Origin of the sequence: Microbacterium sp. 71-23 (assembly GCF_001897265.1) — a bacterium.
Lineage (GTDB): Bacteria > Actinomycetota > Actinomycetes > Actinomycetales > Microbacteriaceae > Microbacterium > Microbacterium ginsengisoli.
In genome coordinates this window covers 53792-143588 of record NZ_MKSL01000036.1, presented here as the reverse complement: position 1 = coordinate 143588, position 89797 = coordinate 53792, and the positions used below count along the sequence as shown (strand labels likewise).

The window sequence follows — 89797 nt, the reverse complement described above, 5'->3', positions numbered from 1 at the left end:
ACGAATCGTTCGACGAGCGCGTCCAGACGTTCAAAGCTTTCCGGTCCACTCTCAGGGGCCTCCCTGTCCACGAGAGCACGCTCCTCGACCTTGCCTTTCTCGAGGCGGACTACGACTCAGCAGAGAGCGCGCTCGAAACGCTGTTGCGAACCAGCTTCAACAACACGCTGACGCTCTCCATGCTCGGCGCTGCCGGCGACGAAGACGCGATCGCAAACCACTTCCACTATTGGCGGCTGCGTCACGAGCTGGAGATCGGACTCGGTCGCCGACCCGCATCGTTCCGAACGGGCCCGATCGAGTCGCGCCCGACAGGGGAGGCAACACCCGCTGGCGACAACATCAGTAGCTCCGCGTCCATCCATCGCGATACTGAGGCAATACAACTCACCGACCAAATCGATCTACTTGTACGCCAAACCGCACTTGCGCAGGCCCTGATTGCGACTGGAGCCGAGGTAGGCGAGGAGGAGGTGTGGGAAGCGATCAGCATCGTGATGAACCTTTTCCCGCCGATCGCCGGCAAGCGACCTGACCACTCCGTCCATTCGCTGCGCAGCAAACGACGCGAACTGCATACGCTCGCAATCGATACGTTCGAGGCCGTCAGCCTGCAGTTAGTCGGTCGCTACGAGCGGGCGATGAGCAGAAAGTTCGTCTCTCAACCGCGCGAATGGCACGCGGCGCTCCGCGTTGCTCTCGGGGTCAAACTGAACATTGCCGGTGTCGCCCCGGACTGGTTGAGCGAGGCCCTTGCAGCGTTCGAATCGGAGGCACCGGAACAAGGAGTCAACGGGGCCCTTGTCGACCTAGTCGCACTTGTAGACGCGTACTCCCTCCTTGGGAGGACGGAAGAAGCCCAGCGAGTCTGTTTGAATATTTGGCGAACCGCTTTCGGGTTGGGGTCGCGGAACGATTACCAGCTTGCGCGTTGGGTGCAGTGGCTCGGCAGCGCCGCACCTCGGCTGGATAATCTGGACGACGAGGCGGCATGGCTAACGCGCGTGCTCGTCGCTGCCCAACCACTCACCGACCAAGGCATCGGCGCCGAGCACTTGCCAGAAGTTTTGGCCGGCGCATCCCCCCGGACCGCTCTCAACACGTTCGAGTACTTGGTCGCCCACGGCACCGTTTCTCACACGATTGCCATGGGGAACTTGCTCGCTTCGCTTCTCCGCCACGGTAGTTCCGACCGCGAGACGATTGAGTTGGTATCGGAGGTTACGGGCTCGATCGTTGCCGCCGCCAGCAACTCGTTCCATCCCGAGTTGGCCGCAGCACTCGCAGAACGGGCATCCCCCCGCCTCCTCGGTACTCTCAAGGCGGGGCTCCTGAAAGTCGCCCTCCCCACCACTCGCGAGATGTGGGTTCAAGCGCTCACGACGGCGCCGGCGCCGGAGGCCCCGGACGTGGATGGGAGCGACGACTACGGCGGTCTTGAGTTGCGCAACGGGACCCGATTGCCTCGCTCCGAGGTGAGGAAAGTTTCCTCCGATCTCGATTCGCTTCGGGCCCTCATCGCTGAGGAGTCGACCTCGTCGTATTTCGACTGGATCCCTGTGCTGGACAGGAACTTCGCTGAGGCTCAAGCCCATGCCGTCGCGGAAGTCTTCATTGGAACACCGCATGAAGCGAAGGTCCTCGTGTGGGCCGCAGAAAGGGAATACCGCGAAGGACGTATTCAATCGTCCCAGGAGCTTGCCGGAACCGCTCTCGCCCTCGCTCCACTCGACGCTTGGTCCAGCGTCCGCGGAACCGTGCGACGCGACGCTATCCGGGTGCTGGTGACATGCGGAGCGATGACGCCCACCGGCGCCGCGCAGGACTTCGTCCGCTTCGTCACTGAGGAGCACTGGTACAGCAGCATGCTGAACACGGATGTGGACGAGATATTCGCGGCGTTCGGTGTGGACACTTCCGGCAGTGGATACTGGGAGACCGTCCGCGAGTACCTCGAGGCGCTATCGGAGAATCTTGAGCTTCCGCCGCCGCCCGAGGCTCCCATGCTCAAGTGGTGGCTTTCCGCGACCGTCCCGGGTCAGCGTTCCGCCTCGCCGTTGACGGCAGATCAGGCGATTGCAGAGTTGGCTGCAATGCACCTGACGCACCCAGCCTGGGCCGTTCGGGAGGGAACGGCAGAGGTTGTGGTCTCCGCGCTGAAGCGCGGTTCGAAGGCGGTCGTCGATGCACTAATACGGCTGTTTGATGCCGCCGCAACCGACGATGTGCTCGAGTCTGTTGCATCCTGCTTGGCCGCAGCCGGGCCCGTCAGGGATGCCGCACTGGATCCGTTGCGTGCTCGCATTGCGACTCACAGGAGCATGGTTATCCGACGACTCTCCGCGCCCGATGCGAGGACCCACGAGTTAAGAATTGCCCGCCCGTTACCCGCCGTCTACCGTCTGCAACTGTTGGATATCGACGGACCGGAGCCCGAAACCCGCTTTGGCGTCGACCCACCGTTTCTCGAACCTTTCCGAGACGGCTACCTCTTGCTGTCGAAGTATTGCGATCTCGACGTCAACACGCTCCTCGCGGTCGCTGGTCAGTACGCCACGAAGGCGCTGGCGTCTCTGCCTGAATCCAAGTCTGCGATGGGTGCCCTGCTCGATGCGAGCATGAAGCTGACACACCCCAGTTCAGTGGTCCTCGCATCGCGGAGCGCGTTCGGGTACGTCCTGGGTGATCTCGTCGATTCCGGGAGACTGGGCCCCCTTCCCCCTCATGCGGAGCGAGCATTGAGAACCGGAGATATCGCGATGGTCGGACGTGGGTGCGACCGGATGCCGAACATGCTTCCGGCCCACCCGCCGGCAGGTCATGACCAGACCCCGGAAGCGTGGGCTGCCGGAGCTGAAGCTCGGCTGGACGAGTACGTCCGATCGAGCCGGACCGGCCCCGATCAGATCGTCGGAGCGCGGAGCGACCTTGCGGTCCTGAATTGGCCGCACGTCGAGGAGCGCTTCGCATGCGATCTGGTCCGGCGCGGTGAAGCCAGCGCACGCACGGCAATCAGAATCAACACGCGAACCTCCGACCTCGCAGAACTTCCCCATCCACCCGCGGACACCGACACGGTCCCGTTCCTGCTTCGAAACCAAAGCAACGCATTCATGGAGCGACGCGCGAACTGGCTGGCAGTGCACCCCAGCCTGGCCAGCACGCTGAACTGGAACCCGGACCTTGAGTATCTCGGTGGTTGGCAGACGCGGATGGGCCGACCTGCCGCGTTGACGACGATCTGGACCAACGGCAGTTGGGGTCGTCAGGGCCAAATGTTTGATGACGCGGTTTCAGAGGGCTGCGCGGTGGTGCTCACGCCGGATGGCTTAGCTGAGGCCACGGCCCTACTTGGCCCGCTCGATCTGATTTTCAGGCTGTCGCGTTTTGACCACCACGGAGAAGGGCTTGAGACGACCGTTGCTCGTCGGGTTGAACTGTGAACGACGAGCCTCGCAGCTGCACGAAGTGGGCGAGTCCGTCAGCGTTGCGGACGTGTTTACCACTAAGTACCCAACGCTCGTGATCGGTGGCGGCGTCATTCGAGCTCTACCTGCAGACGCGTCGCGCTAGCGTTCGGCGCCGATTCTCGACTTCTCTGCGTTTGCTACAGCGACCGTCTCCTCGCCGGGGTCATACCCAGCCTCTTTAAGTCGTCGCTTATGTAGCCAGACTGTTGACGGCCCGCGATGATGCTGCAATCACTGAATCAGAGCTCGCGAGCCGCTCAATCTGCCTACGGATGCCGGTCCGTAAACGGGCATTGCCCAGACGCGGGTCCGTCGTGTGCCGTTGACTGCCGACAGGTCCGCCCACTCGAGCTCGGGCGCGTCTCGGTTGCTTGCAACATGCCGGATGTGAGCGGGCGATCGTCACCTGCCGGGCCTCATCCCGATGCGAGCTCCGCCCGGATGACGGCGCTCAGCGAATCTCCTCAGAGTTGCTCATCGAAGTTCCCCAGATCGCGGGGTGACGCTAGCGCAGGTTTGTGCCGGCGCGTAGAAACCGGGATGCTCGACAATGGGGCGATACTGTTCGACCGGCGCACTACACCGTTCGCAATCCGACGGCCCGAGGACGAAGATGGACTATCAAGGGTGGACGGTACTTCGATAGCCCTCGGCGTGTCCGAGGGCGTCGATGACGCCCCTGAGCCTCGAGTGCGCGTTGAAGCCGGCGAGTATTTTGTTGTTTGGGCGGGGATGTGCCGCGAATCGTTAGGTTCGTTGCGGCCTGATTGCGAATTGGCCGTGGACAATTAGATGATCCGATGCACAGCAGCGTCCGCAAGCCGGTCTCCCGCCGGTCGATTGGACGAGCTGTCGATGGTTACGGTGTGACGCCCGCCTGACATCGGCGCTCGTCGCAGTAGCCCCGCCAGCAGCGAAGCGCGATGATCCTCCGACATGCGCACGACCGCAAGCGCTAAGAACGTCTACCGCGACTCCGCCCTCCACGTCAGTTCAGCCACGCGGCCCACCCCTACCACGCGCAGAGTGAAGAAACAGAGCAATAGAAACCGAGCAATGCACGCAGGCACTTTCCGTGAGCGCGCTCGCGACCGTTGCCGCGGTTGGCATCGCGTGACAACCTCGTTACATGGTCCGCGGGTGACGAAATGCCAAGCGTGACGCTGCGGCATCGAAGGCTGCGGCGCAGCGCGTGAGAGAGACTGCGCGTGCCAATGCCGTTGATCGATTGGCGTCGAAGTGGGGGAGTGAGCGAGGAGCGCACGACCGTCTGAGCACGGTTTCGGCGGAGCTTGAACGACTGCATAAGCAGGAGGCGGCACTGCTGCGCGAGCGGGACGAACTCGTGCGAGTGATGCGCGTCGCCGAGGTCAGCTGGTCGACCCTAAGCATGCGGACCAAGCTGAGCAGGCAAGCGCTCATGAAGCGCTTGTAGTCAGAGTCAGTAGTGGTAGCGCGCCTGCAGGATCGTGATGTGGGTGTCGCTCGCGATGTAGACGAGGCGATTCGACTCGTCGATGCGGCGTGACCAGGCACCGGCGAGAGCGTGCTTGAGGGCTTCGGGCTTGCCAATTCCCTCGAACGGATCGTCGCGGAGGATGTCGGCGATCAGCTGGTTGATGCGGCGTAGGGTCCGGCGATCCTGCGTCTGCCAGTAGAGGTAGTCGTCCCGCCCCTCGGCTGTCCAGGCGACCTTGCGGTCGCTCACGGCTCGAGGACGTCGTGCTCTTCGATCTCGCCGTCTCGAGCGCTGACCAGAGCGCTCAAAAGGCGACGGGCGTTCTCGGGGGAGCGGAGCAGATAGCTCGTCTCTACGAGCGAGTCGTACTCGTCTTTCGACATGAGCACGGCGGAGCCGCGCTTGGAGGTGATCTCGATCTCCGTGTGGTCGAGATTGACGCGCTCGATGAGGCCGAAAAGGTCGCGGCGCGCCTCGCTCGTGGTGATGGCCATCAGTCCTCCCGAAGTTGTACCAGAAATAGTACCACTCGCCGGGTGTCGAGCGGCAGGTCCACAGGTCGATCAGAGGGTCCTGAGGAGGGCCGCCAGTCCGCAAAAGTCCGCAAGCGGTTGCGCAAGGTAGCAAATTCACGAAAGGTCGAGTGGTGTCAGAACGGGTATAAAGACTTGGTCAAAGTGCGTTTACGAAATGTCAGACAGTTCGACGAAATGTGCCGGATTCGATCCGCTTCAATAGCTGAAGCGGGGCTGGCGGGAGCGGCGTCTCGCCGGTGCGGTTCTGTCCGTACGATGGTGCACCGACCCGCGTCGACGCCGCGAGGCGCCCTCGTGTACTCGACCCCGCAGTGACGCCACGATTGGCGACTCAGGCCTCCGCCCGGGAGACTGGACTCACCGCCGCACATCGCCGATCGGCGACGCCGCGCTCTGCGGCGCATTCGACGTGAGAGGACCCCCGACATGGCCGACACCCAGACCTTCGACCCCGACGCGCGCGCCATCCCGTTCGCCGAGGAAGGCGTCGGGCCTGCCGTTGTGCTCATCGCGGCCCGTCGCCTCACGATCGATTACCTCAGCCCCCTCAGCCACTCGCTCGCCACCGAGGACTTCCGTGTCGTGCGAGTCGGCGCCCGTGACGATGCGGATGCCGCGGCCCCGACCGAGCGCGCACAGGACATTGTCGACCTGCTCGACCACCTCGCCATCGACCACGCGTGGATCGGCGGCCATCGTGACGGTGGCACCGTCGCCCGCTTCGTCGCGCTCGGACACCACGACCGTGTGAACGGCGTGCTGCTTCTCGGCGTCGAGGACGGCGACCTGCCCGCCCCGGCCGACGGGGTGCCGGTGCTCGTCATCCAGGGCACCGCTGACACCATCACCCCGCCCGCGAACGGCGCGGCGCTGCGCGATCGGGCTCCCGGCCTCGTGAGCGTCGTGCCCGTCGAGGGCGGAGGCGACATGTTCCCCACGACCCACGTCGGCGCCACCTCGTGGGCGATCGAGGACTACCTCGACTGGGACTGACCGTGACCGACACCCCGGCCGGCCGGATCGAACCGCGCACCGCCGAAGAACTGATGCGCTCGCGCTTCGCCGCTTTCCGTGACCAGGATGCCGCGTGGCTGATGCACACGTGGCATCCGTCGACGGTGCCCGACGTGCTCGACCTCGACGACTCGCCCCGCTGGCGCGGGCTGCAGATCGTCGACACCGTCGCGGGCGGCCCGGACGACGCGCACGGTGTCGTCGAGTTCCGCGCCACCTACGTCGACGCGGATGGCACCCTCGGCGTGCTGCACGAGCGGTCACGCTTCGTTCGCGACGGCGAACGCTGGTTCTACGTCGACGGAGATCTCTTCGATCAATAGGAGGGCCGTTCGGTCGGGCTGCGCTCGATCACCCCTCCCACCCGAACGCGTTGAACCACGCCGCGCGTCGTGCGGCCTCGCGATCCGAGCGTGCTGCGCGGAACGCGTCGTGACGCCATAGTGTGCCGGCATCGGTCAACCGCACGAACCCCAGGCACTCCTGGCAGAGGGCTCGCCCTGCGGGAAAGCCATCGTCGAGCCGGGGAGCAGGCTGCGCCGTAGCGCCCGAGCCGCGGCATCCGGGCTCGTCCTGCTCGCGATCCGACCACATCAGCGAGGTGCCGTTCCGGTTGTGCAGCCCCGCGTGTCCGATGGCGCGCGTGCACACCGCGCCGTCGCGTCGGCTGAGGCACCAGCGGGTCGGGGGAGTGTCGGTCACCTGGCCACTGTAGGCGGGCAGCGGAAGGGCGGGGCCGCCGCGCGACCCCGCCCACGACCGGATGCCGCGGTCAGTACTTCATGACGATGCGGCCGTCGATCTTGCCCTGCTCCATACGCTCGAACACCTCGTTGATGTCGTCGAGCGACTCGACGGCGATCGTCGGGTGGATCTCGCCGCGGGCGTAGAAGTCGAGGGCCTCGATCATGTCCTGGCGTGTCCCGACGATCGAGCCGCGGATGGTGATCGCCCGCAGCACGATGTCGAAGATGTTCGCGGGGAAGTCCCCCGGGGGAAGCCCGTTGAACACGATGGTCGCGCCGCGACGGGCCATTCCGAGTGCCTGACCGAACGCCTTCGGGTGCACAGCGGTCACCAGCACGCCGTGGGCGCCGCCGGTGAGCTCCTGCACGGCAGGTCCCGGGTCGGTCGTCGCCGCGTTGACGGTGACTTCGGCGCCGTGGGTGCGGGCGAGCGCGAGCTTCTCCTCGTCGATGTCGACCGCAGCGACGCGCATGCCCATCGCCCGGGCGTACTGCACCGCGATGTGGCCGAGACCACCGATTCCGGAGATCACGACCCACTCGCCGGGCTTCACCTCGGTCATCTTCAGACCCTTGTAGACAGTGACACCCGCACACAGGATCGGCGCGACCTCGTACGGGTCGGAACCCTCGGGAATTCGCGCGGCGAACCGCTCGTCGACGAGCATGTACTCGCCGAAGCTGCCGTCGACGGAATAGCCGCCGTTCTGCTGCTCGGGGCAGAGGGTCTCCCAGCCGGTGCGGCAGTACTCGCACACGCCGCACGCGCTCCACAGCCACGCGTTGCCCACGCGGTCGCCGACCGAGAGGGATGTCACGCCCTCGCCCAGTGCGACGACCTCGCCGTAGCCCTCGTGACCGGGGATCAGATTCGCCTTCGGCGCGACCGGCCAGTCGCCGCGCGCCGCGTGGAGGTCGGTGTGGCACACGCCGCTCGTGATCACCTTCACGAGTGCCTGGCCGGGACCCGGAGACGGGATCGCCACGTCTTCGACGACCAGCGGTTCGCCGGAGGTCGTGACCACCGCGGCGCGCATGGTGCCGGTGGGCACGGTGCCGCGATCGAGGTTCGGACGGGCGTCGGTGAGAATCGACATCGTCATCACTCCTTCGTGTCGGGGAACGGCCCCGGACCCCTTCCGAGGTTCCGTGATCCCCGTCGCGATGCCGACGCTACGCCGCGGCCCGTTGCATGCCGTTGCCGCATGTTGCGGCCGAGGTTCGTGCGCGAGTGGCGGTGGTGACGGGCGTAGATTGGGCGGATCGGCCGTCCGGCCGGGAACCGGAGGGCGAGTGAGTTCGCAGCGCGACAGCCACAGCGAGCTGCCGCTCGATCCCGACACCGACGACATTGCGGTCATCCCGAGGCCGCTCCACCTGCGCCCCGCCGCGGTCGGTCTGGTGGCGCTCGGCGGCGCGATCGGTACGGGGGTCCGCCTCGTCGTGTCCGCCGCCATCCCGGCCGAGTGGGGCATCCCCTTCGGCATTCTCGTCATCAACGTGACCGGTGCCTTCGTGCTGGGACTGCTGCTCGAGGTGCTCGTGCGTCGCGGCGACGACACGGGGGTGCGGCGCGGCATCCGTCTCTTCGTCGGCACGGGCGTGCTGGGCGGCTACACGACCTACAGCACCTTCGCCGTCGGTGCCGAGGGGCTGCTGCACACCGATCTGACCGCGAGCCTCGTCTATGGCGCAGTGACGGTCGTGGTGGGTGGCGCCGCGTCGATCCTCGGCATCGCCGCGGGGGCGGCGATCATGCGGAGGGCCCGCGCATGACCGTCATCTGGCTGTGGGTCGCGACGATGGCTGCCGGAGGCGTCGGAGCGGCGCTGCGTTTCGTCGTCGACGGCGCGGTCAAGGCACGGTGGCGGCATCCCTATCCGCTCGGCACGTCTGTCATCAACGTCACGGGCTCGTTCGTGCTCGGGTTCGTCGTGGCGGCCGCCGCAGGGCGCGTCCTGCCGGTCGAGGTGAGCATGATCGGCGGCACCGGGCTTCTCGGGGGCTACACGACGTTCAGCACGGCGAGCTTCGAGACAGTGCGCCTCGCGCAGCAGCGTCGATGGGGATGGAGCCTCGCGGCAGGGTTCGGCCAATTGGTCGCCTGCGTCGCGGGCGCGGCGCTCGGCGCGGTGCTCGGCGCGCTCGTGTGAGCGGAGCCCGAGGCCCGCAACAGTCGTACGATGGAGCGATGTCCACGACGCAGACGTCTTCTGACGACACCGTGACGGATGCCGCGACCCCCGGGCCGCAGTTCCTCAGTCTTCTCGGCGACGCCGACGCAGCCCCTTCGTGCTGCGGTGGCTCCTGCAGCATCGGCTGAGACCGCCGAACGACGATGCCGACCCGGTGACCCGGGTCGGCATCTGTGCGATCACTCGCAGGTCAGTGCCCGACGCCCGGCATCTCGATCGTGTCGGCCGGCTTGCGCACCATAAGCGCGCCCACGATCGTGAGAATCGACACCGCCGCCGCGAAGACGAACGCCGTGTGCGTGCCCGACGCCCACGCCTCGTTCGGCGATGCCCCGTTGGCCGACGCGTTCGCGGTGGACGTCGCCATCAGGGTGACCAGCACCGCGACACCCGCGGCGCCGGCGACCTGCTGCACGGTCGAGAGGATCGCACTGCCGTAGGCGTAGAGGTGCGGCGGGAGAGACCCGAGCGACGCGGTGAACAGCGGCGGGAACGACAGTGCGAGGCCGACGAACATCACCGTGATGATGGGCAGCAGCACCCAGATGGAGGTGTTCGCGTCGACGAAGGTCAGGCCCCACAGCACGGCGATCACGATCAGCGCGCCCGGGATCAGCAGAACGCGGGTGCCCCACTTGTCGTAGATCGCGCCGATCAGCGGACCGGTGAGTCCCATCAGCAAGGAGCCCGGCAGCAGCAGGAGTCCCGTGGTGAGCGCATCGGCGCCGACGGCGCGCTGCAGGTAGAGCGGCAGCACCGTGATCGCGCCGAAGAACGCGAAGGAGAGGATCGTGAACTGCAGGAGCGAGATCGTGAAGTTGCGGTAGCTGAAGACGCGCAGGTCGAGGAGAGCCCGATCGTCGCGCTGCAGACGCAGCTGCCGCAGCACGAGCAGCGTGAGCGCCACGACGCCGACGATCAGCGAGATCCACAGGGTGGCCGACGGGCTCGATGCCGCCCCGCCCTCGCCGCCGATCTGGCTGAGGCCGTAGACGAGGCCGCCGAAGCCGAAGGCGGACAGCACGACAGAGAGGGCGTCGATGCGGGCGTGCGATTGCTCGCCGACATTGCGGATCCACAGCGCGCCGACGACGAGCGCGACGATCGCGATCGGCAGCACGACGCCGAAGATCCAGCGCCAGCCGAGCGTGTCGAGGATGACTCCGGCCAGAGTCGGGCCGAGGGCGGGCGCAAGCGCCATGACGATGCTGACGCGACCCATCATGCGACCGCGCTCGTGCGCCGGCACGACGGTCATGAGCGTCGTCATGAGCAGCGGCATCATGATCGCGGTGCCGGACGCCTGAATGACGCGCGCGACCAGCAGCACCTCGAAACCGGGAGCGAGGAAGGCGACCAGGGTGCCGAGCGAGAAGAGGCTCATCGCCGCCACGAAGATCACACGTGTCGTCAGGCGGCGCAGCAGGAAGCCGGTGATCGGGATGACCACGGCCATCGTGAGCATGAAGGCGGTCGTCAGCCACTGTGCGGCGGACGCCGTGATCGAGAGGTCGTCGATGAGGTGGTCGATCGCGACGCCCATCGTGGTCTCGTTGAGGATCGCCACGAACGCGGCACCCAGGAGCAGCCAGATGACGCGCTGCGCCTGAGGCGTGATGGATGCCGGTGCGGAGGGGATGGTGTCGGTGGATGCCATGGGCGTTCCTCGTCTCGGGGCTGTGGGCGGGGACGTCATCGTCGGGAGTGCGACGGGCGTGTGATGAGCGTAACGGTGGTCACAGACATCCCATTCCCGACTGGTGGCACGATGAGGGCATGGCAGATTCACGACAGCTCGCCTCGGTGCGGGTGCGGGCGGTCGTGTCGATCGTCGCGGGCCTGGCGGGAGGGATCGTCGTGGGCCTGTTCCAGGGGTGGGCGGCCGGCATCCTCTCGGCCTGGGCGGTGCTCGCCATCGTGCAGACGACCTGGGTGCTGGTCGCGACGTGGTCGATGGATGCCGCGGACACCCGAGCGCACGCGACGGCCGAGGACCCGGGTCGACGCACGGCCCGGCTGATCGCCGTCGTCGGCAGCCTCGTCAGCCTCGGCGCCGTCGGCGTGGTCGTGGTCGAGGCGCGCAATGCCAGCGGGTGGGAGGCGTTGGCCCTTGCCGGCATCAGCGTCGTCAGCGTCGCGGCATCCTGGCTGCTCATCCAGGTGGACTATATGCTGCGGGTCGCGCACGTCTACTACACCGAGCCGATCGGCGGCATCCAGTTCAACCAGGACGAGCCGCCGATGTACACCGACTTCGCCTACTTCGCCTTCGGGCTCGGCATGACCTACCAGGTCGCCGACACCAACGTGACGACCAACGAGGTGCGGCGCATCGTGATCGCGCAGACCATGCTCGCCTACCTCTTCGGCGCCGTGATCCTCGCGACGGTCATCAACCTCGTCTCGAGCCTCGGGTGACCCGCTGATGGCGATGGGTATGGGCCACGGAGGCGGCGGCATGGGCATGGGGATGGCCAACGGCATGGGCCCGCGGCCGGCGGGCTTCCGCGGGGTCGACCAGGACGCGCAGCGCAGGGCCAACGCGTCGGCGCCGAAGATCGCCCACCTCGGGCGCCGGGTCGCCGAGCTGTTCCGGCCGTATCGCGCGCGCCTGGCACTCACGATCGTCGCCGTGCTGCTCGGTGCGGCCGTCGCGGTCATCCCGCCGCTGATCGTGCAGCGCATCTTCGACGACGCCCTGTTCCCGACCTCCGGAGGCGGACCCCGCATCCCGTTGCTCGTCGAGCTCGTCTCGATCACTGTCGCGCTCTTCCTGCTCTCGGCGGCGCTGAACTTCTGGCAGACGTGGCTCACCGCCACCGTCGGAAACGCCGTCACCGGCGACCTGCGCGTGCGCATGTTCGACCACCTGCAGGCCATGGAGTTGGCCTTCTTCACCCGCACCAAGACGGGCGTCATCCAGTCGCGTCTGCAGAACGACGTCGGCGCCGTGTCGTCGGTGCTCACCAACACCGTGACGAGCGTGCTCGGCAATACGGTGACGGTGGTCGCCTCCATCGTCGCGATGGTGCTGATCGACCCGCGCCTGACGGTGATCGCGGTCGTCCTGATGCCGGTGCTGGCCGTCGTGCAGCGGCGGGTCGGCCAGGTGCGCGCGCGCATCGCCGGCCAGACGCAGGAGTCGCTCTCGGAGCTGACCGCCATCACGCAGGAGAGCCTGAGTGTGAGCGGCATCCTGCTCTCGAAGTCGTTCAACCGTCAGGGCGACGAGCTGGGGCGCTTCCGTGAGGAGAACGCCAACCAGGTGCGCCTGCAGGTGCGACAGGCGATGAGCGGACAGGGCTTCTTCTCGCTCGTCGGCGTCATCATGGCGAGCGTGCCGGCCGTCATCTACCTGGTCGCGGGCCTTCTGATCGGCGGCGGGGCCGACACGATCACGGCGGGCACCATCGTCGCGTTCACCACCGTGCAGGCCCGGCTGCTGCAGCCGCTCATGGGCCTCATGCGCGTGACCCTCGACCTGCAGACCTCGGGCGCGGTGTTCGCGCGCATCTTCGAGTACCTCGACCTCACGCCCGCGATCCGCGACCGGCCGGGGGCGATCGGCGTCGCGGAGGCGCCGGGCCCGCGCGGCGAGGTGCGCTTCGAGGGGGTGTCGTTCCGCTACCCCGACTCGTCGAGCGAAGCGCGCCCGACGCTCGACGACGTCTCGTTCACCGTCGAGCCCGGCCAGCACGTCGCATTCGTCGGGCCGTCGGGGGCCGGCAAGACCACGATCCTCTACCTCACGCCGCGGCTCTACGAGGCCACGGGTGGCACGGTGCGGTTCGCGGGCGCCGACGTGCGCGACCTGCGGCACGCCGCGATCATCGACGACATCGGCATCGTGTCGCAGGAGACGTACCTCTTCCACGCGACCATCCGTGACAACCTTCGCTACGCGAAGCCGGAGGCGACCGACGCCGAGCTCGAGGCGGCCTGCCGCGCGGCCAACATCCATCACGTCATCGAGGGCTTCGAGCACGGCTACGACACCGTCGTGGGCGAACGCGGGTACCGGCTGTCGGGCGGTGAGAAGCAGCGCATCGCGATCGCGCGCGTGCTGCTGAAGGATCCGCCGGTGCTGCTGCTCGACGAGGCCACCTCGGCACTCGACACGGTGTCCGAGCGCATCGTGCAGGAGGCCCTCGACACCGCGGCGCGCGGGCGCACGACCATCACCGTCGCGCACCGGCTGTCGACGGTCATCGCCTCCGACGTCATCCACGTGGTCGAGCGCGGTCGCATCGTGGAGTCGGGCACGCACGAGTCGCTGCTCGCGGCCGGTGGGCTCTACGCGGCGCTCGCCGCCCAGCAGCTCGCGGCGGTCACCGACCTCGACGCGGACAGGCCCGTCTGAGCGTCACCAGGTCGCGGCGACGGATGCCTCGCGGCCGTCCTCGCGCTCGCTGCTGCGCGCGGTGAGCGCACGGGTGAACTCTCCGAGGGCGCGGCGGTAGGCGGCATCCGGATGCGTCTCGGCGATGCGCGCGAGACGCGGCACATCCATCGTGAGCATCAGTCGCACGCGGGCGTCGGCGGCGGCGTGCTGACCCGCGTCGTCGAGCACGGCCAGCCCCGCGGCCATCGCGTCGAGGCAGTCCCGCAGCACCCCGAGCGTGCTCTCGTGCTGGGTGATGGAGGTTCCGTCGGCCCGCTCGCGCCACTCCACGATCACGTCGGGAACCGTGTCGAATGCGCGGGCGAGCGTGTACATGCGCTGCGCGACCTGCTGGTCCTCGTAGAGGCGTCCCTCAGGGAAGCGCAGCCCGGTGCGTTGCCAGAAGTCGGCGCGGGACACTTTCGACCAGGCCACGATGTTGCCGGATGCCTCGGGGTGCTCCGCGAGCGTCACGCCGCGGCGGGCGGGCGCGGTCGCGGCGCTCACCCAGGGCTGCACGGGTCCGCTCGCATACCCGCCGCCGGGTTGCGGGCGCAGGCGCACGTAGGCGCCGATCGCGAGATCGCTGCCGGATTCCTCGAGCGTGCCGAGCATCGTCTCGAGGGCTGCGGGGGTGTAGCGGTCGTCGGAGTCGAGGAAGGCGACGTACGGCGTCGTGACGGCGTCGAGACCGGTGTTGCGCGCGGCGGCGAGGCCGCGCTGACGGTGGTGCGTGATCACCTCGAAGCGATGGTCGGATGCCGCGGCCGCCGCGTAGATCGCCCCGGTCGCATCGCTCGAGCCGTCGTCGACGAGCACCGCACGCCAGTCGTCTCGGGTCTGCGCACGCAGCGAGGCCAGCGCCTCATCGGCGTAGGCGGCGACGTCGAAACCGGGAACGATGACGGTCACCGCCGGGGAACTCACCCGGCCGATCCTACGGCGGCCACGGCGGAGGTGAGCGCGTTCGCGAGATATTGGGGGTCGATGTGACCGTGATGGTCGAACGTGAACCGCACGGAGGTCTGCGCGACGACCGGGTCGACCCCGAGGGCGAGCAGCACGTGCGAGGGCTCGTCGCTGCCCGCGGCGCATGCCGAGCCGCTCGAGGTGACGACGCCGCGGCGTTCGAGCTCGAGCAGCACTGCCTCGCCGCTCGTGCCGGCGAAGGTGAAGCTCGCGGTGCCGGGCAGTCGATGCACGGGGTCGCCGGTGAGACGCGCCTGCGGCAGCCGCACGAGGGCGGCGGCGACGAACTTGTCGCGCAGCGCGGCGACGCGCGCGGCAGAGGCCTCGCGCTCGGCCTCGGCGAGCTCGAGGGCGGTTGCGATCGCCACGGCGCCCGCGACGTTCTCGGTGCCGCTGCGCCGCCCGCGCTCCTGCCCGCCGCCGTGCAGCAGCGGCTCGACGGGCACGCGCCCGCGGATCGCCGCCACCCCGGTTCCCTTCGGCGCACCGAGCTTGTGCCCGGCGATGACGAGCGCGTCGGCGCCCGTGCCCGCGAGAGGCAGCCACCCCGCGGCCTGCACGGCGTCGAGGTGCAGGGGTACGCCCGCCGTGCGGGTCGCTGCGGCGAGGGCCCCGGCATCCTGCACGGTGCCGATTTCGTTGTTCGCGTACCCGATGCTGACGACCGCGGTGTCGTCGCGCAGCAGGGCGGTGAGCTCCGCCGGGTCGACGCGTCCTGTCTCGTCGACCGGCACCAGGTCGACGTCGAACCCGTGCACCCGGCGCAGGTAGCGCGCCGACTCGAGGATCGACTCGTGCTCGATGGGAGTCGTGATCACGTGGCGCGCGCCGCGCGCGGATGCCGCGGCGATCGCGATGCCCTTGAGGGCGAGGTTGTTGCCCTCGGTGCCGCCCGAGGTGAACGTGATGTCGCCCGCGCGCATGCCGAGCACCGCGGCGACCCGGCGCCGCGCGTCGTCGAGCGCGCGCGCCGCGGCATCGCCGAGCTCGTGGTGGCTCGACGGGTTGCCGAACACGCTCGTGAGGAACGGTGCCATGGCCTCGAGCACCTCGCGGCGCACGGGCGTGGTCGCGGCGTTGTCGAGGTAGAGCCCGCTCATCGCCCGAGGTCGATGCGCAGGTCGAGCCCGAGGTCGAGCGCGCGCGCCGAGTGGGTGAGCGCGCCGACCGAGATGACGTCGACACCGGTCTCGGCGATCTGCCGCACGGTGTCGAGGCTCACCCCGCCGGACGCCTCGATCTGCGCCCGTCCGGCGACAGTGGCGACACCCTCGCGCAGCTGGTCGACGGTGAAGTTGTCGAGCATGATCGTGCCGATCCCCGCCGCGACGACGGCCTCGATCTGGTCGACGCGGTCGACCTCGACCTCGACGTGCGCGGTGTGGGGGAGCCTCGCGATCGCCTCGCGGAGCGCGTCGGTGAGATCTGCCCCGGTCGCGGTCAGCACGCCCAGATGGTTGTCCTTGGCCATGACCGCGTCGGACAGCGAGAACCGGTGGTTGTGCCCGCCGCCGGCGGCCACCGCGTGGCGCTCGAACGCACGCAGTAGCGGGGTCGTCTTGCGGGTGTCGACGATGCGCGCACCGGTGCCCGCGATCGCGTCGACGTACCGCGCGGTGAGGGTCGCGATGCCCGACATGCGCTGCGCGAAGTTGAGCCCGATGCGCTCGGCGGTGAGCACGCCCTGCGCCGGCCCGGTCACCGTCGCGAGCCGGCGTCCGGCGATGAACCGTCCGCCGTCGGCGACGTGCAGACCCACCTCGATGGCCGGGTCGGTCAGCCGGAAGGCGGCCGCGAACACCTCGCCTCCGGCGAAGACGCCGTCCTCGCGCGCGACGAGGTCGGCTGTCGCGACCGCGTCGGCGGGGATCAGCGTCTCGCTGGTGAGGTCGCCCCACGGGGCGTCCTCGTCGAGCGCAAGCGCGACGATGCGGTCGATGGTGCGGGCGGTCAGCATGCGACGACCTCGGTGACGGATGCCGCGGCGTCCGCCGCTGCGGCCGGGTCCGCGTCGGCGCGGAAGTGCGCCCCGACCGAGATGGTGCGCGCACGCGCAGCCGCGACGAGCGCGACGGCGACCTGCAGCAGGTTCTCGTCCTCGCATCCGGCGACCGACGATGCGGCGGCGTGCGGCAGCGACCACGCGGCGAGCACGGATGCCGCTCGCGCGAGCCCGCGGTCGTCGCGCACGAGACCGGCGTGCTGCCACAGCAGCTCCTGCAGCGCGGCGCGGGTGAACGGTGGGGCGTCGGCGGCGGGCGCGGCGGTCTCGAGCGGTGCGGGCGCCGCCGGGAGTGCCGGCGCGGGCCACGCGGCATCCGCGTCTGTGGTCAGAGCCGCCGCGGCGCGCGCGCCGAAGACGGCGCCCTCGAGCAGCGAGTTCGAGGCCAGTCGGTTCGCGCCGTGCACCCCGGTGCGGGCGGTCTCGCCGACGGCGTAGAGGCCGGGCAGGGTGGTGCGGCCGTCGAGGTCGGTCACGACGCCGCCCATGAGGTAGTGCGCCGCGGGCGTCACCGGGATGGGTTCCCGCGCCCAGTCGAGGCCGCGCTCGCGCACGGCGGCATCGATCGTGGGGAACCGTCCGGCGAGGAACGCGGCCGTGCCGGGTGCGTGCAGCCGGGTCGCGTCGAGCGCGACCGGCGCGCCTCCCTGCGCCGCCATGCGGGCGGCGATCGCCCGGGCGACGACGTCGCGCGGGGCCAGCTCGCCGTCGGGGTGCGCATCGAACGTGAAGCGCCGGCCGTCCGGGTCGATGAGGGTCGCGCCCTCGCCGCGCACGGCCTCCGACACGAGGAACGCGTCACCCGCGGCGAGCACGGTCGGGTGGAACTGCACGAACTCGAGATCGGCGACAGCGGCCCCCGCGCGCAGAGCGGCGGCGATGCCGTCGGCCGTGGCGACCACGGGGTTGGTGGTGTGCGCGAAGAGCTGGCCGGCGCCGCCGGTCGCGAGCACCACGGCATCGGCGTGAATCGTGCGGCGGGCATCGCCCTGCTGCAGCTCGACGCCGCTCACCCTCCCGTGCGCGACGACGAGGTCCACGAGGAACGCGTGCTCGACGATCTCCACACCCGACGCCCGCACGGCCGCGACCAGCGCCCGCTCGATCTCGGCACCCGTCGCGTCTCCCCCCGCGTGCAGCACGCGGGGGTAGGAGTGCGCGGCTTCGAGTCCCTTGCGCAGCGACCCGGCGGCATCCCGGTCGAAGGCGACGCCGAGCTCGATCAGCTCGCGGATGCGCGCCGGCCCCTCGGTCGCCAGCACACGCACGGCCGCAGGGTCGCCGAGGCCCGCGCCGGCGGTGAGGGTGTCGGCGATGTGGTCCTCGACGCTGTCGTCGTCGAACATGACGCCCGCGATGCCGCCCTGGGCGTATCGGGTGTTCGCGTGGGCCAGCTCGTCCTTCGTGACGAGGGTGACCCGCGCCCCCGCGCGGGCGGCGTCGCGCGCGACGGTGAGACCCGCGATGCCGCTGCCGACGACGACGGCGTGGATGCTGCGGCTCACTGCGCGCTCCCCGGCGTCTCGACGCGTCCTGCCGGCGGCTTCGCCGCGAGCATGCGCTCGAGCGCGATGCGGGCGGGATCGGCGACGTCGCCCGGCACCGTGATGCGGTTGACGACCTCTCCCGCGACCAGGGACTCGAGTGTCCATGCGAGGTAGCCGGGGTGGATGCGGTACATCGTCGAGCACGGGCACACGACCGGGTCGAGGCAGAAGATCTCGTGCTGCGGGTGCTGGGCGGCGAGGCGCTGCACGAGGTTGACCTCGGTGCCGATCGCGAACGTCGTGGGCTCGGTCGCCGCCTCGATCGCCTTGCGGATGTAGTCGGTCGATCCGGCCTCGTCGGCCGCGTCGACGACGTCCATCGGGCACTCGGGATGCACGATCACGCGCACGCCGGGGTGCTCGGCCCGCGCCTTGTCGATCTGGGCGACCGAGAAGCGGCGGTGCACCGAGCAGAACCCGTGCCAGAGGATGACGCGGGCATCCGCGAGGTCGTCGGCGTTCGAGCCGCCGAGGGGACGGTTCGGATTCCACATCGGCATCTGCGCGAGGGGCACACCCATGGCCTTGGCCGTGTTGCGGCCGAGGTGCTGGTCGGGGAAGAACAGCACGCGGCGTCCGCGCTCGAACGCCCACTCGAGCACCGTGCGCGCGTTCGACGACGTGCAGACGATGCCGCCGTGGCGGCCGACGAACCCCTTGATCGCGGCGGACGAGTTCATATAGGTGACCGGGATGACCGGCACGAGCCCGTCGGCGTCCGCGGCATCCATGTCGCCGTAGATCTCAGCCAGCTGCTCCCAGCACTCTTCGACCTGATCGATGTCGGCCATGTCGGCCATCGAGCAGCCGGCGGCGAGGTTCGGGAGGATGACGGCCTGGTCCGCTCCGGAGAGGAGGTCGGCGGTCTCGGCCATGAAGTGCACGCCGCAGAACACGATCGCCTCGGCGTCGGGGTGGGCCTTCGCGGCGGTCGCGAGCTGGAACGAGTCGCCGACATAGTCGGCGTGTCGCACAACCTCCTCGCGCTGGTAGAAGTGGCCGAGTACGACGACCCGGTCGCCGAGCATCTGCTTCGCCGCACGGATGCGGTGATCCAGATCGGCCGGGTCGGCGTCGCGGTACTCCTGCGGCAGCGAGCCCTGGCGGGGTGACCCGGTGGGGATGACGTCACCCATCGAGGCACCGGGCCCGTAGCCCTCGCTCACGTCGAACGTCCACGGGCTGGCCGCGAGGTCGGTCGTGCAGGTCGCGTCGGCGGATCCGCCGGAGACGAGCGACTGGATGACGTGGTCGACCGACGGATCGATCTCGTCGCGCGGGCGCAGGGCGATGTTGACGGCGCTCATCGCGCCTCCTTCGGGGTGTGCGGTGTGGCTGACTGTTCGCGAGAAGCGGGCGGGGCGGTGCCGAGCGGCCCGCGATCGGAGAGCTCGACGTCGTGGTTGTACCGGTACAGGCGCGCCGGTCGATGGCTGCCCGTGCGGAAGTCGTCGGTGGGGATGAGGGTTCCGGAGCCCTCCACCTGGCGGCGGAAGTTGGCAGGGTCCAGGCGGCGCTCGAGGATCGCCTCGTACACCTCGCGCAGCTCAGCGAGCGTGAACGATCCGGGCAGGAAGCCGTGGGCGATGCGGCTGTAGCCCACCTTGTTGCGCAGGCGCCACAGGGCGTAGTCGACGATCGCGTTGTGGTCGAAGGCGAGGGTCGGCAGGTGGGCGGCGTCGAACCACTCGACGTTCTCGGGGGCGTCGCCGGCGGCGAGGTGCGCGGCCAGCTGAGCGTCGACGTCGTCGGAGCGCAGCAGCGCCCAGTAGACGATCGAGATGACCCGCGAGGGGGAGCGGTCGATGGCGCCGAAGGCGTAGAGCTGCTCGAGGTAGCTCGCGGCGAGGCCGGTCGTCTCGCCGAGGGTGCGGGATGCCGCATCCTCCAGCTCCTCGTCGGCGTCGAGCCATCCGCCGGGGAGGGCCCAGAAGTCGCCGTACGGGTCACGGGTGCGGCGCACGAGCGGCAGGGAGAGCACGGGCAGGTCGCATCCGTCGGGCCGCCGCAGGGTGAAGATCACGGTCGACACGGCGACGCGCGTCGGGTCCGACGGGGACGGTGCCGACGCGGCGCTCTCGGAACGGATGGTTAGTGTCATGATGACCAGAAGCGATCTTAGAGTCTCGATGACTCGAAGGCAAACCGGGACGATTCCCAGCGGATCCGTCGTACCGTGAGACATCCAGGCGGGAGAGGAGGCATCCATGTCGCTCGTCGTCGATGTGATCGCGGTGCTCCTGCTGATCGGCGCGCTCGCCGGTGGCATCGCCCGGGGTCTCCTCGCGAGCGCCGGAGCACTGCTCGGCGTCGTGGCGGCGGGCGCCGCCGCGTGGTGGCTGCTGCCGCTGCTGTCGGGCGTCGTGCCGTGGTCCCAGTGGCGCGGACTCATCGTGCTCGCGGCGGGCATCGCGCTCCTGTTCGCGGGCGGCACGCTCGGCGGCGCCATCGGCATGCGCCTGCGGCGCGGCGTCGACCGCCTGCGCCTCGGCATCGTCGATCGCGTCCTGGGAGGCGCGCTGAGCGTCGTCGTCGCCGCCCTCGCGATCTCGCTCGTGGGGCAGAGCGTGGTGGTGACGGGCACGCCCGTGCTCGCCCCTGCCGTCGCGTCGTCGACGGTGCTGCGCACGATCGACGATCTCACCCCGAGCCCGCTGTCGCAGGCCCTGGCGCAGCTGCGCCAGGGGGTGCTCAGCGACGGGTTGCCGCAGTTCGGGGCGCTGCTCGACGGAGCCGCCACCGCACCCGCCGCCGCCCCGATCGACCTCGCCGACCCGGCACTCAACGCCGCCGCGCAGTCGGTCGCCCGTATCTCGGGCACGGCCTATGCGTGCAGCGAGACCTCCACGGGATCCGGCTTCGTGATCGCTCCGGACCGTGTCGTCACCAACGCGCATGTCGTCGCCGGAGTCACGAACCCCATCGTGGAGCTCCCGGGTCGCGCCGCCGTCGAGGGTCGCATCGTGTACGACGATCCGCACAACGACATCGCGGTCATCGCGACCGACGGGCTGGATGCCGCAGCCATCCCTCTCGGCGCGACACTCACCGCCGGCGCCGCCGCCGTGGTGCAGGGTTATCCCTATGGCGGCCCGTTCACGTCGGGGAACGCCTCGGTCACGAGCGTGGGAGAGGCGCGGGTGCCCGACATCTACGGGAGCGGATCGGACGTGCGCGACATCTACGCCCTGGACGCCGTGGTGCGGCCCGGCAACTCCGGCGGGCCGCTCCTCGACGCGTCGGGACGGGCTGTGGGCATCGTGTTCGCCCGCAGCGACAGCGACCCCAACGTCGGCTACGCGATGACCACCGCCGAGCTGACCTCGGTGGTCGCCCAGGCGGAGAGCATGCAGCAGACCGTGTCGTCGGGCGCCTGCATCCGCTGAGCGCACCGGTGCCGCTAAGCTGGCCGCACAAGTCAACAAGGCCCCGTGACCGTAGCGGGAGAGCTCCGTCGCAGCCGGCGACGGGCACCGAAGGAGCAAGCCTCCCCGCCAATCTCTCAGGTAGCCGTACCGCCCCGGTCGGGCCGCTCTGGAAAGCGACGCATACGCGTCCGCCGACGGTGAAAGCCGCCGCATCCGACGCTGTGACGGATGCCGCGAGCAAGCTCTCAGGCCGATGACAGAGGGGGAGTTCGAGACCGTCGATCGACGGTCGCCCGCCCCTGCACGGGAGAACTCATGACCGACCCCACCTCCACACCCCGCACGACGGCGCTGCACGCCCGTCACGACGCCCTCGGCGCCTCGTTCACCGACTTCGGCGGCTGGCTCATGCCGGTGCGCTACTCGTCCGATCTCGCCGAGCACCGCGCGGTGCGCGAGGCGGCGGGCCTGTTCGACATCTCGCACATGGCCGAGTTCGACGTCGTCGGCGCGGATGCCGGCGCCTACCTCGACGCCGCGCTCGCCGGCCGCCTGTCTGCCCTCGCGATCGGCAAGGCGAAGTACTCGCTGCTGCTCGCCCCGTCGGGCGGCGTCATCGACGACCTGATCGTCTATCGACTCGCCGACGAAAGGTTCCTCGTGATCGCCAACGCGGGCAACCGCGCGCCCGTCGCCGCGGCGCTCGCCGAGCGGGTGGGGGAGTTCGCGGCATCCGTCGCCGACGTCAGTGACGACTATGCCCTGCTGGCGGTGCAGGGCCCGCGCGCCGTCGAGGTGCTCGCCGCCCTCGACGAGTTGACGGATGTCGCGCCCCCGGTCGCCGACCTGAAGTACTACGCGTGGTCGCGGGCGCGCGCCTTCGACGCCGACGTGCTGGTGCTGCGCACCGGGTACACGGGTGAAGACGGCTTCGAGCTCCTCGCCCCCGTCGGCATCGCGGCGCGGCTCTGGGACGCCCTCCTTGTCGCGGGCGAGCCGGTCGGGCTCGTGCCCGCCGGGCTCGCCGCCCGCGACACGCTGCGCCTCGAGGCCGGCATGCCGCTCTACGGCCACGAGCTGACGCTCGACACCCTGCCCGCGCAGGCCGGTCTCGGCCGCGTGCCCGTGCTCGACAAGCCCGACTTCGTCGGAAAGGCCGCGCTCGAGGCCGCCGACCTCACCGATCGCCCGGTGCTCGTCGGGCTGGTCGCCGAGGGCAGGCGCGCCGGCCGCGCCGGCTACGAGGTGCGCACGCCCGACGGCGACGCGGTCGGAGAGATCACCTCCGGCGCGCTCAGCCCCACGCTCGGACACCCGATCGCACTCGCCTACGTCTCGCCCGCGCACGCCGCCCCCGGCACGGCTCTCGCGATCGACGTGCGCGGCACTCTCATCCCCGCCACCGTGACCACCCCGCCCTTCTATCGGAGGAACGCATGACCGACCGCGACGCACTCAAGTACACCGCCGAGCACGAATGGGTGCTCATCGAAGGGGATGTCGCCACCTTCGGCATCACGGACTACGCCGCCGAGAAGCTCGGCGACGTGGTGTTCGTCGAGCTCCCCGCCATCGACGGCACGGTGACCGCCGGCCAGGTGTGCGGCGAGATCGAGTCGACGAAGTCGGTCGGCGAGCTCTACGCGCCCGTGTCCGGCCGCGTCATCGAGGTGAACGGCGACGTCGACAGCGACCCGGCGCTCGTGAACGCCGACGCCTTCGCGGCGTGGCTCGTGCGGGTCGAGCTCGATGGTGAGGCGATCGAGGGGCTCCTCGATCGCGCCGCCTACGACGAGCTCACCGGCGGCGCCGCATGAGCGACGCCTTTCGATCCCGCCACATCGGCACGGCGGGCGACAGCGCACGCCTCGCGCAGACGCTCGGCTACGCCGACGCCGATGCCGTCGTGCGGGCCGCGGTGCCCGACGCCATCCTCACCCCTCGCGAGACGCTGGCGGCCCTGCCGTCCGCGGCGACCGAGCAGGAGACGCTCGCGGAGTTGCGCGGGCTCGCCGCGCGCAATCGGGTGCTGCGACCCATGATCGGGCTCGGCTATTACGACACGAACACGCCGTCGGTCATCGCGCGCAACGTGTTCGAGAACCCGTCCTGGTACACGGCCTACACGCCATACCAGCCCGAGATCTCCCAGGGTCGCCTCGAGGCGCTCATCAACTTCCAGACGATGGTCGCCGACCTCACCGGGCTCGACACGGCCAACGCGTCGATGCTCGACGAGTCCACGGCCGTCGTCGAGGGCATGCTGCTCGCGCGCCGGGCCTCGAAGTCCCGCTCGACGGTGTTCCTCGTCGACGCCGACGCACTGCCGCAGACCAAGTCGCTGCTGGCGCACCGTGCCGCCGCGGTCGGCATCGACCTGCACGAGACGAGCTTCGACCAGTCGCCGCCGCCCGCCGACATCGACGTGTTCGGCGCGTTCATCCAATACCCCGGGGCATCCGGCCGCGTGTGGGACCCCACCGAGGCCATCGCCGCCGTGCAGGCCGCGGGTGGAAAGGTCGTCGTCGCGGCGGACCTCCTCGCCCTCACCCTGCTGCGCTCGCCGGGATCTCTCGGCGCCGACGTCGCCGTCGGCACGACCCAGCGCTTCGGCGTGCCGCTCGGCTTCGGCGGACCCCACGCCGGCTACATGGCGGTGCGGGCGGGTCTCGAGCGCCAGCTGCCGGGTCGCCTGGTGGGGGTGTCGCAGGATGCCGCGGGCCACCCCGCCTACCGGCTGTCGCTGCAGACGCGGGAACAGCACATCCGGCGGGAGAAGGCGACGTCGAACATCTGCACCGCGCAGGTGCTGCTGGCCGTCATGGCCTCGATGTACGCCGTGTATCACGGCCCCGACGGCCTGCGGGAGATCGCCCGGGCGGTCGCCGCCCGCGCCTCCTCACTCGCGGACGCGCTCACGTCGACCGGCGCCGAGCTCGTGCACGACGCGTTCTTCGACACGGTGCGCGTGCGCGTGCCGGGCCGCGCGGCGGCGATCGTGGCGGACGCGCACGGCCGCGGCATCCAGCTGCTTCTCGTCGACGACGACACCGTGGGCGTCTCGGTCGATGAGACCACCACCGCAGCCGACCGCGACGCGGTCGTGCAGGCGTTCGGGGGAGCGGCGGGCGCGGCGGGCGCCGGCGCGCTGGGAGTTTCCGCGCACCTGCCGGCATCGCTGTCGCGCATCGACGAGTTCCTCACGCACGAGGTGTTCCACGCGCACCGTTCCGAGACGCAGATGATGCGGTACCTCAAGAGCCTCGCCGATCGCGACTACGCGCTCGACCGCGGCATGATCCCGCTCGGCTCGTGCACGATGAAGCTCAACGCGGCCACCGAGATGGCGGCGGTCTCGTGGCCCGAGTTCGCGAAGATCCACCCGTTCGCGCCCGCCGAGGACGTCGAGGGCTACCTCGAGCTGGTCACGCAGCTCGAGGGCTGGCTCGCCGAGCTCACCGGCTACGACGCCGTCTCGCTGCAGCCGAACGCCGGCTCGCAGGGCGAGCTCGCCGGACTCCTTGCGATCCGCGGCTACCACCTGTCCCGCGGCGACCTCTCGCGCACCGTGTGTCTCATCCCTTCGTCCGCACACGGCACGAATGCGGCATCCGCGGTGCTCGCCGGCATGAGCGTGGTCGTGGTCGCGTGCGACGACGCGGGCAACGTCGACCTCGACGACCTGCGCGCGAAGATCGCGCTGCACGCCGATGCGCTCTCCGCGCTGATGATCACCTACCCGTCGACCCACGGTGTGTATGAGCACGACGTGCTCGCGATCACCCAGGCGGTGCACGACGCGGGCGGTCAGGTCTACATCGACGGTGCCAACCTCAACGCGCTGCTCGGATTCGCGCGGTTCGGCGACCTCGGCGGCGACGTGTCCCACCTGAACCTGCACAAGACGTTCGCGATCCCGCACGGCGGGGGCGGCCCCGGAGTCGGGCCCGTCGCCGCCAAGGCGCACCTCGCACCGTTCCTGCCGTCGCACGACCAGGCGCAGCGCCACGAGCACGCCGGCGGGTTCAGCTTCGACGGCGGAGCGATCTCCGCGGCGCCCTACGGTTCCGCCTCGATCCTGCCCATCTCGTGGGCATACGTGCGGATGCTGGGGCCCGAAGGGCTGCGCGACGCCACCTCGCACGCCGTGCTCGCCGCCAACTACGTCGCTCAGCGCCTGCGGTCGCACTATCCGGTGCTGTACACGGGCGAGAACGGGCTCGTGGCGCACGAGTGCATCCTCGACCTGCGTCCGTTGCGAGACGAGACCGGCGTGACCGTCGACGACGTCGCGAAGCGGCTGATCGACTACGGCTTCCACGCGCCGACCATGTCGTTCCCCGTCGCGGGCACGCTCATGGTCGAGCCGACCGAGTCGGAGGATGTGGCCGAGCTCGACCGCTTCATCGAGGCGATGATCTCCATCAAGGCGGAGGCGATCGCCGTAGGCGCGGGCGAATGGCCCGCCGACGACAATCCGCTCGTGAACGCGCCCCATACGGCGCAGTCGGTCATCGCGGGGGAGTGGGAGCATCCCTACCCGCGGGAGTTGGCGGTCTACCCCGTGGCATCCCTCGTGCGCGGCAAGTACTGGCCGCCGGTGCGCCGCATCGACAACGCCTTCGGCGACCGCAACCTGGTGTGCGCCTGCCCGCCCGTGGAGGCGTTCGCCTGACCGCTGCGTCGGTGCGGCCGCGGCTGCGTGGCCGTCGCCCGTCTGCTGCCGCCGCCGCCCTGGCCGCAGCGCCCGCCGCTCTGCCGCAACCCATCCGCGCGAGAAGCCACGATGCGCAACGCGCTGCCCCGCGCCCTCCGCGCAACGTGCCGTGTCGACGCCGTGAGGGCGGCCGGGCGCCCACCCCGCCCCGGTGGGCGCCCGGCTCGTGCGGGGGCTCTAGGTCGAGCGCGGGTTGCGGCCCACGTCGGCGAGCAGCGACGGGCGTCGACGATCGGTGCGTGGCACACCGGCCTGCGCGAGGAGCCGCTCGAGACGGTGCGGATGGAGCGCATCCCGCCACTCCCATCGCACGACGGCGCGAAGCTGGCGTCGCAGGCGGTCCTCGCGTCGTTTCTCCGCGATGAATGCGGCCCGTGCGGCTCGCGGATCGTGGGTCGGGTACTTGTCCCACCCATCGAACTCCCCGGCGACCGACGCCCGTCGCCACAAGAAGTCCGTTCGATCGCGAGCACCCTCGCTCCGGAAGACGCACTGCAGCTCGGGTGCCTCCAACCCGAGCCAGGAGATCACGGCTCGACTGACCGACTCCCCGACGGACTCGCTGTTCGCGACCGCGAACCCCAACGCCCATTCCGCGCGGCGCCTCCCGTGGGCAGGTGCGCGCGTCTCGAGGCGGTGCTGCAGTTCGTCACGCATCGTCGATGCTGCCGGGTGCGCGGCGATCGCGGCATCCATCACGGCGAGGCCGAACGCCGGGGGCAGCACGTGCGCGAGGTCGATGGATGTGTCGGCCGCGTCGACGACGGCGATCGTACCGCCCGCGTCGACGCGCCGGGCAGTCGCGCTGGTGTGCACGGTGACATCGCCGAACGAGGTGGATCGACGCAGCCCGGGAGCGAAGGCATGGATGCGGCGCGGCTCGCCGAACAACGGGAGTCCGAGGAGTGCCGCCGCGGACTCCATGCAGAACACGGTGTTCGGGCGTATCGCCGCCAGGGCGTGCACGCGCGTGAGGTAGCGCTCACGCGCTGCCAGGCGGTCCCACTCATGTTGAGGGGCGTAGACGCCGCGTCGGACGCGGTGATACCCGGGGAGGTCGCGCGGACGCCCGACCGGAGCATCGTCGTCGGCGATCTCGGGGGGGACCGGTGAGGGGACGAGGAACGCAGTGACGCTCATCGCGCCAGCCTGCCCGCCGCACCGCCGGATCGACCGTGCATCCCCTCACACCGGTGCACAGCGATCGCATTCGCCGCGCGGTGGAGGGAACGTCACCACGTGCCCGCTCCCGCAGCCGTGGGACGGAGCGTTCCGCGACGCACGGTCGGCCGTAGGTCGCGCGTCGTGCCTTCCAGCGCACTTGTGCACCGGAAGGCACGACGCAACGGTGCACCGCGGCGGCTCAGCCGAAGACGCCCGGCCAGAGCGAGACGGCGAGCGGATATCCGATGAACGCGACGACGTCGATGAGGGTGTGGGCGATCACCAACGGCATCACCCGGCCCCAGCGGCGATAGCACCAGCCGAAGACGACCCCCATCACCGCGTTGCCGATGATCGCGGGAACTCCCTGATACGCGTGGTAGAGCCCTCGCAGACCCGCTGCGGTGAGGATGATCGCCCACCACGACCAGCCGAGCCGCCGTAGCCTGTCGAAGAGGTAGCCGTTGAACACGACCTCCTCGAGCACGCCGGCGCGCAGCGCCGCGAGCAGGAGGAGCGGGACGGTGTACCACGCGGCATCCAGGGGCGACGCCTGCACCTGAAGGGTCAGCCCGAGCAGTCGACCGACCACGTAGAGCCCGAGCCCTGGCACGCCGATGACCGCGGCGAGAAGCGCCGCACGACCCAGGTCGCCGCCGAATCGGCGGAAGTCGAGCCCGATGCGTCGCAGCGCGCTGTCGCCCGCGCTCCACAGCAGGTAGACGACCAGCGCGATCAGCACGAAGCTGAAGAACACATCGAGGAACTGGTAGAGGATGTCCCAGAACGCCGCGGCGTCCTGCGTAGGGTTCAGCTGCGTCTGCGCGTCGCCGACCGTCTGGCCGCGAGACATCGTCTCGATCGTCGTGCGCACGATCGACAGCACCGAGTACAGGGCCCACTGGCCGACGCTGACGCCGAGGACGAGCCAGACCTCCCAGCGCAGCCGGGTGCGGTCGAAGCCCTCGGCCCGCGGGCGCTCGGCGGGAAAGGGACGCGTCGTCTCGGTCACCCCGGCATCGTTTCACGGGATGCCGCTTCCGCCGTGATGCGCAGGTAAAAGGCGCATCGGCCCGCTCTGCACCCCGACTGTGCAGATTGCGCATCGCACCGTCATTCGCGTTAAGGGTATGTAACGGTTTCCGGTCCGGCTTTGAACAGGCGGATGGCCGTGCTTAGGGTTTCCGTATCTGCGCCATGCGAAGTTTTCGGACTTCGTGTGGGGCCACATCCCTTCTCATAAGGAGTCACCAAGTTGAAGAAGTCACGTCTCGGAGTGGTGATCGCGGCAGCAGCCGCGGGTGCCCTCCTGCTGGCGGGCTGCACCACGAGCGGCACCACCACCAAGCCCCGCTCGGGCGGCACCGTCACTGAGGCCATCGTCAACGACCTCACCTCGCTCAACAGCAACACGCCGCAGGGCAACCTGGACACGAACGGTCAGTACGCATACCTGACCAACGCGACGTTCCAGTACCCCGACAACAACTTCAACGTCGTGGCGAACACCGACATCGGCACGTACGAGAAGACCTCGGACGACCCGCTGACGGTGAAGTACACCCTCAAGTCGGGTGCGAAGTGGTCCGACGGCGAGCCCATCACCGCTGATGACATGGTCCTCGCCTGGGCGATCGCCTCGGGTCACTATGACGACGCCACGTTCGACGCCGACGGCAACGTCACCAAGGGCACGCAGTACTTCGCCATCGCGGGTTCGACCGCGGGAATCGACAGCACCGCCTTCCCGACCATAGGTGACAACAACACGTCGATCACCCTGGTCTACGGCCAGCCCTACGTCGACTGGAACCTCTTCTCGCCGCTGGCTCAGCCGGCGCACATCGTCGCGAAGAAGGCCGGCCTCACGTCGGCTGCCGACCTGACGAAGCTGCTCCAGGGCCTGCCGAAGGGCGACCCGACCAACCCGGTCGCGCCCAACGCCACGCTCGAGGCCGCCGCGAAGTTCATCAACACGGGCTACGACATCACCTCGTTCCCGACCGACAAGGACCTCCTGGTCTCGAGCGGCCCCTGGGTCCTCTCGGCCTGGACCCCGGGTCAGTCGCTCGAGTTCTCGCTCAACCCGAACTACTCGGGCAACCTCAAGCCGCAGATCGACAAGCTCGTGATGCGCGTCATCCCTGACGCCGCGGCCCAGGTCACCGCCCTGCAGAACGGCGAGGTCGACATCGTCTACCCGCAGGCATCGGCCGACACGAAGAAGTCGCTCGAGGCCATCACCGGCGCGACCGTCCTCACGGGCAACCAGGTCTCGTACGACCACCTCGACCTGAACTTCAAGTCGTCGGTGTTCAGCGACGCGACCGTGCGTCAGGCCTTCCTCCTCACGATCCCGCGCCAGCAGATCGTCGACGCGATCGTGAAGCCGGTCAACCCCGACGCGAAGCCGCTGGACTCGCAGATCTGGCTGCCCAACCAGTCGGAGTACGCGACCACCATCGCGCAGAACGGCTCGGCCGCGTATGACTCGGTCGACATCGAGAAGGCCAAGAGCCTCCTCGCGGGCAAGACCCCGACCGTGAAGATCCTCTACAACTCGAAGAACCCCAACCGTGTCGACGAGTTCCAGGCGATCCAGGCGTCGGCCAAGCAGGCCGGATTCAACGTCGTCGACGGCGGAGACCCGAAGTGGTCGTCGCTGCTCGCCGGTGGCGACTACGACGCCTCGCTCTTCGGCTGGATCAGCCCCGGTGTGGGCACCGCCCAGATCCCCCAGCTGTTCAGCAGCCAGGGTGGCGGTAACTACAACGGCTTCACCGCCGCGAACGACCAGGCTCTGCAGACCCAGACGACGCTCGACCAGAGCAAGCTGACGGACCTGCAGCTGCAGATCGACAAGATCGCCTTCGAGCAGGGCTACGGCCTGCCGCTCTTCCAGGCCGCCGGTATCTACGGCGTCTCCAGCAAGGTTCAGGGTGTCCAGTACATGGGCAACCAGACCGGACCGATCTGGAACAACTGGGAGTGGTCGGTGCAGTCGAGCACCAGCTCCAAGTAAGGTCATGATGCTGGGGGTGGCGTCCGAACAGGGCGCCACCCCCAACTTCTGTCAGTGATCACCGACGCGGGGTGAGCCGGAAGATCCCGGTGAGCTCCGCGCGTGAGCGAGGAAAAAACACACCTTGGTCGGATTCATCCTCAGAAGAATCGGCGTATCCGTTCTGATTCTCGTCGCGGCGTCGTTCGTGATGTTCAACCTGGTGGCGCTGTCCACCGATCCCCTTGAAGACCTGCGCACCTCGATCCTGCCCAACAAGGAGCAGTTGATCCAGGCGCGCATCCAGATCGGCAACCTGGATGTCCCGCCGCCGCTGCGGTGGTTCATCTGGATCGGCGGGGCCGCCAAATGCCTCGTCCCCTTCGCCGGGCAGTGCAGCCTCGGCCAGACGTTCCAGGGGGCGCAGGTCACCGACCTGCTGCCGACAGCCATGCTCTCGACCGTGCAGATGGTCACCGCGGCACTCATCCTCGCGATCCTGTTCGGCATCGCGACCGGCATCCTGTCGGCCATCCGTGAAAACAGCGGCTTCGACATCACGTTCACCGTCATCAGCCTGTTCCTGTACTCGCTCCCGTCGTTCCTTGCGGCAACGATGCTCAAGAGCTTCGTCGCGATCGGGTACAATAACTTCCTCGCTTCACCAGAGGTGCCGATCTGGCTCTCGATCGTGATCGGTCTCGTGCTCGCGCTGATCATCCAGGCGGTCGTCGGCGGCGAGATGCGGCGACGCATCATCACGACCGCCTCCGCCTTCGTGGTCTCGGCGGGTCTCCTGATCTACATGAGCGCAACCGATTGGTTCGCCCAGCCCGCCATCGGACCGGTCGGCATCATCGTGCTGAGCCTCGGCATCGCTGCCGCGGTCGCGGCGATCCTGGCCGGCATCTACAACCGCCGCGGACTCATCACGGCCGGCATCGTGGCGGTCATCGGCATCGCGTCGTACTTCGCCGTGCAGCCGCTGCTGGATGTCTCCACGGTCGGCACGATCGCGATCCTGGCCATCGCCGCTCTCGTCGTCGGCGCTCTCGTCGGCTTCCTCGTGGGCGGCGACGACCGTGGTCAGAACATCCGCATCGGCATCCTGGTGGCGTTCTTCATCGGGTTCCTGATCATCATCGACCGACTCATGCAGTCGTTCCCGGGCTACATGTTCGACATGAACGGGCGTCCGATCGCGACGGTCGGGTCGTCTACTCCCGGATACGACCCCGGCAACATGTGGCGTTCCGCGCTGGACACCTTCTTCCACCTGCTGCTGCCCACGGTCTCGCTGCTGACGATCTCGTTCGCGGGTTACACGCGCTACGCGCGCGCCGGAATGATCGAGGTGCTCGGGCAGGACTACGTCCGCACCGCCCGCGCGAAGGGCATGCCCGAGCGGGTCGTCGTGGTGCGCCACGCCTTCCGCAACGTGCTCATCCCGATCACGACGCTCGTTGCGACCGACCTCGGCGCCCTGCTCGGTGGCGCGATCATCACCGAGTACATCTTCGGTATCCCAGGCATGGGCGCGCTCTTCCAGAACTCGCTCGGCCGAGGTGACGTGTACCCCGTCATGGGCTACTTCCTCGTGATCGCGTTCATGGCCATCCTGTTCAACTTCCTCGCCGATCTCAGTTACGCGGCACTCGACCCGAGAGTGAGGGTCCGCTGATGTCCACCTCTCTGCCCAGCTCCGTCGACACCGTCGACCACCGCTCTGTCAGCCAGGGCCGCCTGATCCTGCGGCGATTCCTGGGAAACCCTGCCGGTGTCGTTTCCCTGATCGTGCTGCTCGCGATCGTCGTGTTCGCCACGACCGCCATCGGGATCGGTCCGATCCACGGGTGGTGGAAGTGGAACTACACGGATCCGGATCCGAACATCGCCGTCGACGGTGCCCCGACTCTCCAGCTGTGGCCCTTCTCGCTCGGTGACCACCCGTTCGGACAGGACCGCATCGGTCGCGACTACTTCGCGATGGTGATGCGCGGCATCCAGAACTCGTTCGTCGTGATGATCCTCATCACCGGCATCGCTGTCGTGCTCGGCGTGATCGTCGGCGCCATCGCGGGTTACTACCGCGGCTGGGTCGACGCGGTGCTCATGCGCATCACGGATGTCTTCATCGTCATCCCCGCCATCGTGCTCGCCGCGGTCGTCGGAAACTACGCGGGCGCTGTCGGCGTGTGGATCCTCGGCGTCATGCTCGGCGCCGTGAGCTGGATGGTCATCGCCCGTCTCGTGCGCGGTGAGTTCCTCTCGCTGCGCGAGCGCGAGTTCGTCGAGGCGGCTCGGGTTGCCGGGGCATCCGACGCCCGCATCATCTTCCGTCACATCCTGCCCAACGCGACCGGTGTCATCATCGTCTCGGCGTCGCTGCTGGCCGCGGCCGCCATCCTGCTCGAGTCGGCGATCTCGCTGCTCGGCTACGGCATCCGCTCTCCTGATGTATCGCTCGGTCTGCTCATCGGGGCGAACCAGTCGGCGTTCGCGGTGCGGCCGTGGCTGTTCTGGTGGCCGGCGTTCTTCATCGTGGCGCTCGCGCTGTCGGCGAACATCTTCGGCGATGCCCTGCGGGAGGCCTTCGACCCGCGCAGCCGTCGGTTCTCGCGGCGTCGCACCAAGGAGGCCCCGGTGCAGGACGTGCCCGCCGAGGTCGAGGCCGAGGTCGAGCTGAGGTGATCCGTTCAGGCCAGAGCGATCGCGGGCAGGCTCGCGGTGAGCAGCGCCACGACGGTCGCCAGGCTCGCCAGGTGAATGCGTACTCGCGCGCGCTGTGCGTCGGCCCGGCCGAGCGGGATCCGTTCCGCTTCGGCCAGGCGCATCCAGCGGTCGCGCACGATCGCCGCGAGGTCGCCCGAGTCGGTCCCGAGCGCCGACGACGCGCGTCGTCCGCCGTCGCGATCGGCCGGTCCGATCGCCGGGTGGGCGCTGGCGGCGCCGGTGATCGGACGCGTGAGGGGTCCCGGCGCCGGAGCGGCTGCGGCGCGGTAGCGACGCTGCGGGGTGACGAGGGTCAGCGCGAAGCGCGTGTCGACATCGATCAGGCTGCTCCAGGCGACCGTCACGGTGTGGAACGGGTTCACGAGGGTGACATCCGCGTCCGTCACGACCACCCGCGGGCGCCAGAAGAGTTCCCACACCAGCAGCGCGAGCAGCGCGACCGGCACGAGCGCCCACAGGCGATGGGGCTCCCCGAGCGCGATCGCGTAGCCGACGGCTGTCGCCCCTCCCAGTCCGATGAGGGCCCAGCCGCTCACCGACAGCACGATGCTCGTGGTCGGTCGGAATACCAGGGTGTCGCGCTCATCCACAGCTTCATCCTCCCATCCGCGTCGGCGACCGAACCGGGTCGCCACGACGCCACCGAGATCCCGGAAGGATCCGCATCATGAACGCCACGACGCACAGCTTCACCCCCGGCGAGGTGGTCCTCGAGGTCAACGACCTCTCGGTGGACTTCGGCGTCGACGGGGTCTGGGTGCCCGCGGCCAAGAAGGTCTCGTACAAGGTCGCCACCGGAGAGGTGCTCGCCATCGTCGGCGAGTCCGGCTCCGGCAAGAGCGTGAGCTCGATGGCGCTGCTCGGCCTCCTGCCCAACAACTCTCGAGTGGCGGGAAGCGCGAAGCTGCGCGGCCGCGAGATCGTGGGGCTGCGCCCCAGCCAGCTGCAGCAGGTGCGCGGGCGTCAGGTCGCGATGATCTTCCAGGAGCCGATGACGGCGCTGAACCCGGTTCTCACCGTCGGCTCGCAGATCGTCGAGACGCTGCGCCAGCACTTCCACCTGTCGCCGTCGGAGGCCCGCACCCGCGCTGTCGAGCTGCTCACCCTCGTCGAGCTCCCCGACCCCGAGAAGGCCTTCGCCTCGTACCCCCACCAGCTCTCCGGCGGTCAGCGCCAGCGCGCCATGATCGCCCAGTCGATCTCGTGCGACCCGGTGCTGCTCATCGCGGACGAGCCGACGACGGCTCTCGACGTGACGGTGCAGGCGGAGATCCTCGAGCTCATGCGGTCGCTGCAGGAGCGCCTGGGCACCGCGATCCTGCTCATCACCCACGACATGGGAGTCGTCGCCGACATGGCCGACCGCATGATCGTGATGCGCTCGGGCGACGTCGTCGAGACCGGCACGGTCGCCGAGGTCTTCGCGGCCCCGAAGCATCCGTACACGCAGGCACTCCTCGACGCGGTGCCGCGTCTGGGTGAAGGCTCGAGCGCATCGGAGGCCATCGACATCACGGCAACCCTCGAGGATGTCGACGCCGGCGATATCGACGCGGATGCCGCGGCCGCCGACCCGCTTGTCGAGCGCGCTGTCGTCGTGAAGTTCGAGGATGTCGCGATCGAGTACCCGAAGCGCGGCCGCGTTCCTGCCTTCCGCGCCGCCGACAAGATCTCGCTCGAGATCCGCCAGGGCGAGGTGCTGGGTCTCGTGGGTGAGTCGGGCTCCGGGAAGACCACGATCGGCCGTGCCACGATCGGCCTGCTCCCGGTGCACTCCGGGCGGTTGACTGTCACCGGAGTCGACCTCTCCACGCCCACCCGCGACGCGATCCGCAAGGTGCACCACAACGTGGGCATCGTGTTCCAGGACCCGTCGAGCTCGCTCAATCCGCGAATGACGATCGGCGACTCCATCGCCGAGCCGATCCGACTCTCGCAGGGTCTCAAGGGCAAGGCTCTCGACACACGTGTGTCGCAGCTCCTCGACTCGGTGCGACTGCCGCTGGCCTACTCGTCCCGGTTCCCGCACGAGCTCTCGGGCGGTCAGAAGCAGCGCGTGGGCATCGCGCGCGCCCTCGCGCTCGACCCGAAGCTGCTGGTCGCCGACGAGCCGACCAGTGCGCTGGATGTCTCGGTGCAGGCGACGGTGCTCGAGCTGCTGCGCGAGCTGCAGCGCGAGAAGGGCTTCGCGTGCCTCTTCGTCACGCACGACCTGGCTGTCATCGACGCCCTCGCCGACCGCATCGCGGTGATGCGTCGGGGCGAGATCGTCGAGGTCGGCACCCGTGAGCAGATCCTGCGCTACCCGCAGGAGGCGTACACGCAGCGCCTCCTGGCCGCGGTGCCGGTTCCCGACCCCGAGGTGCAGCACGCGCGTCGGGAGCTTCGTCTCGCAGCCCTCGGCCTCGACAACCCGGACGCGTCCTAAGCGCCTCAGGCGGCGTGGAGCCGCCAGACGGTAGGATGGGGGGCGGTCCGGATCCGGGCCGTCCCCCTCTTCGCAAGGAACCCTTCATGGCGCACGCCCTCCGTCCCGACCTCCGCAACGTGGCCATCGTCGCGCACGTCGACCACGGCAAGACGACGCTCGTGGACGCGATGCTCCGTCAGACCGGATCTTTCGGCGAGCACGCGCACGTCGAAGAGCGCGCGATGGACTCGAACGACCTCGAGCGCGAGAAGGGCATCACCATCCTCGCGAAGAACACCGCGATCACTTACAACGGCATCCACACCGAAGAGCCGGTCACGATCAACGTGATCGACACCCCCGGCCACGCCGACTTCGGCGGTGAGGTCGAGCGCGGACTGTCGATGGTCGACGGCGTGGTGCTGCTGGTCGATGCGAGTGAGGGACCGCTGCCCCAGACGCGCTTCGTGCTGCGCAAGGCCCTCGAGGCGAAGCTTCCGGTCATCCTGCTCGTCAACAAGACCGACCGTCCCGATGCCCGCATCGCCGAGGTGGAGGAGGAGAGTCACGACCTTCTCCTCGGACTCGCGAGCGACCTCGTCGACGATGTGCCCGATCTCGATGTCGACGCACTGCTGGACGTGCCGGTGGTCTACGCGTCGGGTCGTGCGGGTGCGGCATCCCAGAATCGTCCCGCCAACGGCGAGCTTCCCGACAACGACGACCTCGAGCCCCTGTTCGCCGCGATCCTCGAGCACGTGCCGGCGCCGTCGTACGACGACGAGGCGCCGCTGCAGGCGTGGGTCACCAACCTCGACTCGAGCCCGTTCCTCGGCCGTCTCGCGCTGCTGCGCGTGTTCAACGGCACGCTGAAGAAGGGTCAGACGGTCGCCTGGGTCCGTCACGACGGCACGCACTCCAACGCCCGCATCACCGAGCTGCTGAAGACGAAGGCGCTCGAGCGCTTCCCGGCGGAGTCCGCCGGCCCCGGTGACATCGTCGCGATCGCGGGCATCGAGGAGATCACGATCGGAGAGACGATCGCCGATCCCGAAGATGTGCGCCCGCTGCCGGCCATCACGGTCGATGACCCCGCCATCTCGATGACGATCGGCACCAACACCTCGCCCCTCGTCGGCAAGGTGAAGGGCCACAAGCTCACGGCACGCATGGTGAAGGACCGCCTCGACCGCGAGCTCATCGGAAACGTGTCGCTCAAGGTCGTCGACATCGGCCGGCCGGATGCCTGGGAGGTGCAGGGCCGCGGCGAGCTCGCGCTCGCGATCCTCGTGGAGAACATGCGTCGCGAGGGCTTCGAGCTCACGGTGGGCAAGCCTCAGGTGGTCACGCGCAAGATCGACGGCACGGTGCACGAGCCGTTCGAGCACCTCACGATCGACGCGCCGGAGGAGTACCTCGGCGCGATCACGCAGCTTCTCGCGGCCCGCAAGGGACGCATGGAGACGATGACGAACCACGGCACCGGGTGGGTGCGCATGGAGTTCGTCGTGCCGTCCCGCGGCCTGATCGGATTCCGCACCGAGTTCCTGACGACGACCCGCGGCACGGGCATCGCCAACGCGATCTCGCACGGCTACGAGCCGTGGGCGGGTCACATCGTGACGCGTCAGAACGGCTCGATCGTCGCCGACCGTGCGGGCGTCGTCACGCCGTTCGCGATCATCGCGCTGCAGGAGCGCATGAGCTTCTTCGTGCTGCCGCAGGACGAGGTCTACGAGGGCATGGTCATCGGCGAGAACTCGCGCAGCGACGACATGGACGTCAACATCACCAAGGAGAAGAAGCTCACCAACATGCGCTCCTCCACGGCCGACACGTTCGAGTCGATGACGCCGCCGCGCACGCTCTCCCTCGAGGAGAGCCTCGAGTTCGCCCGCGACGACGAATGCGTCGAGGTCACCCCCGAGAAGGTGCGCATCCGCAAGGTCGTGCTGGACGCGACCGAGCGCGGTCGTGCCACCGCACGTCTGAAGCGCCAGGACGCGAACGCGTGAGTCGGTGCGGTCCGCGTCTCAGGATGCGGACCGCAGCACCTTCTCGAGCGCCTTTCCGCGGGCGAGCTCGTCGACGAGCTTGTCGAGGTACCGGATCTTCTGCATAAGGGGGTCCTCGATCGTCTCGACGCGAACGCCGCACACGACTCCGGTGATGAGTTCGACCTCGTCGGGCAGCCGGGCGTCGTCGAAGAACTCGCGGAATGTGGCGCCTCCGGTCAGTCGAGTTGCGAGGGCGTCGTCGTCGAATCCGGTCAACCAGGTCGTGACGGCATCGAGCTCCTCCCGGGTGCGTCCCTTCCGTTCGAGCTTCGCCTGATACAAGGGGTAGACCGACGCGACAGTGGTATCGAAGATCCGGTGCTCCATGTCGGGAAGGGTAGCTGTATGCCCGGCTGCGCGCACCCGCGCCGATAGGCTCGGCGGGTGCCCGACCCCGATGCATCCGCGCTCGAGCATCGGCGCGCATGGCGGCAGGGGCTCGCGGTCGCACTCGCCACGAGCGCGTACGGCGTCTCGTTCGGAGCGCTCGCGACGGCATCGGGACTCGACATCTGGCAGACGTGCGTGCTGAGCCTGCTCATGTTCACCGGAGGGTCGCAGTTCGCGTTCATCGGCGTGATCGCCGCCGGCGGGCTCGCCGCGGCGCCCGCCGCGATCGCTTCTTCCGCACTACTGGGCGTGCGCAACATCGCCTATGGCATGCGCATGGCTCCCGTCATCGGGGGGCCGCTGCGTCGACGTCTCGCTGCGGCGCCGTTCACGATCGACGAGTCGACGGCGGTCGCTCTCGCTCAGGATGCGCCGCGGGCGCGCCGCGTGGGGTTCTGGGTGACGGGAGTGGGCATCTACGTCGGCTGGAACCTGTCGACTCTGCTGGGCGCCCTGTTCGGCGACGTGCTGGGTGATCCGCGTGCCTGGGGGCTGGATGCGGCGGCCGCCGCGGCGTTCCTCGCGCTGTTGTGGCCGCGACTGCGCGGTGCGCAGCCCATCGCCGTGGGGATCGCCGCGGCCGTTGTGGCGGTCGTGCTCACGCCGGCGCTTCTGCCGGGGCTGCCCGTGATCCTCGCCGCGGTCGTCGCCCTCGTCGTCGGCTGGTTCGACATCGGCGGCCGGCGCGCTCGCGGGCGCGGGCCGGGTGCATCCGCGGGGGAGGCCGTGCGATGACCCTCTGGAGCGCCCTGCTGCTGGCCGCCGTGCTGTGCCTCGCCCTCAAGGTCGTGGGCTATCTCGTGCCGCCGTCGCTCCTCGAGGCGCCCCGGCCGTTGCGCATCGCGGACCTTCTCACGGTCGCGTTGCTGGCGGCGCTCGTCGGTGTGCAGACGTTCGCCAGCGGGCAGGCCCTGCACGTGGATGCGCGTCTTCCGGCCGTGCTGGTCGCGGCAGGGCTGTTGGCCCTGCGGGCGCCCTTCCTCGTCGTGGTGGTGGTGGCGGCCGTCGTGGCGGCCGCGCTGCGGGCACTCGGGTGGGCCGCGTAGCATCGAGGCGTGACCCTGCTGCAGCGCCTCGGCGCATACGTGCTCGCCCTTGCGATCGGGCTGTTCTACGGTGCGGCGGGTGCGTTCGCGCATTCGATCGTCGTCGGAGGCTGGCTGCCGCTCGGGCTCATCGTCGCACTCATCGGCTCCACGGCGCTGCTGCTCGCGCTCCGGCTGCTGTCGGGTGACCGGTGGACGGTGCTCGCGGCCGCCCTGGGCATGATGGGGGCGACCTGGGTGCTGGCCCAGACGTCGGCGGGAGGATCGATCATCTTCAGTCAGCTGCATCCCGTGCTGGCGAACGTCTGGATGATCGTGGTGCCGCTCGTGGCCGCCGTCATCGTCGCCTGGCCGGAGCTCTCCCGGGCTCGGCGCGCTCGGCAGCCGGTCACGCACCCCTGACTACACTGGACGGGTGACGTATGTGATCGCCCTCCCGTGCGTCGATGTGAAGGATCGTGCCTGCATCGACGAGTGCCCCGTTGACTGCATCTACGAGGGGGAGCGTTCGCTCTACATCCACCCCGACGAGTGCGTCGACTGCGGCGCGTGCGAGCCCGTCTGCCCGGTGGAGGCGATCTACTACGAAGACGACCTCCCCGAAGAGTGGCAGGACTACTACAAGGCGAACGTCGAGTTCTTCGACGAGATCGGTTCGCCGGGCGGCGCCGCGAAGGTCGGCGTGATCCCGAAGGACCACCCGATCATCGCCGCCCTTCCGCCGCAGGGGCACTGACCGTGGGGGTCGCCGACCTCGCCGACTACCCGTGGGACGCGGTGATCCCGTTCGCCGAGACCGCCCGGCGGCATCCCGATGGCATCGTCGACCTCTCGGTCGGGTCTCCCGTCGACGCGACGCCCGAGGTCGTCGCCCGTGCGCTCGCCGACGCGACCGACGCTCACGGCTATCCGCAGACGATCGGCACGGCGCCGCTGCGCGACGCGATCGTCGACTGGTTTGCGCGACGCCGCGGCGTCCCCGGGCTGGATGTCTCGCAGGTGCTCCCCACGATCGGCTCGAAGGAGCTGGTCGCTCTGCTGCCGCTGCTGCTCGGCCTCCAATCGGGCGACGTCGTCGTCCATCCGCAGGCGGCGTACCCGACGTACGAGGTCGGTGCACGCCTGGTCGGCGCGACCGCCGTGGCGAGCGATGATCCCTCGGAATGGCCTGCGGGCACCCGACTGGTGTGGGTGAACTCGCCCGGCAACCCCGATGGTCGCGTGTGGGATGCGGCCGCCCTTCGCGCGGCCTACCTGCGCGCCCGTGAGCTCGGTGCGCTGCTGGTCGGCGACGAGTGCTACGCGGAGCTCGGCTGGGACGGCCGGTGGGCGAGCGAACCGGTGCCGTCCGTGCTCGATCCGTCGGTGACGGGCGGCGGGTTCGAGGGCGTGCTGTCGGTCTACTCGCTCAGCAAGCAGTCGAATCTCGCGGGCTATCGCGCGGCTTTCCTCGCGGGCGACGCGGACGTGGTCGCCCGCCTCGTGACCGCCCGCAAGCACCTCGGTCTGCTCGTGCCCGCGCCCGTGCAGCGGGCGATGGCGGCGGCCCTCGGCGACGACGCGCACGTGGCCGAGCAGAAGCATCGCTACCGGGTGCGACGCGACATCCTGAAGCCGGCCATCGAGGCCGCGGGGTTCCGCATCGACGGCAGCGAGGCCGGTCTGTACCTCTGGGCGACCGAGGGACGTGACGCGTGGGAGAGCCTCGGGCGCCTCGCGGAGGTCGGGATCCTGGTGGGTCCGGGACACTTCTACGGCCCGCATTTCCCGCAGCATGTGCGGTTCTCGCTCACGGCCACCGACGAGCGGATCGCGGCCGCAGCGAGCCGTCTGCGGGCGTCTTCGTCGTGATCCTCCACACGATCGCCCGGACCTTTGTGCGGTAACGGAGTACCCTCCCCGCCCGGCTAGGCTGTAGTCGGCGTGCATCGAGGACCCGATGCGCATCCTGCCGCTCGGCGGCAACGACCTCGACGATTTCCCTCACGAGGAGGCGCGGTGAGCGACGAAGACACGCAGCAGCTGAAGGCGACCCTCACGGTCGGTGAGCGCACGGCGGAATTCCCCGTGCTGACGGGTACCGACGGCTACCCGAGCATCGACGTGTCGAGTCTGACCCGTCAGACCGGTCACACCGCCCTCGACTACGGCTTCGTCAACACCGCGGCCACCAAGTCCGCGATCACCTACATCGACGGCGATGCGGGCATCCTGCGGTACCGCGGGTACCCGATCGAGCAGCTCGCCCAGCACTCCACGTATCTCGAGGTGGCCTGGCTGCTCATCTACGGCGAGCTGCCGACCGCGGCGGAGCTCGAGGAGTTCGACGGACGCATCCGCCGTCACACCCTCCTCCACGAAGACCTGAAGCGCTTCTTCTCGGCGCTTCCGCACACGGCGCACCCGATGTCCGTGCTGTCGGCGGCGACCGCGGCCCTCTCGACGTACTACGAGAACGAGTCCGACCCGCACAACCCCGAGCACGTCGAGCTGAACACCATCCGCCTGCTCGCCAAGCTCCCCGTGATCGCGGCGTACGCCCACAAGAAGAGCGTCGGCCAGGCGTTCCTCTACCCCGACAACGCCCTCGGGTTCGTCGACAACTTCTTGAAGCTCAACTTCGGCGTGCTGAGCGAGCTGTACGACATCGATCCCGTTGTGACCCGCGCGCTCGAGCGCCTGCTGATCCTGCACGAGGACCACGAGCAGAACGCCTCGACCTCGACGGTGCGGCTCGTCGGCTCGACCGGCGCGAACCAGTTCTCCTCGATCTCGGCCGGCATCAACGCGCTGTACGGCCCACTGCACGGCGGCGCTAACGAGGCCGTGCTGAAGATGCTCGGCCAGATCCGCGACTCCGGCGAGAGCGTCGAGCGCTTCGTCGAGCGGGTCAAGAACAAGGAGGACGGTGTGAAGCTCATGGGCTTCGGGCACCGCGTCTACAAGAACTACGACCCGCGGGCGAAGCTCGTCAAGGAGTCGGCGGACGAGGTGCTGCAGGCGCTCGGCGTCAACGACCCGCTCCTCGACCTCGCGAAGCAGCTCGAGGAGATCGCGCTGAGCGACGACTACTTCAAGGAGCGTCGCCTGTACCCGAACGTCGACTTCTACACCGGCGTCATCTACAAGGCGATGGGTTTCCCGACCCGCATGTTCACCGTGCTGTTCGCGATCGGCCGCCTGCCCGGCTGGCTCGCCCACTGGCGCGAGATGAACACCGACCCGCAGACCAAGATCGGTCGCCCGCAGCAGCTCTACACGGGCTCGCCGGAGCGGTCGTACCCGGGCGTCTGACCGGATGCCGCGTCTCATCGTCCGTCCGCCGTCGAGCCGTCTGGCCGACGGCGAGCTGACCCACCTCGACCGCGTGCCGGTCGATGCCGCGTTGGCCCGTGCGCAGTGGGACGGTTACGTCGAGGCGTTCCGCTCGCGCGGATGGGAGATCCTCGAGGCCGAGGCCGCCGACGATCAGCCCGACGGCGTATTCGTGGAGGATGCGGTCATCGTCTTCGGCGACCTCGCCGTGCTCGCCCGGGCGGGCGCCGTCTCGCGCCGCGGGGAGCGGGACACGATCGCACGGGTGGTGGCGGCATCCGGTCTGGAGACGGTCGAGATCGTCGAACCGGGCACCCTCGACGGGGGCGACGTGCTGAAGGTCGGACGCACGGTCTACGTCGGTGCGTCCTCCCGCACGAACGCCGCCGGTATCGCCCAGCTCGCTGCCCTGCTCGATGCGCGTGGATGGACGGTCGTCACGCGCCCGGTCGAGCGGGTGCTGCACCTGAAATCGGGGGTCACTGCACTTCCCGACGGCACGATCGTCGGCTACGAACCCCTCGTCGACGACCGCGAGGGCTACGCCGCGTTCGCGGCGGTGCCCGAGGAGCACGGCACCGCTGTCGTGGTGCTCGACGAGCGCACCGTGCTCATGTCGGCGGATGCGCCCCGCACCGCCGAGCTCTGGCGCGGGCGCGGACTCGACGTCGTCACGGTGCCGATCAGCGAGTTCGAGAAGCTCGAGGGATGCGTCACCTGTCTGTCGGTGCGGCTGCGCGACTGACGTGCGCGTGGTGATGCGCCTCGAGTGCCGCCGCGTAGTCGGGTACGAGCCCGGTCTCATCGCGCAGCGGGCGCACGTACCCGCCTGATGCGGGGCGAGGGGGCACCTCGACCGGTGACGGATCGATGCGCTCGTACGGGATGCGGGTGAGCAGATGGGTGATCATGTTGATCCGCCCGCGCCGCTTGTCCTCGTTGTCGACCTCGAACCACGGCGCCTCGGCGATGTCGGTGTGCACGAACATGGTGTCCTTCGCGCGGGAGTAGTCCTCCCAGCGGGTGATCGACAGCAGGTCGTTGGGGCTGAGCTTCCACCGCCGCATCGGATCGTTCGCCCGCGAGCGGAAGCGACGCTCCTGCTCGACGTCGGACACGCTGAACCAGTACTTCAGGAGCCGGATGCCGTCGTCGACCAGCATGCGTTCGAAGATCGGAGCCTGCTGCAGGAAGCGGTGGTACTCGGCATCCGTGCAGTAGCCCATCACCCGCTCGACGCCCGCGCGGTTGTACCAGGAGCGGTCCATGAGCACGATCTCGCCCGCGGCGGGGAGGTGGGCGATGTAGCGCTGGAAGTACCACTCGGTGCGCTGCCGCTCGGTGGGCGTCGGGAGAGCGACGATGCGGGTGACGCGAGGGTTGAGATATTCGGCGACGCGTTTGATGGTCGACCCCTTGCCTGCGGCATCCCGGCCCTCGAAGATCACCACGATGCGGGCGCCGGTGTGCTGCACCCACGCCTCGAGGTCGACGAGCTGGGCCTGCAGGCGCGCGAGCTCGGTGCGGTACAGCTTCTTCGGCAGCGATGCGCTCATCCTCGGCCTCCTCGGTGCGGATGAGGCGACCCTACGCCGCGTCGCGACCTCGCCGCGTCGCGACCTCGCCGCGGGAGCGCCCGCCGGGAGAATGCGCCCCTCAGGCGTGCAGGATCGCGTTGAGCGTCACGCCGACGCCGGTGCGCCGCACGGCCTCGACCGCGCCGGTGACGGAGTTGCGCCGGAAGAGCACCCCGTCGCTGCCCGACAGCTGCGCGCCCTTCACGACGGGGCGTGCCCCCGCGGCATCCGCCGGCTCGTCGGCCAGCACGATCTTCGTGCCCGCCGTGACGTAGAGACCCGCCTCGACCACGCAGTCATCGCCGAGTGAGATGCCGATGCCCGAGTTGGCGCCGAGCAGCGTGCGTGCACCGATCGAGACGCGATGCGTGCCGCCGCCCGAGAGGGTTCCCATGATCGACGCGCCGCCGCCGATGTCGCTGCCGTCGCCGACGACGACGCCCTGCGAGATGCGGCCTTCGACCATCGAGCTGCCGAGCGTGCCGGCGTTGAAGTTCACGAAGCCCTCGTGCATCACCGTCGTGCCGGGGGAGAGATAGGCGCCGAGACGCACGCGCGACGCGTCGGCGATGCGCACGCCCGGCGGGGTGACGTAGTCGAGCAGGCGCGGGAACTTGTCGAGGCCCGCGAGCTGGATGCCCGCACGCACGAGGTGCGCCCGGCGCGCCGTGACGGCATCGGGATGCATCGGCCCGGCGTTCGTCCACGCGACGTTGGGGAGGTGGACGAAGATGCCGTCGAGGTTCACCCCGTTCGGCTGCACCAGTCGGTGCGAGAGCGCGTGCAACCGTAGGTAAGCGTCCGCGGTGGAGGCGACGGGGGCGTCGAGGTCGATCTCGACCGACACGACGTCGATGCGCACCCCGCGGCGGTCGTCGGCGCCGGCGAGGGCGTCGAGGTCGCTCAGACCCGTGCCGGTGAGCCGACCCGACGCGGGCGACGGGTACCACGCATCGAGCACCGTGCCGTCATCCGCCGTCGTCTGCAGGCCGTGTCCGGACACCCATCGCTCATCGCTCATGTGCTCCAGGCTATCGGCGCGGCAGGGCCGCGACCGCCGATTAGGCTGGCCTCATGCCGTCCCTCGACCTGACCGCAGATGCGGTCGCCCTCACGCGGGCGATCTGCGACATCCCGAGCGTGTCCGGCGAGGAGACCACCCTCGCCGATGCGATCGCCGAGGCCCTCGCCCCGCTCGCGCACCTCGAGGTCTACCGCGACGGCGACACGATCGTGGCGCGCACGCAGCTCGGTCGCGCGCAGCGTGTGGTGATCGCCGGTCACATCGACACGGTGCCGATCAACGAGAACCTGCCGACCCGTGACATCGACGTCGACGGCGAGCCCTACCTCTGGGGGCGCGGCACCGTGGACATGAAGGCGGGTGTCGCGGTGCAGCTGCGACTCGCCGCCGAACTGGTCGACCCCCGTGTCGACATCACGTGGATGTGGTACGACCACGAGGAGGTCGACGCCGAGCTCAACGGGCTCACGCGTCTCGCCCGCACGCGCCCCGATCTGTTCCAGGGCGACTTCGCGATCCTCGGCGAGCCGTCCAACGGCACGGTCGAGGGCGGCTGCAACGGCAACCTCCGCGCCCTCGTGCGCACGCACGGCGTGCGCGCGCACAGCGCCCGAGCCTGGGTGGGGGAGAATGCGATCCACGCGGCGGCGCCCATTCTCACCCGCCTCGCCGAGTACCGCCCGCGCACCGTGGCGGTCGAGGGACTGGAGTACCGCGAGGGGTTGAACGCGGTGCGCATCCACGGCGGGATCGCCGGCAATGTCATCCCCGACGAGTGCGTCGTCGAGGTCAACTACCGCTTCGCGCCGAGCAAGAGCGTCGCACAGGCAGAGGCGCACGTGCGCGAGGTGTGCGCCGGCTTCGACGTCGAGGTCGTCGACAGCGCCCCGGGCGCCCGGCCCGGGCTCGACGCCCCTCTCGCTCAGGAGTTCCTCGCCGCCGTCGGGGCCGACCCTCGCCCCAAGTACGGATGGACGGATGTCGCCCGCTTCTCGGCGCTCGGCGTGCCCGCCGTCAACTACGGTCCGGGCGACCCGAGCCTCGCCCATCACGACCAGGAGCGCGTCCCCCTTGGGCAGATCCACGACGTCGAGCGCGGACTGCGGGCATGGCTGAGCGTCTGATCGACCACCCGCGGGTTGTCGCTGCGCGCACCACCTGGCGGGGGCTCCCGCCGTTCGTGCGGATCGCCGTCATCTACCTGCTCGCGCGTGTCGTCACGACCCTTCTCATGGTCGCCGCCGCGGCCGCGTCGACGGCGTCGTCGCGCTTCGGTGCGCACGCGACGATCGGCGATCTCGCCGTGGGGTGGGATGCCGCGTGGTACTGGTTCACAGCCCTCAACGGCTACCCGGTGCACCTGCCGACGAACACCGCCGGCCTCGTGACCGAGAACTCGTGGGCGTTCATGCCGCTCTACGCCTACCTCGCACAGGGCCTCGGCACGGCGCTCGGCGGCTGGGGTGCGGGGGCCGTCGCGATCTCGCTGATCTCCGGCTACCTCGCCTCGATCGTGCTCTTCACGATCACGCGGATGCGCCTCGACGAGACCTCCTCGATGTGGGCGGTCGCCTTCTTCGCATCGGGGCCGCTCGCCGCTCTGTTCCAGGTCGGCTATGCCGAGTCTCTGTTCCTCCTCTGGCTGTTCCTCGCCCTCTGGGCGGTGCTGCGCCGACGATACGGATGGGTGTATCCGCTCATCATCCTCATGGCCGCAACCCGACCGGGAGTGCTGGCCTTCGCCCTGTTCCTCGGCCTGCATGGCATCGTGCGGCTGGTGCACCGCAGGACCGAGCCGCTGCGGGGACGTGACGTCGCCCACATCCTCTCCCTCGGAGCGCTGGGCGTGGTCGCCGGCTTCGCGTGGCAGTTCATCGCCGGGTGGGTCACGGGAAACCCGAACGCGTACCTTCTCACCGAGCTCTCCTGGCGCCGCAACTGGATCGCGGACGCGAGCCCGCACTTCGCGCCGTTCGACGGATTCGCCGTCGCCGTGCCGTTCTGGTCGACCCAATGGGGGTGGCCGGCCGCCGTCGGCTTCGTCGTGCTGGCCCTGGCTCTCGTCGGCATCGCGACGCTGTTGCTGTTCGAGCCGCACGTGCGGCGAATGGGGGTGGAGCTGCGGCTGTGGACGGCGAGCTACCTCCTCTACCTTCTGGCCGTGTTCTTCCCGCAGTCGAGCATCTTCCGCCTGCTCGTCCCCGTCGCCCCGCTCGCGGCGGGTGCGCTCGCGGTGGCGCGCGCGTGGTGGTGGCGCGTCGGTGTCCTCCTCGTCTGCATCGCGCTGCAGTGGCTCTGGATCTACAACGTCTACGGACTCGCGAACACGTTCTGGCGCATCCCCTGACCGTGTGGCATCCACAACCGCACGGCCCGCGGTGCGGGGCCCGGCGACCCGGAGCGATAGACTGGATCGTCAGCCACCAGGAAGGGGAGCACGATGGCAGCCATGAAGCCGAGAACCGGTGACGGTCCGATGGAGGCCGTGAAGGAGGGCCGGCTCATCATCGTCCGCGTGCCGCTCGAAGGCGGTGGACGCCTGGTCGTCTCCGTGAACGACGCCGAGGCCAAGGAGCTCTACGACGTCCTCGGTGGCGTCGTGAACGCCGCCTGAGACGACGCATCCGTCATCGAGAACGGTCGGTCTGTGCAGACCGGCCGTTCTCTGCGTCCGGGGTCAGTCCGCCGACGGAACGGTGGTCAGCTGCAGCAGTCCGTCGCCGACGATCGACACTGCGGCGATGACCGCGGGTGAGGCCTGGGTCTCCTGGATGAGCGAGCGGTAGGCGGTGGTGATCGCGTCGCGGCGCACCGGGTCGGAGACGGCGCCACCGGCGAGCACGCGCGCGACTAGGACGGTGCCGCCGGGACGCACGAGCCGCAACCCGTGCTCCACATAGTCGAGCACGTTCTCGGGGTCGGCGTCGATCAGCACGATGTCGTACGAGGCCTCGTTCATGCGCGGAAGCACATCGACCGCGCGACCCGTGATGAACCGTGAGCGCGCGGGGGCGATGCCCGCGTCCGCGAACGCGCGGCGGGCGGCCGCGAGGTGCTCGTGCTCGGTGTCGATGGTCGTGAGGATGGCGCGGGGCGCACCGTGCAGCAGCCAGAGCCCGGACACTCCGGCTCCGGTGCCGATCTCGACGATGTTCAGCGCGGCGGACGCGGCGGCAAGGAGGGCGATCTGCGCGCCGAGCGCGGGGTCGACCGGCTCCGCGCCCAGCTCCAACGCATGCGCACGCGCTTTGGCGATGGCCTCCGGCTCGATCGTCGATTCGGCGATGAACCGCGCGTCAGCGTTGTGATCCCTCATGCTCACTCCCTCTTCGTCAGCCTAGGGCTCGTCCTCAGCTTCCCCATGCAGGCGCGGCGCTAACCTGAATCCATGTTCCTGGGCCTGACCTTCGAGAAGCTGGTGCTCATCGGCGTTCTCGCGGCGGTCGTGCTCGGACCCGAGCGACTGCCCCGTGCGGCTGAGTGGCTCGCGAAGGCCACCAAGCGGGCTCGCGCCTACGCCCAGGGTGCCCGCGAGCGCATGCGCGACGAGATGGGCGACGATTTCGACGAGGTCGACTGGCGAAAGCTCGACCCGCGGCAGTACGACCCCCGCCGCATCATTCGTGAGGCGCTGCTCGACGACGCCCCCGCGGCGCCGGCGGTGCGGGCCGCGGCCCCGGCCGCGATCGCGGTCGCCTCCCTCGACCTCGCCGACGGCGAGATCCCGCCCTACGACTCCGAGGCGACCTGAGTCGAGACCCCCACGCGCAGGGACCGTCCGGCGAGACCGCGCGGGCGCCGGGCGAGGGTGTCCGCGAGGCGAAGGATCTCCGCCGCCGCCGGGTCGGCCGGGGCGCTGAGGGTCACCGGTGACCCGGTGTCGCCGCCGGTACGCAGCGCGGGACTCAGCGGCACCGACGCGACGAGCGGCACCTCATCTCCGTCTCCCTGTGAGAGCGCGGATGCCGCGGCCTGCCCGCCGCCCGAGCCGAACAGGTCGAGCACGGTGCCGTCGGGAAGTCGCAGCGGGGCCATGTTCTCGATGACGCCGATGACCCGCTGCCCGGTCTGACGCGCGACCAGGCCGCTGCGCACGGCGACCTCTGCCGCCGCCGCCTGCGGGGTGGTCACGACCAGCACCTCGGCGTGGGGGAGCAGCTGCCCGAGCGAGATGGCGACGTCGCCGGTGCCCGGCGGCATGTCGATGAGCAGCACGTCGAGGTCGCCGAACCACACGTCGGTGAGGAACTGCTGCAGTGTGCGATGCAGCATGGGGCCGCGCCACGCGACCGGGCTGCGCTCCTCGCCCTCGCGCAAGAACATGCCGATCGAGATCGTCTTCACTCCGTGGGCCACGGGCGGCACGATGAGGTCGTCGATGCGGGTGGGGTGCGGCATCCGCCCCTCGGCGTCCACGAGTCCGAGGATGCCGGGGATCGAGAAGCCGTGCACGTCGGCGTCGACGAGGCCGACCGTGAGGCCCCGGGCGGCGAGGGCGACCGCGAGGTTCGCGGTGACCGTCGACTTGCCGACACCGCCTTTGCCGCTCGTGACCGCGATCACCCGGGTGAGCGAGTCCGCGGTGAACGGGATGCCCCGGGGGCGCCCCGCGCGCAGGCGCTCGGTGAGAGCTGCGCGCTGCGCCGGCGTCATGACGCCCAGCTCGACCCGCACCGGCCGGTCGGCCACCGCGGCGGCGGCCGCCGCCACCTCCCGTTCGATGCGATCCGACGCCGGGCAGCCCACGATCGTGAGCGACACGGCGACGACGATCTCGCCGTCGGCCGCGCGCACGTCGGCGATCATGTCGAGCTCCGACAGCGGACGCCGCAGCTCCGGGTCGACGACCGCCCCGACCGCGCTGCGCACCCGGCCGGTCAGATCCGCCGGGTCACTGCTGCTCACGGGCCGCCTTGCGCTCGGCCTGCTCGCGGCGTTCGGCGCGCTGACGCTTGCGCTCGCGCTCCTCGGTGGCCGCGGCATCCTCACCCGTCGCCCGCGCGTCGAGGTCTTCGAGCAGGGCGCGCAGCTCGTCGCGCAGCGAGTCGCGCGTGAGCACATCGCGGCTGAGGTCGGTGAGCGCCAGACGCAGTGCGACGATCTCGCGGGCGAGGTACTCGGTGTCGGCGAGGTTGCGCTCGGCGCGCTGACGGTCCTGCTCGATCTGCACCCGGTCCCGGTCGTCCTGACGGTTCTGGGCGAGAAGGATGAGGGGCGCCGCGTACGAGGCCTGCAGCGACAGGATCAGGGTCAGGAGGGTGAAGTTCGTGACCGCGGGGTCGAACTGCGCCTCGCGCGGCAGGAAGATGTTCCACGCCAGCCACAGCACGACCACGACCGACATCCCGATGAGAAAGCCCGACGTGCCCATCGCGCGGGCGAAGGACTTCGAGAACCGGCCGAACGTGTCGTTGGACGGACGCGACGAGCGCCCGAGCACGGAGTTGCGTCCGCGGGGCGCGTCGAACGCCCCGTCACCGCCGCGGCGCGCCATCACCGCGTCCTCGGGGTGGTCGTGGAGCCCGCGCTGTCGGCGGAGCGCCAGTCACGGGGGAGCAGGTAGTCGAGCACGTCGTCGATGCTCACCGCGCCGAGCAGCCTCCGGGCCGGGTCGACCACGGGCAGCGACACGAGGTTGTAGGTCGCCAGCAGGCGCGCGACCTCGCCCGCGGTCGCGGTGACCGGCAGCGGGTCGACGGTGTCGTCGATGATCGCACCCAGCCGCTCATGCGGCGGGTAGCGCAGCATCCGCTGGAAATGCACCGTGCCGAGAAGGCGCCCGGTCGGGGTCTCGTAGGGGGGAAGCGTGATGTAGACCGCGGCGGCGAGCGCGGGGTGCAGCTCGTGACGGCGGATGAGGGCGAGCGCCTCGGCGATGGTCGAGTCGGCCGAGAGCACGATGGGCTCCGACGTCATCAGACCGCCGGCCGTGTCGGGCCCGTACTGCAGCAGCGTGCGCACGTCCTCCGCCTCGTCGGGCTCCATGAGGTCGAGCAGCTCCTCGCGCTGGTCCTCGGGGAGCTGGGCGAGCACATCGGCCGCGTCGTCGGGCTCCATGGCGTCGAGGATGTCGGCGGCGCGCTCGTCGCCGAGGGCTTCGAGGATGTGCACCTGCTCGTCCTCGGGCATCTCCTCCAGGGCGTCGGCGAGACGGTCGTCGGGAAGCTCCTCCGCCACCTCGAGCAGGCGATCCTCGGGGAGGTCGAGGAGCGTGTTGGCGAGGTCGGCGGGCTTGAGGTCGGAGAAACTCGCCACGAGGTGCTCGGCGGTGTGCTCGTGGCCGGGCGTGCTGCTCTCGCGCACGTCGCTCCAGTCGGCGAACGCCGTCGGACCCTTCGCGAACGGCGACGCGCTGGTCTTCGGGCGGCGCAGGAACAGCTGGCCGATCTCCCACTCGCCGAGGCGCGTGCGCTCGATGGCGACATCCTCGACGACCGCGGTGCCGGACCCGTCGACGAAGTGCATGGTCTTCCCCAGCAGCTCGGCCATGACGCGCACCTCACCGGCGCGCGGCTGGAAGCGACGCACGTTGATGAGCCCGGTCGTGATGACCTGTCCGCTCGCGATCGAGGTCACCCGTCCGATCGAGACGAACACATGTCGGCGCCCGGGGATCTCGACCACCAGACCGATGACGGCGGGGGAGTCGTCGGCTCGGTACATGACGACCACGTCGCGCACCTTGCCCAGCCGGTCGCCGGCGGGATCGAAGACGCTGCAGCCGGCCAGCCGAGCCACGAAGACGCGCTGAGTGCTCACCCGACCAGCGTAGTCGCGCGCGAGGTGACGTCCTCGGCGGAACACAGGAACCCGCGTGGGATGATGGGGCCATGAGCATGATGTCGGGTCCGGCGCCGGAGGGCGAGGTCGTCGCCTCCTTCCCCGCCTACGAAGGGGCGCAGAAGGCGGTCTCGGCGCTCATCGCCGCCGACATCCCCGCACGCGACATCATGATCGTCGGACACGACGTGCGGTCGGTCGAGCGGGTCACCGGGCGGCTCGGCTGGGCCGCAGCCGCCCGCAGCGGTGCAGTGAACGGTCTGCTGCTCGGCATGCTGTTCTCGTTCATCTTCGTCTTCGGCACCGCCAACGTCCCGATCCAGACGTTCGTCGGGGTCATGATCGTCGGCATCGCGTTCGGCATGCTGCTGAGCCTGCTCATGTTCGCGGTGGTGCGCCGCCGCCGCGACTTCGCATCGGTCATGCAGATGGTCGCCGAGCGCTACGACGTGACCGTCGCCCCCACGAGCATCCACCGCGCCCGCGAGGTCGTGGGCCACCGGGCGCCGCATCCGCACCCACCCGTTGCGGAGCGCTCGCCGATCGACGACGAACCTCCCCGGTACGGCGAGCGGATCACGCCGCCCGCATCCCGTCCCGACGACGAGACGCCCGCGTCCTAGCCGCGGCCGCGCCCGTCAGGATGCCGCGACCCGCGCCATCCACGCCTCGACGTCGTCGGCCGAACGCGGCACGTCGGCCGACAGGTTGACCGGCCCCGACTCGGTCATCAGCACGTCGTCCTCGATGCGCACCCCGATGCCGCGCAGCTCTTCGGGCACGGTCAGATCGTCGATCTGGAAGTAGAGGCCGGGCTCGATCGTGAACACCATGCCCGGCTCCAGAATGCCGTCGTAGTAGAGCTCCCGCCGGGCCTGCGCGCAGTCGTGCACGTCGATGCCGAGGTGATGGCTCGTGCCGTGCACCATGTAGCGGCGGTGCTGGCCGCCCGCGTCGGCGTGCAGCGCTTCCTCGGCGGTGACGGGCAGCAGTCCCCATTCGGCGACGCGCTCGGCGATGACCCGCATCGCGGCCTCGTGGATGCTGCGGAACGTGACGCCCGGACGCGCCGCCGCGAACGCCGCATCCGCGGCCTCCCGCACCGTCTCGTACACGCGGCGCTGCACCGGGGAGAAGGTTCCGGACACCGGCAGAGTGCGGGTCACGTCGGCGGTGTAGAGACTGTCGACCTCGACGCCCGCGTCGACGAGGATGAGGTCGCCCGGCACGACGGCCCCGTCGTTGCGAGTCCAGTGGAGGTAGCAGGCGTGCGGGCCGGATGCGGCGATCGTGTCGTATCCGACGCCGTTGCCGTCGAGCCGGGACCGCTGGTGGAACGCCCCCTCGACCACGCGCTCGCCGCGGTCCGCAGCGACGGCGCGGGGGAGCGCGCGGATGATGTCGTCGAAGCCGCGGGCGGTCGCCTCGACCGCCAGACGCAGCTGGCCGATCTCGTACTCGTCCTTGATCAGGCGGAGTTCGGAGACGACCCGCGTGAGGTCGTCGTCCTCATCGAGCACCAGGTCGTCGTCCGAGGCGACGAAGTCCTCGATCCCCGCCGTCGCGATCTCGAGGTCGGCGGCGACGGCGACGAGCGAGGGCCGCGGCCCCACCCAGAACTCGCCGATCTGGGCATTGCCGTAGAACTCGGGCGTCGTGCGATCCGCGCGCTCGCGGAAGTAGACCGTGGCCGTGTGCCCGCCGTCGACGGGGTCGAGCACGAGAACGGCGCCGGGCTCGGTGTCAGCACCCCACCCGGTCAGGTGGGAGAACGCAGAGTGCGCGCGGAACGGGTAGTCGGTGTCGTTGCTGCGCACCTGGAAGTCACCGGCGGGAAGCACCAGCCGGCGCCCGGGGAACGATGCCGAGACTGCGGCACGCCGCGCAGCCGCGTAGGGCGCCTGAGGTCGCGCCGGAGGCAGCGACTCGGGGCGCTCGGCCCAGCCGGAGCCGATGGAGGAGAGGAAACCCCGGGGGAAGGGCTGCTTGCGGTTGGTGGTCGCGGGAGCCGCGGCATCCGTCGTCGTCTGGTCGTCGCTCGAAGCCATGCCTCCAGTCTCGCACCGCAGCACGGCACTGTCAGCCGGAGGTGCGCTCGAGCTGCACGATCAGAGGCCGGTGGTCGCTGCCGGACCCGTCGAGCGCCGTCAGCACCACCGACCCGGTCGCCCGCCACGCCGACGTCGCCATGACGTGGTCGATCGGTGCGCCGAGCAGCGCCGGCACCGACGTCGGCCAGGTGCCGACGGCGCCGTTGCCGGTGACGGATGCCGCGTCGTGGCATCGTCCGAGGGTGCCGCCGTCGGTGCCGAGTCGAGCCATGTGCTCGACGGTCGCGTTGAAGTCGCCCGCCATGATGACGTTCGCGCTCGCGCACTGATCGGCCAGCCACTGCAGATCGTGGCGCCAGTCCGCCATCGCGCTCTGCCGCGGCGCGACAGCGTGGGCGGCGACGATGATCGGGCCGTCGCCCGACACGGGCATCGCCACCGCACTCGGCACGGTGGACGTGTTGCTCGTGCCGTTCTGCGACGACGCGATCACGGAGTACTCGCCGAGCGAGGGACTGATGAGAAGCGTCGTGGAGTCGGCGGCCCAGCCGTCCACGCCGTACTCGGTGTGGAACGCCCACATCGGATGGCCGAGCTCGCGCATCTGCACGGCGACCTTCTCACCCACCTCGATCGTCGTCTCGGGGAGCGTGACGATGTCGGCCGACATCGCGACGGCGGTGCGGGCGATGTCGTCGGGCGGGGTGGCCTCGCCGGCGGTGTTCCACGTCATGACGCGCACACTGTTCGCGTCCTTCTCGGGCAGGGTCGTCGAACCCATCCCGCGGGACGTGAGCGTCACCCCGCCGATCGCCGCGCCGGCGAGCAGCACGAGCGTCATCGCGAACGCGAAAGCCCGCACCCGACGCACGACTGCGAGCAGGAGGAACAGCACGGCGATGCCGGCCAGAGCGAGCACGACGGGCGCTCGGAACGAGATGATCTGCGCCACCGGGAACAGCCCGTCGATGCGGAAGAATCCCGGCCAGGTGAGGGCTGCGACCGCGATCGCGGTCACGAGAGTCACGAGGATCCCCGTCAGGCGCAGCATCCTTCCACCGTAGGTCGGCAGTCTGGGAGAAGCCGGGAGGGAGCCTCTGCGGTGTGTCAGCCGGTACGCTCGCAGACATGGCGGCGCACGGCGGATTCGAGGGTCCGAGCGACCTCCACCTCCACTCGGTGCACTCCGACGGCACCCAGTCGCCGCAGGACGTCGTGCGCGCCGCGCACCGGCACGGCCTGCGCACGATCGCCCTCACCGACCACGACACGACCTCCGGGTGGGTCGAGGCTGCGGAGGCGACCACCGCCCTCGGTATGACCTTCCTCCCGGGCATGGAGCTCTCCGCCCGGCACGAGTGGCGCAGCATCCATCTGCTCGCCTACCTCATCGATCCCGACGACGCCGATCTGCGGGCCGAGACCGAGCGCATCCGCCTCGACCGCCTCAGCCGGGCCGAGCGCATCGTCGCCGCCATCGGCCGCGACTACCCCCTGACGTGGGAGGACGTCGTCGCCCAGACCACCGACGGGGCGACCGTCGGGCGTCCCCACATCGCCGACGCGCTCGTCGCCCGCGGCGTCGTCGCCGACCGCTCGCAGGCGTTCGAGGGCATTCTGCACCCGCGCGAGGGGTACTACCTGCCCCACGACGCGCCCGATCCGTTCACCGCTGTCGACCTCGTGGTGGGCGCGGGCGGGGTGCCGATCATCGCGCATCCCGTGCCCTCCGGTCGCGGGCGCATGATCCCGGTGCCCGCGATCGAGCAGCTGATCGCCCGCGGGCTCGCGGGATTCGAGATCGACCACCGCGAGAACACGGCCGCGGGCAAGGCCGTGCTGCGAGAGATCGCCGCCCGACACGACCTCATCGTGACGGGATCGAGCGACTACCACGGTGCGGGAAAGCCGAACGTGCCGGGCGAGAACACCACGAGCGACGAGATGGTCGCCCGCATCATCGAGCGCGGTACCGGCACGGTGCCCGTCTACGCCTGAGCGCCGCCGGACACCGCGTCAGCCGTCGTCAGGCCTGCGCGGCCGTCTCTCCGCCCGCCGCAGACGCCCCGCCGCCACCGCGGCGACGACGACGACGCCGACGCGCGGGGGCGTCGCCGTCCGCTGCCGGCGCAGCCGCGGCATCCGTCGACGCAGCGTCGCCCGCCGCGGGACGGTCGGTGCGACGACGCGTGCGCGTGCGCTCCTCGCGCGGCGCCCAGCTCGTCGCCTCGCGGGGCTCACGCGGCTCGCGGCGCGGCGCCGTGACGATGCGTCCCTTCGTGCCGGCCGGGATCGACAGGTCGGAGTAGAGGTGCGGGCTCGACGAATAGGTCTCGACCGGGTCGGGCTGGCCGAACTCGAGGGCCCGGTTGATCAGGGCCCACTTGTGCAGGTCCTCCCAGTCGACGAAGGTGACCGCGATGCCGGTGCGACCGGCACGGCCGGTGCGTCCCGCGCGGTGCAGGTAGGTCTTCTCGTCGTCGGGGATCGTGTGGTTGATGACGTGGGTGACGTCATCGACGTCGATGCCGCGGGCCGCGACATCCGTGGCGATGAGCACGTCCTTCTTGCCCGCCTTGAACGCCGCCATCGAGCGCTCACGCGCCTCCTGGCTCATGTCGCCGTGCACCGCGCCGGCGTTGAAGCCACGGTCGCTGAGCTCGTCGACGAGTCGCTGCGCGGCGCGCTTCGTGCGGGTGAAGATGACGGTCTTGCCGCGACCCTCCGCCTGGAGGATGCGGGCGATCACCTCGTCCTTGTCGAGCGAGTGCGCGCGGTAGACCAGGTGACGGATGTTCGCCTGCGTGAGACCCTCGTCGGGGTCGTTGGCTCGGATGTGGATCGGGTTCGACATGAACCGACGCGCCAGCGCGACGATCGGCCCGGGCATCGTCGCCGAGAAGAGCTGGGTGTGACGCACCGCGGGCACCTTCTGGAAGATCTTCTCGATGTCGGGCAGGAAGCCGAGGTCGAGCATCTTGTCGGCCTCGTCGAGCACGACCTCGGTCGCGTTCGACAGGTCGAGCAGGCGCTGGCCGGCGAGATCGATGAGGCGGCCGGGCGTGCCGACGACGATCTGCGCACCCGCCTGCAACTGCTCGATCTGCCCTTCGTATGCCTTGCCGCCGTAGATCGCCACGACGCTCGTGGCGCGGCCCTGGGTCAGCAGGTCCATGTCCTCATAGACCTGCACCGCGAGCTCACGGGTCGGCACGACGATGAGCGCCTTCACGCCGGGCTCGGGGTGGGCGCCGAGGCGCTGCACCACGGGGATGCCGAAGCCGAAGGTCTTGCCGGTGCCGGTCTTGGCCTGGCCGATGATGTCCTGGCCGGGGAGCGAGAGCGGGATCGTCTGCTCCTGGATGGGGAAGGCATCCACGATGCCCTTGTGCGCGAGTGCGTCGAGGATGTCCTGGTCGACGCCGAGATCGGCGAACGTCGTCACGATATGAACCTGTCTGATGAGGGCGGCGTCTGCGCCGCGAGATCGTCCACGCCCTCATTCAGCCGCAGGCGCGGGGCCCCGATCCCTGCCGGGGCACTCCCTCCAGGGTACCCGGTCACCGCCCGCGCACCTGCCGACGCGCGGCATCCGGAGCCGTACGCCGCCCGACATGACCGTGCCCTCCGCCGCACGAGGCGGGGAGGGCACGGCTCCGGGGGGAGGAGCGACGAGGCTCAGCGACCGACCGAGGGACCGGGCGCGGGCTTCGAGAAGATCACCACGACGATGACGGCGATGCCCACGACGACGTGCGGGAGCCACACGTTCGGCGGGTACGACGAGAAGCCGAAGATGAACGGGGACAGGGCGAGGAACAGGCTCGCCACGACGTCGAACACGAGGTGGACCGGCATCGGGATGAGCTTGAACGGGCCCCACTCGTACCGGGTGAACAGGCTGTAGACGATGAGGCCTGCTCCGAGGATGAGGGGGATGACGACCGCAGCGCCTCCGACCGACGAGAAGCCGAAGATCAGCGGTGCGAACAGCAGGGCGAGGCCGACGATGTAGTCGAGCGCTCCGTGGACTTTCGTGGGAATGAACCTCATGTCACTCATTCGGCGCACGGCCCCGAACGGATGGGATCGCGTGCGGAAGCGGCATCCGCCTACGCTGGTGTGCGTGTGGGACTGGTTCCGTCGTCGTCGACCCGTGGGGCGCGTGCTACGTCTGCGCACCCGAGGCGAGGCGTCGGGGGCGACCCGCGTCGACTTCGCCGAGCTCGCCCCGCCCGTCGACACGTTCCTCGGCCAGGCGGCCTATCTGCAGCTCGGCTACTTCGAGACGCTGAGCGCCCTCATCGCGCCCACGCCGTCGCTCGCCCAGAAGGAGGCGCTCTCCCGCGCATCCGGGGCGGCCCTCACCAAGCACCAGCAGCTGGTGGCGGTCATCCGCGAGCGCGGCGACGACCCGCTGACGCTGATGTTGCCCTTCCGCGAGCAGCTCGACGCGTTCCGTCGTCGCACCCAGGGGGAACGCTCGCTCGAGACCATGCTCACCGTGCACCTGACGGCGGGCATCCTCGACGACTTCTACCGCTCGCTCGCCGCGAGCTACGGCGAGACCGGGCGCCGGGTGGCGCGCATCCTCGAGGCCGACACCGACCGCAAGGCGATCGCCGACATCATCCACGACGCGATCTCCGCGGACGAGGAGTGGCGGTCGCTGCTCGCGATGTGGGGGCGGCGTCTCGTCGGCGACACCCTGCTCGTCGCCCGTGCGGCCCTCAGCCGTTCGCCGGAGACGGCCGAGGAGGACGCCACCGTGGAGCCGGTCTTCACCGCACTCATGGGCGCTCACGCGGCCCGGATGAGTGCGATGGGCCTCGAGTCCTGAGAGATCGGATGCCCCGCCTCGCCGTGGCGGGGAAGCGGGACGTCAGCCGATCTTGAGGCGGGACTTCTCGCGCGCGTCGTGCGTGGCGCGCACGCGCGAGAGCACGACACCGACGGGCACGGTCACCACGACCGCGGCGAGGATCGACAGGACCCACAGCAGCGGGTTGTCGGTGGTCAACCCCGCCCAGGTGAGAGCCAGCCACACCGCACCGCCGGCGACCGCCCCGACGGCCGGAAGCAGCGCGACACCGCGCGAGTCGCGGCCCGGGAGCGCATAGTGCAGCACCAGCCCGATGCCGATGCCGAAGAGGAACGCGAGGACGATGTCCATCGTGCTCAGGCCACGAAGCCCACGCGACGCGACTCCTCGGTGCCGAGCTCGATGTAGGCGAGTCCGGCCGTCGGCACGATGAGCGTGTTGCCCTTGGCGTCGACGAGCGAGATGTGGGTCGCGTTGTCGTCGAGCGCGGCGGCGATCTGGGCCTTGACCGAGTCGACCGACTCGTTGGTCTCGAAGTTGAGCTCGCGCCCCGTGTTCGCGATGCCGATGCGGATCTCCACGTCCCGGTCCTCCCTGTCGTCCCCGTCGATCGCGAGGGCGATCGGTGGCCGGGGCGCGCCCGCCGCGGGCGCATGATCGAGCGTAGCCTGCGCCCCGCGGCGCACCGGCCGCGCACGTCACGCTGTCGGCGAACGATGTCGGGCGGCGTCGGTAGCGTGGTCGGGTGACGTCCGACACCGCACCCCCCGCCGACGCGGCTGTGCGGGCGCTGGTGCGCTCGGCGCCCGCGGCGCTCACGGGCGTCGTGACGGGCGCTCCCGGCTCCGGCAAGACGACGCTGCTCGTCGAGCGTGCCGCCGCGCTCGTCGCGGCCGGGTCGGACCCCGACGCGGTGCTCGCCCTCACGCCCACGCGTCAGACGGCGACGGCGCTGCGCGACCGCTTGTCCCTTGCACTCGGGCGCGCGACGTCAGGCCCGCCGGCGCGTTCGCTCACCTCGTTCGCGTTCCAGCTCGTCCGCGCGCATGCCGTGCACACCGGCGACGAGCCGCCCCTGCTGCTCACGGCGTCCGACGACGACCAGATCCTCGCCGACCTCCTCGCCGGCGACGCCGAGGACGAGGCATCCGGTCGCTCGCGCTGGCCGGACGCGCTCGGAGCCGCCACCCGTGCAACCCGCGGCTTCCGCGGTGAGCTGCGTGCCTTCATCGCCGACGCGCGCACGCTCGCGCTGACCCCCGCCCGCATCGCCGCGCTCGCCGACGCCGAGGCCGAGACCGTATGGACGGCGCTCGCATCGTTCCTCGCCGAGTACGAAGGCGTGCTGGGCGACATGCGCGCCTCGACGCGTGACGCGGCGGGCCTCACGCTCGAGGCCGTCGAGCTGGTGCGCGCTCTTCCCGTCGACCACCCCGTGTTCGCTGCGGTGCGGCGGCTCGACGCCGTGATCGTCGACGACGCCCAGGAGCTGACATCCGGCGGCGTCGACCTCCTCGCCGCGCTGCGGGACCGTGGCGTCGGCGTCGTCGCCTTCGGTGACCCCGACCTCGCCTCGGGCGCATATCGCGGGGCGAGGCCAGAGAACCTCGCCGCGCTGGGCGCGCGTCTCGGATCTCTCGGCGCGCTCACCGAGCCGCACCGAGCGCAGGGCGACCTGATCGAGGCACAGCGGCGCGTGACCGTGCGCATCGGGGCCGCGGGGGGCGTCGCGCACCGCACCGCACCCGCCGGGGAATGGGTCGGCGACGGCGGCCTGCGCGCGGTGGTGGCGACATCCGTCGACGACGAGCTCGACGAGATCGCGCGCACCCTGCGCGAACGCCGACTGCGTGACGGAGTGCCGTGGGGCGAGCTCGCCGTCATCGCGCACGACACCCGTCAGGTGCAGGCGCTCGAGGCGGGTCTCGCCGCCCGGGAGGTGCCCACGCGCGGTCAGGGCCAGGGGGTTCCGCTCGGGCAGGTGCCCGCCGTGCGCGACCTGCTGACGGTGGTGCTGGCGGCCGGCGACGCGGTGGTGGCGCCCGCGGCCGCGGCCGACGTCCTCGTGGCGGCGGGGCTCGATCCGCTCGATGTGCGACGGGTGCGCACGGCGCTTCGCCATGCCCACCTCGGCGACGGCGGCGGGCGCACCGGTGCGGAACTGCTCGCCGCGGCGCTCGACGACCCGATGCACGCCGCGGCGATCGACAGCCGCGAGGGGCGGGCGGTCGTGCGCACCGCCGAGGCCCTCTCGCGCATGCGTGCGCAGCTCGCCGACGGTGCAACCGCGCACGATCTGCTCTGGACCGCGTGGGAAGCGAGCGGCCGTCAGGCGGTGTGGCTGGCCGCGACGAGCGGCCATGGCCCGGTCGCCGATCAGGCCCACCGAGATCTCGATGCGGTCGTCGCCCTGTTCCAGGCCGCCAAGCGCGACGCCGAGCGCGATGAGGATGCCGCCTCGCACCCGCTGCGGTTCGTGCACGCGGTGCTCGCCACCGATGTCGCCCCCGACCTGCTCGGCCGCGACCCCGATGCCGACGTGGTCGCGGTGCTGAGCCCGGCAGCCGCGCTCGGACGCGAGTTCGACACCGTCGTCATCGCGGGCGTACAAGAGGGCGTGTGGCCCAACACCCGACTGCGCGGCACACTGCTCGGCACGTGGCGCCTCCACGACGCCGCGGCCGGCGTCACGGCCGCTGCGGGTGTGCTCGACCGGCGGCGTGCCGTGCTCCATGATGAGCTTCGCCTGTTCGTGCGGGCCCTCTCCCGCGCCCGCACGCGGGTCGTCGTGACCGCGACGTCCGACGACGATCATCGCCCCAGCGGGCTGTTCTCCCTGCTCCCCGACGCGGAGGCGGCGCGGGCGCTGCCGGCCCTCACGCTGCGCGGGGTCGTCGCCCAGCTGCGGCGGGCTGTCACCGCCGATGTCCCCGACAGGTCGGCGGCGGCGCAGCTCGCCGCGCTCGCGTCCGCCGGTGTCGCCGGGGCCCGCCCCGACGACTGGTACGGCGTGGGGGCCGCGACATCCGATGCCCCGCTGCACTCGCTGGCGCACGGTGACATCCGCGTCTCGCCTTCCCGACTCGCGGCGCTCGAGCAGTGCGAGCTCGACTGGGTCGTGCGCGAGCTCGGCGCCGACGCGGGAAGCACCGTCGCCGGGCTCGGCACGCTCATCCACGCGGCGCTCGAGGCGGCGCCGGACGCCGACGCCGTCGCGTTGTGGGAGGTCGTGGACGCCCGGTGGAACGAGCTCGGCTTCGAATCCGAGTGGCTCGAGCGTGCCGGGCGCGAGCGTGCCCGCGACCTCGTCGATCGTCTGGCGCAGTACCTCCGCGACTTCGCGGCGGGCGGCGGTGAGCTGCTCGCGAGCGAGACGCCGTTCGAGGTGGAGATCCCGCTGCCACCCCACGACGGCGAGGGACGTGCGCTGTTGCGCGGCGTCGTCGACCGCGTCGAGCGGCGGGCCGACGGCACCGTCGTGATCGTCGATCTGAAGACGGGTCGGGCCGAGCCGCGCACCGACAAGGCCGTGGTCGAGAACCCGCAGCTGCTCGCCTACCAGCTCGCCCACGACGCCGGGGCGATCGCGCCGTCGGCGGGCCTGCCCGCGGGCGGCGCCGAACTGCTGGTGCTGCACACCGGCACGGCGAAGCCCTACCTCGAACCGCGGCAGGCGCCGCTCGACGACGAAGCCCGCGAGCGGTTCATCGCCCGGCTGCAGCACGCGATCGCCGTGATGGCGGGCACGCGGTTCGCGGCGCCCTACGAGCAGCACTGCCGAGACGAGCACGCCCACGGTGTGTGCCGCATCCATGTGGTCGGAGCGGTGAGCGCGCCGTGACCGTCTCCGCTGCCGCGGTCGCCGCGGCCCTCGGCCAGTTCCCCCCGACCGACGAGCAGGCCCGCGTCATCGAGGCTGCGCTGGGCCCGGCGCTGGTGGTCGCCGGCGCCGGAAGCGGGAAGACCGAGACGATGGCGGGGCGTGTCGTCTGGCTCGTCGCCAACCGGCTGGTCGCCCGTCACGAGGTGCTCGGCCTCACCTTCACGCGAAAGGCCGCCGGCGAGCTCGCCGAGCGCATCGAACGACGCCTCGCGCGCCTCGCCGAGTTCGAGGCGGCGGGCCTGGTCGACCGCCTCGACGAGCTGCACGCGGTCGGCGCTCTCGATGCCTTCGGCGAGCTCGAGCGCGCCGGAGCCCCCGCCGCGGAGCGCCGGGCACGCATCGCCGATCTCGCCGGACGGCTGGGGGCGGATGCCGCGGCGGGTGCCGTCGACCCCGACGACCTCCTCGATCGCCCCACCGTCGCGACCTACAACAGCTTCGCCGACGCCCTGGTGCGCGATAACGCGGTGCTGATCGGGCGCGACCCCGATGCGCAGGTGCTGTCGGAGTCGGCATCCTGGCTTCTCATGCGGCGGGTCGCGCTCGACAGCGACGATTCTCGGCTGGAGAGCCGCAGCGAATCGCTCGGCACGATCGTGTCGGCGGCCTTGGGGCTCGCGGGCGCCGCCGTCGACAACCTCGCCGACCTCGGCGACGTGGCCGCGTTCCCGTCGCGGTTCCGCGGCATCCTCGAACGGCCCTCCGAGACGGCACGGGTGAGCGTCTACGCGGACTTCCCCCGGTTCGTCGAGAAGGTCGACGGCCTCGAGGTGCTGGCGGGTCTCGCGGCCGGCTACGCGTCGGCGAAGGAACGTCGCGGAGTCATCGACTTCGCCGACCAGGTGGCCGGTGCGCTGCAGATCGTCGAGCGCCACCGGGATGTCGCTGAGGGCCTGCGCTCACGGTTCCGGGTGGTTCTGCTCGATGAGTACCAGGACACCTCGGTCGTCCAAGCGCGGTTGCTCGCGGCACTGTTCGCCGACACCGCCGTGATGGCGGTCGGCGACCCGCACCAGGCGATCTACGGCTGGCGGGGTGCCAGTGCGGGCAACCTCGACGACTTCCCGCGCGCCTTCGTGACTCGTGGCGCATGCGAACGCTTCTCCCTGCTGACCAGCTGGCGCAACAGCGCGGATGTGCTCGAGATCGCCTCGGCGCTGCTCGCACCGCTCGCCGGCGGGGCGGATGTCGCGGCCCTCCGCCCACGGCCGGGTGCGGCAAGGGGAGAGGTCGACCTCGAGATGGCCTCGACACTCGACGACGAGGCGGAACGGGTCGCGGAGTGGTTCGTGCGGGTCCGTGCCGAGCGCCGCCGCGTGGGCCTCTCGACGACCGGCGCGGTGCTGTTCCGGTCGAAGCGGCGCATGAGCGTGTTCGCCGAGGCCCTCGCGCGTCACCGCGTGCCGCATCGCGTGCTCGGACTCGGTGGGCTTCTCGACACCCCCGAGGTGGTCGACATCGTGGCGGCGCTGCGGGTCATCGCCGATCCGCTCGCCGGATCGGAGCTCATCCGTCTGCTGGTCGGGCCGCGGTGGGCGATCGGCGTCGCCGATCTGCGCGAGCTGCGGGCGCTCGGCGCCCGGCTCGCGCGACACGACGCGGCGCTCCAGCCCCTGGCCCCCGACGTCGTCGCGACCTTGCGCGCATCCGCGGCCGACGATCACGGCTCGCTCAGCGACGCGCTCGAGTTCTTCCCCCGCGTGCGCGACGACCACGGCTGGCTCGCCGGCTTCACCCCGGCCGCGCGCACCCGACTGCGCGAGGCGGCCGGCGTGATCGCGGCCTGGCGCCGAGCCGCGGGACTTCCCGTGCTCGATCTCGTGCGACTGATCGAGAGCGAGCTGCGCCTCGACCTCGAGCTCGCCGCGAACGAGGCCCGCGGGCCTCAGCGCACCGCCCACGAGCAGGTGCGGGCTTTCACGGCCGAGATCGCGGGCTTCCTGTCCTCCGACGATGCGCGGTCGCTGCCCAGCCTGCTCGCGTGGCTCGACCACGCGGCATCCGTCGACGAGCTCGCCCCCCGACCGGAACCGACGGAGCCCGACGTCGTGCAGCTGCTGACGATCCACGGGTCGAAGGGTCTCGAGTGGGACGCGGTCGCGGTCGTGCGGATGGTCGAGGACGAGCTTCCCGCCGCGAGCCGCGACGCCAAGGGATGGCTGACGTTCGGTGCGCTGCCTTTCGAGTTCCGCGGGGATGCCCCGTGGCTCCCGCGCCTCGCGTGGTCTGCGGCCGAGGCTCCCACCCAGCAGGCCCTGCGCGATGCGGTCGAGGCGTTCGGCGAGCAGAACCGCGACCGGCAGGTCGCCGAGGAACGCCGACTGGCGTATGTCGCCGTGACCCGCGCGCGCGACCACCTGCTTCTCACCGGCTCATCCTGGGCGGGAACGGTGCAGCCACGGGCGGCGAGCCGGTTCCTGCGGGAGGCCGCGTCCGCGCTCGGGCGCGGCGCGGTGGACGTCGATCCGGGCGAGCGCCCCGATGACGTGGTGCGTACGGTGAGCTGGCCGCTCGATGCGCTGGGCAGTCGGAGGGCGAGGGTCGAGCGTGCGGCGGAGCTCGTGCGGGCGGCGGACGCCGTCATCCTCGATCCGGACCTGTCGCTTCTTCTCGTCGAACGGGACGAGCAGCGGCGCGGGGGCGATCGTTCGGCACCGACCCGCATTCCCGCCTCGGCCTACAAGGACTTCACGACCGACTATTCGGCGGCCGTCGCCGCGCGGTCCCGTCCGCTCCCCGAGCGGCCGTACCGTGAGACGCGGATCGGCACGAGCTTCCACTCGTGGGTGGAGCGCCGTGCCGGACTCGCCGGCAGGGCGGGGCTCGACGACGAACTCTGGGATGGGGACGAACCGGGCGGCGTCGCTGAGCCTGCCGCCCTCGCGCCGCTCATCGACGCCTTCCTCGCGTCGGAGTGGGCGCCTCTGCAACCGATCGAGGTGGAGACCGAGATCGACTTCCGACTCGACGATCTCGACGGGCGCCCTCACGTCATCGTATGCAAGCTCGATGCCGTCTACCGGCGCGGCGACCGGATCGAGATCGTCGACTGGAAGACGGGCGCGCCGCCGCGGACGGCGTCGGAACGCGCCGAGCGGATGGTGCAGCTCGACCTCTACCGTCGCGCCTACCACTCCCGGCACGGGGTGCCGCTCGACCAGATCGACGTCGCGCTGTTCTACGTCGCGCACGGCCTGGTGCTGCGAGGCTGACCTGCGCCAGGACGCGCGGGGGTCAGTCCCCGCCGACAGCCCAGCGGCGCAAGGCGGCGCGGGATGCCCGCTCGGCCTCGTCGGCATCTGCCACCGGGTCGAGATCGAGGTCGAGTGTCGGAGGAGCCGGATCGTGGGGGATCGTGCGGGAACCTGCTCCCCATGAAGCGGCTTCGATCGGTTGGGTCGCCTGCGGATCGTCGTCGACGTCCCCGGCGGGGTCGGCGTCGCCGTCGACGACTGCGAGGTCGTCACGTGTCTCGCCCGTCTCGATGTCGCCGAAGGCCGAGAGGTCGGCGCGGTCGAAGGCGTCGGTCTGCAGCGAAGTGTCCCCGCGCGGCGTGGCGGCCGCGGGAACACGGTCGAGCACGTCCATCGCCGCCTGCACATCGCTGTGACGTACCGGAGTGAGGTCTTCACCTCGCGTGCTCTCGTCGAGCGAGGCCAGCAGGCTCGCCGCGTCGGCGACGACGTCGTGATCGTCGCTCTCGAGTCCGTGCACGAGCCACTTCGCGAACTCGAGCTCGGCGTAGAGGCGGGAGCGCTCGGTGAGATGGGCATCGCCGGCGCGCACGGATGCCGCGGCATACGCCTCGCGCACGGTCGCCGCGGCCACCGGGGCCGCCGCGAGCCAGTGCAGGTCGGCGGCGGCGTCGCCGACGGACAGCCCGTGCCAGTCGATGAGGCCGGATACGCGGAGGTCGTCGTCGCCCGTGAACACGAATGCGCCCGCGTCGACGCCGCCGAGCACGACGACGGTCTCGAACTCCCAGAGCGAATCGGCGTCGATCGCGGTCATCCAGCGCGCCCGGAGGGTGCGCGGCAGGTGCCCGCTCGCGGCGGCGCGATCGATGAGACGACGGGTCTCGTCGCGCACCTGATCGCTCGTGCGCACCGGCAGGCCCTCGGAACGCACGACGGCGACAGGGAGCGCGTGCACGGCAGCGAGCGCGGCGCCCAGCGCCGTCGCCACGCCGCGACCGTCCGGGATCTGCGCGGCGTCGACGTGCCAGCCGTCGATCAGGTCGGTGACCAGCGCGGGGGAGCCGTCGACGACGGTCTGACCGAGGGCGACGGGAGCGGCGAACGGGAGCACCGCGCGCACGCCATCGGTCAGTGCGGCGAGGGCGCGTGCCTCGGCGCGCAGCTGCTCGGCGGCGTCTACGGTGGCGGCGACCCGCACGGCGAGGCGTCGGCCGTCGTCGAGTACGACGACGGCCGAGTCGAATCGTCCGGCCGCGCCATCGGTGAGCGCGCCGGCGGCGACGATGCGGGCACCCGGAACGGCGGCGGTGACGCTCGCGGCTAGAGTGAACGGGGTGCGCGCCATGCCCTCAGGGTAGGTTGCGAGGTCCCCCCTCGCCCGGCGCCACGCCCTGGGAGGAGCGATCGATGTCGGCACGTAACGCGCCCGAGGACGGCGCGACGGCGGGCTTCGATCGGGCCGGCGATGAGCGCTCCGACGCCGCCCTGGTCGACGCGCTCCGCGCCGACCCGGCGACCCGCGTGCTGGTCGTGCGCGGCGACCGGGTGTCGCTCACACCCGACGGTGCGCTGGAGCTCGTCCCGCCCGCGGCGGTCACCGGTCATCGCGTCGTGTGGGCGCTCCTCGGGCGCCTCGACGGCGTCGCGGTGCTGCTCGCCGCGTTGGCCGCGCAGCCGGCGGAGGAGACCACCGGCTCGCCGCTGCGCGCCGTCGCCGCGGCGTTGGTCCCTGCCGAGGCGGAGCTCGCGGTTACCGGCGTCGCGCTCGGACGATGGCTGCTGGATGCCCCGTACTGCCCCGCCTGCGGTGAGCTCACCGATCTGGTCGCCTCCGGCTGGGCGCGGCACTGCCCCCGCTGCGGGCGCGAGCACTTCCCGCGCACCGACCCCGCGGTGATCGCGGCGGTGCGGCATCCGACCGATCCCGATCTGCTGCTCCTCGGCGCCAACGCCGCGTGGGAGCAGCGGCGCTACTCATGCTTCGCCGGTTTCGTGGAGGCGGGCGAGTCGCTCGAGCAGACCCTCGTGCGCGAAATCCGCGAAGAGGCGGGCATCACCGTCGGCGACGTCGAATATCGCGGCTCGCAGGCGTGGCCGTACCCTCGCTCCCTCATGCTCGGCTTCCTCGTACGCGCGCTCGATGCCGCCGCGCAGGGTGACGGCGAAGAGATCGTCGAGGTGCGCTGGTTCCACCGCGATGAGATCGGTCGGGCACTCGCCGGCGAATCCGATCTGCTGCTGCCCGGTCCGTCCTCGATCGCCTACCGTCTCATCACGGCCTGGCACGCGGAGCGGCCGTGACCGGCTCCGGAGTGCTCTCCGGGCTCGATGACCGCCAGCTGGAGGCCGCACGCGCGCTCCGCGGCCCCGTGTGCGTGCTGGCCGGTGCCGGCACCGGCAAGACGAGGGTGATCACCCGCCGTATCGCGCACGGCGTCGAGACAGGCGCCTACTCGCCGCAGCGGGTGATGGCGGTGACCTTCACGGCGAAGGCCGCGGGGGAGATGCGCGGGCGCCTGCGAGCTCTCGGGGTCGAAGGGGTGTCGGCGCGGACGTTCCACGCGGCAGCTCTCGCGCAGCTGAACTTCTTCTGGCCTCAGGTGGCGGGGGACACCGTACCCGCGATCGTCGACAGCAAGGTGCGGGCGCTCGCCCACGCCGCCGACGGCATCGGCATGGACCCGTCGGCGGCGACGCTGCGCGACGTCGCGTCGGAGATCGAATGGCGCAAGGTCACCATGCGTTCGGTGGAGGCGTACGTCGATGCCCGGCCCCGGGGGATCGGCTCGTTGGATGTCGCGGCTGTCGCGGCACTCATGCGGGCCTACGAGAAGCTCAAGGATGAGCGTCGTCAGATGGACTTCGAGGATGTGCTCCTCGCGTGCGCCGGCATGATCGAGGCGGAGCCGCGTGTCGCTCAGGCCGTGCGGGAGCAGTACCGGCACTTCACCGTCGACGAGTACCAGGATGTCTCGCCACTGCAGCAGCATCTGCTGGACCTCTGGGTGGGTCAGCGCCACGACGTGTGCGTCGTGGGTGACGCGAGCCAGACGGTGTATTCGTTCGCGGGCGCCGATGCCCGGTTCCTGCTGGAGTTCGAGCGGCGGTACGAGAACGCCCGCGTCGTGCGCCTCGAGACGAACTACCGCAGCGTGCCCGAGGTGCTGCGCACCGCCAACGCCCTCATGCGCGGACGTCCGGGCGCCCTTGAGCTGCACCCGCCCGCGGGGAGGGCGGATGCCTCGCCGCCGACGTCGCTCACGGCGTACCCCGATGAGCGAGCCGAGGCGCAGGGCGTGGCCGCGTCGGTCGCGGCGCAGCTGGCGTCGGGGACGGCGCCTCGCGAGGTCGCGGTGCTGTACCGGTCGCACGCGCAGTCGGCGGAGCTCGTGCAGGCGTTCGCCGATGCGGGCATCCCCGTGACGGTGCTGGGCGGGGCGCGCTTCTTCGACGTGCCGCAGGTGCGCCAGGCGGTGATGGCGCTGCGAGCCGCAGCCGTGTCACCCACGGGGCACGACTTCCGGGGCTCGGTGCGGGATGTGCTCCGCTCGCTCGGCCACACCGACGAGGCGCCCGCGGCGGGGGGAGCGCTCCGTGATGCGTGGGAGGCTCGCGCGGCCCTGCTGAGGCTGGCCGACGAGGCGCCCGACGGAACGACCCTCAAGGGGTTCACCGACGCGCTGCTCGCCCGGGCGAAGGACCAGCACGAGCCGACGCTGGAGACGGTGACCTTCGCGACCCTCCATGCCGCCAAGGGCCTCGAGTGGCACCACGTGCACCTCGTCGGGTTGTCGGAGGGACTGCTGCCGATCTCGTACGCCCAGACGTTCGAGCAGGTCGACGAGGAGCGCCGACTGGCCTATGTGGGCATCACGCGGGCCGCGCGAAGCCTGTCGCTGTCGTGGTCGCGCGGGGAGGGGCGCTCGGAGCGTCGGGTGTCGCGTTTCGTCGAGGAGATCGGCATCCGCACTCTGGATGTGCGCGATGGGCGAGCCACTCGCGGCGCATCGACTGGTTCGGGATCGTCACGGAGTGGCCGCTGAGAGCGAGGTCCTCCTCCCCGGAGACGAAGCCGGCGAGCATCGTGATGGCCTCGACCAGAATGTGATCGGCGATCTCGGGCGTGGGCGCCGTGAGCAGCTGAGCCGCGATCATCGGCCACGCCGGATCGCGGTCGCGCCGATCGGCGTCGACGCACGCGAGGCAGGCCGTCGCGCCCGGTTCGACGCGCGGGCCGATGGTGATTCCCGTCGTGGTGAAGACCACCGGGACGTGCACGACGTCATCGCCGAGAGAGGCCGCATATGCGGCCGGATGCACGGCGTGGCTGGCGACGAGCACCTGAACGGTGCCGCGTGGGCGAGGCGCGCCCTCGGATACGAGCGGCGCGAACGGCGCGAGCCGGTGGCGCACCAGGCGCACGAGTTCTTCGTCGACCCCCGGCCCGCCCGCGATCTCCACCGAGCGCAGCGGCCGGGGGACCCGCTCGAGCACCGGCTCGAGCGTTGCGACGAACCGCTCGAGGCTCTCGATGTCGATACCCGCCCGGTGCGCGGTGTACCCGAGAGAACCTTCGCCGATTCCGGTCACGAGGTCGGCGATCGCTCGCAGCTGCCAGTCGGGCGGGGAAAGGAGCACGAGCCGCGCATCGGCGCCGAACTGCACGTCGACGGGGCTGCGCCACAGCGGCGGGTGGGCGGGGTCGATGCGGTACATGCCCCGATTGTGCGTGCCCGCAGGACTCAGTCGCGGGACTCCACAGGAACTCGCGCGAGCGTCGCGGTCTGCGGGCGCTGGGGAGGAGCCGTCGCACGCGACGCCCGTCCCCGGTGACCACGGCGGACGATGCCGCGGCGATTCCCTCGCGGATGCCGCCTCAGACCGGCCGTCCGCCGTCCGCGGTGCCGGTCGGGTCGTCGTCGCGCTCGTCATCCGTGCCGGATGCGCGTGGCGCGTCGCCCGACTCCTCGGCGAGAAGCTGGCGCAGTGCGTCGTCGAACTCGTCCGGCTCGGGCGCCGTGCCCGCGGCATCCGCCTGCAGACGGGCGATGAGCGTCGACGGGTCGTCGATGTCGGCCGACGTCGGCATCAGGTCCGGGTAGTCCCAGAGGGCGTCGCGCGCCGCGACGCCGACCGCGTCGGTGATCGCCCGCCACATCGAGGCCGCCTCACGGGCGCGGCGGGGACGCAGCTCCAGCCCGACGAGAGACCCGAGGGCCTTCTCTGCGGGTCCTCCGACGGCGCGGCGCCGGCGCACGACCTCCGCGATGCGGTCGGCGTGCGGGAGACGGGCGGTCGCATCCGCGGTGACGACTTCGACCCAGCCCTCGACGGTCGCGAGCACGTCCTCCAGGCGGCTGAGCGCCGCGTTCTGCTGGTCGCTGCGCGGGGGGATGAGCGCCCCCGACTCGAGCAGCTGGCGCAGCTCGTCGGGCGACGACGGGTCGAAGCGCGACGCGACGTCCTCGAGAGCTGACACGTCGATGCGGATGCCGCGGGCGAACTCGCCGATCTGAGCGATCACGTCCAGGCGCAGCCACTTCGCGTGCCGGAACAAGCGGGCGTGCGCGAGCTCGCGGGTGGCGGTCGCGAGCGCGAGCTGGTCGTCGGGGATCTCGAGTCCTGCTCCGAAGTCCGCGAAGTTCTGGGGGAGGATCGCGGCGTGACCGGCGGGCAGCAGCGGGATGCCCACGTCGCCGCCGGAGACGACCTCCATCGACAGACGTCCGACCACCTGACCGAGCTGGGTGGCGAACAGCGAGCCGCCGACGGTGCGCATGAGGCGGCCCGCGCCCTGTGCGACATCCCCGAACTCCTCGCCCGTCTGCTCGACCAGCGCGGCCGTCATCGCATCGGCGATGCTGCCGAAGACGGGCTCAGCGAGCTCGCGCCAGACCGGCAGTGTGAGTTCGACCCAGCGGGCGCGCGTGATCGCACCGCCCGGCTGCGCGAGCTCGGGGACCGTCGTCGCTTCGCCGAGCCACAGGTTCGCGAGGGAGAAGGCCTGATCGAGGTCGCTGCGCTGAGCGGAACTGACGGCGAGATCGCTCTGGCCGGCGATGTGCAGGGCCTGGCGCGAGGCCATCTCCCAGGTCGCCTCCTCGCCGCCGGCGAAGGCGGCCTGCATCTGCATCATCATCTGCTGCAGCGTCGCCGGGTCGATGTTCATCCCCGACAGGCGGGAGAGCAGCTCGGGATCGAGCTGGCCGCCGTCCGTGCCCCCGCCGAGCAGCCGCCGGAGCAGCTCGTTCAGGTCATCGCCCTGCGATGCATCGTCGTCGTCGTGTGCCACCTCAGTCGCCTCTCAGCCGCATGTCGAGCTGCCAACTACGCTAGTTGCACACACCCTCGCAATGCCCGGGACGAGCCAGATCGTCGTACGCCGGCCGCGAACGACACGACGGAGGCGGCGTGACGCTGTTCGACGAGACCGGGCCCGCGGCATCCGAACGGCCCCGGCGTCCGCGCTCGCGCGCGGGGGTCGCCGGCATCTGGGCGCTCGTCGTCGCGCTCGTCGCGCTGCTCGTGCTGTCGTTCCTTCCGTCGGCGTATGTGATCGAGACGCCCGGGCCGGTGTTCAACACGTTGGGCACCGTGCAGAACGACCAGAAGCAGCAGGTGCCGATCATCACCGTCTCCGGTGCGACCACCTACCCGACAGCCGGCGAGCTGTCGCTGTTGACCGTGCAGGTCGTGGGGACGGCCGACGCTCGTCCGTCGTGGCTCGAGTTGATCCCGGCGTTCTTCGACCCGTCGCGCTCGATCGTGCCCGCCGACGCGATCTATCCGCCCGACCAGACCTCACAGCAGCTGAGCGACCAGAGCTCGGCGCAGATGGTCGATTCGCAGCAGGAGGCGACTGCGGCGGCCCTCACCCACCTCGGGTACACCGTGACGCCCTACCTCTCGGTCTACTCGGTCGAGTCCGACGGTGCCGCCAACGGGGTGCTGCAGAAGGACGACGTCGTCGAATCGGCCGACGGCACCGCCGTGACGGATGTCGCGTCGCTGCGTGCGATCATCGCGGCCAAGGACGGCGCACCGGTGAGCCTGACGATCCAACGCGGGGGCGCGACGCAGCAGGTGAGCATCACCCCGAAGCAGCAGATCATCAACGGCCAGTCCACGTGGTTGATCGGGGTGTCGCTGCTGACGCAGTTCCACTTCCCGATCGATGTGAAGCTGCAGCTGTTCAACGTCGGCGGCCCGAGCGCGGGGATGATGTTCGCGCTCGGCATCATCGACACGCTCACCCCCGGCAATCTCAACGGCGGCAAGAACGTGGCCGGCACCGGCACGATCGACGCCGCCGGCGAGGTCGGGGCGATCGGGGGCATCCGCCAGAAGATGTACGGGGCCCGTTCCTCGGGCGCCGAGTACTTCCTCGCACCGGCCGACAATTGCGACGAGGTCGTCGGGCACATCCCGCAGGGGCTCTCGGTCTACGCGGTCTCGACGCTCGACGACGCGGTCAAGGACCTCACGGTGATCGGCTCGGGCGGGGACACCTCCACCCTGGCGACATGCTCGACGGTCATGGCCTCGCCGGCGCCGTCGGTCTCGCCGACGCCGACGCCCTGACCACTCCCGACACACCCGGAGGACGCGGCGACGCCGGGAAGATGCTCGGCGTTCCTCCAGAGCCCGCCTCGTAGGATGACAGGGTGACCTCCGCCACGGCGCCGAAGCCCACCCGTCCGAGTCGAACCCGTCGCGTCATCGCGATCTCCCTCGTGGTGATCGCGCTGCTCGTGGCCGCGTTCTTCATCTTCGCCAACGTCTACGCGGACTGGCTGTGGTACTCCCAGCTCGGCTTCCTGAACGTGCTCACCACGCAGTGGGTGTGGCGCATCGGCATGTTCGTGGTGGGCTTCCTGGGGATGGCGGTGCCGACCTGGCTGGTCATCAACCTCGCCTACCGGCTGCGCCCGGTATACGTGCGGCTGAGCTCTCAGCTCGACCGCTATCAGGAGGTCGTGGAGCCGCTGAGACGACTCGCGATGTGGGGCATCCCGATCTTCTTCGGGCTCTTCGCCGGCTTCGCCTCATCTGCGCAGTGGCAGACCGCGGCCCTCTGGGTCAACGGCGTGCACACCGCGACCGGCGACCCGCAGTTCAACCTCGACACCGGCTTCTACCTGTTCGCGCTGCCGTTCTACTCGGCCGTCCTCGCCTTCGCGTCGGCCGTGGTGTTGATCTGCCTGCTGCTCACGGCCGCGGTGTCCTACCTGTACGGCTCCGTTCGGGTAGGCCAGCGCGAGCTGCGCATCTCGCGCCCCGCGCGGGTGCAGCTCGCCATCATCGCCGGCGTCTACCTTCTGCTCCAGGCGGTGAGCCTGTGGCTCGACCGCTACAAGACGCTCACCAGCGCCGACGACCGCATCACCGGGGCGGCATACGTGAGCGTGAACGCGACGATCCCGGGTCTGGCCATCCTCTCGATCGTGGCCGTGCTCGTGGCGATCCTGTTCTTCGTCACCGCCGTGATCGGCCGGTGGCGCTACCCGCTGATCGCGACGGCCCTGCTGATCATCACCTCGCTCGTCGTCGGTGTCGGCTACCCGTGGATCGTCAATCTCGTGCAGGTGCGTCCGAACCAGCTGAGCGTCGAGAGCCAGTACTACCAGCGCAACATCGACGGCACCAAGGCGGGCTTCGGCCTGAGTGACCTGCAGGAGACGAACTTCTCCGCGAACACCACGGCACAGCAGGGGCAGCTGCGATCGGATGCCGAGACGACGGCGCAGATCCGCATCATGGACCCGGCGATCATCCCGCCGACGGTGGCCCAGCTCGAGCAGTACCGGTCGTACTACCAGTTCCAGAGCCCGCTGAGCGTCGACCGCTACACGATCGACGGGCAGACGCAGGACACCCTGGTGTCGGTGCGCGACCTCAATCTCAACGCGCTCGGCACGACCGCCAGCACGTGGCAGAACACCTCGCTCATCTACACGCACGGCTACGGGCTTGTGGTCGCCAAGGGCAACGCTCGCACCTCCGACGGCAACCCCGTCTTCCTCGAGCGCGGCATCCCGTCCGCGGGCTTCCTGACGTCGGGCGAGAAGTACGAGCCGCGGGTCTACTTCTCGGCGAACGCTCCGACGTACTCGATCGTCGGCGCCCCCGCGGGCACCGCGCCGATCGAGCTCGACTACCCGGCCGGCGACGGCAGCAGCACCGAGACGAAGACCACCTTCGACGGCAACGGCGGCCCGAACATCGGCAACGTGTTCAACCGGCTCATCTACGCGATCAAGTTCCAGGCGGAGCAGATCCTGTTCTCCGACTCGATCAACCAGGATTCGCAGATCCTCTACGACCGCGACCCCGCAACGCGCGTGCAGAAGATCGCCCCGTACCTGACCCTCGACGGCGAGCCGTACCCGAGCGTGGTGGACGGCCGCATCGTCTGGATCGTCGACGGCTACACCACGAGCGACCAGTACCCGTATTCGACGACGACGAGCATGTCCCAGGCCATCGCCGACGCGAACAACCCCACTCCGCGGGTCGCGCTCGACAACGTCAACTACATCCGCAATTCGGTGAAGGCGACCGTCGACGCGTACGACGGTCATGTGACGCTCTACGCCTGGGATCCGACGGACCCGCTCCTGCAGGCGTGGCAGAACGTCTACCCGTCCACGGTCAAGCCGATCGCCGACATGTCGGCCGACCTCATCAGCCACGTGCGCTATCCGACCGACCTCTTCAAGGTGCAGCGCACGATGCTGGGCGTGTACCACGTCAACGATCCGCAGTCGTTCTACCAGCGTGACAACGCCTGGACGACTCCCGCCGACCCGACCGACAACACCGTGCTGCAGCAGCCGTACTACATGACGATGCAGATGCCGGGCCAGGCCTCGCCGACCTACTCGATGTTCACCTCGTTCATCCCGCAATCCGACGGGACGAATGCGCGGAACGTCCTGATGGGCTATCTCGCGGTCGATTCGGATGCCGGCACCACCGCCGGCACGAAGGGTGCCGATTACGGCAAGCTGCGGATGCTGGTGATCAACGCCTCGACTCCGGTGCCCGGGCCCGGGCAGGTGCAGAACACGTTCAGCGCCGACCCCGCCGTCTCATCGTTCATCAACCTGCTCAAACAGGGTCAGTCGCAGGTGCTCAACGGCAACCTGCTGACCCTGCCCGTCGGTGGCGGCCTGCTCTATGTGCAGCCCGTGTTCGTGCAGTCGTCCGGCGCGACGAAGCTGCCGACACTCCAGAAGGTGCTCGTCGCCTTCGGCAGCCAGGTCGCGTTCGAGGACACCCTGACGGCAGCGCTCGACTCGCTGTTCGGTGGCAACTCGGGCGCCGCCGCGGGCGACAACGGTGTGACGGCATCCCCGTTGCCCACCGGGACGTCGACCCCGAGCGCCACGCCCACGCCGTCGCCCTCCGCGAGCGGAGGCACCGGATCGTCGACCGCCTACCAGGCGGCGCTCCAGGAGGCCAAGCAGGCGATGCTCGATCGTCAAGCGGCTCTCCAGGCCGGCGACTGGACGAAGTACGGCGAGGCCGACGCGCGTCTGACCCAGGCGATCAACACGCTGCTGCAGCTCTCCTCGCAGTGAACCGACGGTGGGGTGGGCGCGCAGGCGTCCACCCCACCGTCGGGCATTCGAGGCTCAGCGCGCCAGCTGCCACCACCAGATGAGCAGCAGCGTCACCGCGAACCCCGAGAACTGATTGATCCAGAGGAACCGATCCCATCCGACGGTGGCGCGGTGCGCGGTCTCGGCGGTGACCGCGCGATACGGCCACACGGCGACCAGGTAGGGCACGGCGAGCAGCGCGGCCAGCGGCGCGGGCCAGGCTCCCCCCGTCACGACGAGTGCGGCGGCCGCATAGCAGGCGAGCGAGAACCAGACGGTCGCGCGGGGGCCGATCGCCGTCGCGACGGAGTCGATGCCGGCCTCGCGGTCGGCCGCGACATCCTGCACCGCGCCGAAGGCGTGCGACGCGACCCCCCACAGGGCGAATGCCCCGATGACCGCGGCGAGGGCCCACGTCCAGGTGGCCCCGGCGAGCACGAGGCCGTAGACGGCCGGTGAGAAGAAGTGGATGCTGCTGGTCGCCGAGTCGGCGAAGGGACGCTCCTTGAGGCGCAGCGGCGGCGCGGAGTAGAACACCACGAAGAACAGGCTCGCGGCGAGCACCAGCCAGGAGAGCGCGGAGCCGACGATGACGAGGTAGACGACGAACGGCAGGCAGCTGAGGCCCGCCGCCCAGAGCGTCACGCGGTGCAGCCGCCGATCGAGCACAGCACCGTGAGCACCGCCCTTGCGGGGGTTGCGCAGGTCGGACTCGTAGTCGAACACGTCGTTGATGCCGTACATCGCGAGGTTGTACGGGACGAGGAAGAACACCACGCCGACGAGGAGCGTGACGGAGATCTCGCGGGTGGCGAGCAGGTAGGCGGCGCCGAACGGGTAGGCGGTGTTGATCCAGCTGACCGGCCGCGAGGACACGAACAGGGTGCGCACGACATTCATGCGTCGCTCCTCTCGCGCCGCGAGACGAGGGCGGCGATCGCAGGCACGAGGAACGCCGCGCACAGCGGGTAGGAGAAGTCCTCGATCGGGGCGAGTCCGATGCGGATGCCGCTCAGGTGCTCGGGCGGGTAGGAGAATAGCCCGGCGCCGATCATGACGTTGTCGAAGACGGCGGTGAGGGCGAGCAGGGCGACGGCGGCGAGGGCGGATGCCGCCATCCGCCGTCCGAATCCGGGGCGCACGGCGCTCAGCAGCGTGACGACGACGGTGATCGCGAGGAACGGGAGCACGAGCAGCGCGTAGGTCATCGAGGTTCCTTCCGCGCGAGGAGGCGGCTGCCGGCTCCGGCGCAGACGGCGGCGAGGTAGCAGAGGAACAGCAGGAAGGTGATCTCCTCGAGGGGGAGGTGCGGGGCCAGCTCGATGCCGAGGTAGAGCGGCGAGTCACCCTGCACGAAGACGCCCGCGGCGATGCCGACGAGATCCCAGACGACGAAGAACGCGGTGCCGACGAACACCGCGATCGCGGTGGTCAGCGGCCGCGCCCACAGGGCCAGCCGGTATCGCGCGTCGAGCAGCGCGACGCCCGCCGCGGAGACGACGATGACGAGCAGATACAGGCCGGGCACGTCAGCGACCCGCCGGCTCGACGAGCGGCGCCGCGCTGCGGTCGGCGCGCAGCCGTTTGGCGACGAGTTCGGCAGAGATCAGGCACATCGGCAGCCCGATGCCCGGAAGCGACGAGGTGCCGGCATGGAACAGGTTCGGGACCTTCGCCGAGCCGTTGCGCGGGCGGAACACCGCGCTCTGGCGCAGCGTGTGCGCGAGTCCGAGCGACGTGCCGCGCCAGGCGTTCAGGTCGTCGGCGAAGTCGGCGGGCGTGATCGTGCGTCGTAAGACGACGCGGTCCACGAGGTCGGGCACGCCGCACCACGAGGCGATCTGGGCGATGGCGGCATCCGCTGCCCGTTCGATTCCCGCGTCTCCCGCCCCGTCGATGCCGCCGTGGCCGAGCGAGGGATCGGCGGGGATCGGTACGAGCACGAACAGGTTCTCGTGGCCTGCCGGCGCGACGGTGGAGTCGGTCGCGCTCGGGCGGCACACGTACAGCGACGCCGGGTCGGGGATCGCCGAGGGCTCCCCGAAGATCGCGTCGAAGTTCTCGCGCCAGCGCTCGGTGAACAGCAGGGTGTGGTGCGCGAGCTCGGGCAGTTCGCCCCGCACGCCGAGGAGGATCAGCAGCGCCCCCGGTCCCGGCGTGCGTCGTTCCCACCAGCTCTCCGGCAGCTCGCGGTGTGCGTCGTCGAGCAGCGCCGTCTCGGTGTGGTGCCGGTCGGCGGTGGACACGACGACGTCTCCCCCGAGCATGCGGCCGTCGGCGAGCCGCACGCCGCGCGCCCGCCCGGCCACGACGTCGATCGCGGTGACGTCGGCGCCCGTCTCGATGACGACGCCGCGCGCCCGCACGAGGCGCTCGATCGCCCGGATGAGGGCGGTGAAGCCTCCCTGCGGGTACCGCACGCCGTCGGTCAGGTCGAGGTGGCTCATCAGGTGGTAGAGGCTCGGCACACCGTACGGCGATCCGCCCAGGAAGACTGCCGGGTACTCGAGGATCTGCCGCAGCCGGCGGTCCGTGAACGTGCGCTCGACGCGCGACGCGAGCGGCTCGACGAGCAGCCGCGCGAGCCGCGGCAGCTGCCGCGCGACGGCGCCGTCGGCGAGGCCCGCGTACCCGAGGTACGGGTCGTACAGGAAGCGCGAGACGGCGAGGTCGTAGGCGTCGGCGGCGGAGTCGAGGTAGCGCTCGAGCTTCGCGCCCGCGCCGCGCTCGATGCTCTCGAACAGAGCGGATGCCGCGCCCCGCCCGCTCGGCACGTCGAGGGCGTCGTACCCCTCGGAGTAGACGCGGTACGCGGGGGAGAGCGGGACGAGGTCGAGCTCTCGCTCGGTGGTGGTGCCGAGAAGACGGAAGAAATGCTCGAACACGTCGGGCATGAGGTACCAGCTGGGGCCGGTGTCGAACCGGAATCCGTCGCGGTCCCACGTGCCGACCCGACCGCCGACGTCATCGCCGCGTTCGACGATCGTCACGGTGTAGCCGTCGTCTGCGAGGAGGGCGGCCGTGGCGAGCCCCGCGATGCCGGCGCCGATGACGATCGCGGTGCGGCCCGTCATCCGCGCACCCCGAGGCGCCGGGGCCGTGCGCCCAGCAGGGCGCGAGCGGCGAGGTACGCCTTGACGGGGTCGGGGACGCGCACACGGCTCGCGGCGGCATCCGCTCGACGCAGCCGTCGCGAGAGGGCGGCGAACAGGTCGTGGGCGGCGGTCACGGCGGGTCGGCAGTCGCGGGGGAGGAGCGGCACGGTGTCGGCGGCGAGGTCGAGGTCGCCGTCGATGCGGTCGAGCACGTCGGCGCGGGACCGGGCGTCGGTCGCGCCGAGGTAGTCGCGGCCGAGGCCGGCCGCGTCGTGGTCGAGGTCGCGCAGGAAGTTGACGTCCTGGAACGCTCGTCCGAGCGCGCGGGCGCCGGCGACGAGTCTGTCGTCGGGCTGGATCGGTGCGACCGCCCCCGCGTTCACGAACACCGCCAGGCACATGAGCCCCACCACCTCGGCCGAGCCGTAGACGTACTCTTCGTGCGAGCGGGCGTCGTGCACGGTCGTATCGAGGTCGGTGCGCATCGACGCGAAGAACGGTGCGGTGAGGTCGGTGCCGATGCCGCACGCGCGCGCCGTGCCGGCGAAGGCGTGCACCACCAGGTTGCTGCTGAACCCGCGCGCGACGGCCGCGGCGACCTCGGCCTCCAGGCCGGCGAGAAGCTCCGCCTGGCCGTCGCGGGCCACTCCCGCCTCGGCGGCGGGACCGTCGACGATCTCGTCGGCGATGCGCACGAGCGCGTAGACGTTGCGGATGTGGGGCCGCACCCGGCTTCCGAGCAGTCGCGCTGCCAGAGCGAAGGAGGTCGAGTAACGCGCGATGACGGTGGCCGCGGCATCCGCTGCCGTGCGGTCGTAGAGCGCGATGCCGGGTGCGTCGGTCACGGGATGCGCTCGCGGATCGCGTCGGCGGCACGGTCGACGAGGGCGGATGCCGCGGCGCCGAGCTCCTGCGCACGGGTGCGCGCGGCGTCGAGGGCGCTGTCGATGAGCGCGACCAGCGCCGCACGGGCGCCGCTCTCGTCGAGCGCGCGCTGCGCGTCGAGCACGGCGATCGGACCGGTGTGGGCGACGGCGAGTGTGTCGCGCACCGCGTGCCACCCCTCTGTGCGACGGGCCAGGGCGATGAGGGGCGTCTGCTTCGCTTCGCGCAGGTCCACGCCGGCGTCGCGACCGGCCTGCGCGGAGGTGCCGAACGCGCCGATCAGGTCGTCGACGAGCTGGAACGCGAGGCCGAGGTGGGTGCCGCACGCGGCGAGCGCCGCGGCATCCGTCTCGTCGGCACCGGCGATCACGGCGCCGGCGGCGAGCGGGGCGGCGAAGGAGTAGACGGCCGTCTTGTCGTGAGCGGTCGCGATGAGGCTGTCGTCTTCGGCCTCCGCGTCGGCGGCCGCATGCTCGACATCGGCGAGCTCTCCCGCGGCGGAGACGAGAACCGCGTCGTCGAGCAGATCGAGAAGGCGGGAGCGCAGGTCGGCGGGCAGATCGACCGCCGCGACCAGCCGGGTCGCCTCATAGAGGAGCACGTCGCCCGCGAGGATCGCCGCCGCCTCGCCGACGCCGGTCGCCGCCGACGGTGTGGCGCCGTCACCGAGCGCGCGACGGCGGAACTCCCCGGCGACGTTCGGCACGCCGCGACGCATCGTGTCGTGGTCGATCACGTCGTCGTGGATGACGAACGCGGTGTGCAGCAGCTCGAACGCCGCGGCGACGGATGCTGCGGCATCCCTGCGCCCGTCGGTACCTCCGCAGGCGCGGAACGCCGCGAGCACGAGCGCGGGACGGAAGCGCTTCCCGCCGGATGCCGCGCGGACCATCGCGGCTGCGAGGTCGTCGAAGGCGTCGCCGAGCCCGGCCCCTCGCTTCTGCAGCCGTGCCAGGGAGGCGTCGATCGCGTCGTCGACGGCGGCGCGATCGACCGCGGAGATGCGGGCGATCATCGCGCCGCCCTCGCGGCGGTGTCGTAGAGGGCGAGTCGGGGGACCTGCAGCCCGAGCCACGGGCTGAACGCCCACGGTGCCGCGGAGACGGCGGCCGCGACATCCGAGGGTTCGACCCATGCCCATTCGGCGACCTCGTCCGGATCGGGATGCAGCGGTCCTGTCGCGTGCGCGACGAAGACGGGGCACACCTCGTTCTCTACGACGCCCGATGCGTCGACGGCGCGATAGCGGAAGTCGGGGAGGGTGAGCGTCACGTCGTCGAGGGCGAGTCCGAGCTCGACGCGCGCGCGGCGGTGCACCGCCGCCTCGAGGTCTTCGCCCGGGCCGGGATGGCCGCAGAAGGTGTTCGTCCAGACGCCCGGCCAGGTCTGCTTGGAGAGCGCGCGGCGGGTGATGAGCACCCGTCCGTCATCGTCGAGCACGTGGCACGAGAACGCTAGGTGCAGGGGGGTGTCGGCGCCGTGTACCGTGCTCTTGGGAGTCGTCCCGACGGGAGCGGCGCGCTCGTCGAGCAAGACCACCTGCTCGACGTCTGACACTGTTGCTCTCCCCTTTTGCTAGCTAAACTAGCGATCTCTGAGTCCGATGCTACAAGAGGTGTGGAGGAGTGTCCACATGTCCGAGTATCGACCCGACCCCGCGTCCCGCGAAAGCGCCGTACAGCGGGTGCTCGTGGGCGTGCGGGCGCTGAACGACGCCCTCGACCGCATGCATTCGGGCGTCAAAGACGACATGGGGATGAACGCCACCGATCTCGCGACGCTCCGCATGCTGATCATCCGCGAGCAGCAGGGGCAGCCGGTCAGTCCGCACGACATCGCCCGGCATCTGCGCATCTCGACGGCCTCGACGACCAAACTGCTCGACCGGCTCGCGGCGGCGGGGTACCTCGAACGCCGCCCCCATCCTCACGATCGCCGCGCGCGGGTGATCGCGCTCCTCCCGGCATCGCGCACCGCGTTCTTCGCGCACTATCGCGAGAGCCTCGGCGCGATGCGTGACGTCGCCGGAACGTACTCCGACGCCGATCTCGACGTGGTCGCGCGGTTCCTCGATGGGCTGGCCGACGCCGTCGCCGCGAACGACGGCTGACGCGCGGGCCGCCTCGCCACGCAACTCAGGCGAACGCGCCCTGCGCGAGGTATGTCCCCGACCGGGCTGCGGACGGCACGAAGAAGATGCCCGAGCCGATGTGCGAGATGTACTCGTTCAGCGCGTCCGACGAGCCGAGACGGCGCTGCAGCGTCTCGAACTGCGCGGGGTCCTTCTGGTAGCTGATGAACAGCAGGCCCGCGTCCAGGAACCCGTACTGGTTGATGCCGTCGGTGTAGTTGTATCCGCGGCGGAGGATCTTCAGACCGTTGTTGTTCTCGTGCGCGGCCAGCCGGATGTGGGCCGTCGGATCGATCACGGGTGCGCCCGAGGCATCCGTCTTCAAGAAATCCGGGGTGTCGGATTCCACCGTGCCCGTCAGCGGCGCGCCGCTGAGCTTGTGGCGTCCGAACACACGGTTCTGGTCGGACACCCGGTCGGTGTCCCAGTTCTCGATGCGCATCTGGATCTTGCGCACGACCTGGTAGCTGCCGTCGCGCTGCCAGTCGGGACCATCACCGGTGAAGACGAACTGCGAGAAGTCCGCGTCGTCGACGATGTTGCGTGTGCCGTCCTTGAAGCCCATCAGATTGCGCGGCGTCGACTGCCCCTTTCCGGCTGAGGCCCGCCCGAAGCCGGTCACCGTCCATCGGGTGGATGCCGCGCCGAGCTTCTTGCCGACGCGAGCCAGCGACCGCACCGCGTGATAGGCGACCTGGGGGTCGTCCGCGCAGGCCTGCACCGACAGGTCGCCGCCGGTGAGCGACGGATCCAGGGCCTCGCTCGGGAGCCGCGAGAGCTCCCGCAGCAGCGGCGGCTTCTGAGCCGCGAGACCGTACTCGTCGCCGAACACACGCGGACCGAGGCCGATCGTGACGGTCAGCGACGCCGGGTCGAGGTCGACGGCCTCGCCGGTGTCGTCGCCGATGGCGCTCGGCTGCGACGGCTCGACCTGGCCGATCGTGGCGCCGCGCATGAGCTGAGCGCTCGCCGCCGACCAGGTGGCGAGCAGGGTCTGCAGATCGGTGCGTGAGGACGTGGTCAGGTCGAACGTCATGAACACGCAGTGCCGCTGCGGAGGGGTGCGGATGCCCGCCTGCTCGGCGTCGCCGTAGAACGAGACCGCATTGTCGAGCCGCACGACGTCGCCCGACGACGCGGTCGGCTGCGCCGCGACGGCGCGCCCGCCGGCGAAACCGCTCGCCACCCCCGCCACCAGGCCGCCGGCTGCGGCGCCGAGGAGCAGTCCGCGGCGGGAGACCCCCGCATCCGGTGACTCCTGCGACGACGGCTCCCGCGGCGGCACGGCCGCGCTCATGAGGCTGTCGCCGCCTTCTCGGCGATCTGCGCAAGCGGTTCCTGCAGGGCCTGCACCGCACGGCTCAGAGTCGCGGCATCCGCGGCCTTCACGGCGTCGGTGTAACGCACGTAGCCGCCGATCGCGCTCTGATCGCGGTAGCCGTCGAGCAGCTTGTTGACGGCGGCGAACTGCGCGGAGATCTGCTGGGTCAGCCCGGAGTCGAGCGTCGTGAGCCCGGGCTCGAGGTAGGCGAACGCCTGCTGCGCACCCTCGACGTTGCCGGCGAAGTCGACGAGGTCGATGTGGCTGTACGCCTCCTCCTCGCCGCTGATCTTGCCCGACTGCACCTCTTCGAGGAGGCTCGCTGCGCCGTTCGCGAGGTCCTCCGGCTTGTAGCTGAGCGTCTTCACGAGCGAGTCGAGCGTGGTGACGTTCGTGAGGAGCTCGGCCGCGAGCTGCGTCGTCGACGCCGTGATCGCGCCGGCCTGGAACAGGTCGCGCTCGATGGCATGGAACCCGTGCCAGCCGACGGCGGGATCGAGGTTCGACTCGCGCATGTCGATGAGGTAGTCGAGGCTGCCCGCGTTGTCGGTTGCGGAGTGGCCCGGCAGCACGAACCCGTCGACATCGGACTCGATGCGCTCGTAGAACGGACGCGCGAGCGCGTAGTCGGCCTGCGCCTTCGTGAGGTCGCCGGCGTCGATCGAAGACTTCAGGGTGGCGACCGCGGTCACCATGCTGTCGACGACGCCATCGACGTAGGTCGCGTAGCCCTGGGTGCCCTCTGCCATCAGCGATGCGGCGCTGCCGGTCGGGGTCGCGGCCTGGCCGGTGACGCTGAAGGGGATGGTTTCGGTGGCGGCGCCCGGGCAGTAGAGCTGGTAGCTGCCGCCGTCGAGGGTGACGGTGAAGCTCGCGGAGGAGAGGCCGGGCGCGAGGTTCTCCTTCTCGCCGACGATCCTGTCGCCGCTGAGCAGCTCGATCTCGGTGATGGAGGTCGCGCTCTGGTTCGTCACCGTGAAGGTGACCGGACCTGCGGCGGCAGTCGCCGCGTCGAGGCTGCAGGTGCCCCCGTTGTCGCCGGTGAGCGTCACAGCGACGTGGGTGGCGCCGCCGGAGGCGGTCGCGGAGGGCGCGGCTCCCGCGCTGCATCCGCTCAACACGAGGGCGAGGGTGGCGGCGGCGGTGAGTGGGGCCAGGAGGCGGACGTTCATGAGGTCCTTCCGTGGTCGGCGGCAGCGATGCTGATCGCCGGGGTGGGCGGTTCGGGCGGGGGAGAGGTCGGTGCGGGGTGCGAGCCCCGCGGGGCGCGGGCGCGGTGGCGCAGGGCGCTGATCACCAGCACGGCGGCGGCGATCACGAGTGCGCCGGGAACCTCGGCGCCCCAGAGCACCCGCTCTCCCTCACCCTGCTCGACGGCTGTGGCCGCCGCGCTCGCCACGCTCTGGGCGTCGGGGGCGGTCACCGCGTCGATCGCTGCGGTGTCGGTCACGCTCACGGTACGGGCGTTCTGCAGCCCACCGCCGGTGAGGGTCACGGTGAGGGTGGAATGCGCGCTCGCGTCGAGCAGCCCCGCCCCGGTGAGCCACACCTCGTCGACCTCGGTGCGGTTCCACTGCGCGGTGAAGGGGCCAGGGTTCTGCGCAGCGCTGATGCCGACGGGCACGCGGCCGCCGGCGAGCGTGATCAGGGCGTCGAGGGTGATCGTCGACGGCGCACCGTCGGGGCTCGTCGTCGCCGTCTGCTGCCAATGCTGCGTGGTGACGCCCAGGTGAGTGTCGGATGCCGCGGTCGAGGCGTCGAGCGGCAGATCGGCGGTCGCGCCCGAGGCGTAGGTGAACGCCGCACTGCGCGCGGCGCCGGAATCGGCGATCACGACCGAGCCGGCGGGAGCCTGGGAGGCCTGGTCGACGAGCGCGAGAGAGGAGACCTGCGGCGACGGGATGAGCCAGGCCGTGAGCGCGACGGCGGCGGCGAGCACGAGGCATCCGGTCGCGAGCACCCAGCGCAGGCGCTGCGCCCCGGCGGCGCTCGGGCGCGCGCGGCGCGGCCAGAAGAGGTAGCAGAGCGCCGGAACGAGGTAGGCGACCCAGGCGACGACCTCGATGAGACGCGGGTCGGCGGGGATTCCGAGCACGCCGGTCAGCAGCGCGGCCTGGATGCTGCCCGGCTGCACGATCGCGCTGAGGTCGATCGTGCGCTGCTGGCCCGCGTTGAGCCAGCCGGCCTCGTGCGCGGTCCGCAGGCAGGTGACGACGAGGCCTGCCGCGACGAGCACCAGGAACACGCTCGTCAGGCGGAAGAAGCGGCCGAGATCGATGCGCACCCCGCCGGCGAAGATGCCCCAGCCGAGCAGTGCGGCGAGCGCGATGCCGACGACGGCGCCGAGCGCGGCGAGACCGGCCGACTGGGCGGCGGAGAACGTGGCGAGCAGGAAGACGCTCGTCTCGAAGCCCTCCTTGAGCACCGCGAGGAACGCCATGACGGCGAGAGCGGTCGCGCCACCGCGGCCGAGGGCGTGCTGTGCCTCGGACTCGAGCTCTGCCCGCATCCCCCGGGCGTGTGTGTTCATCCAGACGATCATGAGCGTCACGAAGACCACGGCGACGGCCCCGATGATCGTTTCGAGACCCTCCTGCGCGGCCTGGGGGAGGGCGACCTCGATGAGGCTGAGCGTGACGCCGATGATCAGCGAGAGCATCACGGCCGCGCCGACGCCCAGCCACATCGGCACGAGGCTGCGGCCGTTGCGGCGCAGGAACGCGGCGATGATGCCGACGATCAGGGCCGCTTCGAGGCCTTCACGCAGACCGATGACCAGGGTGGCGAGCATGCCGGACGCACTCGCTTTCGCGACGAGGTGATGAATTCCTTATGAGCTAAGGCTTACCTAACATAGGGTGGCCCGCCCGGTGACGTCCAGTCGACCCGGCCGTGCATAGCGAAAGCTCAGCATGCGACGTCGGAATGCCGCCCGTTCGACTGCCGTTCTTGTTGCTGCGCTACCCTGCTTGCGCGCAGCGGCATACGTCATGGCGCTGCGGAGAGTCGAGGTCGAGATGTCCGAGAAGAAGAAGGCGACGAAGGCCGCCGTCGCGGCCCTGGATGCCGCGGCCCACGCGGCGAAGGACGCGAAAGCGCTCAGCCGGGAGCTCCCCAAGAAGCAGGCGAAGAAGCTCGGAGCGCTCGCCGCCGACGCCAAGGATCTCGCGAACACCTCGAAGAAGAAGATCGCGCGCAGCCCGAAGAAGATCGAGAAGAAGGCGTCGGCGACGCTCGCCCAACTCGAGAAGGCGACCGCCAAGGTCACCCGGAAGATCACGGCGGCGGCCAAGAAGGACGCGGTCGAGGCGCCCGTGACGGCGAAGCCCTCCGCGACGGCGAAGCCGGCGCCGAAGGCGAAGCCCTCCGCGACGGCGAAGCCGGCGCCGAAGGCCAAGCCGGCGCCGAAGGCGAAGACCCCGTCGAAGGCGAAGCCCGAACCGAAGGCGAAGCCCGAACCGAAGGCGAAGCCCGAACCGAAGGCGAGGTCGGCGTCGGACGTGAAGCCCGAGCCCGCACCCGTGCCGACGGCCCCCATCACGGCGAAGCCCGCTGCGGCGCCCGCCGTCGACCTCGCTGCCCTCACAGTGGTGCAGCTGCGCGGGCGTGCCCGCGCGGCGGGGAGGACCGGATACTCACGCCTCGCCAAGGCGCAGCTGATCGCGCTGCTGTCCTCCTGACCGCCGCGATGCAGATCTACCTCGATCGGGGGGCCGAGGCCGCTCCGCCGCGCACGCTCATCGACGTGCTGCGACAGACCGCTGCGCGGTACCCCGCGGCATCCGCTCTCGACGACGGTCGGGGCGCGCTCAGCTATGCCGAACTGCTCGCCGAGGTGTGGCGGTTCGCGGCCCGCCTGCACGCGGCCGGCGTGCGTCGCGGCGACCGGGTCGGCATTCGCATGCCGTCGGGAGGACGGGCCCTGTACATCGCGATCCTCGGCACGCTGGCGGCCGGGGCGGCGTACGTCCCCGTGGACGCCGACGACCCGCAGGAGCGCGCCGATCTGGTGTTCGGTGAGGCGGGTGTCGCCGGAGTGGTCACCGCCGGCGGCCGGTTCGTGCCGCACGGCGACGGTTCCGAGTCCGCGGTGCAGGTGGAGCTGTTGGCGGGTGAGGCACCCCATCCGAACACGAGCGCCGTACCGATCGTCGAACCGCCCACGGTCGACGACGACGCGTGGATCATCTTCACCTCGGGGTCCACCGGCACGCCCAAAGGCGTGGCTGTCACGCACCGCTCCGCTGCCGCGTTCGTCGATGCCGAGGCGCGGCTCTTCCTCGCCGACGCCCCGCTCGCGCCGGGTGACCGCGTGCTCGCGGGCCTGTCCGTCGCCTTCGACGCGTCGTGCGAGGAGATGTGGCTCGCGTGGCGGCACGGCGCCTGCCTCGTGCCCGCGCCACGAGCGCTGGTGCGTTCGGGCGAGGACCTCGGTCCGTGGCTCGTGGGCCACGGCATCACGGTGGTCTCGACGGTGCCGACCCTGGCCGCGCTCTGGCCGCCGGACGCGGTCGAGAACGTACGCCTGTTGATCTTCGGCGGTGAGGCCTGCCCGCCCGAGCTCGCCGCGCGGCTCGTCTCGCCCGATCGTGAGCTGTGGAACACGTACGGTCCCACCGAGGCGACGGTCGTGGCGTGCGCCGCCCCGCTCGACGGGTCCGTGCCGGTGCGCATCGGCCTTCCGCTCGACGGCTGGGAGCTCGCGGTCGTCGACGCACAGGGCGACCGCGTCGCGGACGGTGAGGTGGGCGAGCTCATCATCGGCGGCGTCGGCCTCGCCCGCTATCTCGACCCCGCCAAGGACGCCGAGAAGTATGCGCCGATGCCCTCGCTGGGGTGGGAGCGCGCCTACCGCTCCGGCGATCTCGTGCGCGCCGATCCCGAGGGACTCGTCTTCCAGGGCCGCGCCGACGACCAGGTGAAGATCGGCGGCCGTCGCATCGAGCTCGGCGAGGTGGAGGCGGCGCTGCAGGCGCTGTCGGCCGTCACAGCGGCGACCGTGGTCGTGCAGCACTCCGACGACGGGCTCGCGCTGCTCGTGGGCTACGTCGTACCCACCGACGACTTCGATCGCGCCGTGGCGCGCGCCGAGCTCGCGCACTCGCTGCCGGCGCCCCTCATCCCGCTCCTCGCGGTCGTGCCGGATCTGCCGGTGCGCACCTCCGGCAAGGTCGACAAGGCGGCCCTGCCGTGGCCATTGACGGATGCCGCCGACTCCGACTCCTCCCTGTCCGGCACCGCCGGCTGGCTCGCCGATCAGTGGGCGGCGGTGCTCGGCATCCGTCCGTCCGATGACGACGCCGACTTCTTCCAGCTCGGCGGCGGATCCCTCGCCGCGGCGCAGCTGGTCTCTCGCATCCGTGCGCGGGCAGCGGAGTTCACGATGGCGGATGTCTACGACCTCCCGCGCCTGCGCCAGATGGCCGCGGCGATCGAGGGTCATGACGACGAGGCGCCGACCACCTTCAGCTCGCCCCGCCCTACGCCGCGGGCGATGCAGTGGCTGCAGACGCTCGCCGGAGCGCCCCTGTTCATCCTCAGCGGGCTGCGCTGGCTGACGTGGCTGATCACGGCGGGCTGGCTGCTGCGGCTGGGGCCGGGGTTCACGTGGCTGCCGGACACCCCGGGGATCGTCGTGCTGCTCGCGCTCGTGCTCTTCGCGACGCCGTTCGGGCGCATGGCGATCGCTGCCGCCTTCGCCCGCGTGCTGCTGTGGCGGTTGCGGCCCGGCGACTACCCGCGCGGCGGCGCGGTGCATCTGCGCCTGTGGCTCGCGGAGCAGGTGCACGCGCAGATCGACCCGATCGGCATGGCGGGGGCGCCGTGGGTGAGCTACTACGCCCGCGCCCTCGGTGCGCGCATCGGCCGCGGCGTCGACCTGCACACGATGCCGCCGGTCACCGGCAT

79 protein-coding genes and 2 riboswitches (1 of these 81 only partly in view) are annotated in these 89797 nt (G+C 70.5%); of the genes, 40 read left to right on the top strand and 39 right to left on the bottom strand.

The features are described from left to right. Window positions 1-3443 (top strand): hypothetical protein (locus BGO15_RS12355; protein ID WP_286748402.1); only part of this gene is annotated, 3443 nt, incomplete at its 5' end. A 1468-nt stretch (window positions 3444-4911) separates the two neighbouring features. Here the strand turns inward: BGO15_RS12355 and BGO15_RS12350 are convergent. Both BGO15_RS12350 and BGO15_RS12345 read right to left on the bottom strand, forming a co-directional pair. Continuing rightward, on the bottom strand, window positions 4912-5178 hold the full coding sequence (locus BGO15_RS12350) for a Txe/YoeB family addiction module toxin (RefSeq protein ID WP_056207297.1): 267 nt from the start codon (window positions 5176-5178) through the stop codon (window positions 4912-4914). Beyond that, window positions 5175-5423, bottom strand: a complete 249-nt coding sequence (locus BGO15_RS12345) for a type II toxin-antitoxin system Phd/YefM family antitoxin (RefSeq protein WP_056207295.1) — start codon at window positions 5421-5423, stop codon at window positions 5175-5177. Before BGO15_RS12345 ends, BGO15_RS12350 begins: the two co-directional genes overlap by 4 nt. A gap of 468 nt (window positions 5424-5891) precedes the next feature. On the opposite strand from BGO15_RS12345, the gene BGO15_RS12340 reads away from it, so the two are divergent. Both BGO15_RS12340 and BGO15_RS12335 read left to right on the top strand, forming a co-directional pair. After that, window positions 5892-6458, top strand: coding sequence for an alpha/beta fold hydrolase (locus tag BGO15_RS12340; protein ID WP_056207292.1), 567 nt, complete (start codon window positions 5892-5894; stop codon window positions 6456-6458). A 2-nt stretch (window positions 6459-6460) separates the two neighbouring features. Continuing rightward, window positions 6461-6802, top strand: a complete 342-nt coding sequence (locus tag BGO15_RS12335; RefSeq protein WP_235557478.1) for a YchJ family protein — start codon at window positions 6461-6463, stop codon at window positions 6800-6802. Window positions 6803-6830: 28 nt separating this feature from the next. On the opposite strand, the gene BGO15_RS12330 is transcribed toward BGO15_RS12335, so the two are convergent. Both BGO15_RS12330 and adhP read right to left on the bottom strand, forming a co-directional pair. Beyond that, window positions 6831-7181: a hypothetical protein gene (locus BGO15_RS12330; RefSeq protein ID WP_156454826.1), complete on the bottom strand. Its 351-nt coding sequence runs from the start codon at window positions 7179-7181 to the stop codon at window positions 6831-6833. A gap of 70 nt (window positions 7182-7251) precedes the next feature. Further along, entirely contained in the window at window positions 7252-8322 is a 1071-nt protein-coding gene (gene adhP, locus BGO15_RS12325; RefSeq protein ID WP_048808839.1) for an alcohol dehydrogenase AdhP, read from the bottom strand. A gap of 196 nt (window positions 8323-8518) precedes the next feature. On the opposite strand from adhP, the gene BGO15_RS12320 reads away from it, so the two are divergent. From BGO15_RS12320 to BGO15_RS12310, 3 genes are read left to right on the top strand one after another with little or no spacing between them, the layout of a single operon-like run. Beyond that, window positions 8519-9001 carry a fluoride efflux transporter FluC gene (locus tag BGO15_RS12320; protein ID WP_235557479.1) on the top strand — a complete coding sequence of 161 codons (483 nt, stop codon included), beginning with the start codon at window positions 8519-8521 and terminating at the stop codon, window positions 8999-9001. Then, window positions 8998-9378, top strand: coding sequence for a fluoride efflux transporter CrcB (gene crcB / locus BGO15_RS12315; RefSeq protein WP_056207291.1), 381 nt, complete (start codon window positions 8998-9000; stop codon window positions 9376-9378). The genes BGO15_RS12320 and crcB overlap by 4 nt, the downstream gene beginning before the upstream one ends. Window positions 9379-9416: 38 nt before the next feature. Then, a complete protein-coding gene (locus BGO15_RS12310) occupies window positions 9417-9548 on the top strand; it encodes a hypothetical protein (protein ID WP_268768859.1) in 132 nt (43 codons plus the stop codon). A gap of 62 nt (window positions 9549-9610) precedes the next feature. On the opposite strand, the gene BGO15_RS12305 is transcribed toward BGO15_RS12310, so the two are convergent. Next, the gene (locus BGO15_RS12305) at window positions 9611-11077 is read right to left on the bottom strand and encodes a DHA2 family efflux MFS transporter permease subunit (protein WP_273190591.1); all 1467 of its coding nucleotides are present in this window, start codon (window positions 11075-11077) and stop codon (window positions 9611-9613) included. Between the two features lie 119 nt (window positions 11078-11196). Between BGO15_RS12305 and BGO15_RS12300 the strand changes: the two genes are divergently transcribed. Together BGO15_RS12300 and BGO15_RS12295 are read left to right on the top strand one after the other, a co-directional pair. Next, a complete protein-coding gene (locus tag BGO15_RS12300) occupies window positions 11197-11838 on the top strand; it encodes a DUF1345 domain-containing protein (RefSeq protein WP_056207288.1) in 642 nt (213 codons plus the stop codon). Between the two features lie 46 nt (window positions 11839-11884). Continuing rightward, window positions 11885-13780, top strand: a complete 1896-nt coding sequence (locus tag BGO15_RS12295) for an ABC transporter ATP-binding protein (RefSeq protein WP_082483062.1) — start codon at window positions 11885-11887, stop codon at window positions 13778-13780. 3 nt (window positions 13781-13783) lie between these two features. Here BGO15_RS12295 and BGO15_RS12290 read toward each other — a convergent pair whose 3' ends face one another. Genes BGO15_RS12290 through BGO15_RS12265 form a run of 6 tightly spaced genes read right to left on the bottom strand, consistent with a single transcriptional unit; the run spans window position 13784 to window position 20351 of the window. Beyond that, a complete protein-coding gene (locus BGO15_RS12290; protein WP_045248706.1) occupies window positions 13784-14728 on the bottom strand; it encodes a glycosyltransferase family 2 protein in 945 nt (314 codons plus the stop codon). After that, window positions 14725-15870 (bottom strand): cysteine desulfurase family protein, encoded by a 1146-nt coding sequence (locus tag BGO15_RS12285; RefSeq protein ID WP_056207285.1) that lies wholly within the window; start codon window positions 15868-15870, stop codon window positions 14725-14727. The genes BGO15_RS12290 and BGO15_RS12285 overlap by 4 nt, the downstream gene beginning before the upstream one ends. After that, entirely contained in the window at window positions 15867-16727 is an 861-nt protein-coding gene (nadC, locus tag BGO15_RS12280) for a carboxylating nicotinate-nucleotide diphosphorylase (protein WP_056207283.1), read from the bottom strand. Before nadC ends, BGO15_RS12285 begins: the two co-directional genes overlap by 4 nt. Then, window positions 16721-18277: an L-aspartate oxidase gene (gene nadB / locus BGO15_RS12275; RefSeq protein WP_235557481.1), complete on the bottom strand. Its 1557-nt coding sequence runs from the start codon at window positions 18275-18277 to the stop codon at window positions 16721-16723. The genes nadC and nadB overlap by 7 nt, the downstream gene beginning before the upstream one ends. Further along, entirely contained in the window at window positions 18274-19626 is a 1353-nt protein-coding gene (nadA, locus tag BGO15_RS12270) for a quinolinate synthase NadA (protein ID WP_056207281.1), read from the bottom strand. The genes nadB and nadA overlap by 4 nt, the downstream gene beginning before the upstream one ends. After that, window positions 19623-20351 (bottom strand): NUDIX hydrolase, encoded by a 729-nt coding sequence (locus BGO15_RS12265; RefSeq protein ID WP_045248749.1) that lies wholly within the window; start codon window positions 20349-20351, stop codon window positions 19623-19625. The genes nadA and BGO15_RS12265 overlap by 4 nt, the downstream gene beginning before the upstream one ends. Before the next feature lie 175 nt (window positions 20352-20526). On the opposite strand from BGO15_RS12265, the gene BGO15_RS12260 reads away from it, so the two are divergent. The 4 genes from BGO15_RS12260 to gcvP all read left to right on the top strand — a co-directional run bounded on the left by BGO15_RS12260 (window position 20527) and on the right by gcvP (window position 26362). After that, entirely contained in the window at window positions 20527-21705 is a 1179-nt protein-coding gene (locus BGO15_RS12260) for a MarP family serine protease (protein WP_045248710.1), read from the top strand. Window positions 21706-21750: 45 nt separating this feature from the next. Next, window positions 21751-21847: riboswitch (glycine riboswitch) on the top strand. After that, window positions 21848-21957: riboswitch (glycine riboswitch) on the top strand. It abuts the riboswitch before it with no gap. Window positions 21958-22002: 45 nt separating this feature from the next. Next, complete coding sequence (gene gcvT, locus BGO15_RS12255; protein ID WP_056207279.1) at window positions 22003-23127, top strand: glycine cleavage system aminomethyltransferase GcvT; 1125 nt, start codon at window positions 22003-22005, stop codon at window positions 23125-23127. Beyond that, window positions 23124-23504, top strand: a complete 381-nt coding sequence (gcvH, locus tag BGO15_RS12250) for a glycine cleavage system protein GcvH (protein WP_045248712.1) — start codon at window positions 23124-23126, stop codon at window positions 23502-23504. The genes gcvT and gcvH overlap by 4 nt, the downstream gene beginning before the upstream one ends. Then, window positions 23501-26362, top strand: coding sequence for an aminomethyl-transferring glycine dehydrogenase (gene gcvP / locus BGO15_RS12245; RefSeq protein WP_056207277.1), 2862 nt, complete (start codon window positions 23501-23503; stop codon window positions 26360-26362). The genes gcvH and gcvP overlap by 4 nt, the downstream gene beginning before the upstream one ends. Window positions 26363-26581: 219 nt before the next feature. Here gcvP and BGO15_RS12240 read toward each other — a convergent pair whose 3' ends face one another. Both BGO15_RS12240 and BGO15_RS12235 read right to left on the bottom strand, forming a co-directional pair. Beyond that, complete coding sequence (locus tag BGO15_RS12240) at window positions 26582-27544, bottom strand: hypothetical protein (RefSeq protein WP_056207275.1); 963 nt, start codon at window positions 27542-27544, stop codon at window positions 26582-26584. 223 nt (window positions 27545-27767) lie between these two features. After that, complete coding sequence (locus tag BGO15_RS12235; protein WP_056207273.1) at window positions 27768-28580, bottom strand: CPBP family intramembrane glutamic endopeptidase; 813 nt, start codon at window positions 28578-28580, stop codon at window positions 27768-27770. Window positions 28581-28823: 243 nt separating this feature from the next. Here BGO15_RS12235 and BGO15_RS12230 point away from each other — a divergent pair, with 243 nt between their 5' ends. The 3 genes from BGO15_RS12230 to BGO15_RS12220 all read left to right on the top strand — a co-directional run bounded on the left by BGO15_RS12230 (window position 28824) and on the right by BGO15_RS12220 (window position 33260). After that, on the top strand, window positions 28824-30590 hold the full coding sequence (locus tag BGO15_RS12230; RefSeq protein WP_056207271.1) for an ABC transporter family substrate-binding protein: 1767 nt from the start codon (window positions 28824-28826) through the stop codon (window positions 30588-30590). Window positions 30591-30714: 124 nt separating this feature from the next. Next, window positions 30715-32250, top strand: a complete 1536-nt coding sequence (locus BGO15_RS12225; protein ID WP_056207269.1) for an ABC transporter permease — start codon at window positions 30715-30717, stop codon at window positions 32248-32250. Next, entirely contained in the window at window positions 32250-33260 is a 1011-nt protein-coding gene (locus BGO15_RS12220) for an ABC transporter permease (RefSeq protein WP_056207267.1), read from the top strand. Before BGO15_RS12225 ends, BGO15_RS12220 begins: the two co-directional genes overlap by 1 nt. Window positions 33261-33265: 5 nt before the next feature. Here BGO15_RS12220 and BGO15_RS12215 read toward each other — a convergent pair whose 3' ends face one another. Further along, a complete protein-coding gene (locus BGO15_RS12215) occupies window positions 33266-33892 on the bottom strand; it encodes a PH domain-containing protein (protein ID WP_235557482.1) in 627 nt (208 codons plus the stop codon). Between the two features lie 77 nt (window positions 33893-33969). On the opposite strand from BGO15_RS12215, the gene BGO15_RS12210 reads away from it, so the two are divergent. Further along, on the top strand, window positions 33970-35730 hold the full coding sequence (locus tag BGO15_RS12210; protein WP_056207264.1) for an ABC transporter ATP-binding protein: 1761 nt from the start codon (window positions 33970-33972) through the stop codon (window positions 35728-35730). An 86-nt stretch (window positions 35731-35816) separates the two neighbouring features. Further along, the gene (typA, locus tag BGO15_RS12205; protein ID WP_045246959.1) at window positions 35817-37727 is read left to right on the top strand and encodes a translational GTPase TypA; all 1911 of its coding nucleotides are present in this window, start codon (window positions 35817-35819) and stop codon (window positions 37725-37727) included. Window positions 37728-37745: 18 nt separating this feature from the next. Here the strand turns inward: typA and BGO15_RS12200 are convergent, their stop codons facing one another. Next, window positions 37746-38096 carry a DUF2200 domain-containing protein gene (locus BGO15_RS12200; RefSeq protein ID WP_045246960.1) on the bottom strand — a complete coding sequence of 117 codons (351 nt, stop codon included), beginning with the start codon at window positions 38094-38096 and terminating at the stop codon, window positions 37746-37748. Window positions 38097-38153: 57 nt separating this feature from the next. Here BGO15_RS12200 and BGO15_RS12195 point away from each other — a divergent pair, with 57 nt between their 5' ends. The 7 genes from BGO15_RS12195 to ddaH all read left to right on the top strand — a co-directional run bounded on the left by BGO15_RS12195 (window position 38154) and on the right by ddaH (window position 43265). Further along, window positions 38154-38894: an AzlC family ABC transporter permease gene (locus BGO15_RS12195; RefSeq protein ID WP_056207262.1), complete on the top strand. Its 741-nt coding sequence runs from the start codon at window positions 38154-38156 to the stop codon at window positions 38892-38894. Further along, the gene (locus tag BGO15_RS12190) at window positions 38891-39205 is read left to right on the top strand and encodes an AzlD domain-containing protein (protein ID WP_056207260.1); all 315 of its coding nucleotides are present in this window, start codon (window positions 38891-38893) and stop codon (window positions 39203-39205) included. The genes BGO15_RS12195 and BGO15_RS12190 overlap by 4 nt, the downstream gene beginning before the upstream one ends. A gap of 9 nt (window positions 39206-39214) precedes the next feature. Continuing rightward, a complete protein-coding gene (locus BGO15_RS12185) occupies window positions 39215-39607 on the top strand; it encodes a DUF6113 family protein (protein ID WP_200930856.1) in 393 nt (130 codons plus the stop codon). 13 nt (window positions 39608-39620) lie between these two features. Beyond that, the gene (gene fdxA, locus BGO15_RS12180) at window positions 39621-39941 is read left to right on the top strand and encodes a ferredoxin (protein ID WP_056207258.1); all 321 of its coding nucleotides are present in this window, start codon (window positions 39621-39623) and stop codon (window positions 39939-39941) included. A 2-nt stretch (window positions 39942-39943) separates the two neighbouring features. Continuing rightward, window positions 39944-41056, top strand: a complete 1113-nt coding sequence (dapC, locus tag BGO15_RS12175; RefSeq protein WP_056207256.1) for a succinyldiaminopimelate transaminase — start codon at window positions 39944-39946, stop codon at window positions 41054-41056. A gap of 147 nt (window positions 41057-41203) precedes the next feature. Continuing rightward, on the top strand, window positions 41204-42499 hold the full coding sequence (locus tag BGO15_RS12170) for a citrate synthase (protein ID WP_048809218.1): 1296 nt from the start codon (window positions 41204-41206) through the stop codon (window positions 42497-42499). 4 nt (window positions 42500-42503) lie between these two features. After that, complete coding sequence (gene ddaH, locus BGO15_RS12165; RefSeq protein WP_045246965.1) at window positions 42504-43265, top strand: dimethylargininase; 762 nt, start codon at window positions 42504-42506, stop codon at window positions 43263-43265. On the opposite strand, the gene ppk2 is transcribed toward ddaH, so the two are convergent. Together ppk2 and dapD are read right to left on the bottom strand one after the other, a co-directional pair. After that, window positions 43234-44076, bottom strand: a complete 843-nt coding sequence (gene ppk2 / locus BGO15_RS12160; RefSeq protein WP_048809219.1) for a polyphosphate kinase 2 — start codon at window positions 44074-44076, stop codon at window positions 43234-43236. The genes ddaH and ppk2 overlap by 32 nt on opposite strands. Window positions 44077-44176: 100 nt before the next feature. Next, window positions 44177-45118 (bottom strand): 2,3,4,5-tetrahydropyridine-2,6-dicarboxylate N-succinyltransferase, encoded by a 942-nt coding sequence (gene dapD, locus BGO15_RS12155; RefSeq protein WP_056207254.1) that lies wholly within the window; start codon window positions 45116-45118, stop codon window positions 44177-44179. A 53-nt stretch (window positions 45119-45171) separates the two neighbouring features. Here dapD and dapE point away from each other — a divergent pair, with 53 nt between their 5' ends. The 3 genes from dapE to BGO15_RS12140 all read left to right on the top strand — a co-directional run bounded on the left by dapE (window position 45172) and on the right by BGO15_RS12140 (window position 47735). After that, the gene (gene dapE, locus BGO15_RS12150; protein WP_056207253.1) at window positions 45172-46245 is read left to right on the top strand and encodes a succinyl-diaminopimelate desuccinylase; all 1074 of its coding nucleotides are present in this window, start codon (window positions 45172-45174) and stop codon (window positions 46243-46245) included. Continuing rightward, entirely contained in the window at window positions 46230-47468 is a 1239-nt protein-coding gene (locus BGO15_RS12145) for a putative hexosyltransferase (RefSeq protein ID WP_056207251.1), read from the top strand. The genes dapE and BGO15_RS12145 overlap by 16 nt, the downstream gene beginning before the upstream one ends. Before the next feature lie 93 nt (window positions 47469-47561). Beyond that, window positions 47562-47735 (top strand): DUF3117 domain-containing protein, encoded by a 174-nt coding sequence (locus BGO15_RS12140; protein WP_019179788.1) that lies wholly within the window; start codon window positions 47562-47564, stop codon window positions 47733-47735. 63 nt (window positions 47736-47798) lie between these two features. Here the strand turns inward: BGO15_RS12140 and BGO15_RS12135 are convergent, their stop codons facing one another. Next, complete coding sequence (locus tag BGO15_RS12135; protein WP_056207314.1) at window positions 47799-48437, bottom strand: O-methyltransferase; 639 nt, start codon at window positions 48435-48437, stop codon at window positions 47799-47801. A gap of 72 nt (window positions 48438-48509) precedes the next feature. On the opposite strand from BGO15_RS12135, the gene BGO15_RS12130 reads away from it, so the two are divergent. Further along, window positions 48510-48872 carry a twin-arginine translocase TatA/TatE family subunit gene (locus BGO15_RS12130; protein ID WP_056519939.1) on the top strand — a complete coding sequence of 121 codons (363 nt, stop codon included), beginning with the start codon at window positions 48510-48512 and terminating at the stop codon, window positions 48870-48872. Here BGO15_RS12130 and BGO15_RS12125 read toward each other — a convergent pair. From BGO15_RS12125 to BGO15_RS12115, 3 genes are read right to left on the bottom strand one after another with little or no spacing between them, the layout of a single operon-like run. Continuing rightward, window positions 48851-50026: an Mrp/NBP35 family ATP-binding protein gene (locus BGO15_RS12125; protein WP_056207249.1), complete on the bottom strand. Its 1176-nt coding sequence runs from the start codon at window positions 50024-50026 to the stop codon at window positions 48851-48853. The genes BGO15_RS12130 and BGO15_RS12125 overlap by 22 nt on opposite strands. Then, window positions 50013-50615, bottom strand: coding sequence for a DUF1003 domain-containing protein (locus BGO15_RS12120; RefSeq protein WP_082483056.1), 603 nt, complete (start codon window positions 50613-50615; stop codon window positions 50013-50015). The genes BGO15_RS12125 and BGO15_RS12120 overlap by 14 nt, the downstream gene beginning before the upstream one ends. Beyond that, on the bottom strand, window positions 50615-51880 hold the full coding sequence (locus BGO15_RS12115) for a magnesium transporter MgtE N-terminal domain-containing protein (protein WP_056207247.1): 1266 nt from the start codon (window positions 51878-51880) through the stop codon (window positions 50615-50617). Before BGO15_RS12115 ends, BGO15_RS12120 begins: the two co-directional genes overlap by 1 nt. A 71-nt stretch (window positions 51881-51951) precedes the next feature. Here BGO15_RS12115 and BGO15_RS12110 point away from each other — a divergent pair, with 71 nt between their 5' ends. After that, window positions 51952-52524, top strand: coding sequence for a YflT domain-containing protein (locus BGO15_RS12110; protein WP_045246971.1), 573 nt, complete (start codon window positions 51952-51954; stop codon window positions 52522-52524). A gap of 15 nt (window positions 52525-52539) precedes the next feature. On the opposite strand, the gene BGO15_RS12105 is transcribed toward BGO15_RS12110, so the two are convergent. Then, on the bottom strand, window positions 52540-53949 hold the full coding sequence (locus BGO15_RS12105; RefSeq protein ID WP_045246972.1) for an aminopeptidase P family protein: 1410 nt from the start codon (window positions 53947-53949) through the stop codon (window positions 52540-52542). Between the two features lie 31 nt (window positions 53950-53980). Further along, window positions 53981-55003, bottom strand: a complete 1023-nt coding sequence (locus BGO15_RS12100) for an endonuclease/exonuclease/phosphatase family protein (RefSeq protein ID WP_056207245.1) — start codon at window positions 55001-55003, stop codon at window positions 53981-53983. A 77-nt stretch (window positions 55004-55080) separates the two neighbouring features. Here BGO15_RS12100 and BGO15_RS12095 point away from each other — a divergent pair, with 77 nt between their 5' ends. Next, a complete protein-coding gene (locus tag BGO15_RS12095) occupies window positions 55081-55950 on the top strand; it encodes a PHP domain-containing protein (protein ID WP_045246974.1) in 870 nt (289 codons plus the stop codon). Window positions 55951-55978: 28 nt separating this feature from the next. Here BGO15_RS12095 and BGO15_RS12090 read toward each other — a convergent pair whose 3' ends face one another. Next, window positions 55979-57397 carry a DEAD/DEAH box helicase gene (locus tag BGO15_RS12090; protein ID WP_056519949.1) on the bottom strand — a complete coding sequence of 473 codons (1419 nt, stop codon included), beginning with the start codon at window positions 57395-57397 and terminating at the stop codon, window positions 55979-55981. A 233-nt stretch (window positions 57398-57630) separates the two neighbouring features. Beyond that, window positions 57631-58005, bottom strand: a complete 375-nt coding sequence (locus BGO15_RS12085; RefSeq protein ID WP_045246976.1) for an SPW repeat domain-containing protein — start codon at window positions 58003-58005, stop codon at window positions 57631-57633. 67 nt (window positions 58006-58072) lie between these two features. Here BGO15_RS12085 and BGO15_RS12080 point away from each other — a divergent pair, with 67 nt between their 5' ends. Continuing rightward, complete coding sequence (locus BGO15_RS12080) at window positions 58073-58792, top strand: ferritin-like fold-containing protein (protein WP_156454837.1); 720 nt, start codon at window positions 58073-58075, stop codon at window positions 58790-58792. A gap of 42 nt (window positions 58793-58834) precedes the next feature. Here BGO15_RS12080 and BGO15_RS12075 read toward each other — a convergent pair whose 3' ends face one another. Further along, window positions 58835-59125, bottom strand: coding sequence for a hypothetical protein (locus BGO15_RS12075; protein WP_045246977.1), 291 nt, complete (start codon window positions 59123-59125; stop codon window positions 58835-58837). A gap of 5 nt (window positions 59126-59130) precedes the next feature. Then, window positions 59131-59355, bottom strand: coding sequence for a DUF3107 domain-containing protein (locus tag BGO15_RS12070; protein WP_056207243.1), 225 nt, complete (start codon window positions 59353-59355; stop codon window positions 59131-59133). 164 nt (window positions 59356-59519) lie between these two features. On the opposite strand from BGO15_RS12070, the gene BGO15_RS12065 reads away from it, so the two are divergent. Both BGO15_RS12065 and BGO15_RS12060 read left to right on the top strand, forming a co-directional pair. After that, window positions 59520-62615, top strand: coding sequence for an ATP-dependent DNA helicase (locus tag BGO15_RS12065; RefSeq protein WP_056519954.1), 3096 nt, complete (start codon window positions 59520-59522; stop codon window positions 62613-62615). Next, window positions 62612-65869, top strand: coding sequence for an ATP-dependent helicase (locus BGO15_RS12060; RefSeq protein WP_056519957.1), 3258 nt, complete (start codon window positions 62612-62614; stop codon window positions 65867-65869). Before BGO15_RS12065 ends, BGO15_RS12060 begins: the two co-directional genes overlap by 4 nt. A gap of 22 nt (window positions 65870-65891) precedes the next feature. Here BGO15_RS12060 and BGO15_RS12055 read toward each other — a convergent pair whose 3' ends face one another. Next, entirely contained in the window at window positions 65892-67199 is a 1308-nt protein-coding gene (locus BGO15_RS12055) for a phosphotransferase (protein ID WP_056207242.1), read from the bottom strand. A 62-nt stretch (window positions 67200-67261) separates the two neighbouring features. Between BGO15_RS12055 and nudC the strand changes: the two genes are divergently transcribed. Both nudC and BGO15_RS12045 read left to right on the top strand, forming a co-directional pair. Continuing rightward, the gene (gene nudC / locus BGO15_RS12050; RefSeq protein WP_056519960.1) at window positions 67262-68155 is read left to right on the top strand and encodes an NAD(+) diphosphatase; all 894 of its coding nucleotides are present in this window, start codon (window positions 67262-67264) and stop codon (window positions 68153-68155) included. Then, window positions 68152-69897, top strand: coding sequence for an ATP-dependent helicase (locus tag BGO15_RS12045; protein ID WP_082483055.1), 1746 nt, complete (start codon window positions 68152-68154; stop codon window positions 69895-69897). The genes nudC and BGO15_RS12045 overlap by 4 nt, the downstream gene beginning before the upstream one ends. 833 nt (window positions 69898-70730) lie before the next feature. On the opposite strand, the gene BGO15_RS12040 is transcribed toward BGO15_RS12045, so the two are convergent. Further along, window positions 70731-72146 carry a zinc-dependent metalloprotease gene (locus BGO15_RS12040; RefSeq protein ID WP_273190532.1) on the bottom strand — a complete coding sequence of 472 codons (1416 nt, stop codon included), beginning with the start codon at window positions 72144-72146 and terminating at the stop codon, window positions 70731-70733. A gap of 119 nt (window positions 72147-72265) precedes the next feature. On the opposite strand from BGO15_RS12040, the gene BGO15_RS12035 reads away from it, so the two are divergent. Both BGO15_RS12035 and BGO15_RS12030 read left to right on the top strand, forming a co-directional pair. After that, on the top strand, window positions 72266-73435 hold the full coding sequence (locus BGO15_RS12035; protein WP_056207236.1) for a YlbL family protein: 1170 nt from the start codon (window positions 72266-72268) through the stop codon (window positions 73433-73435). Between the two features lie 83 nt (window positions 73436-73518). Continuing rightward, a complete protein-coding gene (locus BGO15_RS12030) occupies window positions 73519-76437 on the top strand; it encodes a UPF0182 family membrane protein (RefSeq protein ID WP_056519965.1) in 2919 nt (972 codons plus the stop codon). A gap of 54 nt (window positions 76438-76491) precedes the next feature. Here BGO15_RS12030 and BGO15_RS12025 read toward each other — a convergent pair whose 3' ends face one another. From BGO15_RS12025 to idi, 7 genes are read right to left on the bottom strand one after another with little or no spacing between them, the layout of a single operon-like run. Continuing rightward, window positions 76492-77358 (bottom strand): prenyltransferase, encoded by an 867-nt coding sequence (locus BGO15_RS12025; protein ID WP_056207234.1) that lies wholly within the window; start codon window positions 77356-77358, stop codon window positions 76492-76494. Next, the gene (locus tag BGO15_RS12020; RefSeq protein ID WP_056207231.1) at window positions 77355-77666 is read right to left on the bottom strand and encodes a lycopene cyclase domain-containing protein; all 312 of its coding nucleotides are present in this window, start codon (window positions 77664-77666) and stop codon (window positions 77355-77357) included. Before BGO15_RS12020 ends, BGO15_RS12025 begins: the two co-directional genes overlap by 4 nt. Beyond that, window positions 77663-77986, bottom strand: a complete 324-nt coding sequence (locus BGO15_RS12015; RefSeq protein WP_056207230.1) for a lycopene cyclase domain-containing protein — start codon at window positions 77984-77986, stop codon at window positions 77663-77665. Before BGO15_RS12015 ends, BGO15_RS12020 begins: the two co-directional genes overlap by 4 nt. Window position 77987: 1 nt before the next feature. Further along, entirely contained in the window at window positions 77988-79532 is a 1545-nt protein-coding gene (crtI, locus tag BGO15_RS12010) for a phytoene desaturase family protein (protein ID WP_056207228.1), read from the bottom strand. Continuing rightward, window positions 79529-80398 (bottom strand): squalene/phytoene synthase family protein, encoded by an 870-nt coding sequence (locus BGO15_RS12005; RefSeq protein ID WP_056207226.1) that lies wholly within the window; start codon window positions 80396-80398, stop codon window positions 79529-79531. The genes crtI and BGO15_RS12005 overlap by 4 nt, the downstream gene beginning before the upstream one ends. Then, a complete protein-coding gene (locus BGO15_RS12000) occupies window positions 80395-81453 on the bottom strand; it encodes a polyprenyl synthetase family protein (RefSeq protein WP_056207224.1) in 1059 nt (352 codons plus the stop codon). The genes BGO15_RS12005 and BGO15_RS12000 overlap by 4 nt, the downstream gene beginning before the upstream one ends. After that, window positions 81450-81995 carry an isopentenyl-diphosphate Delta-isomerase gene (gene idi / locus BGO15_RS11995; RefSeq protein ID WP_056207222.1) on the bottom strand — a complete coding sequence of 182 codons (546 nt, stop codon included), beginning with the start codon at window positions 81993-81995 and terminating at the stop codon, window positions 81450-81452. Before idi ends, BGO15_RS12000 begins: the two co-directional genes overlap by 4 nt. A 76-nt stretch (window positions 81996-82071) precedes the next feature. On the opposite strand from idi, the gene BGO15_RS11990 reads away from it, so the two are divergent. After that, a complete protein-coding gene (locus BGO15_RS11990) occupies window positions 82072-82548 on the top strand; it encodes a MarR family winged helix-turn-helix transcriptional regulator (protein WP_056207220.1) in 477 nt (158 codons plus the stop codon). 25 nt (window positions 82549-82573) lie between these two features. On the opposite strand, the gene efeB is transcribed toward BGO15_RS11990, so the two are convergent. From efeB to efeU, 3 genes are read right to left on the bottom strand one after another with little or no spacing between them, the layout of a single operon-like run. After that, the gene (gene efeB, locus BGO15_RS11985) at window positions 82574-83866 is read right to left on the bottom strand and encodes an iron uptake transporter deferrochelatase/peroxidase subunit (protein ID WP_056207310.1); all 1293 of its coding nucleotides are present in this window, start codon (window positions 83864-83866) and stop codon (window positions 82574-82576) included. Next, entirely contained in the window at window positions 83863-85062 is a 1200-nt protein-coding gene (efeO, locus tag BGO15_RS11980) for an iron uptake system protein EfeO (protein WP_056519968.1), read from the bottom strand. Before efeO ends, efeB begins: the two co-directional genes overlap by 4 nt. Then, the gene (gene efeU, locus BGO15_RS11975) at window positions 85059-86681 is read right to left on the bottom strand and encodes an iron uptake transporter permease EfeU (protein WP_056207218.1); all 1623 of its coding nucleotides are present in this window, start codon (window positions 86679-86681) and stop codon (window positions 85059-85061) included. Before efeU ends, efeO begins: the two co-directional genes overlap by 4 nt. A 199-nt stretch (window positions 86682-86880) precedes the next feature. On the opposite strand from efeU, the gene BGO15_RS11970 reads away from it, so the two are divergent. Next, window positions 86881-87570, top strand: a complete 690-nt coding sequence (locus BGO15_RS11970; protein WP_273190510.1) for a hypothetical protein — start codon at window positions 86881-86883, stop codon at window positions 87568-87570. A gap of 8 nt (window positions 87571-87578) precedes the next feature. After that, a protein-coding gene (locus BGO15_RS11965; RefSeq protein WP_056519971.1) for a Pls/PosA family non-ribosomal peptide synthetase crosses the window boundary here: on the top strand, window positions 87579-89797 show its 5' portion. Its footprint extends 1702 nt past the window's final position; the window shows 2219 of its 3921 coding nt (coding positions 1-2219); the start codon lies at window positions 87579-87581; its stop codon lies beyond the right edge, outside the window.

What these genes read in the sequence shown, in the direction of transcription:
- BGO15_RS12345 (WP_056207295.1), bottom strand. Translation starts at nt 5,423, where the DNA reads ATGGCCATCACCACGAGCGAGGCGCGCCGCGACCTTTTCGGCCTCATC.
- BGO15_RS12340 (WP_056207292.1), top strand. Translation starts at nt 5,892, where the DNA reads ATGGCCGACACCCAGACCTTCGACCCCGACGCGCGCGCCATCCCGTTC.
- adhP (WP_048808839.1), bottom strand. Translation starts at nt 8,322, where the DNA reads ATGTCGATTCTCACCGACGCCCGTCCGAACCTCGATCGCGGCACCGTG.
- crcB (WP_056207291.1), top strand. Translation starts at nt 8,998, where the DNA reads ATGACCGTCATCTGGCTGTGGGTCGCGACGATGGCTGCCGGAGGCGTC.
- BGO15_RS12310 (WP_268768859.1), top strand. Translation starts at nt 9,417, where the DNA reads ATGTCCACGACGCAGACGTCTTCTGACGACACCGTGACGGATGCCGCG.
- BGO15_RS12305 (WP_273190591.1), bottom strand. Translation starts at nt 11,077, where the DNA reads ATGGCATCCACCGACACCATCCCCTCCGCACCGGCATCCATCACGCCT.
- BGO15_RS12300 (WP_056207288.1), top strand. Translation starts at nt 11,197, where the DNA reads ATGGCAGATTCACGACAGCTCGCCTCGGTGCGGGTGCGGGCGGTCGTG.
- BGO15_RS12295 (WP_082483062.1), top strand. Translation starts at nt 11,885, where the DNA reads ATGGGGATGGCCAACGGCATGGGCCCGCGGCCGGCGGGCTTCCGCGGG.
- BGO15_RS12285 (WP_056207285.1), bottom strand. Translation starts at nt 15,870, where the DNA reads ATGAGCGGGCTCTACCTCGACAACGCCGCGACCACGCCCGTGCGCCGC.
- nadC (WP_056207283.1), bottom strand. Translation starts at nt 16,727, where the DNA reads ATGCTGACCGCCCGCACCATCGACCGCATCGTCGCGCTTGCGCTCGAC.
- nadA (WP_056207281.1), bottom strand. Translation starts at nt 19,626, where the DNA reads ATGAGCGCCGTCAACATCGCCCTGCGCCCGCGCGACGAGATCGATCCG.
- BGO15_RS12260 (WP_045248710.1), top strand. Translation starts at nt 20,527, where the DNA reads ATGTCGCTCGTCGTCGATGTGATCGCGGTGCTCCTGCTGATCGGCGCG.
- gcvT (WP_056207279.1), top strand. Translation starts at nt 22,003, where the DNA reads ATGACCGACCCCACCTCCACACCCCGCACGACGGCGCTGCACGCCCGT.
- gcvH (WP_045248712.1), top strand. Translation starts at nt 23,124, where the DNA reads ATGACCGACCGCGACGCACTCAAGTACACCGCCGAGCACGAATGGGTG.
- gcvP (WP_056207277.1), top strand. Translation starts at nt 23,501, where the DNA reads ATGAGCGACGCCTTTCGATCCCGCCACATCGGCACGGCGGGCGACAGC.
- BGO15_RS12240 (WP_056207275.1), bottom strand. Translation starts at nt 27,544, where the DNA reads ATGAGCGTCACTGCGTTCCTCGTCCCCTCACCGGTCCCCCCCGAGATC.
- BGO15_RS12220 (WP_056207267.1), top strand. Translation starts at nt 32,250, where the DNA reads ATGTCCACCTCTCTGCCCAGCTCCGTCGACACCGTCGACCACCGCTCT.
- BGO15_RS12210 (WP_056207264.1), top strand. Translation starts at nt 33,970, where the DNA reads ATGAACGCCACGACGCACAGCTTCACCCCCGGCGAGGTGGTCCTCGAG.
- typA (WP_045246959.1), top strand. Translation starts at nt 35,817, where the DNA reads ATGGCGCACGCCCTCCGTCCCGACCTCCGCAACGTGGCCATCGTCGCG.
- BGO15_RS12200 (WP_045246960.1), bottom strand. Translation starts at nt 38,096, where the DNA reads ATGGAGCACCGGATCTTCGATACCACTGTCGCGTCGGTCTACCCCTTG.
- BGO15_RS12190 (WP_056207260.1), top strand. Translation starts at nt 38,891, where the DNA reads ATGACCCTCTGGAGCGCCCTGCTGCTGGCCGCCGTGCTGTGCCTCGCC.
- ddaH (WP_045246965.1), top strand. Translation starts at nt 42,504, where the DNA reads ATGCCGCGTCTCATCGTCCGTCCGCCGTCGAGCCGTCTGGCCGACGGC.
- ppk2 (WP_048809219.1), bottom strand. Translation starts at nt 44,076, where the DNA reads ATGAGCGCATCGCTGCCGAAGAAGCTGTACCGCACCGAGCTCGCGCGC.
- dapD (WP_056207254.1), bottom strand. Translation starts at nt 45,118, where the DNA reads ATGAGCGATGAGCGATGGGTGTCCGGACACGGCCTGCAGACGACGGCG.
- dapE (WP_056207253.1), top strand. Translation starts at nt 45,172, where the DNA reads ATGCCGTCCCTCGACCTGACCGCAGATGCGGTCGCCCTCACGCGGGCG.
- BGO15_RS12145 (WP_056207251.1), top strand. Translation starts at nt 46,230, where the DNA reads ATGGCTGAGCGTCTGATCGACCACCCGCGGGTTGTCGCTGCGCGCACC.
- BGO15_RS12140 (WP_019179788.1), top strand. Translation starts at nt 47,562, where the DNA reads ATGGCAGCCATGAAGCCGAGAACCGGTGACGGTCCGATGGAGGCCGTG.
- BGO15_RS12135 (WP_056207314.1), bottom strand. Translation starts at nt 48,437, where the DNA reads ATGAGGGATCACAACGCTGACGCGCGGTTCATCGCCGAATCGACGATC.
- BGO15_RS12130 (WP_056519939.1), top strand. Translation starts at nt 48,510, where the DNA reads ATGTTCCTGGGCCTGACCTTCGAGAAGCTGGTGCTCATCGGCGTTCTC.
- BGO15_RS12120 (WP_082483056.1), bottom strand. Translation starts at nt 50,615, where the DNA reads ATGGCGCGCCGCGGCGGTGACGGGGCGTTCGACGCGCCCCGCGGACGC.
- BGO15_RS12110 (WP_045246971.1), top strand. Translation starts at nt 51,952, where the DNA reads ATGAGCATGATGTCGGGTCCGGCGCCGGAGGGCGAGGTCGTCGCCTCC.
- BGO15_RS12105 (WP_045246972.1), bottom strand. Translation starts at nt 53,949, where the DNA reads ATGGCTTCGAGCGACGACCAGACGACGACGGATGCCGCGGCTCCCGCG.
- BGO15_RS12100 (WP_056207245.1), bottom strand. Translation starts at nt 55,003, where the DNA reads ATGCTGCGCCTGACGGGGATCCTCGTGACTCTCGTGACCGCGATCGCG.
- BGO15_RS12095 (WP_045246974.1), top strand. Translation starts at nt 55,081, where the DNA reads ATGGCGGCGCACGGCGGATTCGAGGGTCCGAGCGACCTCCACCTCCAC.
- BGO15_RS12085 (WP_045246976.1), bottom strand. Translation starts at nt 58,005, where the DNA reads ATGAGGTTCATTCCCACGAAAGTCCACGGAGCGCTCGACTACATCGTC.
- BGO15_RS12075 (WP_045246977.1), bottom strand. Translation starts at nt 59,125, where the DNA reads ATGGACATCGTCCTCGCGTTCCTCTTCGGCATCGGCATCGGGCTGGTG.
- BGO15_RS12055 (WP_056207242.1), bottom strand. Translation starts at nt 67,199, where the DNA reads ATGGCGCGCACCCCGTTCACTCTAGCCGCGAGCGTCACCGCCGCCGTT.
- nudC (WP_056519960.1), top strand. Translation starts at nt 67,262, where the DNA reads ATGTCGGCACGTAACGCGCCCGAGGACGGCGCGACGGCGGGCTTCGAT.
- BGO15_RS12025 (WP_056207234.1), bottom strand. Translation starts at nt 77,358, where the DNA reads ATGAATGTCGTGCGCACCCTGTTCGTGTCCTCGCGGCCGGTCAGCTGG.
- BGO15_RS12020 (WP_056207231.1), bottom strand. Translation starts at nt 77,666, where the DNA reads ATGACCTACGCGCTGCTCGTGCTCCCGTTCCTCGCGATCACCGTCGTC.
- crtI (WP_056207228.1), bottom strand. Translation starts at nt 79,532, where the DNA reads ATGACGGGCCGCACCGCGATCGTCATCGGCGCCGGCATCGCGGGGCTC.
- BGO15_RS12000 (WP_056207224.1), bottom strand. Translation starts at nt 81,453, where the DNA reads ATGATCGCCCGCATCTCCGCGGTCGATCGCGCCGCCGTCGACGACGCG.
- BGO15_RS11990 (WP_056207220.1), top strand. Translation starts at nt 82,072, where the DNA reads ATGTCCGAGTATCGACCCGACCCCGCGTCCCGCGAAAGCGCCGTACAG.
- efeB (WP_056207310.1), bottom strand. Translation starts at nt 83,866, where the DNA reads ATGAGCGCGGCCGTGCCGCCGCGGGAGCCGTCGTCGCAGGAGTCACCG.
- efeO (WP_056519968.1), bottom strand. Translation starts at nt 85,062, where the DNA reads ATGAACGTCCGCCTCCTGGCCCCACTCACCGCCGCCGCCACCCTCGCC.
- efeU (WP_056207218.1), bottom strand. Translation starts at nt 86,681, where the DNA reads ATGCTCGCCACCCTGGTCATCGGTCTGCGTGAAGGCCTCGAAGCGGCC.
- BGO15_RS11970 (WP_273190510.1), top strand. Translation starts at nt 86,881, where the DNA reads ATGGCGCTGCGGAGAGTCGAGGTCGAGATGTCCGAGAAGAAGAAGGCG.